This is a genomic window from Aeromonas sp. EERV15 (genome assembly GCF_900079845.1).
Lineage (GTDB): Bacteria > Pseudomonadota > Gammaproteobacteria > Enterobacterales > Aeromonadaceae > Aeromonas > Aeromonas sobria.
Genome location: NZ_FKKY02000002.1, coordinates 226,467 through 317,334, shown reverse-complemented (window position 1 = coordinate 317,334; position 90,868 = coordinate 226,467). Strand labels below are relative to the sequence as shown.

Genomic DNA, 90,868 nt, shown 5'->3' with positions numbered 1-90,868 from the left:
TGCTGAAGCAAAACAAATCACGTAATCTAAGCATGGCCAACAAGCGCAGGCTCTGCTGTCTGAATGAACAATATTTGTTCGAATGTATGGGGTTGTTCAAAGTATAAACACTGATGCGTCAGCCCTGTCATGAAGCCTTCATCAGGGCATATGGTAATACTAGGATAATATTCATATAAGTATTCATATTCATTTTTTACTATCCACAAACTACCATCAGATAACTTGAATATTTCATCATTATTACCCATAAATGGTGACGGGCTAACAATTGATGACTCAATACATTTAGGGAGTGCTTCATAGCTGAATAGCATAAATATAAATAATATACTATTTTTTAAAAAATAACGTGACATTGTATTATGTTTCTTTATTAGCAGTTTTTTTTGCAAGCTCAGTTATCTTTTGGCAAAGGTCTTCATATTTTGAAGGTTCTTTTTCACGCATAACATTAATTTGATTAACAGCATCATCATGTACTTGGCGCCACACATTTTCATCGAACCATGAATTAGATTTAAATTCGTTAAATGATTTATCTAAAACACCAGATACAAACACAGGTGTTTTCTTATCATTTATACATTCTGATACAGCTGCTGTTACTTGGCCTACATTTTGATGTTGTTGTTTTTGTTCTAATGTTAATGGTGGTTTTAGACTGCAAATAGCCATAACCTCGCGATCGATCGTCCCATATGAAGATGCGTATCCGGTATTAGCATCAATGTAAGCACCTTGACCACGATGTTGATTATTTGCAATTATTTCATATCCATTTGGACATGCATCCGCAATTGCCTTGAGACAATCACCAGTAGAATTTACTCTGCCGTTGCAAGTTGCAGTAACGAGTTTAGTTCCTGCTCTAGGGCCTGGCATTTCGTTAATAGATACACAGCCGGACAATGCAATACAGGCAACAACACCAATGTATATAACTCTCAAAATAAACACTCTCTCTGTCAAAAAATATTAAGAATGAGGAATCAAATTATTTTATATTTTTCCTTCTCATTTATATCAAAATATTAGATTAAAAAACGAGACGGTAATATTTTTAGGCTTCTATCAATACCGATACCAAACAGTTCTAAATGCATATTGCGTGGCTAATTGAATGGTCATAATTAAACCTATAGCATACTGCCGCGCGATGCTTGGCTGCTGGCTTGCTCGATGAGGCGAAGAGATGCCTCTCCTCAAAGCTCAGCTTTCGCTTGTATGCTGTACAGGCCTTAGACCGCTGATCTTGCAATACCCAAAATGAATCGCAGAATAATTAGCTCCAGTTGGCAATGTTAAGCGAAGTGTTACACAGTGGGCTAGCTGTAAATTGAGTTTTGTATCAGAAGTGAGTTTTTTTTGAGCTAGATCAAGAAATCGTGTCAATGCGGATATTCCATTCTCTCTCATGGCGAGGTTTTGTAGCGCATACGTAACCCAGCGTCTGCATCTAATACTCTAGTCAGCCTGACAAGAGTATTGTGTGCATAACAGCATTATTTCGTATAACTGAACATAATATAGATATTAGTTATGGCTATTTTAGTAGGTACTTATGTTGATCGATCATTAAATGTGATTTATTGCATACAGAGACTACACATATCTAGCAGTTAATATTTGCAGGAACTATTTCAGGAAAATAAAAAGGAGGGGCTTTTGGGATAAAGAAATAGCAAATATAAATGGACTTAGCAAGCATGGTTTCTGTGTATTTTTATAAATCTAAAATTAAATCAATTGATATTAATGGTTTAATCTAGCATAATGTGAATATGTTATTGTTGAGTTGTAAGTTTATATTTATTTGTCATATCAATGACAAAGTTAAATAATTTGGATGTGATTTCGCTGCGAGTAAGCAGCGGAGTGTGAAAATATAGTGAGGTATTCAAGTGGAAGATAAGGTTGAGGTAGAACACTACAAAACTATCAATGGGAAAAACGCTATTAGAATTTTGAGGAATGAGAATTATTATAAAAATCTGATTAATGAACTCGAAAAGAAACAAAGTAAAATAGAAGGGCATAAAATTCTTTGTCTATCGATTGAGGAATATGATGATTTAAATGCTGAAATTGATATATTGCTTTATCATATATTTCTTGTAGATAGTGATGATAATCTTAGCAAAGAAATATCAGAGTTAAAAAAATTAAACCCAGAAATTGATTACTATGAGGTAATCGAGCCTCGCATTACAGGTGATAAATGTTCTCAACCTCTTCACTAATTATGATAAAATTATTATAGTTGTATATTTATACATAATAAGGAAATTAAATATGGCAGCGACATTATCCGAGAATGTAGTTATTAAAACAGGAGATAATCAATTTTTAACCCATGTTACTCATCAGATTTTGCTAAAAGAAGCGGTGATTGGGAGTCTTAGTTACTCAATTTATGAGTTTGGAAAGGCATTTGAATTTAGTGCTGCTAGAGTATGGCTTGCTAGAGAAGATAACTACATAGGTCGTCTGCAAAAGTACTTACTTGATGATCAATATAAAGTTGCAACGTTATCTGAGTTTATTTCGTCAGGACTGGTTGGCCCGCAGCGATGCGCGATCATTGATGATGTTGTAATGAACACACCCTATAGATATATAGGTACTGAGCTGCGTATGATCAGGGAATTACTAACACAATGCGAAATGAAATTTAGTTTTGCCATGTTGCCGAACTGGAAATCATTCTGTGATTGGCTTGGAATTAATGATGAGTATAAGACTGAGGAGCTAGGAAAGTTAGGTTTCTATCCATTAGATGACTATTTAGCTTTCCGTTATCTGGATGATGAAATGCTCAATATTTTGATAAATGACTCAGTAGTTGTGTGAGGAATGTTGAGATATAAAACTGTTATTTTCCTTATCCTATATGTATGAAGGGTGGGAGAGAGTAACAGTTTTAATGCTTACATCTAATACGTATTCTTATCCTCTTGTCGTTCTTTTTTCGTAAGTGGCAGATCGAAAAGCTTTCTATCGATATTTTTTGTAAGAAAATTATCTAAACGAGCAGTAATCTGATCTTTCAACGTTTCATTCTTCAACATCAACCCCATAACCATTGAGCCAATAAGAATCTTTTTCCTAAGCTCAGCCTTATTTCTACTCTCATTCTCTTGATTTTTTAGGCGTAAAATCTTACTTGCCAATTCAGCCTTTTCTTTTTCTAAACGCTCAATTCTTGACGGATTACTATTATTGTTATACATATCAACGAACCCATTGACTAATTACTAATTAAATAATAACATTGTATTAATGAATATTTCAATGACTATTCTACTTAATCTATAAAAAAGTCTACCCAATAAATGCTGTTGCCAAATATTAAGAGCAGAAGCGCTAGAAGTATAAGAGTGATACATGTATTGAATGCCAAGGCCATTACCACCGCATGGTGCGCACTTACTCGTTTCTCCTGCTTCGCGGAGAAACGGTGCTCAAGTCAAAATCAAAGGCAGGATATGGCAGAAAGAAAAAATCTGCTTTTAGATAAATAAAAATAAAATGGAAAAAAATGGCAAATTATCACCTATCATTGACTAATGGCAGCAAGGAAGCAGGGAAATCTGGCAAGATAAGAAACGATTATATTAAACGTGAAAATAAGTATGCCAAGAAAAATAATGAGTTGTTATATTCAGACTGTGGGAATATTCCTCATTGGGCAAAAAGTGATTCAGAGTTTTGGCATGCGGCAGATCTTTATGAAAGAAGTAATGCACGAGTATATAGAGAAATTGAGTGTTCACTTCCTAATGAACTTACAATTGAGCAGCAAAAGGAATTAGTTAAATCCTTTGTAAGATGTGTCACTGAGAAAGAAGGGTTCCCATGGTCATTAGGCATACATGAAGGTAAGTCACAAGACATTGGTAAACCTAACAATCCTCATTTTCATCTTATTTTCAATGAACGTATAAGCGATGGAATAGAGCGAACAGCAGCTACACATTTCAAGAGATATAATAAAAAAAGTCCTAAAAAAGGCGGCGCAGAGAAATCAAAAGTAACTAGGGAGACTGAATGGCTTAATGAATTAAGAAAAAATTGGGCTGACATGCAGAATGCCGCCTTAGAAAAGGCTGGTGTAAAGGTCAGAGTAGACCACCGCTCCCTAGCAGAGCAGGGGATAGATAGACTTCCTACAACACATCTTGGTGTGAAATCAGTTGCTATGAAGCGGAGGGGAATTACAACTAATATATTCGATTTTAATAAAGAAAGAGGTTTACTTATCAGTGAGATGCAAATTTTAAAAAAAGAAATAAATTTTATTGATGACAAGTTGTCAATTGAAAAAGGCTTAAAGGAAGAAAAAGCAATCTTCCATATGTTAGAGCAACTCAAAGCTATGTGTTGTCAAAAAATAGATATAAAAATAGAAAATAAAAATGAAATTAAAGATTTACACATGAATGAGGCTGAGAACATTGCACACCTTCTTTTAAAAGAAAATGCAGATAAACACAATATTGAAATAAAACCATCTATATCAGAGCATTCTGGAATGCTTTTTGTTTCTGACACTAGCGATATCAAACTAAAAGTGTTGAATGATGCAGGATTTAATGCGGCGGCAATAATAGAAACTCGCCATGGAGTATATGATGCTTGGATTAAAATAGCAGAAAGATTAGATCCAGAAATAACAAGAGAGGCAGCTCATTTATTAGAAGAAGAGTTTAATGTCGATGTGTCATCTAGTAGGTATGGAAAACTCTCAGGTTTTAACTGCCATAAAGATGGGGAGAGTTTTTTTGCTAGATGTATTCAAGCTACAGGACTAATTGCAAAACGAGGTAGGCAAATGATAGAAAAAGTACAAAAAAAATTAGAAATTAGAAAAAATAGGTTAGCACGCCTTACCAGAATAACAGCCTGGATTCATATCCCTTACAAAAAATTGAGTTTTATAGATAAGTGCATTCAGGTCTATCAACCATTGGTGAAGAAATTTCATGATGATTTAGAACAATCTGATATTACTTTTGCAGAGATAATGATAAAGAATGGGTATAGTGAAAAATTGATCATGAAAGCTATAATTGAATTAAGTCCTGCTTTAACAGAAAATGCAGATGAGTATGCAAAAAATGTAATAACAAGCACACCAACCATTAGGTTTATCCTAAAACACAAGGGAGATGTAATCGAGTGGTAGAACCACATGCTCGGCATTCAGAAAGTAACGCTGGTTAAATTATGAAAAATGGACTTGATAATAAATTAAGCGTTGTCTATCTCGGAGGTAGAGGAAAATATCTGCTCTCGCAGAGACCGCTATAAAAGCCTTGCGGTGAATTTAAAACCGTCTTTATAATGTGCGGGATGAAGTGGATACAATAGATAACTTATCTGCTGATTTTGGCAGGAGAGCCATCGTTGTGTGCAATCCTCATTACACCGCCAGCTCTTGCTACTAACGTATAGCTCTGGTTGTTAAGAGTTCCATACTTCAGAGGTGAATCTTGTGATATGGATGTAGACCCAGGAAGAATTGGAAGTCGAAGACCTATCGCCCAGAAGGCTTGGTATTAAAATGGCGATGTGCTCTTACACATCACCACTATGTGAAGCGAAAAGACTTCGATAAATTAATATCTATAGCTCATCAAAATCCCCTGAGCACCATCATTCATAATTCCAGGAGCGAACACCAACTGTTGATCATACGGAGTGGTAAACACGTAGCTAAACCCAGTGGCAATGACCGCACTGGCAATCACATCTCGCCAGTAATGGTATCTGACTCCACACGAGACCAGCCCACGGCCCCAGCAGCAATGTAAGCAGGAAGCCCGTAGCTCCAACCGTAGCGCATGTGCAAATAGCTAGCTCCGCTAAAGGCCCATGCCGTGTGTCCAGATGGGAAGCTTTTCGAACCACCATTTGGCCGTGTTGCATCTACGGTGTTTTTTAAAATCTCGACAGTTGCCGTAGTCGATACAAAGGAGTAGCCAAAATCCTTCAACCCTTCATAGTCTTCTTTATACCAGGAGATCCCAGCCGCTATAGCGGGTATGGCAAACTGTCCAATATCACCATAAGTCTCAAATGCACTAGACGCATATACTGGACTAAAAAAACTACTAATAAACGCTGCGATAAATATTTTGTTTTTCATATAAAGTCCATTTCATGTTCATTTATCATCACATTAATCAAAATGATATAATTATCAACAGTTTTCTTGATAAACATGAAGTGACGCAGGAATAGAGTTTTAGCTCCACTTTTAATGGTTTACATTTGGGCATTTTAAGAGCTGTCAGCCTCTCGCGCGAAAGTTCCCATTGCTTTTTGTTCATTATTTGAACGGTTGGCTAAAATTTCTCCCAAGTTAGATCTCATATTGACGTAGTTTATTCCATTTTATTTCCTCACATTTATCAGCAATGGATTCTATTTTTCTCAATGTATCATCTAACATGATATCTAAATTATTAGTTATTTAACCAGAATGAACTTAATCAGCTAATCATTTTTGTAATTTTACTCTCTTAATAATAATTTCCATGATGTCATTTCAATCCAACACGGTAACTTATGTACAAGTATATCTATTCACCTCTATGACTAATTGTAATATGTGTACTGACCTTAGATGATTGATGCACGACTAGAGCTGATATTAATACTAAAAATATGACGCTGGTACTTGTCACTCCAAATCCCAATCCGCCATGTTTTTCCGGTTGTGATAGCAAGTCACCTATAGATGCACCTAACGGACGAGTTAGCACATAGATTATCCAAAACGTTAAAACTACATTTACTCTAGCTATTAAATAGACAGCATACACAATGGATATAAGTCCGCCAAATAACAAGGTGGACTTTATGTATCCAATATCCATACCTTCTGAAACCCAATCTCCCGCTGCGGTTCCCAAAGCAAAAGTCACCAGAATGGCACTCCAATAGAAAATCTCTCGCTTAGGCGTATCTATAGAACGTATTGATAAAGTTTTTTCTTGGGTATACCAGAACCAAAATGTAGCAAGCAGAACAAGCGTAAACATGCTAGTTGAGACTTCCAATGGAACCCCTACCTGATCGGTTAGGTTATCTGTCACTAGCGTACCAAAAATACTAACAAGCACTACAGCTAGCCAATACTTCCAGGGAGTATATTTATCTGCGCGCAGTTGTATCACTATAGTTGAGAGTAAAATAGCCCCCATAAGTATGGATGTTATAGTTAATCCAAGTTTCATATTAAATATCAAGTAGTCAGCAGCAGTCTCTCCTACAGTGGTGGACATCATCTTAATGATCCAGAAGGTCATCGTTACCTCTGGCACTTTATTGAATAAACTCCTTTCTGATATACTCATGCTGTTCATTTGAAGTCCTTACAATGACATTTTCACAAGTCGTAATTCTATTGTTCAACTCGTCATGAATTGCTCGCCAATAATATTGGAGCAGATCATGTTATCCATGATGCAGCTCCAATGTAGTGTGCTTTTATAACTATCTCTCAGCGTCTAAATCCAAGGGGATCGTATCATTCTGTTTTCTTTTCATACTAGAAATATAGACCAGCACGGCAATCGCTAACAGTAACGTAATTGAAGCCGAATAGCGGCTGAGTTCCAAGCCGCCCTTGCTAAGTGGCTTATCCAGAAAGTCACCAACAACAGCACCGAGGGGACGGGTGATAATAAACGCAGCCCAGAACAACAATGTGCGAGAAACCTTAGTCCATAGGTAAGCCGCTACGATAGCTATCAGAATGCCACCAAACACTATAGAGCTGCCCGCATACCCAAATCCGGCATCATCGGCAGTCCAGTCTCCTAGAGCAGTACCGAGTGTTTGTGAAAACATGATGGTGATCCAATAGAACATTTCTGTTCTGGGTGAGGAAATCTGGCTGGATGATATTTCTCCCTGGGCTCGATACCAGACGCCAAACGAACCAAGCAGCAAAAGGAAAAGTATGGCGGAACCGCCAGCATAACCAATACCTAATGAACGATCTGCGAAGTCAGCCAGGGTTGTTCCAACAGTCGTCGTTGCAATGATGGTGACCCAATACAGTGTCGGGTTATAGGACTTGGCGGAGATCTGGGCGCTGACGGCCACAAAGAAAATGACTGCAAAAATGGCTGTACTTACCAGATAGCCTAGATCCATCGACATGGACACTGCATCTCCACCTGTTTCACCAAGCGTTGTTGCTAGAATTTTGGTGAGCCAAAATGCCAATGTTATCTCGGGCACTTTGCTTACTAAGTTGTTCGTTTGGTTATGCATGGTTCACCCTATCCTGTGGTTAGACGAATCGCCGTCTATCGCAGCATGTTGGAGATTTATTAAGAAAGACTTAAGCAAACCGTGCCCTGATAGAAATGTTTTTAGCATGGGGCAGCAAATTGAGGGGGGTGAAATGGTTACGTCAACGGAGTGGTTTTATTGGGCCTTGTTGTCCGCAGTTTTTGCTGCCATGACTGCAATTTTTGCCAAGGTGGGTGTTCAGGGGGTGGACTCAGACCTAGCTACCTTGATCCGAACTGGGATCATCATCGTTGTTTTATCAGCATTTATTGCTTACACAGGCAAATGGGTCAACCCGTTGGAGTTATCACTTAAAACTTGGCTTTTCCTTGGCCTGTCCGGTCTTGCAACAGGCGCATCATGGGTGTGCTACTTCCGAGCACTAAAAATCGGGGATGCTTCTCAAGTCGCCCCAGTAGATAAACTGAGTCTTGTCTTAGTTGCTGTATTCGCGTTCACATTCCTTGGTGAACGTCCATCACCCCGAGAATGGCTTGGTATCGGGCTGGTAGCTGTGGGTGTCTTGCTGCTGGCGTTCAAACGATAACGACCAACGCAACAGTTAACGCAGCTTAGGTTTCATCCATCTTTCGAGTAAGCACACGAGTATTTCCAAGCTCGTTCAATTGTTTGGCTCTCCTTGGATCCGGCATCAGCACATTGAACCCCACTTAGGATGTGGAACTACGCATCTTAACTATGAGAATTCAGCTGTCGAAATTGTCTGTACAACAGACATTACTAGACATTACTGTCGGCTTATTAGTAAAATCAACACTTTAAAATGGAACGTTTTTTGAGCTGAAAGCATCTTAAGACTTTCTTAATTTTGGTGATGTAATCTACATGAGACGGGGGGGTTGTGATTTGCGTCACGTTTTTCGGTGGTAAATGACTAAATGCTGATTAAGTCTTTGTTCAGCTTTGTTACCATTCTGCCGCAACATGACGGGACAGGGTGTTTCGCCTAGATATTTATATTTTGAGGCTGTTGATGGAGCTGCTATGCCTTTCATAATAAAAATTAAAATTGTGCCACTTGTTTTTTTATTGGCATTATATTTTGCATTCATGCTGAACTGGCGCGGAGTTCTCCATTTTTATGATATTCTTTACAAACTAGAGGGCTTTAAGCTTGGGTTTGCGATCTCCCTTCCAATTTTGTTGGTTGCAGCACTGAATTTTGTGTTTATCCCATTTTCAATTCGATATTTAGTAAAACCATTTTTTGCTCTTCTTCTCGTATTGAGTGCTATCGTCAGCTACACCATGATGAAGTATCGTGTCTTGTTTGATCAAAACATGATTCAGAACATTTTTGAAACGAACCAAAGCGAAGCATATGCCTACTTTAGTTTACCAATATTAGGCTGGGTTACGATAGCAGGAATAGTTCCAGCAGCGTTATTGTTTCTTGTTAGGATTGAGTACGAGACAGCATGGTACAAAGGAGTCATTCTACGCATATTATCTATGGCAGCATCTTTATTTATTATTGGTATTATTGCGGCATTATATTATCAGGATTATGTTTCAGTAGGGCGAAATAATCCGAATCTCCAACGTGAAATTGTCCCTGCCAACTTTATCAACAGTTCTACTAAATACATTTATAATCGTTATTTTTCAGAACCAATTCCTTTTGCCACTTTGGGTGATGATGCTGTACGGGCTATGGATAAAGATAAACCCACCCTAATGTTCCTGGTTGTGGGTGAGACTGCTCGTGGTAAAAATTTCTCAATGAACGGTTATGAGAAGGATACAAACCCTTTTACCAGTAAAACTGGTGGGGTCATCTCATTTAAAGATGTTCGCTCGTGTGGAACGGCTACAGCAGTATCTGTGCCCTGCATGTTCTCCAATATGAGGAGAAAGGAGTTTGATGATAATCGAGCTCGCAACAGTGAGGGCCTGCTCGATGTGTTGCAGAAGACGGGGATCTCTATCTTTTGGAAGGAGAACGATGGCGGTTGCAAAGGAGTCTGTGATCGAGTTCCTAACATTGAAATTAAGCCGAAGGATTATCCGACATTCTGTGATAAGAACACATGTTATGACGAGGTTGTACTGCAAAATCTAGATGATGAGATCGCACGGATGAAAGGGGACAAGCTTGTTGGCTTCCACCTGATAGGTAGCCATGGCCCAACCTACTACAAGCGCTACCCTGAAGCTCATCGCCAGTTCTTGCCTGATTGCCCACGTAGCGATATTGAAAACTGTACAGATGAAGAGCTTACAAACACCTATGACAACACCATTCGCTACACCGACTTCGTGATTGCAGAGATGATTGCCAAGTTGAAGACTTACGAAGATAAGTACAACACCGCGTTGATCTATGTATCCGATCACGGTGAATCACTAGGAGCATTGGGGCTTTACCTGCACGGTACACCTTATAAATTTGCACCAGATGATCAGACCCGCGTGCCTATGCAGGTTTGGATGTCACCCGATTTTACCAAAGAGAAAGGGATTGATATGACATGTTTGCTGAAAAATTCGGCGATTTACCGATACTCACATGACAATCTTTTTCCATCTATGTTGGGACTTTTGGATATTAGAACTAAGGTTTACGACCAGACATTAGATATATTTAAACAATGTCGATATAACTAAATTATTCGTCCATACTTTTTAATAAAAATTCGCGTAGAATTGAAGGGTTTATCAGGGAGAAATTATGTTTTCGGTAGTAAAGATAAGAGTTGTTTCATTTGTCTTATTATTGGCCTTGGTCTTTTCGTTTTTACTTAATTGGCCAGTTTTGCTCCATTTTTATGACATCCTGTCCAATCTTGAACACTTCAAGGTCGGCTTCGTCATTTCAATTCCTTTTTTACTCGTTGCGGCTCTTAACTTCGTCTTCATGCCTTTTTCGATCCGCTATCTGATGAAGCCCTTCTTCGCCTTCCTCTTTGTTACGGGTTCTATTGCCAGCTATACCATGATGAAATATCGGGTGATATTTGATGGTGACATGATCCAGAACATATTTGAAACCAATCAAAGTGAAGCATATGCTTACATTAATCTACCAATCATTATGTGGGTTTTGTTCACAGGTGTGCTTCCTGCCATATTAATTTTCTTTGTGAAGATTGAGTATGCATCTACTTGGTATAAAGGTATTGCTCAGAGAGCACTATCTATGCTGGCCTCGTTAGCAATAGTTGGGGTTATTGCTGCCTTGTACTACCAGGATTACGCATCTATTGGTCGTAACAATCAGACTCTAAATCGTGAAATTGTTCCCGCTAACTTCATGTATAGCACCAGTAAATATCTTTATAGACGCTATATGGCTGAGCCCGTCCCCTTTGCTACTTTGGGCGATGACGCTACACGAGTAGCGAAAGAAGACAAACCCATTCTGATGTTTTTGGTTGTTGGTGAAACTGCTCGTGGTAAAAATTTCTCCATGAATGGCTACGAGAAAGAAACTAACGCTTTTACCAGCAAGATTGAGGATGTCATTTCTTTTAACGATGTTCGTTCATGTGGTACTGCTACAGCAGTATCAGTGCCCTGCATGTTCTCCAATATGGAGAGAAAGGAGTTTGATGATAATCGAGCTCGCAACAGTGAGGGCCTGCTCGATGTGTTGCAGAAAACGGGGATCTCCATCTTTTGGAAGGAGAACGATGGCGGCTGCAAAGGAGTCTGTGATCGAGTCCAAAACATCGAAATCAAGCCGAAGGATCATCCTAAATTCTGTGATAAGAACACATGCTATGACGAGGTTGTTCTCCAAGACCTTGATAATGAAATTGCGCAGATGAAAGGAGATAAACTGGTGGGCTTCCACCTTATTGGCAGTCATGGCCCAACCTACTACAAGCGCTACCCTGATTCTCATCGCCAGTTCTTGCCTGATTGCCCACGTAGCGATATCGAAAACTGTACTGATGAAGAGCTTACAAACACCTATGACAACACCATTCGCTACACCGATTTCGTGATTGCAGAGATGATTGCCAAGTTGAAAACCTACGAAGATAAATACAACACCGCGTTGATCTACGTCTCCGACCACGGTGAATCTCTCGGAGCATTGGGGCTTTACCTGCACGGTACACCGTATAAGTTTGCACCGGATGACCAGACCCGAGTGCCTATGCAGGTCTGGATGTCACCAGGATTTACCAAAGAGAAAGGAATAGATATGACGTGTTTGCAGCAGAAAGCTGCTGATACCCGTTACTCACACGATAATATTTTTTCATCGGTGCTGGGTATCTGGGATGTCAAGACCTCAGTCTATGAAAAGGGGTTAGATATTTTCAGTCAATGCCGTATTACACAATAAAATTTGGGGGGCTCAGGCCCCCAATCATATGTCAAATAGTTAGTTTCATTACTATTGCTCATTCATCAACTCGAATAGTGTATCGATTAGCCCCTGAGTTTATCTCTGAGTGAGGCTGGAAATCCCCATGAGCATCAGGATGGTGTAGATGCTCTGGTCATCGTAGAGCTGGCGTGGCCCTCTCTGACCGTGATAGTGATGGAACCTGCAACCCCGAAGGTAAGTGAACCTCGATTAATCTGGTTAGGGTCAGTTGGTGATGAGGTAAAGCGACATGCCCAAGATGCAGCGTTGAAAGGGATGTTAGTGATCAGGCCCCCCCAGTGAGTTCCATTCAGGCTGCATCGATTTGGGCAACAACGCCGCTAAGAATACTACCTTGTCTAACGATCTGAAATTTCTACGCCAGAGGGTACGCGTTTTTTTCCCGTAATCATTGCTCGAATCAAGTCGCCCTTGGTTAGATGGTCAATTACAATCACGGCCAGTACATGAATAAAGATTACAGCCTGTAAAGCCGTGGCAAAACCACCATGAATCTCTTCCATTACATCATCAACAAACATATCTTCATAGTTAGTCAGAATCCCTGTTAGAGCTGTGCCGATCAAGCAAATCAACAATAAAATTATCATCAATGAACCAACTGGATTGTGACCTGCGTGATAAGGATGCTCGCCTTTAATCGTCGCTTTAAGGTAACCGACTACGCGTGCAGGCGTGGGAAACCACTGAGTAAACCTAGCGTAATGAGAACCATAAAAGCCCCAGACTATTCGAACAAGCAGTAATACTGACAGGGTATATCCAACATAGCGATGGTTCCGATGACCCTCTTCAAGAATGAATAGGTTGAGTACACAAAGTGTAACTGTAAGCCAGTGAAATCCCCGTACTACAAGATCCCAAACCTTGATTTTTTGATTATCTGACATTATTTCACTCCATGAAGTTGGTGTGTTATATGACACGCAGCAATGCGTTATCTCACTGCACAATGAGTAAATACACTATAACTTCCATTTCTTAAGAAAAACTTAACAACTATAGCTTATAGCTTTTGCAGTCTAGTTTACTGGGCACTAAAAATGCCATGTGGCTCGACATGAATCACAACAACTGAGTTCGGTAGCTTATCTTCAAGTTCTCATTCGATCTGGTCACATGAAACATCACATGCAATCACCAATGCAGATAAATGGTTAACCTGCTGGCTCGAGTGAAACACTATCATGAATTGCGTGTCTCCTTTTCCAAGAAATGACTATGGAATAGCGAAGGTGTAACACTATTCGTAGCAGTTATTTAGTAAGAAATTACGTCCACACACAATAGGAAAGTTATAATTCTGTTCATTAATCGAACTAACCGTTTTTATAACAAGTTTATCTCAATTATGATTAGTATCATAAACTTGTAAAAAATAGTTGCAGTTATTATTTCTGCAATGCATCATTAATGCGTTGCCTATGCTTTTAACGTTATAAAAATTTTCTGTAAGGGTTGTTAGCCATTAACATTCTTCATTCGTACTTTTGTGGATTCTGTTGAGTGGGTTAATATAACGGTCTTTTACCAGATGCCCATAATTTAAACGTTTTCAGATAGAGATTAATAATGGTTTGTTTACTCAACCAAAGGAGTTTATTTATGATTTTTAATAGAGGGGAATCATGGAGTTAGTGAAAACTAGAAAATGTAAAGTTCCAATGGATAGGGGGGCAGGGCTGGTTAATTATGATCAGGATTCATTTTTAGTCGAAGGGCTTTTGGATGAGAATTCATTGGCTGGCTTCTATGGCCCAAGTGGTTCTCGTAAGTCATTTTTGATAATCGATATAGCTTGTAGAGTGGCTACAGGTAAGCCTTGGCAGGGCTTGGATGTCAAGCAGGGCTCGGTTATCTATGTTGCTGCGGAAGGCAGTAATGGAATGATAAAGAGAATGAATGCCTGGGTTAATAAATATAACAATGGCGAAGATATAAAAAATTTTTATCGTATATCTCAGCCTATGTTTGTGTCTAAGCAAGAGTTTATCGATGATTTGATTTTAGCTACAGAGGATGTCTTGCTTGAGACGGGGATGCCTGTACGGTTGATCGTTATCGATACTTTGGCAAGATGCTTCACTGGAAATGAAAATACAGCAGAAGATATGGGGGCATTTATTGCTGGCTGTGATCAGATAAAGGTTAAATCTGGCGCAACAATTTTGATTGTACACCATACTGGTAAGGACATAGCTCGTGGAGCTAAAGGAGCATACTCTTTCAAAGCTGCACTAGATAATGAGTATTTTGTTACAAAAGATGAAGATAAAAAGAGTCTTTCTTCAAAATTGGTTTGCACAAAGAGTAAAGATGGAAATGACGACCTGGATATGTCAATTGGTTTAAAAATAGAAACTCTTGGCAGAACGATTAAAGGGAAAGTTATCGATACCTTAGTTGTTATTGATGGTGAGTACGATAATAAGAATGAATATGTCAGCTCTAATGATGGAAGCAAGGAAGAAAAAATAGAAATAAATAGCACAAGGGGTGTAAGTGGTGTCTATTAAAATAATAAATTATAAAGTTAATTTTTTTGCTCTTGTTGATCCATTGCTAGGTAGAATAACAGGGCTGTTCATCCCGATTGCTAATGGTAAGCGTGAAAGCAACGTGGTTTTGAGTTCGGTGTTTAGTGAACAGAAAATTCGAGTTAATATAGAGCAAGGGTTGGATTATTCTGATCAAAGCATTCTCTTTTCTTTAATTGCCCTTGCCGGTATTGATGGGAAAATTATAAATGAAAGCTCTAAAGGGCCTAGATCTACTTATTTATGGAGTAATTTGAATGCTATGTATAATGCTGCAAGTGAAAATGCGATATTGCTTTCAACTACTCAGGCGAAAATTATTAGTGTTTTAGGTTGGAATAAATCTGGTCATGAATATGATAGATTGAAGGAGGGTCTTGATAGGTTGAGTAAAGTTGATTTACACCTCATATCAGAGGGTTATGAATGGAAATCTAGCATGTTAAGCTATTTAATCTCAAAAAATGATATAGGCCGAGAGGATGTTGTTGATGTAGTTGTAAATCCAAGAATTGCACGAGCTATTGATGGTGGGCAATTTAATCGGATTTGTTTGGAGGAAAGAAAACAGCTTAAATCGAATGTAGCTATGCTGGTTCATGCTTGGTTATCTTCTAACATCAACCCTGGGGAAGTGCTCACCCCGTTCCTCGATACCCTTGTACAACGCATCTGGAATACTGACAAATGCAAGTCGAACACAACAGTATTAACTGCTTATGAAAAAAAGGAAATAAGGCGTAAGCGGGGCATGATGGTTGACGCATTGAGGGACATTGCTGAGCTCAGAGGGTGGCAGGTCGAGCTAATAGGAAATGGCGCTACTGGGAAGGCTACGGTGCGGCGACCGAGAGTATTCAAGGGGGTAGTGAAAGAGGTCTAATGACGTTATAACGTGGTTCTTATGACGTTATATCATGGTACTCATCACGTTAAATCGAGGTGCGAAAATTTAGGCGGTAATCCTCTGGAGACCATACTGCGCAAGGCTTTGCATGTTTTTATAGAATCCACTACTTAAGAATGCTCTAAGAGAGCATTCTTAAGAAGGTTTTTAGAGTATTTTTTTGCGTTTAAACATGACACAGAGGTTAATCGCTATTAACGGCTCTGAAACGCTATATCCAAAGACCCAATCAAAAGACTTAGTAAGGCACTTACCTAGTTGAACATGCCGTCTAATGAAGATCTAGGGCCTTCTAGCGACATCCTATTGGTATTACACTGATAGGGTTGACGGAGGGTTCTAAAACGAGAATCGTTTTTGTAGTTTTTTGTTTTTTGCTCAGCAAGCTGAGCAGCATTAGCCAGAATTTGAGGGAATGATGATTAGGCTCAATCGCATCAGTTCTGATTTACATTGATGTACCGCTTAACTGTCGTTGTATTTTCATCCAATAAAAATAACGCGAAGCGCTCAAAAATCTTAAAGCGAAGCGCAACATAAAATATACTAATCAAAAGCAAAGCGTTAGGCGCGTTGCGAAGCATAAACGCGCCAAAGGTTGAGGGGGTATTAGATAGTATTTTTATTTTTTTTGGTCTTGTTTCGTTTTATTTCTGCATTTCTAAGGGCTCTGGTTGTTGCATGTGAATAATGATCCTCAATCATCTTAACACTATTCCCAACGTGCATTGCAATATGAGCAAGAGGAACCTCATTAATGATTTCATTTGTTATGTATGTATGCCTGAAACCATAAAGTGTGCCTTTTACACTGTTTTCATTTGCAAATTTCTTCCAAATCTCAGGCGGTCTATTCAAAGGGAAAATATTACCATCACCACCACTCTCTCTTGCATCAGTAAAGTTTTTAAAACCCAACAATTTAGAGATCGGTATTAATACTTCTTTTATTACTCGGCTATCTGTTTTTGCATTCCCTTTTGCAATTAATACTTCCCTTCCGACTTTTTTAGTTTCTTTTAGCTTGCCTTTATTTATTCTGCAATAGTAATCTACATAACCATTTTCATCACGACGAATAATATCGTTCCATGTTATTCCTGTTGCTTCCTCTCCAGTTCTGACGCCAGTCAAATAAAGAAATTTACAATATAAAAAAAGTATTTTTTTGTTTTTATCATCTGTGTCTGCATTACACCAGTTAGAAAGTTTATTAAAAATTAGTTCTATTTCATCTGTTTCCCAGTACTCAATTTTGGCTGTTTTTTTCGCATCAACCTTATTCTTCATATCAGGCAAAAATGAAATCAATCCCTGCTCTTTTGCTTCACTCAAAATCCTTTTCAATAGAATATGAACAGTATTTTTAAAAGTTTTACTGGGTGCTAGCGATCTTTTTATATCATCAATATCTTCAGGGGATAGCGGCTTTTTTCCTGCTTGAACATCTAATAGATCCTTTGCCTCTCTTGCAGCAACAAGTCCTTTGACATATTGCCTCCAGAATAATCTGATTGATCTTTCGTTAACATCTTGAATTGCCATCCCACCAAAATATGGGGTTAGATGGTTTTTTATCACACTAACGTAGTAGCCATCATTAGCTTTTTTTCGATCTTTATAGAGCTCAATTATTTCATTTGCTATCGTTTTAAAAATTACGTTCTTTTTTATTTGGATACCATTGGACAACTTGTTATCGAGCGTAAATGCGATCTTATATGCCATTACCTTAGCATCATTTAAATCAGCTGTTTTAGTACTTTGACGATAATCAGATATGCCATTGTTTGGTTGATGAACGCGACAGTACCACTTGGAGCTCTGTTTTTGTTTGTATAGCGAGATCCCGTTGCCAAGAGTGACACGACAATCGGGCCTGGATTGCCCCCCTTTAGTAGTGCGCTCAGAGACCATCCTCTCGATCATCTGCTCCAATTCTTCCCGAGATTGCAGACTCAAGAACTCAGATAAGCCAGCCATAACTGCTCCCATTGATACGTATGCAATTCTGATACTACCACCGTGTATAGAATTGTGTATATGGTTTTTGTGAGCGTCTCAAGCTGTTGTTTTTGTTGTTGTTTTTTGGTTATGGTTCGGATTGCAAATCAGGACGACGCCACCTGATGGCATCGTAGTGGTTGAGTAGCGGTGCAAGATGACACTCCGAGAGGAGGTTCAATGCCGCGCGACCCGATGACGGCATATCCGGGGCCTATCTACAGAAGGTGCACCAGATATTCGGGGTGCGAGATTGTACTCGCCCCCACGTCATCATGCAATTTGGCAGGAATGTAACCGGAATGGAAAATCAGTTTTTGGCAATGTGTGGTGATGATTGAGCGGGAGTTGCCGGTGTTCAATTACCCGGTACGAGTTGAAACTGGGGGAACTGTTCACTCATAAAATTGCGGGGGCTGTGGCCATTGCCTGCGGTGGCCAGCCACTCCCAATCCAGTTTTGGTGAGCCGGCTTTGAAGCGCTGATAGGCAACACCCTGATGGATGGTCAGAAAGAGGGTCGTGGGGAGCCCCAGCTTGTTGCTGTAGCGCACCATCAGCTCGCCCTGATAGTCGTTGCTTACTCTGACTTTGAGCGCCTGCAGTGTCAGACCGGTTGCATGGCCATGCTCGTCCCAGACTTCAAACATGATGTGAATACTCTGATGTTGATGCTGCCACAATCAGCGATATTGGATGCAGTTACAACTGTCAAATCTGACAAGGTCGGGAAAAATCAGGAGGATGGCAGAAAGCGAAAACCCGGCGCGAGGCCGGGTTTTCTTGAATGATGGTGGAGGGAGAAGGATTCGAACCTTCGAAGGCAGAGCCGTCAGATTTACAGTCTGATCCCTTTGGCCGCTCGGGAACCCCTCCACAGGGGTAAAACATATGTTATTCGGCTATATCAATCGGGAAAATGGTGGAGGGAGAAGGATTCGAACCTTCGAAGGCAGAGCCGTCAGATTTACAGTCTGATCCCTTTGGCCGCTCGGGAACCCCTCCACGGGGTATTTCCTGATTGTCACTACTTTCGCACTTGAATGGTGGAGGGAGAAGGATTCGAACCTTCGAAGGCAGAGCCGTCAGATTTACAGTCTGATCCCTTTGGCCGCTCGGGAACCCCTCCCCAAGTGCGAGGCGCATACTAGCAGATCCCCAGCGTTTGTGAACCCCTGACAGGCTGATATGACAGTAAAAAATGACTGTTCGTTGTTTTTTGATACAGCAAGCTCAAAATTCAAACTTATCAGCTAGTTGTAAGCTGATTTTCTGCGCAACAGCGGCATGGGGTAATGGGCGGTGAGAGGGGGTAACGTGCACCGGGGCTACCCGATGGGTAGCCCCGGTGGAGATCCCGGGATCAACGCTGGAAGGGATAAATGGATCCGAGTTTCAGGATCTGGGTCAGCTCGTCCAGCGCGCTGCGGGACTCCTGCACCAGTGACGGATCCCGCAGGTCATCGAGGCTCAGACGGTCGCGGTAGTGGCGATCGACCCAGTTGTCGAGGCGGGCGAACTGGCGGTCGTTGATAAGGCAGGCCGGATTGACGGCGGCGAGCTCGGCGTCGTTCATGGCAACCCGCAGCCGCAGGCAGGCCGGGCCGCCACCATTGCGCATGCTCTGTTTTACATCCATGTAGTGCACAGCCTTGATCGGGGTGCCCAAGGTCAGCAGCTTGTCGAGATAGGCCGAGACCGCCAGATTGTCGCGACACTCGGTGGGGGCAATGATCGCCATCTCGCCATTGGCCAGGGTGAGGATCTGGGTGTTGAACAGGTAGGATTTCACCGCATCCAGCACCGAGACCTCGGCGGTCGGTACTTCGATAAAGTGCAGCTCTCCTTCGCCAAACTTGCCGTTGATCTCGGCCAGCACCGCCTCGGTGTTGAGGAATGCTTGTTGGTGGAAGAACAGCACGTTCTGGTTGCCCACCGCGATCACATCGTTATGGAACACTCCCTGATCGATCACCTCCGGGTTTTGCTGGATAAACACCACGCTCTCCTCGCCGAGGCCATGCAGGCGGGCGATAGCCTGGCTCGCTTCCAGGGTCTGGCGAGCTGGGTAGCGCTTTGGCGCCGGGCGGGAGTGGTCGAAGGCGCTGCGGCCATAGACGAACAGCTCGACCCCCGCTTCGCCATAGGCGCGGCAGAGCCGGGTGTGGTTGGCTGCCCCCTCGTCGCCGAAATGATCATTTTCCGGCAGATGGAGGTGGTGGCTGAAGTGGCGATCGTTGTTGAACACCGCGCGCAGGATCCGGCCGGTGACATCCGGCTCGAGGGAGCGGTGAAACTTGTTGGTCAGGTTGGCAGGGGTGAAGTGAATGCGGCCATCCCGGGTATCGGCACTGGGGGAGACAGTGGCGGCGTTGGCGGTCCACATGCTGGAGGCCGAATAGCAGGCGGCCAGTACGGCGGGTGCCTGTTTGGCGGCCTGCTCCAGCACCCAGGCATCGTTGCCGGTGAAGCCGAGTCGGCGCAAGGTGGCCAGATCGGGGCGCTCCTGCGGTGCCAGTATCCCCTGGGTCATGCCAAGGTCGGTCAGCGCCTTCATCTTGCGCAGCCCCTGTTTGGCGGCCTCTTTCGGATTGGAGGCTTCCTGGGCATTGCTCTGGGAGGCAACGTTGCCGTAAGAGAGACCGGCGTAGTTATGGGTCGGGCCGACCAGACCGTCGAAATTGACCTCGAAGTGCTTCATTGAGTACATCCTTTTCGATTTTTATGAGAGGTTGCGGTTCCTTCCGCGCGTGCTGCGCCGGGGTTGGGCCATTATAAGGAGATTTTATTTTTTTGTAACAAGCCGGTAACTAGCGGCCGCTTTTATGTCGTTTCAGATATAAAAAGAGGGGCGGTATGGCAGAAAAATGAAAAAGCGGTTGCGTCTGGCCCGCAGCCTTCGCATTAATAAATAAAGACGCAATAAAAGATGTAATGCGGTTCGGGCTGGTCAGGCAAATTTGCTCACAAGATTGCTTTTTCGCGCCAAATCTCTTATACAGCCCCACAAAACCGCACACCAACCCCGTCGGGTGCAATGAGGATAATAGTTACAGCATGGGCAAATCACTGGTCATAGTGGAGTCTCCGGCCAAGGCCAAGACGATCAACAAATATCTGGGCAAGGACTACGTGGTGAAATCCAGCGTCGGTCATGTTCGCGATCTGCCCACCAGTGGCAGCGCCAGCACCGAGCCCAAGAAACCTGTCATTCGCGGCATCAAGTTGAGCGAAACCGAGAAGGCTGCCAAGGATCGCAAGGCTCTGTTCGCCCGGATGGGTATCAATCCGACCGCTGGCTGGCAGGCTAACTACCAGATTTTGCCCGGCAAGGAGAAGGTGGTCAGCGAGTTGCAAGCGTTGGCTGAAAAAGCTGACATCATCTATCTCGCAACCGACTTGGATAGAGAAGGAGAGGCGATCGCCTGGCACCTGCGCGAGATCATCGGGGGTGACGACAGCCGCTACAAGCGGGTGGTGTTCAACGAGATCACCAAGAGCGCCATCCAGGAGGCGTTTGCTCAGCCATCCGAGCTGAACATCCACCGAGTCAATGCCCAGCAGGCCCGTCGTTTCCTCGATCGGGTGGTGGGTTACATGGTCTCTCCGCTGTTGTGGAAGAAGCTGGCCCGCGGTCTGTCTGCGGGTCGGGTGCAGTCCGTAGCGGTGCGCCTCATCGTCGATAAAGAGCGTGAAATCAAGGCGTTCGTACCGGTCGAGTTTTGGGATCTCAATGCCGACCTGCTGACCGGTGAGCAGTCTGCCCTGCGTATGGATGTGGTCAGCCGCAATGGTGCCGACTTCAAGCCGGTGACCCAGGCTGAAACCTTCGCCGCCGTGGCTGCCCTGGAAGGGGTCGATTACAAGGTAGTGAACCGGGAAGACAAGCCGACCGGTTCCAAGCCGTCCGCGCCGTTCATTACCTCCACCTTGCAGCAGGCTGCCTCTACCCGCCTGAGCTTCGGGGTGAAGAAGACCATGATGATGGCCCAGCGTCTCTATGAGGCGGGTTACATCACCTACATGCGTACTGACTCCACCAACCTCAGCAAAGAGGCGGTCGAAGCGCTGCGTGAATATATCGGCGAGCAGTATGGCGCAGCCTATCTGCCCGCTGAACCGCTGCTCTATGGTGCCAAGGCGGGAGCCCAGGAAGCGCACGAGGCGATCCGTCCCTCCAGCGTGCTGGTCACGGCCGAAATGCTGGAAGGGATGGAACCGGATGCCATGCGTCTATACGATCTCATCTGGCGTCAGTTTGTCGCCTGCCAAATGACCCCGGCCCAGTACGACTCCTCTACCCTGACCGTCAAGGCCGGTGAGTTCGAGCTCAAGGCCCGTGGCCGTATCTTGCGCTTCGCTGGTTGGACCAAGGCGCTGCCGCCGATGGGTCGCAAAGGCGATGACAGCCAGCTGCCTGCGGTGACCGTGGGCGAGGTGTTGAAACTGGTCAAGCTGGATCCGCGCCAGCACTTCACCAAGCCGCCTGCACGCTTTACCGAAGCTGCGCTGGTTCGCGAGCTGGAAAAACGTGGCATCGGCCGTCCTTCCACTTACGCCTCCATCATCTCCACCATCGTCGATCGTGGTTATGTGCGGGTCGAGAGCCGCCGTTTCTTCGCCGAGAAGATGGGTGAAATTGTCACCGATCGTCTGGTGGAAAACTTCGTCGAGCTGATGAACTACGAGTTTACCGCCAAGATGGAAGACAAGCTCGATGGCGTTGCCGAAGGGAGCCTGGAGTGGAAGCAGGTGCTGGACAGCTTCTACGCCGAGTTTACCCAAGAGCTGGAAAAAGCGGACAAGCCATCAGAAGAGGGCGGCATGCGTGCCAACCAGATGGTGATGACCGATATAGATTGCCCGGATTGCAGCCGCAAGATGGGGATCCGTACCGCCACTACCGGCGTGTTCCTCGGCTGCTCCGGTTATGCCCTGCCGCCGAAAGAGCGTTGCAAGAAGACCATCAACCTGGTCTCTGCGGACGAGTTTGTCTCCACCACCGACGGGGATGAGGCCGAAACCGAAGCGCTGCGCGCCAAGCACCGCTGCGAAGTCTGCGGTACCGCGATGGATGCCTACATCATCGATGACAGCCGCAAGCTGCACGTCTGTGGTCGCAACCCTGACTGCGATGGCTACGAAATCGAAAAAGGCCAGTTCAAGCTCAAGGGCTACGAAGGGCCGAGCATCGACTGCGACCGTTGCGGTAGCGAGATGCAGCTCAAGAACGGCCGTTTCGGCAAGTACATGGGTTGCACCAACGAGACCTGCAAGAACACCCGCAAGATCCTGAAAAACGGTGATATTGCACCGCCGAAGGAGGATCCGGTGCCGCTGCCTGAGCTCAAGTGCACCCAGTCCGATGCTTACTTCGTGCTGCGTGACGGTGCGGCCGGTCTGTTCCTGGCTGCCAGCAACTTCCCCAAATCCCGCGAGACCCGCGCGCCGCTGGTGGAGGAGCTGCAACGCTTCAAGGATCGCATCTCGGCCAAGCACAAGTATCTGGCCGGTGCCCCGCTCACCGATCCGGATGGCAACCCCGCCATCGTGCGCTTCAGTCGCAAGACCAAGGAGCAGTACGTGATGAGCGAGGTTAACGGCAAGGCGACTGGCTGGACCGCTCACTACGACAACGGCACCTGGCAACAGAGCTTGCCCAAGCCGAAGAAAGCGTGATGAAAAGAGGCCCCGACAAGGGGCCTCTTTGCTTATGGATAGCGGTATACTGAGACAGCTGCAAGGAGTGCAGCTGTCGTCAATCGCGAAGTACACAAGGAGGTTGAGATGGAGATTAACGAGATCCGGCCGGGCATGAGCTGCATGACCCGGGAAGGTGCAGCCTATGTGCTGGAGGTGGACCGGCAGAGCCTGCTGGTGCTGCTGCAGCGCGAGGACGAGACCATACCGGTGCAGGTGCGCAGCGACGAGATCCTGGCGCCACTGGAGTGATCCGGCAGTGACCCTCTCAAAACGGCAGTAGAAAAAGCAGCTCGGCCAAGTCGGGCTGCCATTGCCACTCCTTCATTCTGACCCGCCCGCCGATCACCGGCACCCCCTCTTGTTGCAATCGTCCCATCTGCTCGGCAAAGCCTTGTGACCCTTTGGGTAACGAGATAGTGCCCGCGGCGCCCAATACCCGATGCCACGGCAGTACCTTGTCGGTTTCCCGCAATACCTTGCCCACCAGTCTTGCCCGTCCGGGCAGCCCGGCCAGATCGGCCACCTGACCATAACTGACCACCTTGCCCGCCGGGATCAGGGCGATGATCGCCTCGATTCTTGCCACTTTTTCATGGGAGGGGTGAAACATGGATGCCTGTTATTACGGTGGTACGGATGGGCCATTGTGGCCTCTTGGCGGGGCCGGGAGCAAGAGTGCGGGGAGGGGGCGGAATATCGGACATCAGGGGCTGGCGGGGGCTGAAATGAAAAAAGGCGGCCAAGCGGCCGCCAAAATAGAGACAACATTACCTCTGTGGCATCCGGTAGCGCACCTGCAACTGATCGAGGATCTGCAGCTGGCCCGGCAGGCGAGCGGCGAAGTGATCCCAGCCCTTGTGGGCAGGATCGCTCCAGGCCACCTCGGCCGTGGCCAGCATGCGCGGGAACAACATGTAGTCGAGACGATCACGAGAGGTGATCAATTCTGACCACAAGGGGCTCAACACCCCGAGGATGTTATCGTTGGCATGGAAATCGGCTGGCGCAGGATCGCACGCATAGACCTGCTCCAGATTGAGGGTCCCCGCCCAGTAGAGGCCGGGTTCATGAATGTCCTGGCTCCAGGCCAGATCCAGATAGAGGGACTGGGCGGGCGCCATCACCACCGGATAACCGGCCGCGGCAGCGTCCAGTCCCGCCTGGAAGCTGGTCCAGGCACAGACGGCGGCGTTGCGGCTCACCTTGTCGCCATGCAGGATCTCCTCCCAGCCGATCATCCGCTTGCCCTTGTCGGCCAGATAACGCTGGCAGTGGCGCAGCAGATGACCCTGCAGCTCGCGGCAGTCGGAGTAACCCTGTTCGGCCATCAGCTGCTGGCAGGCGGGGCTGTCGGTCCAGACCCCGGTCGGCACCTCGTCACCCCCCATGTGGATCTGCGGGCCGGGGAAGAGCTCGCACACCTCCTCCAGCACCGCCTCCAGAAAGCGGTAGGTGCCGGGCAGGGCGGGGTTGAGCACGTTGTCATCGAAATGCTGGACCGAGAGGTAGCGGGAGTGATCCGCCGCCTCCACCAGCAGCTCGGGCAGCGCCTTGATGGCGGCGTGGCAGTGGCCCGGAATGTCGATCTCGGGAATGACGGTGATGCCGAGCTCACCGGCATAGCTCACCAGCTCCTTTACCTCGCTCTGGGTGTAGTAGCCGCCATAGGGTTCGGCGCCGCCGCTAAGCTGGGGGGCAATCGCCAGATCGTGGCCGCGCCAGGCGCCCACGTCGGTCAGCGCCGGGAAGGCCTTGATCTCGATCCGCCACCCCTCGTCATCGGTCAGGTGCCAGTGGAAGCGGTTGAACTTGTAGAGGCTCATCAGTTTGAGCAGGCGCTTGATGGTTGCAGGGGTGTGGAAGTGGCGGGCGCAGTCGAGAAAAATGCCGCGAAAGCCAAAGCGCGGGGCATCCTCCAGCGTGACGCAGGGCAGGCTCTCCCCATGTTGCAGATACCACTGGGCCAGAGTCACCAGCCCGTGGCGCCAGCCCGCTTCGTCAGCGGCGGCAATCACCACCTCCTGCGGCGTGATGGTGAGCTGGTAGGCTTCGGGGGCCAGTTTGGCCTCGGTCAGCCGGATTTCGGCGTCATGATCCTGCTCCAGCGCCAGTGACGTCAGCTCGTTGAAGTGGGCCAGCAGTCGCGGCACATCGTGAGGAGCGCTGACATGGGCCCGCTCGGCCAGCCGGAAGTTCCCCTCCAGCAGTACCAGATGGGCCGGTTGCGGCACTATGCCGTAGAGAGGTTCGTCGCACTGGGGGTCTACCTCGGGCAGGTCCGGTTTGTGGCTGACCGGATTATCCAGTGCGAGATCCTGCGCCGCCAGCGTCACCGGCAGCAGCTGGGCGCCGGTGGTGGCCTCCGGCAGGCTGAGGAAGAACCCCTGCGGCATGTCGGAGAGCTTCTTGATGGGGGTCTGGCGGCAGCAAAAGCGCAGATCGCAGCTGCCAGCGTTCGGGACAATCACCTTGTAGCTGCCGCTCTGGCGCTCCAGCTCGCCCCCTTGCAAGGAGTCGGGGTCGATATGGCGGGCCAGACAGAAGTGCAGCTTCCACCGGGTGCCCGGCAAGCTGGACAAGGTGAAGGTGAACCAGACATCCTCGCCGTCACGTCGGGCGACCTGGGTGTGGATCAGGGGTGTAGACATGGAAAATCCTCTGATTGGGCAAACAGGATGGCACCATCGAGCGCATCTGCCTGGGGGGGGATCAGGTTGAGCTGGCCGAGACGGGGAGCGAGGCGGGTGCCAATTCCCCCCAGCAGGGCGATTTGTCTGGCACCGAGCTGGGTCATCCCCTCCAGCAGGATCCGCAGTTGTTCGCAGGTTTCGTCCAGCAGCTGGTTGGCGAGCTCGTCACCATCACTGGCGGCATCGAACACCCAGGGGGCAAAGTGGCCATAGTCCGCCGGAATGGCGCGGGCGGCCCAGCGCACCACTTCCGTTTGATCCCGCTTGAAGCGATCAAGCAGCCGCACCGCCAGGGTGCTGGGGGGCAGAATGCCGTCGTGGCAGAGCAGGGATTGCTGAATGGCGCGCAGCCCCAGCCAGGCGCCGCTACCTATGTCTGAAATAGGGAAGCCGCGGCCGGAGCAGGTGCGGATCTGCCCCTCCTGATAGACCAGCCCCGCCGAACCGGTACCGGCGATCAGAATGGCTCCTTCACGGCCACCAAAGGCGCCGAGGCAGGCACCGAAGGCATCGGAGGTGAGCTTGACGCTGGCAAAGGGGAAGGGCATGGCGAGCATGGCGTGGTAGCAGTCGGCCAGCTCGGCGGAGGCGAGCGCCAGCCCGACCCCCATCTGTTGTTCGCACTCTATTCCGAGCCCGGCAGTGATCCGGGCGCTGGCGATGGCGGCCAGCACATTGGCGTGGGCATGGGCAATACCCAGCTCCAGATTGGAGCCTGCCGAGCGCCCCTCGCCGAGCAGCTTGCCCGCCCGATCCCGAATGCGGGCGCGGGTGTGGGTGCCCCCGCCATCGACCCCGACCCAGAACTCAATCATGGCGACCTCCCTGCTCATTTCGGTCACTCAGGGCACTTTGCCAGCTGATGGCCAGAGCAAACCAGGCTGCGTGGGGGATCCACTGCTCGCCCCAGCGCCAGTTCTGATCCAGCCGATCCTTGTACTCCTGCGGGATAAAGGCCACCTCATTTTCGTCATCAAACCCTGAGGTGATGCCGTTGCAGATGCCCCCCTGCGCATTGGGATAACCGGCGGTATAGGCGGGGTTGTTGATGCCGTGGCCCGCCAGCATGCAGGCGTTGAACGGGTTTTGCCCGAGGATCCAGTCGAGCTGGCGCTGGCCATAAGTGTTCAGCGGCTGGCTCTGGCGGGGGAAGTGGTGAGCGGCGGCAAAGGCCATGGTCGCCAGCGACGCGAGGCGGGCGTTCTCCCCCTGCCACCAGTATCCGGATTCGTTGTTATGGGGGATAAAGAAGCTGACGCGCGGCGCTTCATCGACCCCTTTGACATATTGGCGGGCGAGGGAGAAGGGGTTGCCTGCGCGGGCGCACAGCGCCAGCTCGGCGGCCAGCGCCTGCTCCACCACGGTTTGTACCCGGGCCTTGTGCTCCTGATCCGGCTCCACGTCTAAATATTCCAGCAGCGCCAGCACCGGCAGACCCGCCTCGGCGGCATGGTAGTAGGGGCGCGAGCCATCTTCGTTGGCCGACCAGTAGTGACCCAGCTCCGGATGAATGCGCTGGCGGGCGCAGAGCTTGCTGGCGCGGGCTCTCGCCTCGACCAGCCACTCGGCGCCGAAGGTGCGGGTCAGCTCCACCGCCGCCAACAGGGTGCAGTAGTCGTCGATGATGTTCTCGCATCCGTCATCCAGATAGGTGAGGTTATGCTCACGCAGGTGCTGGTAGCCGCGTTTGGCCGCTTCGGCGTAGCGGCTGGCATCGAAGTCGCCGCTGACGCTCTCGCGGGCGGCGCGGGCCAGCGCGGCGATGGCCATGCCGCCCCCTTGGCGGAAACCGGCCTGCCAGTTGGCAGACTTGATCCCCTGCTGGGTGGCATAGGCGCACAGCTCGCGTTGGGCGGGGTCCTTGCTCCACTTGTCGAACAGGGTCATGAAGAAGAAGCCCGACTCATCCTGCATCCGGCAGAGGAAATCGGCGCCATGCAGCGCCTCGTCATTGAGCCGTTTGCAGAGGTTCACCCCGTCGATATCGCGGCGCGGAGCCAGCAGTTCCCGGCATTTGAGCAGGGCCCACACCACCATGGGGGTCTGCTGGGGATTGAGGTAGTTGGCGTAGGAGAGGTGGCTCAGGTATTTGCTCATGTCGCCGCTGGCATCGAACCAGCCGCCGCGTACATCTTTGTGCTGATCGGTGCCAAACAGGCGGGCGCTGCGGTCGGCCCGATCGAAGGTGCCGCTGGCGCGCTGGCCCTTGAAGTAGTGAATGACGTCGGAGAGGCAGCGACTGGCCAGCAGATCCTGGCCGATGGCGAAGCTGGTAGATCGGACAATGCGCTGCTCCGTAGCGGCTGCGCCTATGGGGGCTGTGATCGCCTCCAGCCGATAGTGGCCGGGCTCCTTGAAGGCGGAGAAGTCGGCGCGCCAATAAGCGCGCCCCTGCCAGCCGGGGACGCTGCCAGCCGCTTGCAGTGGGGTTTCAAACAGGATCTGGCCATCATCCTGGCGCAGCAGCCTGACATAGCCGCCGAGATCATGGGCGTGGGAAGTTTGCAGCAGGGCGACCTTGTGCCCGTCGCACTCGTAGCCCACTTGATTGATCAAGAGTTCCATCAAGGTATTACTCCTGTGGTTCACCGGCGAACGGTGAGGCACATAACGGGGCTGTGGCTACCCCGTATCGAGGCATGGCCGGACAGGGCTGTCCGGCCGGTATAAGGCTCACCATCACTCGTAGAGGTAGCAGCGCACGAAGTGGTTGTCGGCAAGCTTGGTGATAGCAGGCTGCGTCTCCTTGCAGCGGGGCATCGCCTGATTGCAGCGCCCGGCAAACGGGCAGCCGCAGGACTCCGGCGTCCAGAGCGGGATCTCCCCCCTGCGGCCACCCTCCAGCTCGGCATGGATGCTCTTCTCGGGATCGGGCACCGCCGAGATGAGCAGCTGGGTGTAGGGATGCTGCGGATGGTGCAGGATCTCGTCCACCTCGCCCCACTCCACCATGTGCCCCACATACATCACCGCCAGATCTTCCGCCACATAGCGGGCGGTGGCGATGTCGTGGGTGATGTAGAGCATGGAGACCCCCAGCTCGTTCTTCATCTGCTCCATCAGGTTGAGGATGCCGATGCGAATGGAGACGTCGAGCATGGAGGTGGGCTCGTCCGCCAGCACCACTTCCGCCTCCACCGCCAGATTGCGGGCGATGTTGACCCGCTGGCGCTGGCCGCCAGAGAGCTGGTGCGGATATTTGGCCGCAGTCGCCTTGGCGGGGGTCAACCCCACCTTCTCCAGCAGGGTGTAAACCATCTCCGGCAGATCTTTTTTATCGATCACCTTGCTGTGCAGCAGCAGGGGACGGGCGATGTGGTGATAGATGGTATGGGTCGGGTTGAGCGAACCGAACGGATCTTGCCACACCATCTGCACGCTCTGGCGATAGTCCAGCAGGGCGGTGCCCTTGTTGAACTCCTCCAGATCGTGGCCGCGATAGAGAATGCGCCCGGCACTGAGTTTGTACATCTTGGCGATGATCTTGGCGATGGTGCTCTTGCCGGAGCCCGACTCCCCGACCACCGCCAGGGCGCGGCCCCGGTGCAGGTTGAAGGTGATGTCGGACAGTGCCCGCATCTTGCCACTCTTGATGGCATTGGAGTTGATGGGGAAGTCCTTGTAGAGGTGCTGGACTTCGATGATGGGTGCATCGGTTTTGGCGATTTGCATGACAGACATCCTTAACAGCCAGCGGCCTTGTCCAGATAGATCACGGAATCTTGTTGCAGCCCCTGCTCTTCATAGAGGTGGCAGGCGGTCTGTTGGCCGGGGCGGATCTCGGCCAATTGGGTGTACTCCTGACGGCAGCGATCGTGCACCTTGTTGCAGCGGGCTTGAAAGCGGCAGCCGACCGGCACCTCCAGCAGATTGAGCGGGGTGCCGGGGATCCCTTCCAGCACGGTTTTCGGGCCGTGCAGGGGCGGGAAGGAGTTGCCGAGCCCTTTGGTATAGGGGTGTAGCGGCGCGGTCAGGATCGCCTTGGAGGGGGCCACCTCAATCAGTTCACCCGCATACATGATGCCGATGCGATCGCAGAACTCCACCATCAAGGAGAGGTCGTGGGTGATGAACAGAATGGAGAAGTTGAACTTCTCTTTCAGGGCATAGACCTTCTGCAGGATCTCCCGCTGCACCACCACATCCAGCGCCGTGGTCGGCTCGTCCATGATCAAGAGCTCTGGGTTGAGCGCCATGGCGATGGCGATCACCAGCCGCTGGCGCATGCCGCCGGAGAACTGGTGTGGGTAATCCTTGAGCCGGCTCGGATGGATGTCGACGATGGTCAACAACTCCTGAGCGCGTTTAATGGCCTCGTAGCGGGTCATGCCGGGGTTGTGGGCCAACAGCACGTCGCAGAACTGCTCCTCCATCCGCAGCACCGGGTTCAAGGCGTTCATGGCGGACTGGAACACCACCGACACCTGTTGCCAGCGGTAGGAGCGCAGCCGCTCCTCGTTGTAGTGGAGGATGTTCTCCCCCTTGAACAGGATCTCGCCACCGCTGATGTAAGCGGGCGGCTTGTGCAGCCGGGCCACCGAGAAGGCGACGGTGGATTTGCCACAGCCCGACTCACCGGCGAGACCGAAGATCTCACCCTGTCTGATATCGAAGCTCACCGAGTTGACGGCGCGCACGTCGCCATTTTCGGTGATGTAGTCGACGCAAAGATTGCGTACTGACAGCAGGGGATGCTTGTTCATGCTGTCTTCTCCTGTGCGGCAGAGAGTGGTGTTGCGACCGGAGCGGCCAGTTTCTTCCAGCGGTTGAGCCCTTTGTGGGAGCGCAGCTGCGGGTTGGCGATCTCGTCGATGGCAAAGTTGAGCAGGGCGAGGCCAGCCCCCAGGGTGGCGATGGCGAAGCAGGGGGCCAGGATCTCCCACCAGGCGCCGATCAGGATGGCACTGGAGGTCTGGGCGTTGTAGAGCATGATGCCCCAGCTCACTACGGTCGGGTCGCCAAGACCAAGGAATTCCAGGGTCGCTTCGGTGACGATGGCGTAAATGATCGAGCCGATAAAGCTGACCCCGATGATGGAGATGAGGTTAGGCAGGATCTCCACCAGAATGATGCGCCAGGCCGGTTCGCCCAGCACTTCGGCGGCGATGACGAACTCTTTTTCCCGCAGGGCCAGGGTCTGGGCACGGATGACCCGCGCGCCATAGGCCCACGAGGTCAACCCTATTATCACGGCAATCACCGTCGGTGACGCCTCCCCGATAAAGCTCGCCAGCACCAGTAGCAAGGGGAGGTTGGGGATCACCAGCACCACGTTCATCAAAAAGGTGAGGCACTCATCGATCATGCCGCCGAAGTAACCGGCAGTGATGCCAATCGCCACCGCCAGGGTGCAGACCAGGATACCGGCACTGAAGCCAACCAGCAGCGAGACCCGTGCGCCGTTGGTGAACTGGGCCCAGATATCGTGGCCCATGCGGGTGGATCCCATCACGAACTCGGTACTGGGCGGCTGGTGCGGGCGAGCCACCCGTTTGGTAGGCTCGTTGCTGGCCAGAATGGGGGCAAAGAGGGCCATCAACACGAAGGCTACTACTATGGCGAGGCCACAGGCGGCTTTGCGGTTACCCAACAAGATTTTCAGAATAGTCGGCATACGCATCTTATTTGCCTCCTGAACGCAGACGGGGATCCAGGAAGACGTAGAGCACGTCGGCCAGGAAGTTAAAGGTGAGCATGGTGATGGTCATGATGAGCAGCTGCCCCTGAATCAGCGGGTAGTCGCGCGCCAGAATGCCCTGATAGAGGGTCAGTCCCAGCCCCGGGTAGTTGAAAATCACCTCGGTGATGAGGGAGCCACCGATGACGAAACCGAGCGCCATGGAGAGCGCTGTGACGCTGGGCAGAATGGCGTTACGGGCGCCGTAGTTGAAGATCACCCGGTTGCTGGAGAGCCCCTTGGCCTTGGCCATGGTGATGTAATCCTCACCGAGCAGGTTGATCATGTTGTTGCGCATGGTGATGAGGAAGCCCCCCACCTGCACGATGGCCAGGGTCAGCACCGGCATGATGGCGTGGGTCATGATGCTCTTGATGTGCTCCCAGCCCCAGTCAGCCGGGATTTCCGGGCTGTAGGCGTAGCCGATGGGCAGCCACTCCAGGCTGACCCCGAACAGGAACAGGGCGAGCAGGGAGACCACCACCGGCGGAATGGCCTGCATCACCAGAGTGAGCGGGGAGAGAATGCTGTCCATCCGGCCACCGCGATACCAGGCGGCGAAGATGCCGACGATGGAACCGATGGAGAAGCTCAGAATGGTGGAGGTGCCGACCAGAAACAGGGTCCAGCCAATGGCACGGCCCAGCACGTCAGAGACCTGCTGCGGGTAGAAACGCACCGAGGTGCCGAGATCCCAGGTGAAGACGCTCTTCACATAGGTGAGAAATTGGGTGCCGATGGGGCCGTCAACAAAACCGAAGGTGGCTTTGAGGGCTTCCAGGGCGGCGGGTTCCATCATGGCGCCAGCGCGGGCAAACATCACGGAGACAGGATCCCCAGGCATGGCTCGGGGTAATAGGAAGTTGATGGTGGCGGCTACCAGAAAGGCAACCAGGTAGAAGGAAAAGCGTCTCAGTATGAATCCCATGATAGTACCTTTTACTGCAAGCCTGCCCCGCGTCGGGTATAGCTACCCCAACCCCGGCAGAGCCGGGCAAGAAGGGGATTAACGGGGAAGATGGCCCCCCGCAGGGGGCCGGGATTGTTTAGCTGTTTGGCTTGAGGGACAACACGTGCAGCAGACGCTCAGGGGTGTCCGGGTGGAGCTGAGGTTTGGCTACCGGGTTATCAGCACTGAACCAGCCGTTGAAGCGCTTGGTGCTGTACTCATACCAGGTCGGGTTGTTGAAGACCGGAATGATGGTCTGGTTGGCACCAACACGATCCTGGATGGCGAACATGATCTCCTTCTGCTTGGCCGCATCGGCGGTCTGGGTAAAGTCATCGATCAGTTGGTCGAGGGCCGGATCCTTGAAACGGGGCGCGGCGAAGCGGTTGCCACGGTCACCCATGTTGCGGGAGTGGAACGCGGTCTCGAAGTACTTGTGCGGGTTGGCACCGGCAAAGTAGCCCTGCAGCGCCACGTCAAAGTCACCAGTGATCAGGTTCTCGGTCCAGACGGTTGCTTCCGGGGTGGAGGTCTTGGCGTTCAGACCCAGTGCCTGCAGCCCTTCTACGCCGATCTGTACTGTGTTGACCCAGTCAGTCCAGCCGTTCGGAACCAGTACCTTGAACTCGATCTTTTTGCAGCTCGGGGTGTCGAGGAACTTGTCGCCGTCACAATCCTTGTAACCGGCCTCTTTCAGCATGGCCTTGGCGGCTTCCAGATCGAACTTGTTGTACTTGCCGTACTTCTTGTCCACTTCCGGGTTGTTCCAGGAGTCGAAGGCTTTGCCCAGACCTGACGGGTATTCGTTGACGGTGGGGTAGCCGTAGCCCGCGATATCCACCATGGACTGGCGGTCCATCGCCATGGAGAAGGCGCGACGGAAGTTGATGTCGTTGAAGGCTTCGTTGTTGCCCGGGTTCTTGGTCTGGAAGTTGACGTTGAAGGCGACTGTGCCGGAGGCCGGGAACCAGTATTTGTTGTTCTTCGGATCGTTGCCGACATAGAGGCGCTCGATATCCGGTACGAAGGAGCCGAACCAGTCGATGTCACCCTTCATGACCGCTGCCAGCACCTGGTCGTTGGTGGCCATTTGCGGCATGCGCAGGCAGTCGATGGCCAGGTTGGCGTTATCCCAATAATGCGGGTTGCGGCACTGGGTATAGAGCTGGGCGGAGAAGTTGTCCACTTCGGTAAATGGGCCGGTACCGACCGGCTTGTCGTTGGTGAAGGCAACCGGGTCTTTCACCGATTTCCACTGATGCTCCGGCACGATAGGCACCAGCACCAGATCATTCACCACGTTGGTGTTGATCTCGGTCAGGTCGAACTTGACCTTGTTGGGGGCCAGCTTCTCGACGCTCTTAATCTGGGTCCAGATTGAGCGCTCATCCAGCGCCTTGTTGGCCTTGACCAGATTGAAGGAGAAGATGATGTCATCGGCATCAAAGGCTTCGCCGTCGGACCACTTCACGCCATCACGCAGATCGAAGGTGACGGATTTCAGGTCATCGCTGAACGCATAGTTGGTGGCCAGACGATAGACGGGTTTGCCCCCTTGCATATCGTTGAAGATCACCAGCGGTTCATAGATGAAGTGGCGGGTAGTGTGCAGCAGGCCCGCTTGCAGGAAGGGGTTGAAGTTCTTAACCCAGGCGGTCTCTTGTTGCGCGACCATGGTCAGTACGGTTTTGTTGTCTGCGGCCATGACGTTGCTGGCAGCGCCGGCAAGCATCATGGTTCCCAGCATTACAGCGGTAGAGATTTTGGATACTTTGGCAAGCATATGTTTTCCTTTCTTATTTTTTGGCATTCCTGAGGGATTCGCCTTGTTTTGTGTGAGCACCGACGTCGCATGCTGAGGAGGTCGGCCCTCGGTGTTGGTCAGGTGTCTAACCTTTGTCGTTCTGTTTTCCAACGCCCTTAGCAAACCAGACTTAACAGAAAAACAACAACTATTGATTTCGTTGTTTCCGTAAAAATCGACGAGGTTACGTCAAATTCGTCAAAATCCATTTTTATCAGTTTAAAATCATGGGTTTATGTTATTTGCCTTTGCGTAAGAAGTGGCAGCAAAAAAGCGGTAGATGACAAATTTGTGAATTGGATCTGCTCGCTGTTGCAGGGCTTTACGAGGCTTTGTTTTGCGCAAAAAGAAACCGGCTTGCCAATTGTGACCCAGCGCCCGTTTAGGGCACAGGGTCACACCTTGCGATTGGCGAGTTGACGCAGGGTTTGGGCGCTGTGTTGCAGTTGCTGGCGCTGGTGGTCATTGAGCGGGCAGTGACCCAGCACGTACTCGGTGGTGGCCACCACTGTCTTCCAGCGGGGTGATTTTGGCAGGGTATCCAGACTCAGGTATTTATCGAGGGTGCGGGTCTGCGGGCTGGATCTGTCCATATAGACCCGCCACAGCTTGCTCTTCTCCGCCAGCACCAGTTTGCCTTTGCCAGTCCCCTGCTGCCAGGCATCCAGGGTGAGCTGCATGGTCTCTACCAGCGCACGGCGCAGCGGCTCGTCATCCTGCTGGCGAATGAGGTCGTCGGCCAGCGAGCGGAACTCGCCACCAAGGCGGCTCAACTCGCCCAGCAGCTGCTCATCCTCGATGATGGCCTGACGGGAGAGGTTCTTGAGGGCATTTTCCAGCGCCATCACCCGGTTCTCATCCTGACGCAGCTCGGTGGTCAGGGTGAGGGCAAAGGCCGCCTGTCCCCCCAGTGAGATGGGCAGGGCGCGGGCATTGAGCACGTCTTTCTGCCCGGCCACCAGAAACTCCAGATTATGTTCCCGCTCGCTGGTCAGGTTGGGCCACTGCTGTTGCAGCGGAGTGGCCAGCCACTCATCAAGGCGTTGCCCCTCCATGGCTGTCGGCTGCTGGCCCAGCAAGCGCGCCAACACCCGGGAGGCAAACAGCACTGTGCCCTGCTCGTCGATGAAGATCATCGGGTCGGCCCCCTCGCCAAGCAGGGCCAGCAGCCGCTGCTGATCCTGATGCAGCCGATCCTGCAGGGTGAGGCGATGTTCGATCTCCTGTTTCAGCAGCCGGTTTTCCACCAGTGAAGCGCGGCCAGCCTTGGCCTCCAGCAGCGCCTTGACCCGGGCAAACAGCTCCTCCTTGCAGAAGGGTTTGACCAGATAATCGTTGCCACCGGCCCCAAAGCCCTCTTCGATATCCTTGGGCTGGTTGAGGGCGGTGAGCAGCAGCACCGGCAGCATCTCTTTCGGGTGCTGCTGGCGCAGGCGGCGGCAAACATCAAACCCGGAAAGGGTCGGCATCATCACATCGAGCAGAATGAGATCGACCGGCTCCTCGGCCAGTTTGGCAAGTGCATCGTGGCCGTCGCTACTGGGCAGGATGCGGTAACCGCAGGGCTGCAGCAGATGGCGCAGGATGTGCAGGTTGATGGGCTCGTCATCCACCACCAGAATGAGCGGTGCACCTTCGGGGGGAGGGGGCAGATCGTCGCTCTCCCAGTCCGGCAGGATCAGCGGCTGCTGGCGCACCAGTTGATGCTCGATCTGGCGGCTGTCGAGCGTCAGATTGGCGGCTTTGCCGGTGGCCAGCGGCAGGGTAAAGGCGAAGGTGGAGCCGACGCTCGGCTCGCTCTCCACAAACAGTTCGCCTCCCATCAGGTGCACCAGCTGGCGGGTGATGGAGAGGCCAAGGCCAGCCCCTTGCTTGCTCACCTCCGGGCTCATCTGTACCAGCGGTTCGAAGATGTGTTCCAGATAATCCGGGGCGATGCCGATGCCGGTGTCGGTCACCTTGATACGCAGGAAGTTGTTTTCAACGATGGCACTGAGTACCACCTTGCCCTGCGGTGTGTACTTGATGGCGTTGCCCACCAGGTTGTAGAGCACCTGTTCGAGCCGCTGTTCGTCGGCCTGTACCGGCGGCAGTTCGGCTGGGCTGATATCCACCAGGGTGAGGGGTTTGGCCTGTACCAGATGCTGGCAGAGATCCAGCACCAGCCGGATGACCCCTTTGGATGAGACTGGCTGTGGATGGATCTCCAGCTGGCCGTAACGCATCTGGTGGTAGTCGAGCAGATCGTCCACCAGACGGGCCAGACCGTCGGCACTCTTGATGATGAGGCCGAGCTGCTTTTGCTGCCCTTCCGTGAGGCTCTGCTGGCTGGCGAGCATCGACTCGGCCATTCCCTTGATGCCGTGAATGGGGGTGCGCAGCTCGTGGGAGGTGTTGGCCAGCAGTTCATCTTTGAGCTTGTCGGCCTGTTGCAGGCTGAGGTTCTGTTTGTGGGTCAGCTTGACCTGTTGTTGCAACTCCTGGGTCTGCTGCTCGATCAGTTCGATTTTATCCTTCACCGAGCGCTGCATATGGCGAAACGCTTCCGCCAGCCGGTCGATGTCATCGCCGGTACGCTCGATGGCGATGGGGTGATCCAGCGCGCCGTCAGCCACCTGTTCGGCAGCTGCAGTCAGGGAGCGCAGCGGTGCGGTAATGGAGTGGGAGAGCCAGCGGGAGAAGAGGATCAGCAGCAGTACCGAGCCCGCCCCCAGCACGATCACCAGGGTTTCGAGCTGACGGATCGGGGCATAGGCTTCCCGGGTGGAGATCTCGGCGATAAAGGCCCACTCGGTGTCGAACACCTTGACCTGGGTGTAGGCGGCCAGCACCTCGTCATCCTGATAGGACCTGAACAGTCCGACCCCTTGCTCACCCGACAGTGTTTTGGTGATCAGCGGGGTTTGTAATGGCCTGAAATTGGGGTTGAAGCTGTTCTCGACGCTGAACTCCGGCGCCAACCAGGCATCGGCACGCATTCGTTTGTCGGGGCCAATCAAAATGGTCTCGCCGGTTTCTCCCAGTCCTTCCCGCTCCGCCATGATCTGGTTGAGCTTGTCTGGCAGCAGCTCGAAAATCACCACCCCGCGCACATAGTCGTACTGCATCACCGGGGCCGCCATGTAGGCCACTATCTGGCCGGTCAGTTCATTGCGGCCAAAATCGGTGAATTCGAAAATCTGCTGTGGCTTTTGGCCACCATCGAGGCGGCGTTTGATCTTGGCAAAGGTTTGGCCCAAGCCGCTGCCCTGATAGGGGCCGGAGAGCAGATTGGTGGCAAAGTTAGGGTGCTTGGTGACGGAATAGACCACGTCACCATTGAGATCCACCAGAAAGATGTCGCTGTAGTTGGACTTGCGCACCATATCGGCATAGCCGCGATGAAAGCGCTGATGAACCCGGCCATACATTTCATCAGCCAGGATCACGGCACTGATGGAGGGCTCGATCTCCACCTGGGGTTCCGGTTTTTGCAGTTGATCCCAGGAGCCGGGCAGATAGCGGGCCTGGGCGCGGGAGCGGGCTTCCTGTGGTGTGGTGCCGAGTTGTTCGAAGGCGCCGGTGAAACCGTAGAAGCGGCCGATACTGTTGCCGGCAAAATCCTGTTGGGAGAAGTTGATGATCTGCTCTTTGAGGTTGTTGAAATAATCCTCGAGCTGACTCTTCTTGATATTACGGACCGAGACCAGATGGTTGGAGGTCTGGGTGGTGAGGTCCTTGCCGTGGCTGTAGAGGAAGAAGAGGGTGATGACCAGGAATGGCACCATCCCCAACATGAAAAAAGCCAGCATTAGCTGCGGCCTGAGTCCACGAAGCTTGAAGATCCATTTCATCTTGTGATTTTCAATTGAGAATCCGGTTATTAAGCCGTTCAAGTTTCGAACTAAAGCCTAATCATTTCAATGACTTTATCCCAAATTCGCTTGGTTGGTCACAGCTGGGTGAGGAAATTTACAGCAAACCGTTTAAACCCTGAGCAAACAGTTGGCCAGGGGGCTTAAAATGACAAAAAAGGGTTGTGCTGGCGCTCGTGATCCGTATAATTCGCCTCGTTGTCAGGCAACTGGCACGCGGCAATAAAGCGGGAATAGCTCAGTTGGTAGAGCACGACCTTGCCAAGGTCGGGGTCGCGAGTTCGAGTCTCGTTTCCCGCTCCAATTTTCCATCGCACCAACGATGGATATCACTTTCAAGACAATCAGTCTTGTCAGCATGGCGCGTTAGCAAAGCGGTTATGCAGCGGATTGCAAATCCGTTTAGTCCGGTTCGACTCCGGAACGTGCCTCCATGTTGTTCCTCTCCTTGGTAATAAAATCCTTTATCGGTTCCTCGTGGTCAGTATCCTTGCTGAACCAGCAGTTGTTCGCATCCTGCCTGTTTCCACTCCCGCTCTAGATAGTGGCTCACATCTGTCATGTTTTGCCCCCGATATTGAAACTGCACTTCGGTATTGCGTTGGTTGAGATCTGCCATCTGTTGTTTCAGTGCACCGCATTGCCACAGACTGACGGTGGGCACGCCCCGTTCGGCCAGCACGATGGCATCGTCTCTATTGAGTTGCCACTCCTCCAGTTGGGTCCAGCTCAGGGCTGCCATCAGCGCCAGCATTGCTACTTCTGTCAGTTTCATCTGTGTGTCCCTTAACCATGTTTCTCCAGTGATAACTGTGGCAAAGCGCACGATTTTCGCAAATGTGTTAATTGTTGGTTAATGACGTAAATTGTTTTCATAAAATCCATCAAAGCGCCTTTTTTATGAAAAAAGAGGTCATTTCTGTAGTAATCCTACATGGGGAGGAGTAATCTTTACTCAGTGGTCTTACCAGTAGGAGTTGCATCATGTTTCATCCCTTTTCCCTGACTCAGATTATTCTTCGTCGCATCTATGTACTGCTGGTGGGGACTCTGGCTTTCCCCGTGATGCTGTTTCGCAGTGATCGCGCTCGCTTTTACAGTTATCTGCACCGGATCTGGAACAAAACTAGTACCAAACCGGTGTGGCTCAAAATGAGCGAACGCGGCGAGCGGATCTTCTACTAAATCCCCTTCACGCTATTTAAAAAAAAGAGAGACAGCTGCGGCGGTCTCTCTTTTTTTATCTGTCTGCGGCCAGCAGGCGCACCACATTTGAGCCATCTTGCTAGCCGGATATTGTTCACATCTTGTACTTGGCCCTGCCTGTTGGCGGGGCTTTTTTATGTCTGAAGCACCTCTTTTGATGGTGGCGGTAAAGAAGAGTAACGGGATGAAATGCGTCATATGGCGCTTTTCTTGTTCATGAATTGGTGGTCGGAATGAAAAAGTTTATCTGGATAATAGGTATTTTAAATCAACAGCTTACAAATGTTTTTTGAGCTTTTTAATTCTTTTTTGTGTTTTTTTTGAAAGGAAACGCCCCGTTTGCCGGTTCTATTGCAGGTACCCGGTTGCGACAAATCGGGGATATCAGCAACATCCAACGACATCAAAAGGAACATGAACATGAATGTTAAAAAAAGCACTGCTATCGCCTCCGCCCTGACCGGTCTGCTGGCGCTGGGCGCCCAATTTATCGCGGCACCAGCCATGGCTGCCGATGAAAAGGAGAAGTGCTACGGCGTGGTCAAGGCCAGCAAGAATGACTGTGCGACCAAGAGCAGCTCCTGCGCCGGTACTGCCAAGGAAGATGCTCAGGGTGATGCCTTTGTGGTGATGCCCAAAGGGCTGTGCGAGAAGCTGGTCGGCGGTTCGCTGCAACCCAAGTAAGAGACATCGGGCAGGGGATGGCCAGCGGGCCGTCCCCTGCATCTTCTCTGATTGGCGAAAGCGAGTCTTGCGATGAACCCTTTGATTGGTATCGGATTACGCACTCCCCATTACGACGAGATCAGGCAAACGCTGCCGGCAGTCGGTTGGCTGGAGGTGCACAGTGAAAATTACTTCGAACGGCACAGCCACGGTTTTCAGGTGCTCACCGAGCTGGCGCAGCACTACCCCGTCAGTTTGCACGGCGTTGGCATGTCCCTCGGTTCGGCCGACCCGCTCGATCCGCATCATCTGCAACAGTTGGTGACACTGGCCGCGGCGATCAAACCGGTACGGATCTCCGAACATCTCAGCTGGGGCAGCATTGGCGGACGTTACTTCAACGATCTGCTGCCGGTGCCCTATACCCGCGGCTCCCTGCGCAACATGAGCGACAAGATCCAGCAGGTACAACAGACCCTGGGTTGCCGCATGCTGATTGAAAATCCTTCCTCCTATCTGCAACTGGCCGGGGAGATGAGCGAATGGGAATTTCTCGCCGAACTGCAGCAGCGCAGCGAGTGCGGCATCCTGCTCGACCTCAACAATCTCTATGTCAGTGCCTTCAATCACGGCTTCTCTTGCGATGAGTATCTGGCGACGATCGATCTCGCCACCGTCGGGGAGATCCATCTGGCCGGTTATACCGAGAAGCAGCTGCCGGAAGGCTCCCTCTATATCGATACCCACAGCGCCCCTGTGGTGGCGCCGGTCTGGGAACTCTATCGCCAGATCTGCCACAAGCAGGCCATTCCCACCCTGATTGAGTGGGATCTCGAGATCCCGCCGCTGCCGGTCTTGCTGGCAGAGGCGGCGAAGGCCAGTGCCATTCTGGATGAGGCGCGCGCCATGAGTGCGCCACGGGAGGTGGCCCATGGCTGAGCTGGCACAGCTGCAACAGCATTTTGCCGATGGTCTGCTGGGGGCGCCTGACGCCATTTCCCCTCACATCAGCTCCCGGCTCTTTTCTGCCGAGTCTGTGCTGCAGGTCTATCGCAACCACTTCATCCTGAGCCTTGGCGAGGTGCTGGCGAGCAGTTATCCCGCCGTCAAGGCTATGGTCGGGGATGACTTTTTTGCAGCGGCGGCCCGTGGCTTCGTATTGGCCGAGCCGCTCAGGGAAGGGAGCGTCATGCACTATGGCGCCGGGTTTGGCCCGTGGCTTGCCCGCTTGCCAACCACTACCGGATTGCCTTGGCTGGAGGCGCTGGCGCAGTTCGAGTGGCAGCTTGAGCGTGCCAGTCTGCTGCAGCTGGAATCACGCTGCTGGCCAGCCGAGTGTCTGGCCGCATTATCGCCGCAACAATGGGAGCGGCTGCGGCTGTTGCCAGCCACGGATCTGCTGCTGGTTGCCAGCGATTATCCGGTGCTGGCCCTGTGGCAGATGGCGCTGCACGGTGGTGAAGCGGTGGAGGCGCTTGATGCCCCCGTCTGGCTGGCATTGAAGAAACAGCCGGATTGCCGGGTCGTACCCTTGCCCCTGACTGCGGGTGAGTGGGCGCTGCTACAGGGTTGTCTCGCTGGTACGGCACTGGTCGAGCTGCTGGCGGCCGACCCTGCGGCCAGTGAACATCTCACCCGCCTGATAACCCTTGGCCTGCTGGTGGATATGGAGGTGATGCCATGATGGGAAACAAATGGCTGGCGTTGGCCAGCTCGAGTGGCGATTTGCCGCGCTGGAGCAGTGCAGGTGTGCTGTTGTTGGCGCGGCTGTGGGTCGCCTCGGTCTTTATCACTTCAGGCTGGCTCAAGCTGACGGCGTGGGATTCAACCCTCTATCTGTTTGAATCCGAGTATCAGGTGCCTTTGCTGCCCTGGTTGTGGGCCGCCTATCTGGGGACGGCCGCCGAGCTGCTACTGCCGCTCTTCCTGCTGGCTGGGCTTTTTACCCGTCCGGCCGCCTTGCTGCTGTTTGGCTTCAATATCATGGCGGTGATCTCCTATCCGACCCTCTGGCCAGGCGGCTTTTACGATCACCAGCTGTGGGGATGGATGCTGCTGACCCTGACCATCTGGGGCGGCGGTGTGCTGAGCATGGATCACTGGCTGACACGTCGCAGTCATTGATTTATCAGTGATTTGTCCAATGACAAAGAGCGCCATAAGGCGCTCTTTGTCATATATAGTAGCCCACGTTACCCCCATCACAGAGAGTAAGGAACAACCGATGATCATTCGTCAGGCCAGGGGTGCAGATATTCTCGCGTTGGTGGAATTGCGCATGAGGCTTTTTTGCGAAGTAGGGGAGCTGGCGACTCCGCAAGCAGACCCGGCTTTGTGGCAGGCGACCTTTGATTACTTTACCCGGGCTGCGGGAGACGAGAGCGCATTTTCCTGGTTGGCCGAGGCCGCCAAGAAGGGGGGGGATCCGCAGATTGTGGCGGCGGGGACGCTGGCGCTGTTCGTGCGGCCACCCTATCCCGGCAATCTGGCGGGGGTCGAGGGGTATCTGCTCAACATGTATACCCTACCGGAATGGCGTCAGCAGGGGCTCGCCACCGCCTTACTCGATGCAATTACTGCTTATGCCAAAGCACGTGAGCTGGGCAAGGTGTGGCTGCATGCCAGCAATGAGGGGCGTCCCCTCTATGAACGGATCGGTTTTGTCACCAATCCGGACTATCTGGAGTGGCGACCTGGTGCAGGCTAGCCCGTAGATTAGCGCAGCGTAATCGGACGTTCGTGAGGCTACTATCAAAAGTGCCGTAGGGTGCAATGAACGAAGTGAATTGCACCGCTTATTTGGTAACAGAAAGTGTGGAGTCTGGAAGGTCGAGGTGATTACGCGGATGTCCGAATACGCTCCGCTATTCGAACCTACGTGCTCCCCATCTTTGCCAGCTCGTGTTGCGTCATCCAGTACCCCGTTAGCTGTGAGCGGCCAGTTGAGCGAGATAGCTATTTACCTCTGCGCGAGTCGTGAAACGGCGCTTATCGTTTGGGAATCGTTCAAACAGCTCGCGATGGAATTGGCGGGAGCTTTTGCTGGCTCGTTGCCCATATTCCGATGCCCACACCAGCAGTTGTTGAAAGCTCTCTTCGGCTGCCATTGCATCGCGCTGCCTGGCGCTTTGTGAACCGCGCAATAGTAGTGAATCACGGCATACAGACCAGTCGAGATCCAGAAATAGCAGGGTATCGGCGGCATCAAGCAGTTGCTCGGCTAGGGCGCCAAATACCCCTTCGACCACCCATGAGGGTTCTTGAGCAAGTGTTTGAATGGCATGGTCAATTTCATGCTGGGGCCGTTTTTGGTTAAACCCGCCCGGCTGCCAGACAATGGTGTCCAGATTGACCTCGCGGATAGTTAACTGCTCAGCCAATCGAGTCGCCAACCAGCTTTTGCCCGATCCCGAGTTGCCAATAATCAGAATTCGTTTCATCTATGAGCTCTCTTTTTTGGAAAAGATATCTGGAGGTTGGAAAGTAGAGGTGATGACGCGAATGTCCGAATACGCTTCGCTATTCGAACCTACGGGCTGAATGTTGGGTGGGAAGACATTATGACGTGAGAAAACATGAGCCATCTGTTTGCTATTACGTAGTAAACGGTGGACTTCACGTTGTTCAGCACCAATCTACAGTTTCGGTTGGTTGGTGCTGAGCTCGCGAAGCCCAACATATGAGATAACACAGACTGTATCTCTAGTCCTTAGTAAAAAAATTAGTTAAATCGATTTTTAGGTTTTGGTATCTTCAATACATCCCATAACCCTGGATGTATTTCAAAGTTGAATGAATAATTTATTCTAAAGTCTTCATCATTGTATGACCAGTAATAAATGTCACCACCTTCAGATCTTCCACGCCTATAAATGTTTGCTATTGCGCCAGCATCAAACAGATTCTCTAGCATTCCTTTAAATGTTGCTTCATTTTCGAATATAGGATTTACATTTTTTGCTTTAGATAGCGCAAGTTCGTAAGTGAAGCCACGTTTTCCAATTGATGACAAAAAATTGAAATAAATATCTAATCTTTCATCGTCAACATGCCCAACAAGTTCAGACTTTATTTCTCGCCATAAATATGATGAGTATTTTTTTGATGTGTTGGTAAATGTATGACATTCGAAACGGTCCAAATTGGCCCCATAGTCATCCTGAATGAAATTAAGCATTCTTATTATATCTCTTGGTCTCCCTAATGTTCGATGTAGAATATAAATTTTGAAGCTTTCATTAGCGATATGAGTTGGCATGATTTCTTTAAATATTAATGAACTGTCTTTTGACTTGTAATAATTAGACGACATTGATATTTTGTGTGCAAGCATATCAAACAGTTCAGTTTCTCTAGGGTTTGATGCCTCCCAATTTATTGTTAATGAATTGTCTTCAAAAACCCTGTTTATATTTGGTGAGACGAGTTTTTTGATTATATCATTTCTTATTACTGCACAAACCTTTGATTTTATTTTGTACTTTAAAAACAGGTTGTTAACTTTTTCTATTGCACTGATAAAACTTATTAATCCATCTTTGAAATCTCTTGTGTCTGAAAATTTATCATCAAGCTCATCATAAAAGACAATAACTTCTCTATTTGCTTCCAGTAAGGTATGCATGACGAAATTTTTTAGATTCTCTAGGTTTTCTAAGTAACTTCTAATCCCTTCCTTTGCTGTTTCCTCATCTGTTTGTTTTAGTCCAAACCCGAAGTCAAATAATTTTATGCCTAAAGTTTTCTCACCGTGAACTTTCTTAGTCATCTCTATGGTTTTTTCTATTTTTAAATCGCCACTTACATGACCAAAATATTGTAAGAATCGATTCAATACATCTACCCTGCTAGGGTTAAAGTAACTTTCATTACTAACAATATTTTTAGATAAGTTTATATAAATCATCCACTCAAATATAGGTACATATTTTGTGGGTGATACATCTACACCATTAAAGTGACGCAATTCATGAAATACAAATTCTTTTAATGACTCTACAGCGGAAACTTTATTTTCTTTTTTGTATGTAGCACATACGACGTTCGCGAAGAGTGTTTTGCCTGTACCTTTCCTGCCGATTACTACAAATTTTTTAGGATTTAATATTTTCTCTTTTGAACTGTTAATATCATAATAAAAATCTTTAAAATCATCAAGGTGTTGTATCTCATTTTCACCATAGGTCTCACCAAGTTTTATAACATTTAGTTTTGGTCTCATTTTATTCCTATAATTTCTCTGTTACTGTTGTTTTTGGGGCGTATTTGATTCATTGCATTATTTGGCAACACGAAAGTACTTCAACTGATAAATTGCAATTGTATTATATCTATGTTTGATTATCTGAATTTCATAATGGTTAAGAATCTTCATCATCTTACACAAGATATGGTATTAAATTATCTATGAACCTTTCGGTAGACATCGTTGTTATTGAAGTCATACAGATGCTGGTTGGAGAAAATAAAAAATGGTATTTTGGCGACAATATTTTGAGCAATAACATTACAGAGATAGGGGTAAAAATTCACGCTACCGCCCGTGGATTACAGCCTCCAGCCTGCTGCGGTTATCCGGCGATGTGGTGGATGGCGAAACGGCTGCACAGGGTTATCTCTGCAAGAGTGGTTGCCAAGTGGAGCATATTAGTCGAGAGAGGAGCAGGGTAAAACCGCCGTCGGGCAAAAACCTGCCAAAGATCAATAAATTGCTCATTAAGTGGGTGTTATTTGTCCGCTTGGCGCTCTGAGCGCAAGCAGAGCTTCATTTCTTGCCGGGTGCTACCGCCACTCAATACTCCAGAAACTTCTCCCCGCAGCGTTCGCAGATCAGATGTTTTACATGGGTGGTCTGGTAGGCCAGTGTTTCACCAAACGCCCAGTTGGTGATGCTGCTGGAAGTAAAGGCTTGCCAGAAGGCTTTGCGCGGATCCTTGGGCATGATGTCCTGGCTGTGATCGCGGGCGACCAGCACCACGATATGGCGGGTACGTTCCCTGCATTTGTCACAGCGATGGATTTCACTCGGCGGGTTCTGGTCGTGCGGGTGGCTCATACATTGGCTCGTGAAGTGAGGCAGGTGCCCATCATATTCCTCTCCACTTGGCTCTCAATCTCTCCTTGCCGGCGCAGTGAGCAGCCTCACGTTTTGCGCTGCTGCAGGCTTGTCCAGCCAGCTCAGGCCGACTCCCGCTTCTGCGGTTTGCTGGTGAGCAGTGATGATATGGCAGGTGGGGCGAGCTCGGGCTGCCCAGCCAGCTCAGGCCGACTCCCGCTTTTGTAGGCTGGGGGTGATGATATGGCGGTTGGGGGCGAGCTCGGGCTGCTGCATCCGGGTCAGCAGTCGCCTTGCCGCCTGACGGCCAATCTCCCGCGCCGGTGAGCTGACGAAGGTGAGGGCAGGGGTGGTGAGTTCCGCTTCCGCGACGTCGTCAAAGCCGAGCAGGGCCACCTGCTGGCCGATGTAGTTGTCCTTGCCCACGGTGCGACCGCTCGCCTCCACCCCGTAAATGCCGCCGAGGGCCACCTCGGGGTAGTGGCAGAGAATGGCGGTCACCTTGGGGTGCTGGTGCAGCAGCTGGGCGATGGTGTCGGCTGCGCTGCGCTGGGTGCGCTCGCATTCGAGTACCCACTCCGGTTTGAAGGGGAGGCCGTATTGCAGCAGGCTGGCGCAGTAGCCGCCGATACGCTCGGCACGGGTGAGGGAGTCGGCCCGTCCGCCGACGTAGGCGATATGGCGGTGGCCCTGTTCGATAAGGTAGGTGGTGGCCTGCTGGGCGGCGTGGGTGTTGTCGGGGCCGATAAAGTCCACGTCATCACGATAGTAGGAACGGGCGGCGCACACCACCGGCAGCTCGGAGTCGATCAGGGTCTCCAGCGTCTTGGCCGCCGCGCCGCGCACCGGATTGAAAATGATGCCCGCCACCCCTTGGCGCGACAGGGACTGGATGCTCTGCTGCAACCGCTCCGGGCTGTGGCCGCACTGGGTCAGAAACAGCAGGTAGCCCTGCTGCTCCAGCACCTCGCTCACCCCGGCGGTCACTTCGGTATAGAAGGGGTCGGTGATGTCTCGCAGGATCAGCCCCACCAGATTGGATTGCTGGCTGCGCAGGTTGGCGGCGGCGCTGTTGGGCACGTAGTCGAGCTGCTTGATTGCCTGCTGCACTCTTTCGGCGGTGGCTGGCGAGATGCGCCCCTTGCCGTTGAGCACCATGGAGACGGTAGTGACCGAGACTCCCGCCAGCTGGGCGACATCGGTGATCTTGACGTTTTTCGAGACGAGCGGTTTGGATGGCATAGGGCGAACGGGGTGCGATGGCTGGTTGAGTGCGAGGCACCAGCATACCTGCTCAGATGCTCAAGTGAAACGTTACATCACCGTTGGGCCGATCCGGCTCACAAATTTGGATTTCCCTGCCAGCCAGCCCCCTCATTCTGTGATCCTGTCGGCACTTGTAAGTTGATAAAACGTTTTATCATCCAGCAAAACCTGATGCTGACCCGCGCCTCTGCTTCGACATTGCTTCGAGCTGAGGGAGGGCAGCCACAGACATTGCTGTTTATTCACAAGGAGCCGTTTCATGGCCAAGCCTCAAGCCAAATCCACCATCTGGGAGTTCCTGCAGAGCCTCGGCAAGACCTTTATGTTGCCGGTCGCCCTGCTGGCCTTCTCGGGCATTTTGCTCGGTGTCGGCAGCTCGCTCACCAGCGATGCGGTCAAGCAGAGCATGCCCTTCCTCGACAATACCGTGCTGCAACTGCTGTTCCTCTGGATGACCAAGGTGGGGCTGGTGGCCTTTATCTACCTGCCGGTGATGTTTGCGGTGGCCATTCCGCTGGGGCTGGCGCGGGAAGAGAAGGGGGTGGCAGCCTTTGCCGGTTTCGTCGGCTATGCAGCGCTCAACCTCTCCATCAACTTCTACCTCACCGTGGCCAACGTCATCGGTGACGGGGCGGCGGAGAAGGCCTACGGGGTGAAATCGATCCTCGGCATCAGCTCCATCGACACCGGGATTTTGGGGGCCATCATCGTCGGGGTCATCGTCGCCAAACTGCACGCCCGTTTCTACACCTACCGGATGCCCGATGCGCTCGCTTTCTTCGGCGGTGCCCGCTTCGTGCCCATCATCACAGTGCTGGTGTTGGGGGTGGTCGGTCTGGTCGTGCCGTTCGCCTGGCCCTGGTTTGCCGCTGGCATCAACGGTATCGGTGCGCTGATCTCCCACGCTGGTCCCTTCGGCCCCTTCCTGTTCGGTACTGGCGAGCGTCTGCTGCTGCCGCTTGGCCTGCACCATATTCTGGTGGCGCTCATTCGCTTTACCGAAGCGGGTGGCACTCAACTGGTGTGCGGCAACGAGGTGAGTGGCGCGCTCAACATTTTCTACTCCGAGCTTGCCTGCGCTGACACCACCGGTTTCTCGGTCTCTGCCACCTCTTTCCTCTCTCAGGGCAAGATGCCTGCCTTCCTCGGCGGTCTGCCGGGTGCGGCGCTCGCCATGTATCACTGCGCACGGCCGGAAAATCGCGGCAAGATCAAGGCGCTGCTGGTCTCCGGCGTGGTGGCCTGCGTCATCGGCGGCATCACCGAGCCGCTGGAGTTCTTGTTCCTGTTCGTGGCGCCGGTACTTTACGTTATTCACGCCATCCTGACCGGGCTCGGCTTTATGACCATGGGGCTGCTCGGCGTCACCATTGGCAACACCGACGGCAACCTCATTGATTTTCTGGTGTTCGGCGTGCTGCAAGGCACCGCCACCAAGTGGTATCTGGTGCCGGTCGCGGCTGCCATCTGGTTTGCCATCTACTACAGCGTGTTCCGCTTCGCCATCGTGCGCTTTAACCTGAAAACCCCGGGCCGTGAAATTGAGACCAGCGAGGCTGCCCAGCCCGCAGGCAAGAAGGCAGGCAACAGCGGTTACAACGGTGAAATCATCCTCAACGCCTTGGGCGGGGCTGATAACATCCTGGCGCTCGATAACTGCATCACTCGCCTGCGGATGTCGGTGCAGGACATGAGCCGGGTCGATGACAAGGTATTGAAAGCGAACGGCGCCATCGGGGTGATCAAGCTCGACGAGCACAACCTGCAGGTGGTGATCGGCCCGCAGGTGCATCTGGTGAAAAACCAGCTGCAGAGCCTGATGGGGGCCTGAACCGGCCAATAAGATCCGAACGGGGGGCGCAAGCCCCCTTATTTGCCTCTCCCAATATGTCTCCTGTTTATGGAGGGAGAAACTTCATGCACGATATTTATGACTTCGACCGCGTGGTCGACCGCTACGGCACCTACTGCACCCAGTGGGACTATGTGGCCGACCGTTTTGGTCATGCCGACCTGCTCCCCTTTACCATCTCCGACATGGATTTCGCGACCGCCCCCTGCATTCGCCAGACCCTGGCAACCCGCCTTGAGCACGGGGTATTTGGCTACAGCCGCTGGAATCACGACGACTTCAAGGGGGCGGTAAGCGACTGGTTTGCCCACCGTTACGGCGCGAGCCTCGACCCCGAGACGCTGGTCTACGGCCCTTCGGTCATCTATGTGATTGCCCAGCTGGTGAGCCTCTGGTCGGCGCCGGGCGAAAGGGTGCTGGTGCATACCCCCGCCTACGACGCTTTCGGCAATATGCTGGCCGCCAACGACAGGGTGCTGCTGCCCTGCCCGCTCAAAAAAGAGCAGGGGAGTTACCAGATTGACTGGGCCTGCTTCGAGCAACAGGCTGCTCGCCCCGATTGCCGGATTTTGCTGCTCTGCAGCCCTCACAACCCTACCGGCCGGGTCTGGACGCGGGATGAACTCGGCCAGATGGCCGCTATCTGCCAGCGCCACGGGGTCAAGGTCATTTCGGACGACATCCATATGGATGTGAGCTTTGCCCGCTATCTGCCGTGGAGCGAGGTGGCGCCGGACGATCACTGGGCGTTGGTGAGCTCGGGCTCCAAATCCTTCAATATCCCCGCCCTTGGCGGCGCCTACGCCTTTATCGCTAACGCACAGGCGCGGGCCGCCTATCTGCAGCGGCTCAAGGCGGCTCATGGGCTATCTTCCCCACCCATTCTCGGGGTGTTGGCCCATATCAGCGCCTATCGCGATGGCGGTGTCTGGCTCGATGCCCTGAAAAGCTATCTGCACGACAACCTCGCCCATGTAGCGGCGCGGCTCAACGCCGCTTTCCCCGCCATCGACTATCGGGTGCCCGAGGGAACCTATCTCGCCTGGATTGACCTGCGCGGCCTTGGCATCGACTCCACCGAACGGATGAATGAATTGCAAACCTTGCTGGTGGAGAAATACCGGGTCGCCATCATGCGCGGCGACACCTATGGCCCGGAAGGCAACGGTTATATCCGCCTCAACGTCGGCTGTCCGCGCTCGAAAGTTGATCAAGGACTCGACGCCCTGATCGGCGCGCTGGGGGAGGTTGTGTAAGGATTGATGCTTCTGGCTGGATGAGGCGTTGACTCATCCAGCCGGTGACCTTGATGGAGGCGTTCGGCTCGGTTACCGCGGGCTCAGAAGGTGGCGATTAAGGGGCTATTACGAGTGACCTGAGCTTGAATGTCTTGGCACAACATCTGAATGTGGGGCTCATCAATCTTCTCGCGGGGGATATAAATGCCGATAGTCCCCTTGTTGTACTCTTCCCCCATTTGCAGCGGGCAGATACCTAAGCGGGAAAAATAACCAGCCATGCTCACCGGATAAGGCATGACAGCATTGCTGCTATTGACAATATCAATACTGGTGAGCAGGGAGTTGCTGCTGTAAATGATTTTGTCATTCAATTTCATGGCGGCGCGTTCCTGTTTTTTTCTCGCCAAATCATCGACCAGATGCAGATATTTATCCTCATCCGGCGTCACCAGCAGGCTGGGATAATCCACCAGATCCTGCTTGCTGCATATTTTCCCTGTGAGGGGATGGCCCGCTCTGACAAATACCCCATCATGAGAAATAAATAGCGGGATAAATATCAGGCTGTAATTTTTGGCCAGCCCGTGAATTTCATGTCCGAGAAACAGATCGATATGATTGCCCAACAGCAGATCGAGCAGGCGCAGATGGTTGCCGACTTCAATGTTGATGGCGCAGGATTGGTTGGCTTGCTGATAGCGGGCGCTGACAGGTTGCAATACCGGCTGCCACCACGCATGTCCGGTGCCCACGTTCAGCGGCCGCGCGGTGCGCTCGCGCAGGGTGGCCAGCTGCCTGAGGGTATCATCGTAGATCCGCTGCATTACGCGCGCCTGCTCCAGCAGCAGCTCTCCGGCGGCGGTAAGCGTCACGCCGCCAGCGTGTCTGACTAGCAAGGTCGTCTCCAGACTCTCCTCAAGCTTTTTCATGTTGTGCGTCAGCGTCGGTTGGCTGAGCCCCATTTTCCTGGCTGCCAGACTGACATTTTTGTGGGTGGCCACTTCAATAAATTGTCTTAGATGTTTGTCCACTAACATGGCGTCCGGTCATGGTCTGGTGGTGCGCCAAGCTAGTGTAATCACCATGGGCTGTCAATTATTCCCCTTCGCTGACGGGCTATTTTTTATGTGGCTCCCTTCACGTTGTACCCAATTCATTTTTGCCATTCGATAGCCGGTTTGGTGCGGGCGATCACGTAATTTTACCTGGTTATAGATGTTATCTATGTCGCTGGTGTCGCGGTCTATTTTTCTGGTGAATGCTGACCACGTAGACTGGCAAAAACAGTTTTACTCAATGCTGTTTCAATAAAAAAACAAAAAAGTAACGAAGGGAAAATATGAAAATTCGTCCATTGGCTTTATCCGTGGCGTTATGCTGCGGCGGGGTTCTTTTGTCCGGTTGTAACGACAGCTCATCCAGCGGCAACGATAACGAGGTCAAACCCGAGGTGAAGGCGCCCTGGGATTTTGATCTCTATATGGTCGGTGAATTTAGCGGCTGGGGCCGTGAGGAGAAGTTCAAACTGACCTTCAAGGAGGGGGTCTATCGTCTGGACAACCTGAAGATGAACTCGGGTATGTCCCCCTTCAAAGTGGCTGGCCCCGAGTGGACCAAATATCCCGATTTCTCTGCGGACTCTCGCAAGGAGACCAGCATCTTCCCCGGTCAGGTCTACCCCATGTACTACCAGAACAACGGGCAGAACAACCGTCTGGTGGTGACGGAAAAGGGGCTGCTCGACATTCAGGTCAAGGTGACCAAGGCCGATCTGGCTGCACCGGCCATCGAGTTCTCCATGGTCCGTGATGACCCCAATTACAGCGAGAGCCTCTATCTGAAAGGGATTGATGGCAATCTGGAACCCGTGCTGCAGATGGTCTATCAGGGGGACAAGCAGTATGTGATGGTGGCCAAGCTGACTGCGGGTGAGCATAAGATAAAGATCGCCTCCGCGCAGGAGGGGATCGGGTTTGGGCTCAATGGCGTCATTGCATTGAACAACCCGGTCAAGATGCAGCGCTGCGATGCCCAGTGCCAGCTGGCAACAGTGCGGGTGGAGCTGGAGGGGTATTACAAGTTCCTGCTGGATGCCAGCCAGGATGAGAACGCCCCCCTGTTGCAGGTCAGCGTTGCAGGGGAGGGTGACCTAGGCATGATCAATCCCCATGAAGGGCATGAGCTGATCGAGAAGCGCGAGTATGAGACCTATAAACCCGGGGTGAAGGAAACGGCAACCTTCTCGGTCAAGCAGGCCAGTGACGAGTATCGTAGCTACGCGCAATCGACCACTCAGGAGCTGCGTGATCCGGGCGAGAACTTTACCACCTATCAGGAGCAGTCCGATCTGCCCCGCTTGCGATCCGGCAACATGGTATTTGATGCCCTGTTTGCGCTGGCAGCTCACGAGATGCGCCAGAATAGCGTGGCTCAGGTCAAGGATGGCAGTTACAAAGGTGGGCAGGCGATCCCTTGCGACTGCTTTGAAACCGGCGCCAAGTGGCATTACGTCTGGACACGGGATCTCTCCTACGCCACCGATCTGGGGCTGGGGGCGCTTGATCCCCTGCGGGCGCGCAACTCTCTGCAGTTCAAGCTCTCTGATTTCAGAGCCGAGCTGAAAAGCGAGCTGGACAGTTTGATCCCGCAAGGACGCCAGATCATTCAGGATACCGGTACCGGGGGCAGCTGGCCCATCAGTACCGATCGCATGAGCTGGGCCCTGGGGGCCGAGCGGGTGCTGGCCGCCCTGCCGGATGCCGAGCGCAGCGCGTTCTTGCCCGAGGTCTTTGAAGGGCTGAGCAACACCATAGAGAGTGATCGTCTGGCCGCTTTTGATAGCGCAGATGGCCTCTACGTGGGGGAGCAATCCTTCCTCGATTGGCGCGACCAGACCTATGCCAAGTGGATCACCGCAGATATCGCCCACATCGGCATGAGCAAATCCCTCTCCACCAACGTGACCCACTATCAGGGGTTGCTGCTGGCCGCGCGGGTGGCGGGCGAACTGGATCGCGATGAGCTGGCGAGCCGCTATAACCAGTGGGCGGGCGAGCTGAAACTGGCGATCAATCGTGCTTTCTGGCTGGCTGACGAGAAGATGTATGCCAGCCTGATCAACACCAGTACCGATCAGAGCCCGGCCTACAAGTTCGATCTATTGGGGGAATCCCTCGCCATTTTGGCCGGTGTTGCCGATGAGGCGCAGGCCAAAGAGATCATCAGTCGTTACCCCATGGGCCCTTATGGCGCACCGGTCTACTTCCCGCAGCAACCCGATATGCCGGTTTACCATAACCGCGCCATCTGGCCCTTCGTCTCCGCCTACGGGCTGAAGGCGGCGGCCCTGGTGCAGAACGTTGCCGTGGTCGATCACCATATTGACTCCCTGATGCGCGGCGCCGCGCTGAACCTCTCCAACATGGAGAACCTCGAGTGGCTCTCCGGCCAACCCTCCCTGATGGATCTGACCCACCCCGATTTGACGGGGCCGGTGATCAACTCCCAGCGCCAACTTTGGTCTGTCGGGGGTTACCTTGGCATGGTGACCGACACCACCTTCGGCTACAAAGTGGAAGAGGGGGGGATCCGGATCAAGCCGTTCATTACCTCCCACCTGCACCGCTTGATGGGGGCCAAGCCTGAGGCTGCGCTCAAGGGGTTGAACTATCGTGGCAAGCAGATCGACATCGTGCTGCACCTGCCGGAACTGGGCGGGGAGGGCAGTTACTATCCGGTGCAGAGCGTGACGCTCAATGGCATCCCGGTGGGCGAGCAGATCAGTGAAGGGATGCTGGCCGCCAGCAACCGGATTGAGGTGACGCTTGGTGCCGCCGTGGCGGACGATCAGGGGATCCGCCTGATCAAGGATGTGGCGCCGCTGGATGTCGAGAATCGTCAGGTATTTGCACCGACCGAGCCGACCCTGCTCGGGGTTAGCGAGCAGAGTGGCAAGCTGGTTGTTGTCCTGCAGGACCATGTCAACAAGGGGGCGCTCAGCTACAACATCTATCGGGATGGCAAGCTGGTGGCTTCCGGGCTGGATCGTGCGACCAACTGGGTCGACGACATGGTGTTACAGCCGGGCCAGGCCTATTGCTACAGTGCCGAGGCGGTCTATCCGGAGTCCGGAAACCGCTCCCATCATGCCAAGCCGGTTTGCTATCAGCCTGCGCAGCAACATATCGCCATCGATGGGGCCAATGTCTCCCATACCGGCAGCGTGAGCGCCGCCGATGGGAGCATTCCTGTCCCTCATCTCAAGGATTGGGGCCGCCCCGACGACAGCTTGTTGGTGCAGGGGGTCAAGCTCGATGGCAAGCGCACCATTCGCCTGCAATACAGCAATGCCCAGCATGCTATCAATCTGGGGGTGACCAACGGGGTGAAACGGATCTCGGTGGTGAGCGGTGGCCAGGTGGTCGCCAGCGGCATGGTGCAGATGCCCCATGTGATGAAAGAGGGCGACCTCAAACCGCTGCGTGACTCGACGCCGTTCGTGGTGGATCTGCCCGCCGGGGAGTATGACATCCGGGTGAGCGATTTTTACAACATGAGTTACCTGAAGGCGAACGACACCTACAACGATGCAGGCGGTCAAAAGGGCGCGGTCAATCTGATCGATCTCGCCAGCATCACTGTCTCGGCCCGCTAAGCGGTCAAACAAAACGGCCAAACAAAACCGCCCCGGACATCCGGGGCGGTTTTTATTTATTGCCGCTTTTATTCTCACCACTGTGGTCTGTGCGGGCGAGCAAAGGCTCAGCGATAGCGGCCACGTACCGAGCTGCTGGCACGGCCAGCCATCTTGATCAGGCTCTGGCGGGTGTGCAGGTGGCAAAGGGCCACACCGAGGGCATCCGCTGCATCCGCCTGCGGGGTGGCGGAGAGTTTCAGCAGATGGGTCACCATATGCTGCACCTGCTCCTTGGCGGCGCCGCCAGTGCCGACCACCGCCTGCTTGATCTGGGTGGCAGAGTATTCACTCACCGGCAGATAGGCGTTGACCGCGGCGACGATGGCGCTGCCCCGGGCCTGCCCCAGTTTCAGCGCCGAGTCGGCGTTGCGGGCCATAAAGACCCGCTCGATGGCAAACTCGGTGGGTTTGAACTGGGTGATGATCTCGCAGACCCCGTCATAGACCTGCTTGAGGCGCGCTGGCAGTTCGCCACAATCGGTGCGGATGCAGCCAGAGCCCAAGTATTCGGCCTTGCCGCCCACGACCCGGATAACCCCGTATCCGGTGATCCGCGAACCCGGATCTATGCCCAAAATAATGCTCATGGGTGTTGATTGCTCTAAAGGCGAGTGATGGTCGCCAAGATAGCAAACTGCGGCCAGTTTGGCTGCACACTGTATGTACGAACAGTAAAAAGAGGGCTTTAATGTGACAAAAACGGCCCCGAAGGGCCGTTGCGTCATAACAGAGTGCTGTCAGGATCAGGCTGCGTGATCGACCTTGTGTGGCTGGGAGAATCCTTCCAGCTCGCCCGGGGCGAAGTTGTCTACCTGGATCGCTTCGTAGCGCAGGGCATCGGCGGCCAGCAGTTTGTCCGCTTCGTCCTTGCTCAGGATGGAAGCGGCCAGCGCGGCGGCAACCAGCTCCGGCAGGGCCATCTTGCGGGGCAGTTTGCCCTCTTTCTGGGCCTGCACCAGCTTCTTCTCGTAAGGCTGTACCGAGACCATGGCCTGGAAGGCGCGCTCCATCAGACCGACCGGATCCGCATCGTCCTTGCCCACATAACAGAGGGCGGTCAGACGGTCGCGGAACTCGCCCGGCTTCATCATGGCCAGACAGATGGCGTGGCAGCGATCGTCTGCCGGCATCTTGTAACCGACGCCGAACGGGAACACCACCCGCTTGAGCACGGCACCTACTACCTTGTTCGGGAAGTTCTGGAAGAAGCCCTCGAACGCCTTGCCAATCAGGTAGAGGTTGCGCTCCACCGCGTACTGCACGAACGGCAGATCGGAGACCATGCGGCCCTGATCCTCGTAGTGCTTGAGGGTAGAGGAGGCCAGATAGAGGTGGCTCAGCACGTCACCCAGACGGGCGGAGATCATCTCCTTGCGCTTGAGATCGCCACCCAGCATCAGCATGGAGACGTCGGCACACAGGGCCAGCCCTTTACTCATGCGGGACAGCTGCTTGTAGTAGCGGGCGGTTTCGCCAGCCACCGGCGCGCTGTTGAACTGACCCAGGGTCAGCCCCTGGAACAGGGCGCCGAAGAAGTTGCCGGTGCCGAAGGCGATGTGCTTCATTAGCAGGGCGTCAAACTTCTCGAGACCGCGCTCCACGTCGGTGTCAGCCGCTGCTTCCAGCTCGGCAAACACGTACGGGTGGCAGCGGGTGGCCCCTTGCCCGAAGATCATCAGGTTGCGGGTCAGGATGTTGGCCCCTTCCACCGTGATGGCCACCGGAATACCCATGTAGGCGTAGCCGGTGTAGTTTTTCGGACCGAGCTGGATGGCACGACCGGCGTGGATGTCCATGGAGTCATCCATGATCTGGCGCGCCATCTCGGTCATGTGGTACTTGGAAATCGCGGTGACGATGGCCGGTGCCTGACCCAAGTCCAGGGAACCTGCGGTCATGCGACGGGCCCCTTCCAGCTGATAGGTGAGGCCGCCGATGCGGGCCAGCGCCTCTTGCACCCCTTCAAACTTGCCGATGGACATGCCGAACTGTTTGCGCACGTAGGAATAAGCACCCACGGTGCGGCTCGCCATATGACCGCAAGCGGTGCCCAGAGCTGGCAGCGAGATGCCGCGACCGGCGGAGAGGCACTCCACCAGCATGCGCCAGCCACGGCCAGCATAATCCGGGCCGCCGATGATCCAGTCGAGCGGGATGAACACATCTTTGCCGAAAGTCGGGCCGTTCAGGAACGCCAGACCCATGGGGTAGTGGCGATCGCCGACGCGCACGCCCGGGTGGCTGGTGGGGATGAGTGCGCAGGTGATGCCGAGCTCTTCCTTGTCACCCAGCAGTTTTTCCGGGTCATAGAGTTTGAACGCCAGCCCCAGCACGGTAGCGCGCGGCGCCAGGGTGATGTAGCGCTTGTTCCAGTTGAGGCGAATACCCAGCACCTCTTCACCCTTGTGCATCCCTTTGCAGACGATCCCCTTGTCAGGGATGGCGCCCGCATCGGAGCCCGCTTCCGGGCCGGTCAGGGCGAAGCAGGGCACCTCTTTGCCATTGGCCAGCCCCGGCAGCCAGAAATCTTTCTGGGCCTGGGTGCCGTAGTGCATCAGCAGCTCGCCCGGGCCGAGGGAGTTGGGCACCATGACGGTGACCGCCACGCTCAGGCTCTTGGTGGCGATGCGGGTGACGATGGTGGAGTTGGCAATCGCCGAGAATTCGCGGCCGCCGTAGGATTTCGGAATGATCAGGGAGAAGAAGCCTTCCTTCTTCAAGTAGTCCCACACCGGCTCCGGCAGGTCTTTGGTTTCGTTGACGATCTTGAAGTCGTCAACCATGGCGAGCAGGGTTTCGACCTGATTGTCGATAAAGGCCTGCTCTTCGGCGCTCAGTTCGGCCTTGCCGTAACCGTGCAGTTTTTTCCAGTCGGGGTTGCCGCGAAACAACTCGCCATCCCACCAGACGGAGCCGGCTTCCATGGCCTCCCGCTCGGTAGCTGACAAGGGCGGCAGTATCTTTTTGAAGATGCCGAACACCGGACGGGTTACCACCTTTTTACGGATGGAGGGCACGCCGAGCACAACGGCTATCGCCAGCACCAGCAGGACAAGCAATGTGATCATACCGAAGTTCCTTCTATTTCACTGTTTCCGTTGATTTGTTGTTGGTTGTTACACAGCCAGGGAGAGCCTGGTCGACTCCACGGGCGCCCCGACTCCGGACGCCAGATAAGGAATAACGTTGCGCACCAGCCCTTCCACATCAAGCTGCTGGCCAAAGTCGGCCAGGGCGATGTCGCGCAGCGCATCGGCGGAGGCCATGGTGAACACGACTGTGCCCAGGGTGAAGTGCAGGCGCCAGAAGAGATCCGCCGGCGACAGGGCCGGGTTGGCCTTGGAGATCGCTTGGGTGATCCGCATCAGAATGGGGCCGTAGTGGGCGGTGATAAAGCGGCGCAGGTGGCCCTGGCTGTCAATATAGCCGCGTCCCAGCAGCTGCATGAAGATGGCCGGACCGTTGGCCCGCACTGCCGAGAGTTTCATCAGCGGCTCGACAAAACTCTCAAAGAGTTGCAGCAGTGTCAGCTGCTCCTGCTCCATCAGCACCCGCAGGCGTGCATCCAGATCCGGCATGAACAGGCTCAGATAGCGGTCGAGCACCGCCTGGATCAGCTCCTTCTTGGAGCCGAAGTGATAGTTCACCGACGCCAGATTGACGTCGGCCTCACTGGTGATCAGACGCAAAGAGGTATCGGCGAATCCCCGCTCGGCAAACAGCACTTCAGCGGCATCGAGAATACGGTTTTTGGTATCGATTTTACTCACTGGACACCTCACTTAAACGAATGTTTAAAAAGTACGTTTCATAACGTGAAGTGTCAAGAGAATGTGAATGAGTGTTAGCGGAATGTTTTTCGATGAAAAAGCAAAGTGGGTGGAACTTAGTCAAAAAGCCGGACTCTATATCTATGCCACTGCAATTAAACATTAAGTCTCGCCCAACCTGCACCATGCTAGTTGGGCCTTTTTTTGCGCGTTTGTTACCGGTTTGCGGTTTGCAGGCCAAAAAAAACCGCCGCAGGGCGCGACGGTGGGGAAAGTGAGTTCGCGTCATCCTGACGGCAAACTATCGATGCGAGTTCAGGCATGTATCGACGGGGGCAGTATGCCAGCCAGAGCACCTCAGACTATGTCAGCTTCGCGGTATTTTGTGACAAAGTGTGGCAAGCACTGGCGTGGCCCAAGCTGCCGCTCTTTGTTATGCTGCCCTTTCAAAATATGAGGGGAGAGAAGATGAAGTACCCGGTCGATACCCACACTCACACCATTGCCAGCACCCATGCCTACAGCACCATTCACGACTATCTGCCGATAGCCAAAGCCAAGGGGATCAAGCTGTTTGCCACCACGGATCACGGCCCCGAGATGGCGGATGCCCCTCATGTCTGGCACTTTGCCAACTTGCCAATACTGCCAAGAGTGGTGGATGGAGTCGGGATCCTGCGGGGTATCGAGGCCAACATCAAAAACCTGGAAGGGGAGATCGACTTTCCCGAGCGCTATGAGTCGCGCCTCGACATGATCATGGCGGGCTTTCATGAGCAGGTATTCCCCCCCTGCGATCAGGCCGCCCACACCCAGGCGATGATCAACGCCATCAAGAGTGGCCGGGTCGACATGATCAGCCATCCGGGCAACCCCTCATTTCCCATCGACATTCAGGCGGTGGTCAAGGCGGCGGCCGACTATCGGGTGGCGCTGGAGATCAACAACTCCTCCTTCATTCATTCGCGCCCGGGTAGCGAAGGCAACTGCCGCGCCATCGTCGAAGCCGCGCGGGATCTGGGTGCCTATCTTACCTTCGGCTCCGACTCCCACGTCGCCTTCAGCCTCGGTGATTTTGACCACTGCCACCGTCTGGTGACGGAAGCCGGTTTCCCGCTGGATCGGATCCTGGTGCGCTCCCCCCGCGCCCTGCTCGAATTTCTCGAAAGCCGTGGCCGTGCCCATATCCCCGAGTTTGCAGACCTGTAGATATTCGCTAACACATTGAGCTAATAGATAAAACAGGATTGGTGCAGCAGTGACTGGCGTCATCCGCAAATAGCTGGGATGAGATGGCTGGGAGGACAATGAAGAATGCCTTGTTCATCCCAGCCCCTTGGCAGGAAAGGGCTGAGGCAAGCCTCGCTCTCGGTAAGTCAGGTTTTTTCTGGTTTTAAAAATTTCGCTATCCCGGCGTTTTCCGCTTTTTATGTGATGGAGATCACTGTACCATCGCCGCCCGACCTGCCACCCGGCCGCATCTCCCCCTGCGACGGCGCTGGCGTCACCCGATACATGCTGTCACCCGGAACGTGAATGACCCCAGGATGGGACCCGCCACTAACCTGTAGGTTTGTGGTCTGCGTGTCGCGTGGGTCGGCACCTCTCCCGTCCGATCTCCTGCGATACCTGTCTGCAGACTTGCCATATGAAACTCCTCTCTTCATAGGTGCAAGATGACACTGTTATTGAGTCTGGTCGGTATACTGGCCCTGATGTTTATTGCCTGGCTGGCCAGTGAAAACCGCCGCGCTATCCGCTGGCGCACGGTATTGGGTGCGCTCGCCCTGCAGACCGGCTTTGCCGCACTGGTACTCTATTTCCCCCCCGGACAAGCCATTCTTGGTGCCATGAGCAATGGCGTCTCCGCCCTGCTCGGCTTTGCCGATAGCGGGATAAGCTTCGTGTTTGGCGATCTGGCCAGTAACGGCTTTATCTTCGCGGTGCGGGTGCTGCCGCTGGTGATCTTTATCAGCTCCCTGATCGCCGTGCTCTATCACTTCGGCATCATGCAGTGGGTGATCCGGGTGTTGGGGGGCGGTATTCACCGCCTGCTCGGCACCAGCCGTGCTGAATCCCTGGTGGCCACCGGCAATATCGTCCTCTCGCAGGGGGAGTCCCCGCTGCTTATTCGCCCCTTCCTCGCCAGCATGACTCGCTCTGAACTGTTTGCGGTGATGACTTGCGGCATGGCCTCGGTGGCTGGCTCGGTGCTGGGCGGTTACGCCGCGCTGGGCGTAGATCTCAAATACCTGATTGCTGCCTCCTTTATGGCGGCGCCGGGTGGTCTCTTGATGGCAAAACTGCTGGTGCCCGAGCAGCAGCAAGTGTGCGATCAAGAGGAGATCCCGCTGGACAAGAGCGATTACAGCAACGCCATCGATGCGCTGGCGGGTGGTGCCATGAACGGCATGAAGATCGCTGTGGCCATCGGTACTATCCTGCTGGCCTTTGTCAGCGTGATCACCATGATCAACGCCGGTCTCACCACCGTGGGTGATTGGTTCGGCTGGGCCGATCTCTCCTTGCAACAGCTGCTGGGTTATCTGTTTGCCCCGGTGGCCTGGCTGATTGGAGTGCCTGCCAGCGAGATGATGGCGGCAGGTTCGCTGATTGGTCAGAAGGTGATCATGAACGAGTTCGTCGCTTATCTGGACTTTGTCCAGATTAAGGATGGCTTGAGTGCCCATACCCAGATCATCATCACCTTTGCCCTCTGCGGCTTCACCAATCTGGGCTCTATTGCGGTGCAAATTGGTTCTATCGGCACCATGGCACCGGAGCGCCGCCACGATGTGGCCAATATGGGGTTAAAGGCGGTGCTGGCTGCCACCCTGGCCAACCTGATGAGCGCCACCCTCGCCGGGATCTTTGTCTCACTGGCCTGATGGTTGACTCTATAGCCGGTTAGTCAGCGGCTCAAACAAAAGACCCCCTCTTGCCGTTGGGCAGAGGGGGTCTTTTTCGTTGGATTGATTACAGATCCAGATCGGGCAACAGCGCAGCTTGTTCCTGAAAATGGCGGCAGCGGCGTTCAACGTCGTGTCGGTAGCGTGCCAGATAAGCCCGCTCGGCGGGATTGTCTGTCTCAACCATGGCGATGGCGGCATCCAGATGATGGAGGATGTCGTTGGCCATCTTCTGCAAGGTCTGCTGCAACAGGCGTTTGGGCAGATCACACGCCTCGGCCATCTCCAGCAACTGCCATGCGTTGATCGCCTCGGGGGCAAACTCGTCGCCTATTGCCATGGCCAGATGCTGGTTGAACTCGGGGTAAAGCCCCACATTGACCAGATCGTACCAGGGGGTCGGCGTCAGTCCTGTTCTTGATACGAAGAAGCTGTAGTTCTTGCCGTGGGCATCGTGATTGTTGACGCAAAGGTTGAAGAGCAGCCATTGCAGCATGTTCAATCTGGCCTGCGCCGGATTGACACAAAGGGCGCTGAGGCTGAACAACCGTGGCAGGCTCACCCCTTCCCGAATATGGGCTACATCCCGCCCGTCACCGAAGTTGCGTTCATATTTTCGCGTGACGGGAAACCCCAGCCCCTGACAGGCATCGATCATATGACGACGGCGAACCCTCAAGCCATCCTCGTCAAGACGCCGATCAAACCGTTCCACCAGCAAGCCTCGGTGGGACTTCTCATCTTGACCAAATGTGTGCAGTTCTACCTGTGCCACCTGCATGCCCAGCAGTGCGGCCAGCCGCATGGTCACAAATTCATTGATCACCAGATGAGGGTGATGCTCGAACTTGAGGAGGTGGGTGGAACAGAGTTCGCCCTCGCCAAACCCCAGCGCCCCCTCGAGGCGCAGCAGGTTGAGCTTGGCCTGCACCCCCGCAACCGAGAGGCGGGGGCGGCCATCCCAGACTTCCAGCGGCCAGATCTCGGGCTGCTCGAGTCGCAGCAACAGCTCCTCTGGCGTGATGGGGCGAAAGTGGGTGGGAATGTCGGGCTCTGCGGGCAGAGTAAAGGTGACCGCTCCAGATACATCGCGACCTATGCCATGGATCAGGGCAAAGATATTGCTGCGCGAAACTGATAGCGCCTCAATCAGGTGCTCCAGCCCGCGATTTTCTGGCAGCAAGTTGCCCAGATATGCCCGGATCTGGGCGCTGCTGGCCGAGCCATCCAGCGCCAGCGGTGGTGAGAGCGGGAAGCCGCGAGCTTGCCACTCTGGCAGATAGCCGAGCTGAAAAGTATCCCGTTGGGAGTCATATTCAAGATGGCCGATCAGCTGGGTACCCAGCCTAAGTTCAAGCCGATGGCGCTCAGAACCACTCATCATCACCGACCTCTACTTGGCTGCTGTCGCTTGTTACTTGTGGCCCCGCTTCTTGCACCAGTTGCAAGCGCAGTCCCAGCGCGTGCATCACCTGCAGCAGGGTCGAGAGGTAGACATCCCCCCCCTTCTCAATCTTGATCAGGGTCTTTTTGGAGATGCCGCACAGTGAGGCCGTCACCTCCTGCGTCATCTTGGCGGCCTTGCGTCTCTCGCGGATCGCCAGCCCCAGCGAGGCGGGATCCAGTGCTTTCGGGGCGGTTTGCAACGATGCGTCTGTCATCATGATTACGAAAAAAGTGTAGGTTGTTACAACTTAACTCATGATAAGAGTAAGCAGCAATAAAAAGTGTACGATGGTGCACTTTGATGGTCTCGGTGCTATTTGCGATATAAAAGTGTAGAGGAGTTCACTTTTTAGAACAGAAGAGGTGGTGAGGGATGGTCTGGGGGCGATTCAGCCCGAGGGGCCGGGAGGATGTCGCTTGCAGAGCAGCATTGTACTTCACGTTCACTTCACCGAGCGGGGGTAGGGTAAGCACCAGTTTTCAGTTGGAACTTCACTCTATGCCCACCATCATCACCCACGCCACCGTACCTCTCTGCCTTGGGCTCGGGCTTGGCAGCCGGATGATTCCGCCGCGCCTGCTGTTGGCAGGGGTTGCCATCGCCATGCTGCCAGACGCCGATGTACTCGCCTTCAAACTGGGGGTCGCTTACGGCCATGTCTTTGGCCACCGCGGCTTTACCCACTCCTTGCTGTTCGCTTTTGCCTTGCCCACACTGGCCATGCTGTTTCATCGCCAATTTCGGGCCAGCGTCGCCACCGTCTGGTCATTTCTGCTGGTCTCTCTGCTCTCCCACAGCCTGCTCGATTCCCTCACCACTGGCGGCAAGGGGGTTGGCTGGCTCTGGCCGTGGCGTGACGATCGTTTCTTCGCCCCCTGGCAGGTGATCCGGGTCGCCCCCTTCAAGCTGGAGGCATATCTCACCGCCCGAGGTGAAGCGGTGATCCTCTCCGAGCTCTACTGGGTCTGGCTGCCGGGAATTGTATTGATGCTGGTGTTGATGGGATGGCGGGTTTGGGGAAGGGGGCGGTAGTGGTGGGATCAGAATGGGTTGTTGGATATATCTTGGCTGAGCAAAAATCAAAACTTGGGCACCCATCTTTTGTGTTCTGGCTACGTAACGGCTTGCACAGAAAGATGGGTGTCCTGATTTTTTTTTGAGCGGCTGCTTTTGGCGTTCCCTTTATCAGTTAACGCCGCACTCTTCGGCAATTGTGGAGAGAAGCTATAAAATTGTCCGACAGCAGCTCCTTGTTAGATTCATCACCAATCATCAGTGATTCCTTTTGCTCTATTGTCTAGTGCATCTTGGAAAGCTTTTAGCGCTTCCTGAGCTTCGGGATCAAGATCTGTTTCGTCAAGTTCACGCACTTTCTCTTGAATTGGCGCAATCTCTAAAAAGTTCTCAATATTCTCAAGTTTGATATACGTAGTAACTTTTGCTACGTAGTCCCCCATAGATTGAGAAGATGACTTACTCACAAATTTTTTCAGTAAATTTATACAACCTTCGGCACTCTGTGTCTGAAGCTTTAACCAGTCAATAACTTTAGCCTCATCACCCCAACGCTTCCATCTGTATAAAAAGGAAACCAAGTGTTCATTAGAAAGAAGCTCATCTGGTGAATTAACAGACATGTCATCCAGCTTTTTTACAAACTCTGCTTTAAGTAGAACAAATTCTATATCTTGGAGAATTTGGTCTGTGTCAGATTTTTCTCTGCATTTTTCATCACTATGCAAAATATGTTCAACAATAGAAATTCCGTTTGATGCTTTAAAACAGCTAAGCAAAAGCTCTCCTCTTTCTTTTAAATCATCAATACGTCTTAAAAACCATACAACAAGCCTTGCCGCATGTGTATTAGAGCTAAAAAATGTAAATCCAGTTGTCTCATGATCTATTTTGTCACCAATATCCAGAATGCCTTTAATATAGGTGCTGCCATTATCTAATGGAACTTCAACTGTAAATGATTCAAACTGTGAAAGTGCATTTTTTAAAATCCCACGTTCTTTAAGGGATAAGATAAATTCGGAGAATTTTTCAGAATCAGAAGTAAGGTCAAGCATTTCACGTAGGTCTGAGTTTGAAAGTTCGCCGCTTGGAATAGAAAATTGAAAATACTTGTCAAAGTTAGACGGATGGCAAACACGCATTTCCCTTAACCAAGTTCTGGCAAATTCTCCAGAATATAGTGTTCCTCTTAGAGCCCATTCAATTGTTGGAAATAGTTGTTCTACAATTTCTTTTACGGCATCCCGCTTGTTAGGGGAGGATTTATCCAATATTCCGTTGATTAAGCCAGCTATTGAATCCTTGCTTCGCTCATATCTATCCGAGCCATTTTTGGTAAATATTGCTTTCGCGCGCGCAATTTCTTTATAAACATCTGGCTCAAAAACTCTTAGGCATTCAATCGCAATAAGATCAACAGGGTTTACCTCAAAAGCACTCTTTCCTTTAAGTAAAGTAAAGTGGAAGGATAAAGTGGAGGTATATCTATAGACGTTTCTCAAATTGTCGAAGTATTTGTTCAGCGCGCCATGAAAGATATTTCCCCACCGCCCAGAGTCAAACATATTTGCGGCTGATTTATCTTGCTCAATTATTTTGTCTAGTCTGCTGAATAATAGACTGTGAAGTCGCGTGGTTTCTACTCTAGGAATATCAAAAGGTACTTGAATTATCTTCTCCAAATAATCACGACCAAGTTGTTTACCATCATTCATTTTATCTTCTACCAAGTCTCGCTGAAATAGAAGAAGAAACACTACATTCGGAAACTCTAGGTTCGCTTTTATAAGTTGAAAAACCATCCTTAACTGGGAAGACGTTAATCTATCCAAATCATCCATGACAACAATCAAAGGAGCTTTACGTTTTAGCAATAAAGCCGATAACTCAAGCCTTATATCGTTCAGACTCTGTTCTTTTTCTTTTGCCGTCTCCTCAATATTTCCACTTAACTTGTCAAGAAAACCTCTTCCCCACTTCAATGCTGCAGCCCAACAGCCTAAAACAATGAGCATAAAAGTACTCGTATTGTTTACCCAAGTTTCGTTGGAAAAGTTTCCGCCAATACCAATAAGTGTCGCAAGCACGAATAATGTGGGGAGGGCCGATGAAAGACCTGTGACTACAGTCTCACCTGTAGTTAGATAGCGCCCATACTTTTTAAGGGTTGCCGCTAATTTTTTTCCTGATTCACTTTTGTCTTTTCTATCGATTGATTTTGATATTTCTTGAAAAAAGGATGCGGTTATTTTTTCTTGAGCTGCCCATTCCCATGGAGAAAATTCAATGACATCTGGTTTATCTTCTGAAATTCCCTCTAGCTGAGATAAAGCCATATTTTTAATTGAAGATTTCCCTGATCCCCAGTCACCATGTAAGGCTACCACTAAGCTGTCATTTCCATGCCAACTTGCCATAGCATTTGCCAAGTCGGAGGAAAATCCTGAACGACCTAACAAGTCATCTTCTGCTTTTGTGATTGGCCGATCAGAGGAGAATCCGTGTAAATCAATTGGTTCCATGCAAGATCCTATGGGGCTATCATCTCGTATGTTGGGCTAAAAATCGTAGGTTGGTGCTGAACGAAGTGAAGCCCAACGTTTACCGCGAATATATCTGAAAATCTGTTTTATGGTTCTGCCACATTCTTGTTTATCCCGCTTTGGTTGGAGCAATAATGCTCGCCTGTTGGGCTTCGCTACACGCTGCGTCAACCTACAAAAGCAACGCTACCGCCCCTGAGTTCCAGCCCCCAGTTCGCTGCTGTTAACCTGCGAGATAGCAACAATCGCTTTCATGGCGTTCTTCCGAGAGGTTGATTGTCATTCGGGTATCTTAAGGGGGGGTGGAGCGTTGAAAAGCGGGTTTTGGCGGGAATCTGTGTTGGATCAATAAATTAGTCATTAAGGCGTGCGCTGAGTGAGCAACTCATTTGGCAGGGAATGTACAATTCCCCCTCACCCCAGCCCTCTCCCGGAGGGAGAGGGGGCAAACAGCCGGGAGCGCTAAGCGGGCACAAGCGACAAAAAGAAAGGGAGCCGGTCAGGCTCCCTTTGATGTGGTGATGCAGCGATACACCTATGAGTAAGGCTGATATGCAGCCGGATCACTACGGATAATGGCATTTGGCTAATGCCATTCCCTATCGATTGGTCGCGGCCTTCATCCCTTCCACAAACTCTTTCAGGCGAGTGAGCATATGCTCCGGGTTCTGGTGGTGGGTCTCGATGATCTTCACCACGGCCGAACCCGAGATGGCACCGGCGGCGCCAGCGGCTATCGCTTCACGTACTTGCGCCGGTTCGCTGATACCAAAGCCGAGCAGGGCGGGGGGCGCCTTGAACTCGCGCAGGGTGTTGATCAGGCCATCCACCGGCATGCCAGCCTTGGTCTCGGCACCGGTCACACCGGCGCGGCTCACCAGATAGGTGTAACCACTGCCCAGCTCCGCCACCTGTTTCAGGGTCTCGGCATCGCCATTGGGTGGGGCGATAAAGATGCTGTCGATGCCGAACTTGTCGGCGGCTGCCTTGTAGGGGGCGCACATCTGTACCGGCACGTCGGCCACCAGCACCGAATCCACGCCTGCCTGCTGGCACTTCTCATAAAAACCGTCGATCTGGCGCACATAGACCAGATTGGCGTAGACCAGCAGGCCAATGGGCAGCTGCGGGTACTTGGCGCGGATGCGGCCAAGCAGCTCGAAGCAGTCGTCCGGGGTGGTGTGGCTCTCGAAGGCGCGCAGGGCGGCGCCCTGAATGGTGGGGCCGTCCGCCACCGGATCGGAGAAGGGAATGCCGAGTTCGAGGGCATCGGCGCCCCCTGCGACCAGCGCATCAACGATGGCCAGGGAGAGTTCGGGGGTGGGGTCACCCAGCATCACGAACGGTACAAAGGCGCCCTGATTGACCGCATCCAGACGGGAGAAGAGTTGTGCGTAACGGTTCATGACAAGGTTCCTTCTTTCTCGAAAATGTCGGCAACGGTGAAGATATCTTTGTCGCCACGGCCGGAGAGGTTGACGATGAGCACCTGCTCTTTTTCCGGTTCACTGCGGGCCATCTTGAGGGCGTGAGCCAGCGCGTGGGAGGACTCCAGCGCCGGGATGATCCCCTCGGATTTGGCCAGTTCCTGGAAGGCGTCCAGCGCTTCCTTGTCGGTGATGGATACGTACTCGGCGCGGCCGATGGAGGCCAGATGGGCGTGCTGCGGGCCAACGGAGGGGAAGTCGAGCCCCGCCGAAACGGAGTAGGACTCCTGAATTTGGCCCTGCTTGTCCTGCATCAGATAGGAGTGCATGCCAAAGAAGACCCCCTTGCTGCCGTGACCCAGCGGCGCACCGTGCTCGCCACTCTCGATGCCATGACCACCCGGCTCGACCCCGATCAGGCGCACCTCTTTGTTGTCGATGAAGTCGGCAAACATGCCGATGGCGTTAGAACCGCCGCCGACACAGGCGATCACCGCATCGGGCAGCCGCTCCTCTTTCTTGAAGCACTGGGCCTTGGCCTCTTCGCCGATCATCTTCTGGAACTCCCGCACGATAGTGGGGAAGGGGTGCGGACCGGCGGCGGTGCCCAGCAGGTAGTGGGCGGAGTCGTAGTTGGCAGCCCAGTCACGCAGCGCCTCGTTGCAGGCATCTTTGAGGGTGGATGAGCCGGAGTGCACCGGAATGACGGTGGCCCCCATCAACTTCATGCGAAATACGTTGGGCTTCTGGCGCTCGCAATCCTTGGCACCCATGTAGACCCGGCACTTGAGGCCAAGCAGGGCGCAGGCCAGTGCGGTGGCCACGCCGTGCTGACCAGCGCCGGTCTCGGCGATGATCTCGGTCTTGCCCATCCGCTTGGCCAGCAGCGCCTGACCCAGCACCTGGTTGGTCTTGTGGGCGCCGCCGTGCAGCAGATCTTCACGCTTGAGGTAGAGGCGGGTCTTGGTGCCCTTGGTCAAATTGCGAGTCAGGGTGAGCGGGGTCGGGCGACCGGCGTACTCGGTCAGCAGCTCCTGAAATTCGGCGATAAAGGCCGGGTCTTCCTGGGCATCGACGAAGGCTTTTTCCAGCTGAAGCAGCGCGGGGATCAGGATTTGGGGCACGTACATGCCACCAAATTCACCAAAAAACGGGTTGAGCAGGGTCATGGTTTCTTCCTTATACCTTGAGTCAAAAACGGAACATCAAAAACGATACAGAGATCCAGTGGCCGCCTTAGAGCGCGCGCAGGGCGGCGAAGGCGGCGGCGAGTTTGTGGCCATCTTTCTGGCCAGGGGCACTCTCCACCCCGGAGTTGAAATCAAGGCCGAGGCAGCCGACTTGAGCTGCCTGCAGGGCGTTGTCGGGGTTAAGGCCACCCGCCAGCATCAGCTTGCTCTTGTCGAGCGTGGCTAGCATGGCCCAGTCGAACGCCTGACCGGTGCCGCCGCTCTGGCTGCCCACTTTCGTATCGAGCAGCAGGCGATCCGCCGGATAGTCGAGGGCGGGCAGGGGTTCGCCGCTCATGATGCCGACTGCCTTCCAGATCTGGCAACTTGCAGGCAGCAGCGGGCGCAGCGCCTCGATATAGGCTGCATCCTCATCTCCGTGCAGTTGCACCGCGGCCAGTCCCAGCGCCTCCACCGTTTTGGCGATGGTCTCTTGCTGGGCATTGCGAAACACTCCGACATAGGCGAGCGGCGCACCCGCCATCACGGCGCGGGCGGTGGGGATATCCACATAGCGCGGGCTTTTCGCCACAAAGATAAGTCCGCCGAACACCGCACCTGCCTGATGGGCGGCGGCGGCATCGTCGGCGCGGGTCAGGCCGCACACCTTGTTCTGGCCCAGAGTGAGCTTGCGCACTGCCGCTTCCAGATCCGGCTCGGCCATCAGGGAGGAGCCCACCAGAAAGCCCTTGGCGTAGGGGCGAAGGTCGGCCACCTGGGCACGGTGGTTGATGCCGGATTCGCTGATCACTACCCGATCGCTCGGAATATCTTTAGCCAGCTGTTTGGTGCGGTTGAGATCGACGCTGAGGTCGCGCAGATCCCGGTTATTGATGCCGATCACCGGCGCGCCCAGCGCGATGGCGCGGGTCAGCTCCTCCTCGTTGCTCACCTCGGTCAGCACGCCAAGGCCCAGCTCTTTGGCCACCGCGAACAGGGCGCGATAGCCCTCGTCGGTAAGCACGGAGAGCATCAAGAGGATGGCGTCCGCCTGATAATGGCGGGCCAGATAGACCTGATAGGGGTCAATCATGAAATCCTTGCACAGCACCGGCTGCTGGACGCGACCTCGCACCCGCGGCAAAAAGGCAAAATCCCCCTGAAAGAACTTCTCGTCAGTCAGCACCGAGATGGCGGTGGCGTATTTGCCATAGATGTCGGCGATGGCCTCCGGGCTGAAATCGTTGCGGATCAGCCCCTTGGAGGGGGAGGCCTTCTTGCACTCCAGAATAAAGCGGGTAGAGCCTGCCTTGAGCGCCCCGACGAAATCCCGATCGCTTGGGGTCAGCGCGCTCTGGAAGCTCTCCAGCGGCTGGGCCAGCTTGCGGGCGGCGACCCACGCCTGCTTGGCCGCCACGATTTTGCCGAGGATGGTCTGGCTGATGGAGCCCATGTTCAGAAAAGCATGGGGGGCAATAAGGTCTGACATCTCGTTATCCTTGCGAAGCTGCGAACTGCCGCTCGGGAGTTCTGCATGAGTGCCCTGCGGGCGTTCTGAATGACTGCTGTGCAATGTGGTGGCTGACATCATGCCTCCTGATGGCCCGCTTCCTGATGGCTCAGCATGGCCAGCCGGGCGGCCAGAGCCGCTGCCTTGCCACTCGCCAGCACTGCCAACACCTCGGCCGCCGCGCTCTTGAGATCCGCCGCCTTGCCCGCCATCAGCAGCAGCGGCGCCACGTTGGCGGCGATGGCGGCGTTGTGCGCCGGAGTGCCTTGTCCTGCCAGAATGGCGGCGGTGATGGCGCGGTTCTCTTCCGGTTCCCCCCCCTGAATGGCGCTCACCGGATAGGTATCGAGGCCAAAGTCTGCCGGGGTGATCATAAATTCGCGGATCTCGCCGTCACGGATCTGGGCTACCTGGGTCGGGCCGTGGATGGCAATCTCATCGAGCCCGGCGCCGTGAACCACCATACCTGTTTTCAATCCCAGTGCCAGCAGGGTTTCTGCGATGGGGCGCACCAGCTCGGGGGCATAGACCCCCATCAGCTGATAGGTGGGGCGGGCGGGGTTGATGAGCGGCCCCAGCACGTTGAACAGGGTGCGGGTCTTGAGGGCCTGACGTACCGGCATGGCGTGGCGCACTCCGGCGTGGTACTGGGGGGCGAACAGGAAGCAGATGCCAAGCTCGTCCAGACAATGGCGCGCCTGCGCCGGGCTCATGTCGAGCTTGATCCCCATCTTGTCCAGCAGATCGCTCGAACCAGACTTGCTCGAGACCGAGCGGTTGCCGTGCTTGGCCACTTTCAGGCCGCAGGCGGCGGCGACCAGCGCCGAGGTGGTGGAGACATTGATGGTATTGAGGCCATCGCCACCGGTGCCGACGATGTCGCAAAACGCATAATCGGGACGCGGGAAGTCGCGCGCTTCCGCCAAGAGAGCTTCAGCGGCGCCGGCGATCTCCTCCGGGGTCTCTCCCTTGATCTTGAGGGCGGTCAGCAGGCTTGCCAGCACTATGGGATCCACTTCGCCACGTACCACTTGCCCGAAGGCGTCGCGGGTACTTTCACGGCTCAGAGACTGACCCTGATAAAGGGTGTTGAGATGTTGATGCATGTTGGTCTCCTTACCTTAACGCACGCCGCGTGTCGAAAAAATGCTTTCTGGGCGGGTGATATGGGCGAGCGCCTGAGTCAGCAGGCGGGCCCCTTCCGAGGTCATGATGGATTCCGGGTGGAACTGGAAACCCAGCACCCGCTCATCCTGCTGCTCGATGGCCATGGGCATGCCCTGATAGTGGGCAATCACCGTCAGCTCTTCCGGCACATAGGTGGCGACCAGCGAGTGGTAGCGGGCCACCGGCAGCGGGCTCGGCAGACCGGCGAAGGCGCCGTGGCCGTTGTGCTCGATGAGAGAGCGCTTGCCGTGGACGATTTCACCCGCCGCACCGACGGTGCCGCCATAGGCTTCGCACAGGGCCTGATGTCCGAGGCAGATACCGAGGATAGGCACCTGACCACGGGCCAGCTTGATCAGGTCAATGAGGCAACCCGCTTCATGGGGCGCGCCCGGCCCGGGGGAGAGCACCAGCACCGCATCCCCTTCGCAGGCGGCAATTTCGCTCATGATGCGGCTCGCCGGCAGGCTGTTGCGGTAGATCCGCACCGGATAACCGAGGGAGCGGAACTGGTCGACCAGGTTGTAGGTAAATGAATCGAAGTTATCGAGCAGGAAGATATTAGTCATGGCTCACGTCCTTATGTTGCTCCTGCTGGGCGCTCAGGGCTTGCAGGGATGTGCCATGGCTGGCGGCGATGGCGGCCAATACGGCGGCCGCCTTGGCGCGGGTTTCATCCGCTTCGGCTTGCGGTTTGGAGTCATAGACCACCCCGGCACCGGCCTGCACATGGGCCACGCCATCTTTGACAAACGCCGAGCGGATCACGATGCAGGTATCCATCTCGCCTGCGCCGTTGATATAGCCGACGGCGCCGCCGTAGCTGCCGCGGCGTTTGCCTTCCACCATGCGAATAAGCTCACTGGCGCGGATCTTGGGGGCGCCGGTGAGGGTGCCCATGTTCATGCAGGCCTGATAGGCGTGCAGGGCGTCAAGATCCGAGCGCAAGGTGCCGACCACCTTGGAGACCAGATGCATCACGTGGCTGTAGCGATCCACTTTCAACAACTCCTTGACGTAGCGGGTCCCCGGCTCCGAGATGCGGGCGATGTCGTTACGGCCCAGATCCACCAGCATCAGGTGTTCGGCCACCTCTTTTTCGTCCTGACGCAGCTCCAGCTCGATGCGGCCATCCAGATCCCGGTTGATGCTGCCATCCGGGTTCAACCCCCGGCGACGGGTACCGGCGATGGGGTACATCTCCACCTCGCGGCTGGCGGCGCAGAATTTCACCGCGCTCTCCGGTGAAGCGCCAAACAGGGTGAAGTTTTCATCCTGCACGTAGAACATGTAGGGGCTGGGGTTGGTCTGTTTGAGGCGGCGATAGGCGGCCAGCGGGCTTGGGCAGGGCAGCGAGAAGCAGCGGGACGGCACCACCTGGAAGATGTCGCCACGGCGGATAAAGCCCTTGAGCTTCTCCACCTCGGCGCAGAACTGCTTGTCGCTCTTGTCCACGCTCATGCCGCCGGTGAGGGCCGCAGTGGCCAGCTCGGCGCAGAGGGGTTGCTGGCAAAGTTGTTTGAAGTCGGTGAGCCGCTCGCTCAGGCGGGTGTATCTGTCGTCTATCTGGCTCTCATCGCTATCGCCGCCGAAGATGCAGGCCAGCAGTTGGGTAGAGCGCTCGATATGGTCGATGGTGATCAGGGTCTCGGCCACATAGAAGCAGTAGTCGGGGCAGTTGTTGCTCCCCTCCGGCACCTCTGGCAGATCCTCGAAGGAAGCGATCAGGTCGTAGGCGAAGCTGCCCGCCATAAACAGAGCCTCTTTACCTAGCTGGCACTGCAGCTCCTGTTGCAGGGTGCGCAGCACGTCCAGCACGCTGCTCCCCTTGAGGCGGGAGTCTTCATCCTGCTCCCGATCGGAGGCCGGGAAGTCGAGCTGCAATTCGCCATCTACCAGCGAGCGGGCAACCACCGCAGGCAGCCGCTCGGCCAGCAGGCTCTGCAGCTGGTCGCCGTTGTCGTTGAGGGTGCGCACCCGCACGGTGCGACCACGGCACTCGATGCGCAGGCAGGCATCTACCAGCAGCAGGCTCTGCTTGCCCGCCTTGGAGTCTATCTCGACTGATTCCAGCAGCAGGTTGTTGGGGCGCCCTTGGCAGAGTCGGGTGTAGAGCGCCAGCGGGTCAGCCACATAGGGGGCGTTGAGCTTGAGGGTATCGAATTCACCCAGAGGAAGGCGATGTGTGGCTGTCATAGTGCGTTCCCTTGCGTGTGATGCTTTTTACCGATGTTCATGACATTGAATTCCTTGAAAATTAAATTGGTTTAGGCGGTTTCATCAGGGGCGCCATCGCCAGGTCAGTGTTCTTGTCTGAATTCTCGGTTTCATCACAGGTCCATTTGCCGGATAATAAAAAAGCCCGCTGGGGTCAGCGGGCTTTTTATTTGGGTTCTTAATTTGCTGTCAGATTACAGATACAGCAACGACCACACGCCCGCATGTCAGGGAGTGTGCCACCACCAGCTTGCTTTCAGGGTGATTGTCGTTTGCATGATAAAATCCTGTAAAAAGATGTTTGCAATGAAGTGCCTACAGAAAACGATAAAGCCGCGGCCAAGTCAAGTCGCTTTTTAGCCTTCTTTCACCGATTTGCCATGAATGGTGACCTGACCACGAGAGCGGAATTACCTGATGAGATTCGATCTGCACTGCCATACTACTGCCTCCGACGGTGTGCTGAGCCCGGCCGACCTGGTGCGCCGCGCCGCCGAGAAACAGGTCGAGGTGTTAGCGGTTACTGACCACGACACCCTTGATGGCCTTGATGAAGTGCGCCGCACTATCGAAAGTGAGCAACTACCGCTGCGACTGGTGAGCGGGGTCGAGATCTCTACCGGCTGGGAGCATCACGAGATCCATATCGTGGCGCTGGGGGTGGATGAAAAAAATCCGCTGCTGGTGGCATTTTTAGCTGGCCAACGGGCCCGTCGCGAGGCGCGGGCACTGGAAATCGGGCGTCGTCTGGAGAAGTGCCTGATCCCCGGCACCTATGAAGAGGCCAAGGCGCTGGCCGGTGACGCCGCCGTGACCCGTGCTCACTTTGCCCGGGTGCTGGTGGCACGCGGGGTGGCCGACAACATGCAGAAGGTATTCAAGAAGTACCTGAGCCGGGGCAATAAAGGCTATGTTCCGGCCGAATGGCCAGAGATGAGCGAGGCGATCAGCTCCATTCACGCCGCTGGCGGGCTGGCGGTACTGGCTCACCCCAGCCGCTATGGTCTCACCGCCAAGTGGATTAAGCGGTTACTGGTGGCTTTCAAGGCGGCCGGTGGTGATGCGATGGAGGTGTCGTTGCCCCAGCAGAGCCCGCAGGAGCGGGCCAACCTGGGTCAGTGGGCCAAGGATCACGACCTGTGCATTTCGGTGGGATCGGATTTTCACTTCCCTTCCAACTGGACTGAGCTGGGCCGCCACCTCTGGTTGCCCAAAGAGGGGATGCCCGTCTGGCTGGCCTATCCCGGCCACTTTGGACTCACCACCGAGCAACACGCAGAGCTGCTGGCGAGCCGCTAACGACGCTAGCGAAGTGGCCGCAAGCAGGTGAAGTGGCCACAAACAGGTTAAGGTAGTGTCATGGGTCTGGAACCCGTGACCATACGAGCGGGCAGGTATTGCTGCCCCCATTGCGAGAACAAGCTATGAGTCAGCATTTTTACGTACATCCGGAAAATCCTCAGGCCCGTCTGATCAGTCAGGCGGTACAGATCATCCAGAATGGCGGCGTCATCGTCTATCCGACCGATTCCGGCTATGCGCTGGGTTGTCAGATGGGTGACAAGGGGGCGCTGGAGCGCATCTGCCGTATCCGTCGCCTCGATGCCAACCACGACTTCACCCTGGTGTGCCGTGATCTCTCCGAGATCGCCACCTACGCCAAAGTGGACAATGGCGCGTTTCGCCTGATCAAGAACAACACCCCGGGCGCCTACACCTTCATCTTCAAGGCGACCAAAGAGGTGCCACGTCGCCTGATGAACGAGAAGAAGAAGACTATTGGTATTCGTGTGCCGGATAACCTGATTGCTCAGGCGCTGCTGGAGGCGCTCGGCGAGCCGCTGCTCTCCACCACCCTGATCCTGCCGGACTCCGAGATGGCCGAGTTCGATCCGGAAGAGATCTTCGACAAGCTGGGCAAGCAGATCGATCTGGTGGTCAACGGCGGTTATCTGGGCGAGCAGCCCACCACAGTGGTGGATTTCTCTGACGATGAGCCGGTGCTGCGTCGTCGCGGTGCCGGAGATCCGACCCCGTTTGAGTGAGTCTGCCGATCCTGTCTCCGTGACGGCCACGCCCCAGGCGGGCGCACATATCGCGGAGGCAGCGGGGGAGTCCGTTCTCCCCCAAGCCATCCCATCCCCCATCGCGCGGGTACTGGGGCAGCCCTATCACGAGCTGCCCCAGGACTTGTTCATCCCGCCCGATGCGCTGGAGGTGTTCCTCGATACCTTCGAGGGGCCGCTCGATCTGCTGCTCTACCTCATCCGGCGTCAGCAGCTTGATATCCTCAACCTGCCGATCCTGCAGATCACCGCCCAGTACATGGAGTATGTGGAGCTGATGCAGGGGCTCAACCTTGAGCTGGCGGCAGAGTATCTGCTGATGGCGGCCTGGCTTGCGGAGATCAAATCCCGTTTGCTGCTGCCCAAAGCGCCGGAGCTGGAAGATGAGGAGGAGGGGGAAGACCCGCGGGTTACCCTTATTCGTCGCCTGCAAGAGTACGAGCGGTTCAAGGTGGGGGGCGAGCGGCTCAATGAGCTGCCACGGGTGGAGCGGGAGATCTTTATCGCCACCGCCTTGCCCCCCGATTTTGGCGCTCTCAAGCCACTGGCACCCGATGTTTCGCTGGTTGAGCTCGCTCTTTATATGCAAAGTGTGGTAAAACGCGCGACTCATTTCGAACATCACCAGATCCGCCGCGAACAGATCCCGACCCGGGTGCGCATGGCGGAGATCCTCGCCATGCTCTCGTTGGGCCAGACCTTGCGGCTAGAACAGGTGCTGCGTGCCGAAGAGGGGCGCATGGGCGTGTTGGTGACGTTTTTGGCCCTGCTGGAGCTGTGCAAGGAACAGCTGATCTGGGTCCTGCAAGCCCAACCTTTGGGCCAAATCTATTTTGCATTGGCCAGCCAGAGTGAGGAGGGCAACCATGGCGCTGCCCACTGAACGACTCAAGACCCTGATGCAGGGAGGGGCGTGTGATGGCGCTTCCTGCAGAACGTTTAAAGACCCTGATGCAGGGAGGGGCGCGTGATGGCGCTTCCTGCGGAACGATTAAAGACCCTGATACAGGGAGGGGCGTGTAATGGCACTCCCTGCTGAACGATTAAAGACCCTGATCGAGGCGGCGTTGTTCGTGGCCGGTCGTCCGCTCAACGTCAGCGAGCTGAAAAGCAGCGTGCTGGCAGATTATCCGGTGACCAGCCGCTATGTTCAGCTGCTGTTGGCCGAGATCAGGCAAGATTACAGTACGCGAGGGGTCGAGCTCAAAGAGGTCGCCTCCGGTTGGCGTTTTCAGGCGCGTCAGGAGTATGCCGAAGAGCTATCAAGGCTCTGGAGCGAGCGGGCGCCCCGCTATTCCCGCGCCGTGATGGAGACGCTGACGCTGATCGCCTATCGCCAGCCCATCACCCGTGCCGAGATCGAAGCGATCCGCGGGGTGGCGGTATCGAGCCAGATAGTGAATACCTTGAAAGAACGTGGTTGGGTGCGCAGCATCGGCCACAAAGAGGTGGCAGGCCGTCCCGAGCTGCTCGCCACCACCAGAGAGTTTCTGGATTATTTTAATCTGCAGAGTCTGGAACAGCTCCCCGAGCTGGATCCGGATCTGCAACCCCCGTTGCCCCCCATGCCAATGGCGGAGGGTGGCAGCGATCAACAATCAGGTAACCCCGATGAGTGAAAAACTGCAAAAAGTGTTGGCCCGCGCGGGTCACGGCTCCCGTCGTGAGATGGAGGCCCTGATCACCGCAGGTCGGGTCAGTGTGGATGGCAAGGTCGCCACACTGGGGGATCGCGTCGAAGTGAACGCCGTGATCCGGGTAGATGGTCACCAGATCAAGACCCGTGCCGCGGAAGAGGTCATCTGCCGCGTGCTGGCTTATCACAAGCCGGAAGGGGAGATGTGTACCCGTCACGATCCGGAAGGTCGTCCCACCGTGTTTGATCGTCTGCCCAAGATGGAAGGTGCCCGCTGGATTGCGGTTGGCCGCCTTGACGTCAACACCTCCGGTCTGTTGCTGTTCACTACCGACGGTGAGCTGGCCAACCGCCTGATGCACCCGAGCCACCAGGTAGAGCGCGAATACGCGGTACGTGTGTTTGGCGAAATCACCGAAGCCATGCTGCAGCGCCTGCGCAAAGGCGTGCAGCTGGAAGATGGCACCGCCAAGTTCAACAAGATCAAACCGGCTGGCGGCGAAGGTCTGAACCAGTGGTTCAACGTCACCCTGACCGAAGGTCGCAACCGTGAAGTGCGCCGTCTGTGGGAATCACAGGAAGTGCAGGTGAGCCGCCTGATGCGGATCCGTTACGGTGACGTGACCCTGGATCGTGGCATTCCCCGTGGTGGCTGGCAGGAGCTGAAACTGCCGGAAGTTAACTACCTGCGTGGTCTGGTGCATCTGCAGCCGGAGACCGAATCCAAGGTTGACCTGCAACAAGATGGCAAAACCAGCCGTCACAAGCAGGCCGCCCAGATCCGCCGCGCCGTCAAGCGTCACAAGGATATGCAAGGCATGGAGCCGCGCGCCCGCAGCACCACCGCCCGTCGCAAGCCACAAGCCTCTACCCGCAACTCGGGTACCGGCAGCAAGTAAGCTGCAACGCGTTGCGAACTGCGCGCTGACAAAGAGCGCGCAGTCGGCCAAGCAAAAGGCCCGCACCATCTGGTGCGGGCTTTTTTTTAGCTGTGACGACGACCCGGTCTCTTGCAAGTGCGTCGGGAAGGGGGGTGTGGCCTTTATGTCACTTCTTCGTCCGCAGACGCGCCGCCGTGGTTGCCCTGCCCGAGCTGGCTTGCTAGCCTGTGCGGCTCTGATAGAGGAGTGAACGATGAGTAAGGTACTTGATGAGTTGCTGGCGTTGCTGGCGCTTGAAAAAATCGAGGAGGGCCTGTTTCGGGGCCAGAGCCAGGATCTCGGTCTGCGGGCCGTGTTTGGCGGACAGGTAATGGGGCAGGCCTTGTCAGCCGCCAAGCAGACGGTCGAGAGTGGTCGTCAGGTTCACAGTTTTCACTCCTACTTCCTGCGTCCGGGGGATGTGACCCGTCCCATCGTCTACGACGTGGAGAATATCCGCGACGGCCAGACCGTCTCCACCCGCCGGGTCAAGGCGATCCAGGGCGGCAAGCCCATCTTCTATCTCAACGCCTCGTTTCAGGTGCCGGCCGATGGCTTCGAGCATCAGGCGCAGATGCCCACCGGCATCACCCCGCCGGAAGAGCTCAAGAGCGAGCTGGAGCTGGTGCGCCCCTACGAGAACCTGATCCCTGCCTCCCTGCGGGACAAGATCCTCTGCGAGCAGCCCATCGAGATGCGCCCTGTCACTTTGGTCGACCCTATTCGGCCGACGGTGCAGGATCCGGTGCGCCACGTCTGGTTCAAGGCCAACGGCCAGATGCCGGACGATCTGCGGATCCACAAATACCTGCTGGCCTACGCCTCCGACTTCAATTTCCTGCTCACCTCCCTACAGCCCCACGGGGTGTCGTACTGGGAGCCGGGGATGCAGGTGGCGACCATCGACCACTCCATGTGGTTCCACCGGGATTTCCGTTTCGACGATTGGCTGCTCTACGTGGTAGACAGCCCGAGCGCCAGTGGCGGCCGCGGTCTGGTGCGCGGCCAGTTCTTTACCCGTGATGGCATGCTGGTGGCGAGCACCATGCAAGAAGGGGTGATCCGCCGTCGCGGCAGTTAAGGCGCGCAGCGGTCAGCAAAACGGGGTGGCTTGGGCCACCCCGTTTTCGTTGCTGCGATGTGCGCGGGCTCTGCGGACTCAGCCGCCGCGCTGGTACTTGAAGCGCTTCTTGCGCCGGTAGGGATAGACATCCTCGAACACCCCCACCTTAATGTTGCTCTGCAGCATCTTCCAGTAGTTGGCGTCGAACATCTCCTTGTGCAGTTGCAACATGATCTCCCGCACCAGTGGCTTTTGCAGCAGGAAGGTGGCGAACTCTTCGGGGAAGATGTCGTTGGGGGCCACCGAGTACCAGGGCTCGGCGCACAGCTCATCCTCGGGGTAGCGTGGCGGCGGGATCTGGCGGAAGTGGCACTCCGTCATGTAACAGATCTCGTCGTAGTCGTAGAACACCACCCGGCCATGACGGGTGACGCCGAAGTTCTTGAACAGCATGTCCCCCGGGAAGATGTTGGCCGCCGCCAACTGCTTGATGGCGTTCCCGTACTCCTCCAGCGCGAGCCGCGTCTGCTGCTCGTCCGCCTTGTCCAGATAGAGGTTGAGGGGGATCATCTTGCGCTCGGTGTAGAGGTGCTTGATCACCAGTTTGTCATCGCTGATGGTGAGCGCAGACGGCGCCACCGTCTTGAGCTCGGCAAGGAGTTCCGGCGAGATGCGATCGAGGGGAAACTCGAAGTTGGTGAACTCCTGGGTATCGGCCATCCGGCCCACTCGATCGTGCTGTTTAACCAGCCGGTACTTCGCCTTCACCTGCTCGTGGCTCACATCCTTGGGCGGGGTGAACTCGTCTTTTATCACCTTGAACACCACATCGTAGGAGGGGAGGGTGAACACGCTCATCACCATCCCCTTGATGCCCGGCGCGATGATGAACTGATCCCGGCTCTGGGCCAGATGGTGGCGGTAGTGGCGATAGAGCTCGGTCTTGCCGTGCTTCTGGCAGCCGATGGCGTTGTAGATCTCGTAATCGGGCTTGTGGGGCATGATCTGGCGCAGGAAGGCGACAAACAGCGCCGGTTCGCGGGCATAGACCATGAAGTAGGCGCGGGCGAAGCCAAATACGATGGAGGCGAGATCCGGCTCGAAGATCACCGTGTCCACATAGATGCTGTGGCCGGTGCTGAGCAGGGGCAGGATAAAGGGGAAGACCTGATCCCGGACCCGGATCAGCCCCACCAGATAGGCCCCCTTGTTGCGGTAGAACACCTCTTTGAGCAGCTCGATGGCAAAGGGCTCATCATGGAGGATTTGCGGGCCGTTCTCGGCAAGATGGCGGTGGATGTCGACAATATCCCGCTGCTTGTCTTCATAGGGGAGGGTGAAGCTGTAATCCCCCAAAAGCTGGCTCAAGGTCTGCGGCAGGTGGGCCAAATCGGTGCGATAGACCCGCAGCAGGGCGCTTAAGTCAGGTTTTTCGCCGCGGCTGACAAAGGGGTGGATATAGAGGTTCTCGTCGCGGATGTTGCGATGGCGGAAGATCCGGCGATAGACGGAGTTGAAGAAAGATTCCGCCACCTCGAAGTTGTCACAACGGGGCAGCAGATCGCTGAAGGCGCTTTTTACCCGCTTGAGCAGCTCCTGAGTGGCGTGGTGCTCCCCCATCATCTGGCGGATGGAGCTGGCGGTAGCCCCTACATGGTGGTCATAGAGGCGGATCCGCTCCCGTCCCGCCAGCTGTACCCCCAGCCAGTCACTGTTCTCGAAGCGGCTCTTGCTGCCCTGGGTTATCTCGAGAAACCGGCTGTAAAACGACTCGAAGCGTTGCAAGATAGTCTCGGCGACGGCCTGTTCCAATGGCTGCTGCATCTCTCTCTTCCTTGTGATCTGTCGGGCCGATAGCGCGAAGGATTGGGTGTGATTTGTTCACACGTCTGGCCACTATCGCAACATTCAAACGTCTGTTCAAGTGGCAATTTTCGGGGATAAACGGTAGATTGCGCCCCTGTTTTGCTGATGGTTTAGCGACTGTTTGCTATCTGTTTGAGAGGCCGTCCGGCCTGTGAGGAAACCCGATGAAGCTCTATTTTGTCCTGGTGGCGCCTGCCCGTCCTGCGAATGTGGGGGCGGCTGCCCGCGCCATGAAAACCATGGGATTCGATGCCATGCGACTGGTGGCGAGCCGGGTACATGAAGAGGAGGAGGCGAGCTGGGTGGCCCACGGCGCCCAGGAGATCCTGACCCAGGCCGAGGCGTTCGACACCCTGCCTGAGGCGCTGGCGGACATGGATCTGGTGATCGCCACCACCGCCCGTGAGCGCGGTCGCTACCAGCACTACCTCACGCCGGGGGAGATCTGCGAGCAGATCCGCGCCAAGCCCTCCCTTGGCAAGGTCGCCATCGTCTTTGGCTGCGAGGAGTCGGGGCTCTCCAACGAGCAGCTGGCTGAGGTCGATCTCATCAGCTATCTGCCCCTCAAGGTGAGCTACCCGTCCCTCAATCTGGGGCAGGCGATCATGCTCTACGCCTACGAGATGAGTCAGCTGATGGATGAGCTGAACGCCGACGGCGCCGCTGCGGTAGCAGAAAATTTTGATAACGCCGGGCAGGTTCGGGTGCTGAAAAGCAAAACAGCAGAATTGCTGGGTGAACTCGGAGTTTCGCAGGATGAAAAACTACATCAATGGGTGATGGACCGGGTGCCCATGCTGCCGCAGCGGGATTTGAACATGCTCCACCTGCTCTGCAAAGACCTTGCGCGCCGATTTGGGCGTGAGTAGCAAAGAGGTTTAAGTTGACAGCCCATCGCCCGGCGCGGTATTGCTAAAAGCCAGTTTCGTTCACGAGTGTTCGTCATGCAGCTATTCACCAACATCATCACCACCACCATTATTACCGGTACCACCACAGGTGGCACTGGGGCCGGTTGATGCGCTGACGAACAAGCACAGAAATCAAAAAAGGCCCGTACCCACCCAGTACGGGCCTTTTTGTTGGATTGGTTTTTAGATTGAATTTCATAGATTTACAGGGAGAGAAAGCGATGAGAGTGTTGAAATTTGGCGGGTCTTCACTGGCCGATGCAGAGCGTTTTTTACGAGTGGCCGATATCGCGGTCAACACCCACGGCCAATCTCAGGTAGCCCTGGTGCTGTCTGCTCCTGCCAAGGTGACCAATCATCTGGTGGCGCTGGTGGAACAGACCAGTCGCGGCATGGATGCCAGTTCCACCCTGTTTGAAGTGAACGGCATCTTCTCCCGCCTGCTGGCCGGGTTGAAGGCGGCTTATCCGGCGCTCGATGACAAGGCGCTGCTGTCCCGTCTCACCGCCGAGCTGGATCAGGTGGAGCGGTTGATGCAGGGTATTCGTCTGCTGGGCCTCTGCCCGGACAACGTGCAGGCGCGCATCCTGAGCCGTGGCGAGAACCTCTCCATCGCCTTTATGCACGAGCTGCTGCGGGTACGCGGTCTGGAAGTGGCTCTGATCGTGCCGGAAGAGCTGCTGGCCACCGACGGTGGCTATCTGGAAGCCCATGTCGATATCGAAGCCTCCCGCCTGCGCTTTGCCGCCAAGGGATTACGCAGCGACTGCCTTTACTTGATGCCGGGCTTTACCGGTGGTAGCGACAAGGGGGAAACCGTGCTGCTGGGCCGCAACGGCTCCGACTACTCCGCCGCCGTGCTGGCCGCCTGTGTCGATGCCGAGTGCTGCGAAATCTGGACTGACGTCGAGGGCTGCTACAGCTGTGACCCCCGTCTGGTGCCGGATGCCTACCTGCTGAAAACCCTCTCCTACAAGGAGGCGATGGAGCTCTCCTACTTCGGTGCCAAGGTGCTGCACCCGAAAACCATCGCGCCGGTGGCCCAGTTCCATATTCCCTGCCTCATCAAGAACAGCTTCAACCCGCAAGGGGCGGGCACTCTGATCGGCCCCGAGAGCGGCGATGATGACCTCAAAGTGAAGGCCATCTCCGACTTGTCCGGTATGTGCATGTTCAACGTCTCCGGCCCCGGCATGAAGGGGATGGTCGGCATGGCCGGTCGCATCTTCTCCGCCGTCTCCCGCGCCGGGGTCAGCATCGTGCTGATCACCCAGTCATCCTCCGAATACAGCGTCAGCTTCTGTATCCACAGCTACGACCAGGAGAAGACCCGCAAGGTGCTGGAGCGCGAGTTCGAGCTCGAATTCAAAAACCAGCTGCTGGAGCCGCTGGATATCATCAGCGATCTGGCGATCATCTCCCTGATCGGTGACGGCATGCGCACCAGCAAGGGGATGGCGGCCCGCTTCTTCACCTCGCTGGCGCAAGCCTCCATCAATATCGTTGCCATCGCCCAAGGCTCCAGCGAGCGCTCCATCTCTGCGGTGGTGCGGGATCGTAAGGTGGCGGAAGCCATCAAGGCGTGCCACCAGAACTTCTTTGGCAGCCAGCAGTTTATCGATCTCTTCGTGGTCGGGGTCGGTGGCGTCGGCGCTGCGCTGGTGGATCAAATCGCCCGCCAGCAACCGGTACTGGCCGAGCAGGGCACCGGCCTGCGGGTAGTGGGTATCGCCAACAGCCGCCAGATGGCGGTCAACAAGGATGGCCTGAACCTCGCCAACTGGCGCGAACAGCTGGTAGAAGCCCGTGACAGCTTCTCGCTGGAAGGGGTGAAAAAGCTGGTTGAAGATAGCCATATCATCAACCCGGTGATCGTTGACTGCACATCCTCCGAGGCGGTTGCCGTCCAGTATGCCGACTTCCTGGCCGCCGGTTTCCACGTGGTCACCCCGAACAAGAAGGCCAATACCGGCTCGCTCGATTACTACAAGGCGCTGCGCCGCACCGCCCGCCAGACCCGTCGCAAGTTCCTGTACGAGACCAACGTCGGCGCGGGCCTGCCGGTTATCGAGAATCTGCAGAACCTCATCAAGGCCGGTGACAAGCTGCGCGCCTTCGACGGCATTCTGTCCGGTTCCCTCTCCTTTATCTTCGGCAAGCTGGATGAAGGGATGGCCTTCTCTGAAGCCACCAAGATTGCTCGCAGCAACGGCTTTACCGAGCCGGATCCCCGCGACGATCTCAACGGCATGGATGTGGCGCGCAAGCTGCTCATTCTGGCCCGCGAGGCCGGCATGGCGCTGGAGCTCTCCGATGTAGACGTGGAGCAGGCGCTGCCGCCGGGCTTCGATGTGAGTGGCGATGTGGAAGCCTTTATGGCCCGCCTGCCTGAAGCCGACGGCTGGTTCCGCGATCAGTTCGCCGCAGCGCAGCGTGAAGGCAAGGTGCTGCGCTATGTGGGTTCCATCGAGGGTGGCAAGTGCAAGGTGGCCATCAAGGCGGTCGGTGGCGATGAGCCGCTGTTCAAGGTCAAAGACGGGGAGAACGCGCTCGCCTTCTTCTCCACCTACTACCAGCCGATCCCGCTGGTGCTGCGCGGCTATGGCGCCGGTACCGAAGTGACTGCGGCGGGCGTCTTTGCCGACGTGCTGCGCACCCAGAACTGGAAGCAGGAGCTATAAGCATGAGTTCAGACATGTACCCCTCTTATATGACGGACGGCGGCAGCGTGGTTGCCTATGCACCCGCCTCCAGCGCCAACCTGAGCGTGGGATTCGATGTACTGGGGGCGGCGCTCGCCCCCGTTGATGGCTCTCTGCTCGGCGACCGGGTGCAGGTGAAAGGATCTGACGTGCCTTTTGCGCTGTCCTCTGTGGGCCGCTACGCCCACAAGCTGCCGGACGATCCGAAAAAGAATATCCTCTATGACTGCTGGGTCGCCTATGGCGAGGCGCTGGAGAAGCGTGGCCTGACACTCAAGTCGCTCGAAATGGTGCTGGAGAAGAACCTGCCGGTGGGCTCGGGTCTGGGTTCCAGCGCCTGTAGCGTGGTGGCGGCCCTTGAAGGGCTCAACGCCTTCCATGGCGAGCCGCTTAATGAACACGACATGCTGCTGCTGATGGGGGAGATGGAGGGGCGCATCTCCGGCTCTGTCCACTACGACAACGTGGCCCCCTGCTATCTCGGCGGCATGCAGCTGGTGCTGGAAGAGCACGGCGTTATCAGCCAGGGCATTCCGGTGTTCGAACAGTGGTACTGGGTGGTCTGCTATCCGGGTACTGTGGTCTCCACCGCCGCCGCCCGCGCCATCCTGCCGGCCCAATATCGCCGTCAGGATTGCCTCACTTACGGCCGCCGCCTGGCTGCCTTTGTCCACGCCAGCTATACCGGGCAGGAGCCACTGGCGGCGAGCGTCTTGAAAGACGTGATTGCCGAACCCTACCGCGCGGCGCTGATCGAAGGCTTTAACGAGGTGCGGGCGCAGGCGGCCCAGAACGGGGCGCTGGCCACCGGCATCTCCGGCTCCGGCCCCACCGTATTTGTGGTGATGAAGGAGCTGGCGCAGGCCGAACGAATGAAGGATTGGATGGAAGCACATTTTGTGCAGAACGAAGATGGATTTGCCCGGGTCTGCAAACTGGACATGGCCGGGGCACGGGTAACAGGAAGCGAGCTATGAATCTCTACAACATCAAGGACAACAGCGAACAGGTGAGCTTCGCGCAGGCGGTGCGTCAGGGCTTGGGTCGCGAACAGGGGCTCTTCTTCCCCGAACAACTCGAACCGCTCGCCGATGTGGATGCCCTGCTCGATCTGCCGCTGGCCGAACGCTCTGCCCGCATCATCAGCCACCTGCTGGGGGACGAAGTGCCCGCCGCCAAGGTGAGCGAGCTGATCGATGCCGCCTTCACCTTCCCGGCGCCGCTGGTCAAATTGAAAGATGGCACCTATGCCCTTGAGCTGTTCCACGGCCCGACCCTGGCGTTCAAGGATTTCGGCGGCCGCTTTATGGCCCAGTGCCTCGCGGCGTTCCGCACTAACGACAAAATTACTATCCTCACCGCCACCTCCGGCGACACCGGCGCCGCCGTGGCCCACGCCTTCTACGGGCTGGAGGGGATCGAGGTGGTCATTCTCTACCCCAAGGGCAAGATCAGCCCGCTGCAGGAGAAGCTCTTCTGCACCCTCGGCGGCAATATCCGCACCATCGCCATCGACGGCGACTTCGATGCCTGTCAGGCGCTGGTGAAAGATGCCTTTGACGACGAGGCGCTGAAAAAGGCCATTGGCCTCAACTCCGCCAACTCCATCAATATCAGCCGTCTGCTGGCGCAGGTTTGCTACTACTTCGAGGCGGTGGCCCAACTGCCCAAAGCCGATCGCGTCAAGGCGGTCATCAGCGTGCCGTCCGGCAACTTTGGCAACCTCACCGCAGGGCTGATCGCCAAGGCGCTGGGGCTGCCGGTGAAGCGCTTTATCGCCGCCACCAACGCCAACGATACCGTGCCGCGCTACCTGAAAACCGGTCAGTGGGAGCCGCACCAGACAGTGGCAACCCTGTCGAATGCCATGGATGTGAGCCGCCCCAACAACTGGCCACGAGTAGAAGAGCTCTGCCGTCGCAAGGGCTGGGCGCTGGAGACCCTGGGGGCAGGTATGCGTGACGACGCCCAGACTCGCGATGCGTTGAAACGCCTGCACCAGCTGGATTACCTGTGCGAACCCCACGGCGCCATTGCCTGGGATCTGCTGGGGGAACAGCTGGCCGAGGATGAAGTAGGGGTGTTCCTCTGCACCGCTCATCCGGCCAAGTTCAAGGAGTCGGTGGACGAGATCCTGAGTCTGGATGTACCGCTGCCCGGCCCGCTGGCCAAACACGCCGAGCTGCCGCTGCTTTCCGTTAATTTGCCAGCGGAGTTTGCCCGGTTAAGGGCCTTTCTGCTCGGCTAAATACCTATGCCCCCCGCTTTTATAAAGAGAGCGGGGGATTTTTTTATCCGAAATCCGGCGGGCAACCGCCCCACCCGCCACTGAGGAGCAACGATGAATCCACATCCCTTGCGCGTACTGGATAGAGACCTTTGACGCCGACATCTCCCGGCGCGACTTCGACGCCCTGATGGCCTTCTACGCCGAGGACGCCTCCTTGGTGGTGAAACCCGTCGCGCCACCAATGTCTTTCGCAATGAGCTTGATGGGCTGTGGCGCTGCACCATAGATAATTCCTATGGGACGTCATTGCTGGATGTAACCCTATAAGTTGCAGATCCTGCTGATGGCGATGGTCCAACAGCTCGAGTTGAAAATCTGGGATACCCACCTTTCTATCTTGTCTCCTCCGCTTGGCATCTGCTCCTGTGTCAGGCATTGCCACGTCCAAACGAGCTGTTTGTCAGGTAAAAAGCCGCTCAATTGTCTGATCTTGGCCTTTTTGCTCGAGTCAAAATTCGTGATGGCAGAGGCTGCTCGCCGAGCTGTGGCTGGCTGGAAAAGGTGGGTGTCCCAGATTTCGTTAACGGCGGTCTATGTGTTATCTTGTGGGCTATATAATCCATTCACTCGAAGATGTAAATCCATGGAACAGCGCCTCTTTCAGCTAAGACAATTTCTCGCAACTGGAGTGCGTAACCCATTGGAACTCCGCGCTTTTCTTGGGATTAGTCAACCGACGCTTTCTCGCGCCCTAAACAAAATTCGTGAAGAGATAATCACAATCGGGAAAGGAAGATCCATTCATTATGCTCTTCGTGACACTTACGATGGAGTAAGGCCAGAACACATCTACCGTGTCGGGACTGATGGTGAGGTGGAGCTTATAGGAACTCTCACCCCGGTACAGCCGGAGGGGTTCGTCATCGGATCTGACGAATACGGAAGAGAGCGCTTTGATGGCCTGCCATGGTGGCTCTACGACATGCGCCCTCAAGGCTACTTGGGGAGGGCATACGCCTCCGCATATGCGGAAGAATTAGATCTTCCCAATGACCCGAAGTTTTGGAGTGAAAAAGATGTCATCAAGGCCCTGGCTCTGCACGGACATGATGCGACCGGCAACCTGCTAATTGGCGAGGGGGCATGCGAGGATTTCATGAACATGACTTTTCCTGTTCCCGTCAATCGGCAGTTGAATTATCCGGCAATGGCTCGAGCAGCCAGCGATGGGGAGATCCCCGGGTCTTCCGCTGGTGGCGAACAGCCCAAGTTCTGCACCTATACCGATTATGGTCATGTGATAGTTAAGTTCACCATCGCAGCCGGCAATCAGATAAGCGAGAGATGGGCTGACCTACTATTGGCCGAGCACATTGCTCTTGATGTTCTCGGTGTGCCTACCTACGTGTTCGATTTTGGCGACCAGCGATTCCTCGAGATCCCAAGGTTCGACCGAGTAGGGGTGAGAGGAAGAGTTGGCATGCTCTCTCTTGAAGCATTGAACCTAGAGTTTGTAGGGGCGCCGCCAGGTCATTGGCCAACGCTGGTCAAAAGACTTGCTCAAGATGGGCATGTGCGACCCGAGGCATGTGATGAAACAGAATTTCGCTGGGCGTTCGGTAGGTTGATCGGGAACACTGACATGCATAGAGGTAATCTCTCATTCGTAACCAGCGGGGGAAGACCTTATAGCTTGTCTCCGGCTTACGACATATTGCCAATGTGCTTTTCTCCCAAGACAAGCGGCGAAGTGCCTGACACCCTGACGCCTATAGTCGTTTCAGGCCATGCGAGCCAAGACAATTGGATAAGAGCGCTGGAACACGCGAGAGTATTCCTTGAGAAGATAAGGAACCATGAAGGCTTCTCGGATAGATTCAGGCCGTGTATTGACGCTATCGCGTTCAACATTGGACAAGCATCGATACAAATCAACACACGGCATTAAACGTAGAGAGATGACCAATGCCAATTCACCATCATCAGTGCCGAAAGTGCTACTGCACCGTTCGAATTGACCTTCAAAACCTCACCGAGGAGGAGGATAAGATTTACGAGCAGGGAGGGGAGGTCAAGACAGTTTGGTTGGATGAAGAGACCTGTGACATGTGCGAGCGGGAAGAAAAGCGTTAGGGGAACCAATGACGCTCATTGGAACCTATCGGGTGGGACTTGGGTGGAGATCTGGCGATCCAAAGGACTTGGCGTAGAATCCCTTGCCGTAGCAGTTGGCAACCCGGCTTGCCGATTGCCTGCGCCTGCCAGACTCCACTGATGGCGAAGTCTGGCCACTGCTGCGCCTCGCCCCGTTCCCGCCAAGCGAGCGTTGCTTTGTCGGGGTGATGTGGCACCCCGAGCGGCAGGGGCTGGCAGTGCGCTTCTCTGAACGAAAAAATGAGACGCCCACCTTTTTGATCACTACGTCATCCCACGAAAACCCGGGCTACCGCCCATGGACAGCAGCGTCCAATATGCGCCATGGCCATCAAGGTGGACCTCAGCAAGGCGGATCTCACAGC

73 protein-coding genes, 5 tRNA genes and 2 pseudogenes are annotated in these 90,868 nt (G+C 54.2%); 37 read left to right on the top strand and 43 right to left on the bottom strand.

Annotation, left to right across the window (positions count from 1 at the left end; all coding sequences use genetic code 11):
- Nucleotides 1–26 precede the first annotated feature (26 nt).
- A complete protein-coding gene (locus BN4575_RS22040) occupies nucleotides 27–359 on the bottom strand; it encodes a hypothetical protein (protein WP_176716409.1) in 333 nt (110 codons plus the stop codon).
- A 4-nt stretch (nucleotides 360–363) separates the two neighbouring features.
- The gene (locus BN4575_RS21620) at nucleotides 364–951 is read right to left on the bottom strand and encodes a hypothetical protein (protein WP_139410718.1); all 588 of its coding nucleotides are present in this window, start codon (nucleotides 949–951) and stop codon (nucleotides 364–366) included.
- Between the two features lie 953 nt (nucleotides 952–1,904).
- Between BN4575_RS21620 and BN4575_RS21615 the strand changes: the two genes are divergently transcribed.
- Nucleotides 1,905–2,243: a hypothetical protein gene (locus tag BN4575_RS21615; protein WP_139410717.1), complete on the top strand. Its 339-nt coding sequence runs from the start codon at nucleotides 1,905–1,907 to the stop codon at nucleotides 2,241–2,243.
- Nucleotides 2,244–2,295: 52 nt separating this feature from the next.
- Nucleotides 2,296–2,853 (top strand): hypothetical protein, encoded by a 558-nt coding sequence (locus BN4575_RS03260; RefSeq protein WP_068977114.1) that lies wholly within the window; start codon nucleotides 2,296–2,298, stop codon nucleotides 2,851–2,853.
- An 83-nt stretch (nucleotides 2,854–2,936) separates the two neighbouring features.
- On the opposite strand, the gene BN4575_RS03255 is transcribed toward BN4575_RS03260, so the two are convergent.
- A complete protein-coding gene (locus BN4575_RS03255; RefSeq protein WP_068977113.1) occupies nucleotides 2,937–3,233 on the bottom strand; it encodes a hypothetical protein in 297 nt (98 codons plus the stop codon).
- A 308-nt stretch (nucleotides 3,234–3,541) separates the two neighbouring features.
- On the opposite strand from BN4575_RS03255, the gene BN4575_RS03250 reads away from it, so the two are divergent.
- Complete coding sequence (locus BN4575_RS03250) at nucleotides 3,542–5,188, top strand: MobA/MobL family protein (protein ID WP_083220981.1); 1,647 nt, start codon at nucleotides 3,542–3,544, stop codon at nucleotides 5,186–5,188.
- A 561-nt stretch (nucleotides 5,189–5,749) separates the two neighbouring features.
- On the opposite strand, the gene BN4575_RS03245 is transcribed toward BN4575_RS03250, so the two are convergent.
- From BN4575_RS03245 to BN4575_RS03235, 3 genes are all read right to left on the bottom strand, one after another.
- Nucleotides 5,750–6,151, bottom strand: a complete 402-nt coding sequence (locus BN4575_RS03245; protein ID WP_256028885.1) for a PAP2 family protein — start codon at nucleotides 6,149–6,151, stop codon at nucleotides 5,750–5,752.
- Nucleotides 6,152–6,587: 436 nt separating this feature from the next.
- A complete protein-coding gene (locus BN4575_RS03240; protein WP_068977111.1) occupies nucleotides 6,588–7,373 on the bottom strand; it encodes a COG4705 family protein in 786 nt (261 codons plus the stop codon).
- Nucleotides 7,374–7,503: 130 nt separating this feature from the next.
- Entirely contained in the window at nucleotides 7,504–8,289 is a 786-nt protein-coding gene (locus tag BN4575_RS03235) for a COG4705 family protein (RefSeq protein WP_005337484.1), read from the bottom strand.
- A 133-nt stretch (nucleotides 8,290–8,422) separates the two neighbouring features.
- Here BN4575_RS03235 and BN4575_RS03230 point away from each other — a divergent pair, with 133 nt between their 5' ends.
- The 3 genes from BN4575_RS03230 (at nucleotide 8,423) to BN4575_RS03220 (ending at nucleotide 12,628) form a co-directional block, all read left to right on the top strand.
- Nucleotides 8,423–8,857: an EamA family transporter gene (locus BN4575_RS03230; protein WP_068977125.1), complete on the top strand. Its 435-nt coding sequence runs from the start codon at nucleotides 8,423–8,425 to the stop codon at nucleotides 8,855–8,857.
- A 458-nt stretch (nucleotides 8,858–9,315) separates the two neighbouring features.
- Complete coding sequence (locus BN4575_RS03225; RefSeq protein ID WP_068977110.1) at nucleotides 9,316–10,938, top strand: MCR-3-related phosphoethanolamine--lipid A transferase; 1,623 nt, start codon at nucleotides 9,316–9,318, stop codon at nucleotides 10,936–10,938.
- A 64-nt stretch (nucleotides 10,939–11,002) separates the two neighbouring features.
- Nucleotides 11,003–12,628, top strand: coding sequence for an MCR-3-related phosphoethanolamine--lipid A transferase (locus BN4575_RS03220; RefSeq protein WP_068977109.1), 1,626 nt, complete (start codon nucleotides 11,003–11,005; stop codon nucleotides 12,626–12,628).
- A 102-nt stretch (nucleotides 12,629–12,730) separates the two neighbouring features.
- On the opposite strand, the pseudogene BN4575_RS22410 reads toward BN4575_RS03220, so the two are convergent.
- Together BN4575_RS22410 and BN4575_RS03215 are read right to left on the bottom strand one after the other, a co-directional pair.
- Nucleotides 12,731–12,910 (bottom strand): annotated as a pseudogene (locus BN4575_RS22410) (IS5/IS1182 family transposase); the annotation flags it as partial.
- Nucleotides 12,911–13,011: 101 nt separating this feature from the next.
- Nucleotides 13,012–13,563, bottom strand: coding sequence for a cytochrome b/b6 domain-containing protein (locus tag BN4575_RS03215; RefSeq protein ID WP_068977108.1), 552 nt, complete (start codon nucleotides 13,561–13,563; stop codon nucleotides 13,012–13,014).
- A gap of 738 nt (nucleotides 13,564–14,301) precedes the next feature.
- Here BN4575_RS03215 and BN4575_RS03210 point away from each other — a divergent pair.
- The gene (locus BN4575_RS03210) at nucleotides 14,302–15,189 is read left to right on the top strand and encodes a helicase RepA family protein (RefSeq protein ID WP_083220980.1); all 888 of its coding nucleotides are present in this window, start codon (nucleotides 14,302–14,304) and stop codon (nucleotides 15,187–15,189) included.
- Nucleotides 15,179–16,093, top strand: a complete 915-nt coding sequence (gene repC, locus BN4575_RS03205; protein ID WP_176716413.1) for a replication protein C, IncQ-type — start codon at nucleotides 15,179–15,181, stop codon at nucleotides 16,091–16,093. Before BN4575_RS03210 ends, repC begins: the two co-directional genes overlap by 11 nt.
- A 633-nt stretch (nucleotides 16,094–16,726) precedes the next feature.
- On the opposite strand, the gene BN4575_RS03200 is transcribed toward repC, so the two are convergent.
- The 6 genes from BN4575_RS03200 to astB form a co-directional block, all read right to left on the bottom strand.
- Nucleotides 16,727–18,100, bottom strand: a complete 1,374-nt coding sequence (locus BN4575_RS03200) for a tyrosine-type recombinase/integrase (protein WP_068977106.1) — start codon at nucleotides 18,098–18,100, stop codon at nucleotides 16,727–16,729.
- Between the two features lie 379 nt (nucleotides 18,101–18,479).
- Nucleotides 18,480–18,770: a hypothetical protein gene (locus tag BN4575_RS03195; protein WP_068977105.1), complete on the bottom strand. Its 291-nt coding sequence runs from the start codon at nucleotides 18,768–18,770 to the stop codon at nucleotides 18,480–18,482.
- Between the two features lie 141 nt (nucleotides 18,771–18,911).
- Nucleotides 18,912–18,996, bottom strand: a tRNA-Tyr gene (locus tag BN4575_RS03190).
- 44 nt (nucleotides 18,997–19,040) lie between these two features.
- Nucleotides 19,041–19,125, bottom strand: a tRNA-Tyr gene (locus BN4575_RS03185).
- Between the two features lie 39 nt (nucleotides 19,126–19,164).
- A tRNA-Tyr gene (locus tag BN4575_RS03180) sits at nucleotides 19,165–19,249 on the bottom strand.
- Between the two features lie 234 nt (nucleotides 19,250–19,483).
- A complete protein-coding gene (gene astB, locus BN4575_RS03175) occupies nucleotides 19,484–20,821 on the bottom strand; it encodes an N-succinylarginine dihydrolase (protein WP_068977104.1) in 1,338 nt (445 codons plus the stop codon).
- Between the two features lie 356 nt (nucleotides 20,822–21,177).
- Between astB and topA the strand changes: the two genes are divergently transcribed.
- Entirely contained in the window at nucleotides 21,178–23,799 is a 2,622-nt protein-coding gene (gene topA / locus BN4575_RS03170) for a type I DNA topoisomerase (protein WP_068977103.1), read from the top strand.
- A gap of 108 nt (nucleotides 23,800–23,907) precedes the next feature.
- Nucleotides 23,908–24,072 carry a hypothetical protein gene (locus BN4575_RS22035; RefSeq protein ID WP_162850141.1) on the top strand — a complete coding sequence of 55 codons (165 nt, stop codon included), beginning with the start codon at nucleotides 23,908–23,910 and terminating at the stop codon, nucleotides 24,070–24,072.
- 16 nt (nucleotides 24,073–24,088) lie between these two features.
- Here the strand turns inward: BN4575_RS22035 and BN4575_RS03165 are convergent, their stop codons facing one another.
- The 10 genes from BN4575_RS03165 to BN4575_RS03120 form a co-directional block, all read right to left on the bottom strand.
- The gene (locus BN4575_RS03165) at nucleotides 24,089–24,433 is read right to left on the bottom strand and encodes an MGMT family protein (RefSeq protein ID WP_068977102.1); all 345 of its coding nucleotides are present in this window, start codon (nucleotides 24,431–24,433) and stop codon (nucleotides 24,089–24,091) included.
- A gap of 157 nt (nucleotides 24,434–24,590) precedes the next feature.
- Nucleotides 24,591–26,471, bottom strand: coding sequence for a beta-N-acetylhexosaminidase (locus tag BN4575_RS03160; RefSeq protein WP_068977101.1), 1,881 nt, complete (start codon nucleotides 26,469–26,471; stop codon nucleotides 24,591–24,593).
- Nucleotides 26,456–27,328, bottom strand: coding sequence for a BadF/BadG/BcrA/BcrD ATPase family protein (locus BN4575_RS03155; protein WP_068977100.1), 873 nt, complete (start codon nucleotides 27,326–27,328; stop codon nucleotides 26,456–26,458). The genes BN4575_RS03160 and BN4575_RS03155 overlap by 16 nt, the downstream gene beginning before the upstream one ends.
- A complete protein-coding gene (locus tag BN4575_RS03150) occupies nucleotides 27,321–29,078 on the bottom strand; it encodes a glycoside hydrolase family 9 protein (protein WP_068977099.1) in 1,758 nt (585 codons plus the stop codon). Before BN4575_RS03150 ends, BN4575_RS03155 begins: the two co-directional genes overlap by 8 nt.
- Before the next feature lie 114 nt (nucleotides 29,079–29,192).
- Complete coding sequence (locus tag BN4575_RS03145; protein WP_068977098.1) at nucleotides 29,193–30,185, bottom strand: ABC transporter ATP-binding protein; 993 nt, start codon at nucleotides 30,183–30,185, stop codon at nucleotides 29,193–29,195.
- Between the two features lie 11 nt (nucleotides 30,186–30,196).
- A complete protein-coding gene (locus tag BN4575_RS03140) occupies nucleotides 30,197–31,216 on the bottom strand; it encodes an ABC transporter ATP-binding protein (RefSeq protein WP_042020612.1) in 1,020 nt (339 codons plus the stop codon).
- On the bottom strand, nucleotides 31,213–32,133 hold the full coding sequence (locus tag BN4575_RS03135) for an ABC transporter permease (protein WP_068977097.1): 921 nt from the start codon (nucleotides 32,131–32,133) through the stop codon (nucleotides 31,213–31,215). The genes BN4575_RS03140 and BN4575_RS03135 overlap by 4 nt, the downstream gene beginning before the upstream one ends.
- A 1-nt stretch (nucleotide 32,134) precedes the next feature.
- A complete protein-coding gene (locus BN4575_RS03130; protein WP_042020615.1) occupies nucleotides 32,135–33,118 on the bottom strand; it encodes an ABC transporter permease in 984 nt (327 codons plus the stop codon).
- 118 nt (nucleotides 33,119–33,236) lie between these two features.
- Nucleotides 33,237–34,922: an ABC transporter substrate-binding protein gene (locus tag BN4575_RS03125; RefSeq protein ID WP_068977096.1), complete on the bottom strand. Its 1,686-nt coding sequence runs from the start codon at nucleotides 34,920–34,922 to the stop codon at nucleotides 33,237–33,239.
- A gap of 416 nt (nucleotides 34,923–35,338) precedes the next feature.
- Entirely contained in the window at nucleotides 35,339–38,776 is a 3,438-nt protein-coding gene (locus tag BN4575_RS03120; protein ID WP_068977095.1) for a hybrid sensor histidine kinase/response regulator, read from the bottom strand.
- Nucleotides 38,777–39,024: 248 nt separating this feature from the next.
- On the opposite strand from BN4575_RS03120, the gene BN4575_RS03115 reads away from it, so the two are divergent.
- Nucleotides 39,025–39,100 (top strand) — tRNA-Gly (locus BN4575_RS03115).
- Between the two features lie 57 nt (nucleotides 39,101–39,157).
- Nucleotides 39,158–39,231: transfer RNA gene (locus tag BN4575_RS03110), tRNA-Cys, on the top strand.
- Nucleotides 39,232–39,278: 47 nt separating this feature from the next.
- On the opposite strand, the gene BN4575_RS03105 is transcribed toward BN4575_RS03110, so the two are convergent.
- Complete coding sequence (locus tag BN4575_RS03105) at nucleotides 39,279–39,572, bottom strand: hypothetical protein (RefSeq protein ID WP_042020621.1); 294 nt, start codon at nucleotides 39,570–39,572, stop codon at nucleotides 39,279–39,281.
- Nucleotides 39,573–39,781: 209 nt separating this feature from the next.
- Between BN4575_RS03105 and BN4575_RS03100 the strand changes: the two genes are divergently transcribed.
- The 6 genes from BN4575_RS03100 to BN4575_RS03075 all read left to right on the top strand — a co-directional run bounded on the left by BN4575_RS03100 (nucleotide 39,782) and on the right by BN4575_RS03075 (nucleotide 43,376).
- Nucleotides 39,782–39,982, top strand: coding sequence for a YbfA family protein (locus BN4575_RS03100; protein WP_042020622.1), 201 nt, complete (start codon nucleotides 39,782–39,784; stop codon nucleotides 39,980–39,982).
- A 441-nt stretch (nucleotides 39,983–40,423) separates the two neighbouring features.
- Nucleotides 40,424–40,687, top strand: a complete 264-nt coding sequence (locus BN4575_RS03095; protein ID WP_068977094.1) for a BufA1 family periplasmic bufferin-type metallophore — start codon at nucleotides 40,424–40,426, stop codon at nucleotides 40,685–40,687.
- A gap of 72 nt (nucleotides 40,688–40,759) precedes the next feature.
- On the top strand, nucleotides 40,760–41,608 hold the full coding sequence (locus BN4575_RS03090) for an MNIO family bufferin maturase (RefSeq protein WP_068977093.1): 849 nt from the start codon (nucleotides 40,760–40,762) through the stop codon (nucleotides 41,606–41,608).
- Nucleotides 41,601–42,353: an HvfC/BufC N-terminal domain-containing protein gene (locus BN4575_RS03085; protein WP_068977092.1), complete on the top strand. Its 753-nt coding sequence runs from the start codon at nucleotides 41,601–41,603 to the stop codon at nucleotides 42,351–42,353. Before BN4575_RS03090 ends, BN4575_RS03085 begins: the two co-directional genes overlap by 8 nt.
- Nucleotides 42,350–42,793, top strand: coding sequence for a DoxX family protein (locus BN4575_RS03080; protein ID WP_042020629.1), 444 nt, complete (start codon nucleotides 42,350–42,352; stop codon nucleotides 42,791–42,793). The genes BN4575_RS03085 and BN4575_RS03080 overlap by 4 nt, the downstream gene beginning before the upstream one ends.
- 100 nt (nucleotides 42,794–42,893) lie before the next feature.
- Nucleotides 42,894–43,376 carry a GNAT family N-acetyltransferase gene (locus BN4575_RS03075; RefSeq protein WP_068977091.1) on the top strand — a complete coding sequence of 161 codons (483 nt, stop codon included), beginning with the start codon at nucleotides 42,894–42,896 and terminating at the stop codon, nucleotides 43,374–43,376.
- 217 nt (nucleotides 43,377–43,593) lie between these two features.
- On the opposite strand, the gene BN4575_RS03070 is transcribed toward BN4575_RS03075, so the two are convergent.
- Together BN4575_RS03070 and BN4575_RS03065 are read right to left on the bottom strand one after the other, a co-directional pair.
- Nucleotides 43,594–44,109, bottom strand: coding sequence for an AAA family ATPase (locus BN4575_RS03070; RefSeq protein ID WP_068977090.1), 516 nt, complete (start codon nucleotides 44,107–44,109; stop codon nucleotides 43,594–43,596).
- Between the two features lie 281 nt (nucleotides 44,110–44,390).
- Nucleotides 44,391–45,890: a P-loop ATPase, Sll1717 family gene (locus BN4575_RS03065; RefSeq protein ID WP_068977089.1), complete on the bottom strand. Its 1,500-nt coding sequence runs from the start codon at nucleotides 45,888–45,890 to the stop codon at nucleotides 44,391–44,393.
- 185 nt (nucleotides 45,891–46,075) lie between these two features.
- Between BN4575_RS03065 and BN4575_RS03060 the strand changes: the two genes are divergently transcribed.
- Complete coding sequence (locus BN4575_RS03060; protein WP_068977088.1) at nucleotides 46,076–46,339, top strand: hypothetical protein; 264 nt, start codon at nucleotides 46,076–46,078, stop codon at nucleotides 46,337–46,339.
- A gap of 121 nt (nucleotides 46,340–46,460) precedes the next feature.
- Here BN4575_RS03060 and BN4575_RS03055 read toward each other — a convergent pair whose 3' ends face one another.
- Nucleotides 46,461–46,724, bottom strand: a complete 264-nt coding sequence (locus tag BN4575_RS03055; protein ID WP_043850394.1) for a hypothetical protein — start codon at nucleotides 46,722–46,724, stop codon at nucleotides 46,461–46,463.
- 204 nt (nucleotides 46,725–46,928) lie between these two features.
- On the bottom strand, nucleotides 46,929–47,966 hold the full coding sequence (locus BN4575_RS03050) for a Mal regulon transcriptional regulator MalI (protein WP_068977087.1): 1,038 nt from the start codon (nucleotides 47,964–47,966) through the stop codon (nucleotides 46,929–46,931).
- Nucleotides 47,967–48,249: 283 nt separating this feature from the next.
- Between BN4575_RS03050 and malX the strand changes: the two genes are divergently transcribed.
- Nucleotides 48,250–49,821 carry a maltose/glucose-specific PTS transporter subunit IIBC gene (malX, locus tag BN4575_RS03045; RefSeq protein ID WP_068977086.1) on the top strand — a complete coding sequence of 524 codons (1,572 nt, stop codon included), beginning with the start codon at nucleotides 48,250–48,252 and terminating at the stop codon, nucleotides 49,819–49,821.
- Nucleotides 49,822–49,907: 86 nt separating this feature from the next.
- Nucleotides 49,908–51,098 carry a MalY/PatB family protein gene (locus BN4575_RS03040; RefSeq protein ID WP_068977085.1) on the top strand — a complete coding sequence of 397 codons (1,191 nt, stop codon included), beginning with the start codon at nucleotides 49,908–49,910 and terminating at the stop codon, nucleotides 51,096–51,098.
- An 83-nt stretch (nucleotides 51,099–51,181) separates the two neighbouring features.
- On the opposite strand, the gene BN4575_RS03035 is transcribed toward BN4575_RS03040, so the two are convergent.
- The gene (locus BN4575_RS03035; protein WP_083220984.1) at nucleotides 51,182–52,114 is read right to left on the bottom strand and encodes a LysR family transcriptional regulator; all 933 of its coding nucleotides are present in this window, start codon (nucleotides 52,112–52,114) and stop codon (nucleotides 51,182–51,184) included.
- Between the two features lie 521 nt (nucleotides 52,115–52,635).
- Here BN4575_RS03035 and BN4575_RS03030 point away from each other — a divergent pair.
- Nucleotides 52,636–55,737 carry a hypothetical protein gene (locus BN4575_RS03030; protein WP_068977124.1) on the top strand — a complete coding sequence of 1,034 codons (3,102 nt, stop codon included), beginning with the start codon at nucleotides 52,636–52,638 and terminating at the stop codon, nucleotides 55,735–55,737.
- A 107-nt stretch (nucleotides 55,738–55,844) separates the two neighbouring features.
- On the opposite strand, the gene ruvC is transcribed toward BN4575_RS03030, so the two are convergent.
- The 3 genes from ruvC to BN4575_RS03015 form a co-directional block, all read right to left on the bottom strand.
- On the bottom strand, nucleotides 55,845–56,366 hold the full coding sequence (gene ruvC, locus BN4575_RS03025) for a crossover junction endodeoxyribonuclease RuvC (protein ID WP_033136529.1): 522 nt from the start codon (nucleotides 56,364–56,366) through the stop codon (nucleotides 55,845–55,847).
- A gap of 156 nt (nucleotides 56,367–56,522) precedes the next feature.
- Nucleotides 56,523–58,847: an acyl-CoA dehydrogenase gene (locus tag BN4575_RS03020; protein ID WP_068977083.1), complete on the bottom strand. Its 2,325-nt coding sequence runs from the start codon at nucleotides 58,845–58,847 to the stop codon at nucleotides 56,523–56,525.
- A gap of 48 nt (nucleotides 58,848–58,895) precedes the next feature.
- Nucleotides 58,896–59,549 carry a TetR/AcrR family transcriptional regulator gene (locus BN4575_RS03015; protein WP_042020647.1) on the bottom strand — a complete coding sequence of 218 codons (654 nt, stop codon included), beginning with the start codon at nucleotides 59,547–59,549 and terminating at the stop codon, nucleotides 58,896–58,898.
- A gap of 468 nt (nucleotides 59,550–60,017) precedes the next feature.
- Between BN4575_RS03015 and BN4575_RS03010 the strand changes: the two genes are divergently transcribed.
- Nucleotides 60,018–60,758, top strand: coding sequence for a phosphatase (locus BN4575_RS03010; RefSeq protein WP_042020648.1), 741 nt, complete (start codon nucleotides 60,018–60,020; stop codon nucleotides 60,756–60,758).
- Between the two features lie 467 nt (nucleotides 60,759–61,225).
- Nucleotides 61,226–62,437, top strand: a complete 1,212-nt coding sequence (locus tag BN4575_RS03005) for a NupC/NupG family nucleoside CNT transporter (RefSeq protein WP_042020650.1) — start codon at nucleotides 61,226–61,228, stop codon at nucleotides 62,435–62,437.
- An 88-nt stretch (nucleotides 62,438–62,525) separates the two neighbouring features.
- Here the strand turns inward: BN4575_RS03005 and BN4575_RS03000 are convergent, their stop codons facing one another.
- Nucleotides 62,526–63,842 carry a HipA domain-containing protein gene (locus BN4575_RS03000; protein WP_083220979.1) on the bottom strand — a complete coding sequence of 439 codons (1,317 nt, stop codon included), beginning with the start codon at nucleotides 63,840–63,842 and terminating at the stop codon, nucleotides 62,526–62,528.
- Nucleotides 63,826–64,122 (bottom strand): helix-turn-helix domain-containing protein, encoded by a 297-nt coding sequence (locus tag BN4575_RS02995; protein ID WP_068977082.1) that lies wholly within the window; start codon nucleotides 64,120–64,122, stop codon nucleotides 63,826–63,828. The genes BN4575_RS03000 and BN4575_RS02995 overlap by 17 nt, the downstream gene beginning before the upstream one ends.
- Before the next feature lie 281 nt (nucleotides 64,123–64,403).
- Here BN4575_RS02995 and BN4575_RS02990 point away from each other — a divergent pair, with 281 nt between their 5' ends.
- Nucleotides 64,404–64,937, top strand: a complete 534-nt coding sequence (locus BN4575_RS02990) for a metal-dependent hydrolase (protein ID WP_068977081.1) — start codon at nucleotides 64,404–64,406, stop codon at nucleotides 64,935–64,937.
- A gap of 230 nt (nucleotides 64,938–65,167) precedes the next feature.
- Here BN4575_RS02990 and BN4575_RS02985 read toward each other — a convergent pair whose 3' ends face one another.
- The 7 genes from BN4575_RS02985 to BN4575_RS02955 form a co-directional block, all read right to left on the bottom strand.
- On the bottom strand, nucleotides 65,168–67,444 hold the full coding sequence (locus tag BN4575_RS02985) for a KAP family P-loop NTPase fold protein (protein WP_068977080.1): 2,277 nt from the start codon (nucleotides 67,442–67,444) through the stop codon (nucleotides 65,168–65,170).
- A gap of 620 nt (nucleotides 67,445–68,064) precedes the next feature.
- On the bottom strand, nucleotides 68,065–68,871 hold the full coding sequence (trpA, locus tag BN4575_RS02980) for a tryptophan synthase subunit alpha (RefSeq protein ID WP_068977079.1): 807 nt from the start codon (nucleotides 68,869–68,871) through the stop codon (nucleotides 68,065–68,067).
- Nucleotides 68,868–70,061, bottom strand: coding sequence for a tryptophan synthase subunit beta (trpB, locus tag BN4575_RS02975; RefSeq protein ID WP_068977078.1), 1,194 nt, complete (start codon nucleotides 70,059–70,061; stop codon nucleotides 68,868–68,870). The genes trpA and trpB overlap by 4 nt, the downstream gene beginning before the upstream one ends.
- Nucleotides 70,062–70,128: 67 nt before the next feature.
- Nucleotides 70,129–71,649 (bottom strand): bifunctional indole-3-glycerol-phosphate synthase TrpC/phosphoribosylanthranilate isomerase TrpF, encoded by a 1,521-nt coding sequence (gene trpCF, locus BN4575_RS02970; RefSeq protein WP_068977077.1) that lies wholly within the window; start codon nucleotides 71,647–71,649, stop codon nucleotides 70,129–70,131.
- Nucleotides 71,649–72,677: an anthranilate phosphoribosyltransferase gene (gene trpD / locus BN4575_RS02965; RefSeq protein ID WP_068977076.1), complete on the bottom strand. Its 1,029-nt coding sequence runs from the start codon at nucleotides 72,675–72,677 to the stop codon at nucleotides 71,649–71,651. Before trpD ends, trpCF begins: the two co-directional genes overlap by 1 nt.
- Before the next feature lie 15 nt (nucleotides 72,678–72,692).
- Nucleotides 72,693–73,307 carry an aminodeoxychorismate/anthranilate synthase component II gene (locus tag BN4575_RS02960; RefSeq protein ID WP_068977075.1) on the bottom strand — a complete coding sequence of 205 codons (615 nt, stop codon included), beginning with the start codon at nucleotides 73,305–73,307 and terminating at the stop codon, nucleotides 72,693–72,695.
- The gene (locus BN4575_RS02955) at nucleotides 73,300–74,934 is read right to left on the bottom strand and encodes an anthranilate synthase component 1 (protein ID WP_068977074.1); all 1,635 of its coding nucleotides are present in this window, start codon (nucleotides 74,932–74,934) and stop codon (nucleotides 73,300–73,302) included. Before BN4575_RS02955 ends, BN4575_RS02960 begins: the two co-directional genes overlap by 8 nt.
- Before the next feature lie 438 nt (nucleotides 74,935–75,372).
- Between BN4575_RS02955 and BN4575_RS02950 the strand changes: the two genes are divergently transcribed.
- The 6 genes from BN4575_RS02950 to tesB all read left to right on the top strand — a co-directional run bounded on the left by BN4575_RS02950 (nucleotide 75,373) and on the right by tesB (nucleotide 80,658).
- Nucleotides 75,373–76,254: an RNase RNM gene (locus BN4575_RS02950; protein WP_068977073.1), complete on the top strand. Its 882-nt coding sequence runs from the start codon at nucleotides 75,373–75,375 to the stop codon at nucleotides 76,252–76,254.
- Between the two features lie 125 nt (nucleotides 76,255–76,379).
- Nucleotides 76,380–77,000 (top strand): L-threonylcarbamoyladenylate synthase, encoded by a 621-nt coding sequence (locus BN4575_RS02945; protein ID WP_042020663.1) that lies wholly within the window; start codon nucleotides 76,380–76,382, stop codon nucleotides 76,998–77,000.
- Nucleotides 76,948–77,904, top strand: a complete 957-nt coding sequence (locus BN4575_RS02940) for a segregation and condensation protein A (RefSeq protein WP_068977072.1) — start codon at nucleotides 76,948–76,950, stop codon at nucleotides 77,902–77,904. Before BN4575_RS02945 ends, BN4575_RS02940 begins: the two co-directional genes overlap by 53 nt.
- 139 nt (nucleotides 77,905–78,043) lie before the next feature.
- A complete protein-coding gene (scpB, locus tag BN4575_RS02935; protein ID WP_068977071.1) occupies nucleotides 78,044–78,640 on the top strand; it encodes an SMC-Scp complex subunit ScpB in 597 nt (198 codons plus the stop codon).
- Nucleotides 78,633–79,556 carry a 23S rRNA pseudouridine(2605) synthase RluB gene (gene rluB, locus BN4575_RS02930; protein ID WP_042020669.1) on the top strand — a complete coding sequence of 308 codons (924 nt, stop codon included), beginning with the start codon at nucleotides 78,633–78,635 and terminating at the stop codon, nucleotides 79,554–79,556. The genes scpB and rluB overlap by 8 nt, the downstream gene beginning before the upstream one ends.
- A gap of 235 nt (nucleotides 79,557–79,791) precedes the next feature.
- Nucleotides 79,792–80,658: an acyl-CoA thioesterase II gene (gene tesB / locus BN4575_RS02925; RefSeq protein WP_042020670.1), complete on the top strand. Its 867-nt coding sequence runs from the start codon at nucleotides 79,792–79,794 to the stop codon at nucleotides 80,656–80,658.
- 78 nt (nucleotides 80,659–80,736) lie between these two features.
- Here tesB and aceK read toward each other — a convergent pair whose 3' ends face one another.
- Nucleotides 80,737–82,464 carry a bifunctional isocitrate dehydrogenase kinase/phosphatase gene (gene aceK / locus BN4575_RS02920; protein WP_068977070.1) on the bottom strand — a complete coding sequence of 576 codons (1,728 nt, stop codon included), beginning with the start codon at nucleotides 82,462–82,464 and terminating at the stop codon, nucleotides 80,737–80,739.
- A gap of 206 nt (nucleotides 82,465–82,670) precedes the next feature.
- Between aceK and BN4575_RS02915 the strand changes: the two genes are divergently transcribed.
- The 6 genes and pseudogenes from BN4575_RS02915 to yjjJ all read left to right on the top strand — a co-directional run bounded on the left by BN4575_RS02915 (nucleotide 82,671) and on the right by yjjJ (nucleotide 90,297).
- Complete coding sequence (locus tag BN4575_RS02915; protein WP_068977069.1) at nucleotides 82,671–83,375, top strand: tRNA/rRNA methyltransferase; 705 nt, start codon at nucleotides 82,671–82,673, stop codon at nucleotides 83,373–83,375.
- A gap of 263 nt (nucleotides 83,376–83,638) precedes the next feature.
- Nucleotides 83,639–86,098, top strand: a complete 2,460-nt coding sequence (gene thrA / locus BN4575_RS02910) for a bifunctional aspartate kinase/homoserine dehydrogenase I (protein ID WP_068977068.1) — start codon at nucleotides 83,639–83,641, stop codon at nucleotides 86,096–86,098.
- Nucleotides 86,099–86,100: 2 nt separating this feature from the next.
- Nucleotides 86,101–87,096 carry a homoserine kinase gene (thrB, locus tag BN4575_RS02905; protein WP_068977067.1) on the top strand — a complete coding sequence of 332 codons (996 nt, stop codon included), beginning with the start codon at nucleotides 86,101–86,103 and terminating at the stop codon, nucleotides 87,094–87,096.
- Nucleotides 87,093–88,367: a threonine synthase gene (gene thrC, locus BN4575_RS02900; RefSeq protein ID WP_068977066.1), complete on the top strand. Its 1,275-nt coding sequence runs from the start codon at nucleotides 87,093–87,095 to the stop codon at nucleotides 88,365–88,367. Before thrB ends, thrC begins: the two co-directional genes overlap by 4 nt.
- 93 nt (nucleotides 88,368–88,460) lie before the next feature.
- A pseudogene (locus tag BN4575_RS22405) lies at nucleotides 88,461–88,676 on the top strand (hypothetical protein).
- 316 nt (nucleotides 88,677–88,992) lie between these two features.
- Nucleotides 88,993–90,297 (top strand): type II toxin-antitoxin system HipA family toxin YjjJ, encoded by a 1,305-nt coding sequence (yjjJ, locus tag BN4575_RS02895; protein ID WP_083220983.1) that lies wholly within the window; start codon nucleotides 88,993–88,995, stop codon nucleotides 90,295–90,297.
- Nucleotides 90,298–90,868: the final 571 nt, after the last annotated feature.

Excerpts from the sequence above, each read along its gene's own strand:
- BN4575_RS03105 (WP_042020621.1), bottom strand. The coding sequence starts at position 39,572 with ATGAAACTGACAGAAGTAGCAATGCTGGCGCTGATGGCAGCCCTGAGC.
- BN4575_RS03165 (WP_068977102.1), bottom strand. The coding sequence starts at position 24,433 with ATGTTTCACCCCTCCCATGAAAAAGTGGCAAGAATCGAGGCGATCATC.
- BN4575_RS03070 (WP_068977090.1), bottom strand. The coding sequence starts at position 44,109 with ATGAAACGAATTCTGATTATTGGCAACTCGGGATCGGGCAAAAGCTGG.
- BN4575_RS03055 (WP_043850394.1), bottom strand. The coding sequence starts at position 46,724 with ATGAGCCACCCGCACGACCAGAACCCGCCGAGTGAAATCCATCGCTGT.
- BN4575_RS22035 (WP_162850141.1), top strand. The coding sequence starts at position 23,908 with ATGGAGATTAACGAGATCCGGCCGGGCATGAGCTGCATGACCCGGGAA.
- BN4575_RS02955 (WP_068977074.1), bottom strand. The coding sequence starts at position 74,934 with ATGACAGCCACACATCGCCTTCCTCTGGGTGAATTCGATACCCTCAAG.
- BN4575_RS03100 (WP_042020622.1), top strand. The coding sequence starts at position 39,782 with ATGTTTCATCCCTTTTCCCTGACTCAGATTATTCTTCGTCGCATCTAT.
- yjjJ (WP_083220983.1), top strand. The coding sequence starts at position 88,993 with ATGGAACAGCGCCTCTTTCAGCTAAGACAATTTCTCGCAACTGGAGTG.
- BN4575_RS03145 (WP_068977098.1), bottom strand. The coding sequence starts at position 30,185 with ATGCAAATCGCCAAAACCGATGCACCCATCATCGAAGTCCAGCACCTC.
- BN4575_RS03125 (WP_068977096.1), bottom strand. The coding sequence starts at position 34,922 with ATGCTTGCCAAAGTATCCAAAATCTCTACCGCTGTAATGCTGGGAACC.
- astB (WP_068977104.1), bottom strand. The coding sequence starts at position 20,821 with ATGAAGCACTTCGAGGTCAATTTCGACGGTCTGGTCGGCCCGACCCAT.
- trpD (WP_068977076.1), bottom strand. The coding sequence starts at position 72,677 with ATGCATCAACATCTCAACACCCTTTATCAGGGTCAGTCTCTGAGCCGT.
- tesB (WP_042020670.1), top strand. The coding sequence starts at position 79,792 with ATGAGTAAGGTACTTGATGAGTTGCTGGCGTTGCTGGCGCTTGAAAAA.
- BN4575_RS03050 (WP_068977087.1), bottom strand. The coding sequence starts at position 47,966 with ATGCCATCCAAACCGCTCGTCTCGAAAAACGTCAAGATCACCGATGTC.
- BN4575_RS03155 (WP_068977100.1), bottom strand. The coding sequence starts at position 27,328 with ATGATTGAGTTCTGGGTCGGGGTCGATGGCGGGGGCACCCACACCCGC.
- BN4575_RS03080 (WP_042020629.1), top strand. The coding sequence starts at position 42,350 with ATGATGGGAAACAAATGGCTGGCGTTGGCCAGCTCGAGTGGCGATTTG.
- BN4575_RS03240 (WP_068977111.1), bottom strand. The coding sequence starts at position 7,373 with ATGAACAGCATGAGTATATCAGAAAGGAGTTTATTCAATAAAGTGCCA.
- BN4575_RS03230 (WP_068977125.1), top strand. The coding sequence starts at position 8,423 with ATGGTTACGTCAACGGAGTGGTTTTATTGGGCCTTGTTGTCCGCAGTT.
- BN4575_RS03215 (WP_068977108.1), bottom strand. The coding sequence starts at position 13,563 with ATGTCAGATAATCAAAAAATCAAGGTTTGGGATCTTGTAGTACGGGGA.
- BN4575_RS22040 (WP_176716409.1), bottom strand. The coding sequence starts at position 359 with ATGTCACGTTATTTTTTAAAAAATAGTATATTATTTATATTTATGCTA.
- BN4575_RS03260 (WP_068977114.1), top strand. The coding sequence starts at position 2,296 with ATGGCAGCGACATTATCCGAGAATGTAGTTATTAAAACAGGAGATAAT.
- BN4575_RS03065 (WP_068977089.1), bottom strand. The coding sequence starts at position 45,890 with ATGAGACCAAAACTAAATGTTATAAAACTTGGTGAGACCTATGGTGAA.
- BN4575_RS03005 (WP_042020650.1), top strand. The coding sequence starts at position 61,226 with ATGACACTGTTATTGAGTCTGGTCGGTATACTGGCCCTGATGTTTATT.
- ruvC (WP_033136529.1), bottom strand. The coding sequence starts at position 56,366 with ATGAGCATTATTTTGGGCATAGATCCGGGTTCGCGGATCACCGGATAC.
- BN4575_RS03250 (WP_083220981.1), top strand. The coding sequence starts at position 3,542 with ATGGCAAATTATCACCTATCATTGACTAATGGCAGCAAGGAAGCAGGG.
- BN4575_RS03210 (WP_083220980.1), top strand. The coding sequence starts at position 14,302 with ATGGAGTTAGTGAAAACTAGAAAATGTAAAGTTCCAATGGATAGGGGG.
- BN4575_RS02985 (WP_068977080.1), bottom strand. The coding sequence starts at position 67,444 with ATGGAACCAATTGATTTACACGGATTCTCCTCTGATCGGCCAATCACA.
- BN4575_RS03000 (WP_083220979.1), bottom strand. The coding sequence starts at position 63,842 with ATGATGAGTGGTTCTGAGCGCCATCGGCTTGAACTTAGGCTGGGTACC.
- BN4575_RS03095 (WP_068977094.1), top strand. The coding sequence starts at position 40,424 with ATGAATGTTAAAAAAAGCACTGCTATCGCCTCCGCCCTGACCGGTCTG.
- BN4575_RS02940 (WP_068977072.1), top strand. The coding sequence starts at position 76,948 with ATGAGCCGGTGCTGCGTCGTCGCGGTGCCGGAGATCCGACCCCGTTTG.
- BN4575_RS03010 (WP_042020648.1), top strand. The coding sequence starts at position 60,018 with ATGAAGTACCCGGTCGATACCCACACTCACACCATTGCCAGCACCCAT.
- BN4575_RS03235 (WP_005337484.1), bottom strand. The coding sequence starts at position 8,289 with ATGCATAACCAAACGAACAACTTAGTAAGCAAAGTGCCCGAGATAACA.
- BN4575_RS03120 (WP_068977095.1), bottom strand. The coding sequence starts at position 38,776 with ATGAAATGGATCTTCAAGCTTCGTGGACTCAGGCCGCAGCTAATGCTG.
- BN4575_RS02950 (WP_068977073.1), top strand. The coding sequence starts at position 75,373 with ATGAGATTCGATCTGCACTGCCATACTACTGCCTCCGACGGTGTGCTG.
- BN4575_RS03060 (WP_068977088.1), top strand. The coding sequence starts at position 46,076 with ATGAACCTTTCGGTAGACATCGTTGTTATTGAAGTCATACAGATGCTG.
- BN4575_RS02995 (WP_068977082.1), bottom strand. The coding sequence starts at position 64,122 with ATGATGACAGACGCATCGTTGCAAACCGCCCCGAAAGCACTGGATCCC.
- BN4575_RS03245 (WP_256028885.1), bottom strand. The coding sequence starts at position 6,151 with ATGAAAAACAAAATATTTATCGCAGCGTTTATTAGTAGTTTTTTTAGT.
- BN4575_RS03220 (WP_068977109.1), top strand. The coding sequence starts at position 11,003 with ATGTTTTCGGTAGTAAAGATAAGAGTTGTTTCATTTGTCTTATTATTG.
- trpB (WP_068977078.1), bottom strand. The coding sequence starts at position 70,061 with ATGACCCTGCTCAACCCGTTTTTTGGTGAATTTGGTGGCATGTACGTG.
- BN4575_RS03225 (WP_068977110.1), top strand. The coding sequence starts at position 9,316 with ATGCCTTTCATAATAAAAATTAAAATTGTGCCACTTGTTTTTTTATTG.
- BN4575_RS03075 (WP_068977091.1), top strand. The coding sequence starts at position 42,894 with ATGATCATTCGTCAGGCCAGGGGTGCAGATATTCTCGCGTTGGTGGAA.
- BN4575_RS03135 (WP_068977097.1), bottom strand. The coding sequence starts at position 32,133 with ATGCGTATGCCGACTATTCTGAAAATCTTGTTGGGTAACCGCAAAGCC.
- BN4575_RS03140 (WP_042020612.1), bottom strand. The coding sequence starts at position 31,216 with ATGAACAAGCATCCCCTGCTGTCAGTACGCAATCTTTGCGTCGACTAC.
- BN4575_RS02915 (WP_068977069.1), top strand. The coding sequence starts at position 82,671 with ATGAAGCTCTATTTTGTCCTGGTGGCGCCTGCCCGTCCTGCGAATGTG.
- trpA (WP_068977079.1), bottom strand. The coding sequence starts at position 68,871 with ATGAACCGTTACGCACAACTCTTCTCCCGTCTGGATGCGGTCAATCAG.
- BN4575_RS03255 (WP_068977113.1), bottom strand. The coding sequence starts at position 3,233 with ATGTATAACAATAATAGTAATCCGTCAAGAATTGAGCGTTTAGAAAAA.
- thrB (WP_068977067.1), top strand. The coding sequence starts at position 86,101 with ATGAGTTCAGACATGTACCCCTCTTATATGACGGACGGCGGCAGCGTG.
- BN4575_RS03195 (WP_068977105.1), bottom strand. The coding sequence starts at position 18,770 with ATGTTTGAAGTCTGGGACGAGCATGGCCATGCAACCGGTCTGACACTG.
- thrA (WP_068977068.1), top strand. The coding sequence starts at position 83,639 with ATGAGAGTGTTGAAATTTGGCGGGTCTTCACTGGCCGATGCAGAGCGT.
- BN4575_RS03200 (WP_068977106.1), bottom strand. The coding sequence starts at position 18,100 with ATGGCTGGCTTATCTGAGTTCTTGAGTCTGCAATCTCGGGAAGAATTG.
- BN4575_RS03040 (WP_068977085.1), top strand. The coding sequence starts at position 49,908 with ATGCACGATATTTATGACTTCGACCGCGTGGTCGACCGCTACGGCACC.
- BN4575_RS03150 (WP_068977099.1), bottom strand. The coding sequence starts at position 29,078 with ATGGAACTCTTGATCAATCAAGTGGGCTACGAGTGCGACGGGCACAAG.
- aceK (WP_068977070.1), bottom strand. The coding sequence starts at position 82,464 with ATGCAGCAGCCATTGGAACAGGCCGTCGCCGAGACTATCTTGCAACGC.
- scpB (WP_068977071.1), top strand. The coding sequence starts at position 78,044 with ATGGCACTCCCTGCTGAACGATTAAAGACCCTGATCGAGGCGGCGTTG.
- BN4575_RS03160 (WP_068977101.1), bottom strand. The coding sequence starts at position 26,471 with ATGTCTACACCCCTGATCCACACCCAGGTCGCCCGACGTGACGGCGAG.
- BN4575_RS03085 (WP_068977092.1), top strand. The coding sequence starts at position 41,601 with ATGGCTGAGCTGGCACAGCTGCAACAGCATTTTGCCGATGGTCTGCTG.
- BN4575_RS02960 (WP_068977075.1), bottom strand. The coding sequence starts at position 73,307 with ATGACTAATATCTTCCTGCTCGATAACTTCGATTCATTTACCTACAAC.
- topA (WP_068977103.1), top strand. The coding sequence starts at position 21,178 with ATGGGCAAATCACTGGTCATAGTGGAGTCTCCGGCCAAGGCCAAGACG.
- rluB (WP_042020669.1), top strand. The coding sequence starts at position 78,633 with ATGAGTGAAAAACTGCAAAAAGTGTTGGCCCGCGCGGGTCACGGCTCC.
- trpCF (WP_068977077.1), bottom strand. The coding sequence starts at position 71,649 with ATGTCAGCCACCACATTGCACAGCAGTCATTCAGAACGCCCGCAGGGC.
- BN4575_RS02945 (WP_042020663.1), top strand. The coding sequence starts at position 76,380 with ATGAGTCAGCATTTTTACGTACATCCGGAAAATCCTCAGGCCCGTCTG.
- thrC (WP_068977066.1), top strand. The coding sequence starts at position 87,093 with ATGAATCTCTACAACATCAAGGACAACAGCGAACAGGTGAGCTTCGCG.
- BN4575_RS02990 (WP_068977081.1), top strand. The coding sequence starts at position 64,404 with ATGCCCACCATCATCACCCACGCCACCGTACCTCTCTGCCTTGGGCTC.
- BN4575_RS03090 (WP_068977093.1), top strand. The coding sequence starts at position 40,760 with ATGAACCCTTTGATTGGTATCGGATTACGCACTCCCCATTACGACGAG.
- malX (WP_068977086.1), top strand. The coding sequence starts at position 48,250 with ATGGCCAAGCCTCAAGCCAAATCCACCATCTGGGAGTTCCTGCAGAGC.
- BN4575_RS03130 (WP_042020615.1), bottom strand. The coding sequence starts at position 33,118 with ATGGGATTCATACTGAGACGCTTTTCCTTCTACCTGGTTGCCTTTCTG.
- BN4575_RS03020 (WP_068977083.1), bottom strand. The coding sequence starts at position 58,847 with ATGATCACATTGCTTGTCCTGCTGGTGCTGGCGATAGCCGTTGTGCTC.